Origin of the sequence: Streptomyces gossypii (genome assembly GCF_025165795.1) — a bacterium.
Lineage (GTDB): Bacteria > Actinomycetota > Actinomycetes > Streptomycetales > Streptomycetaceae > Streptomyces > Streptomyces gossypii.
On record NZ_JAJAGO010000002.1, the window covers coordinates 224341 to 338686 of the forward strand.

At 70.1% G+C, this 114346-nt stretch carries 100 protein-coding genes and 1 tRNA gene (2 of these 101 running past the window's edge); 51 read left to right on the forward strand and 50 right to left on the reverse strand.

Translation table 11 applies throughout. The annotated features are described in order from the left end of the window. The 8 genes from LHJ74_RS04515 to LHJ74_RS04550 all read left to right on the forward strand — a co-directional run. Window positions 1-27 carry the end of a hypothetical protein gene (locus LHJ74_RS04515; protein ID WP_260216189.1) on the forward strand. 1230 nt of this gene lie to the left of the window's left edge, so the window shows 27 of its 1257 coding nt (coding positions 1231-1257); the start codon falls outside the window, past its left edge; its stop codon occupies window positions 25-27. Between the two features lie 139 nt (window positions 28-166). Then, complete coding sequence (locus LHJ74_RS04520; protein WP_260216190.1) at window positions 167-421, forward strand: hypothetical protein; 255 nt, start codon at window positions 167-169, stop codon at window positions 419-421. Between the two features lie 97 nt (window positions 422-518). Beyond that, window positions 519-713 (forward strand): hypothetical protein, encoded by a 195-nt coding sequence (locus tag LHJ74_RS04525; RefSeq protein ID WP_260216191.1) that lies wholly within the window; start codon window positions 519-521, stop codon window positions 711-713. Between the two features lie 36 nt (window positions 714-749). Next, on the forward strand, window positions 750-1295 hold the full coding sequence (locus LHJ74_RS04530) for a hypothetical protein (protein ID WP_260216192.1): 546 nt from the start codon (window positions 750-752) through the stop codon (window positions 1293-1295). Between the two features lie 88 nt (window positions 1296-1383). Continuing rightward, entirely contained in the window at window positions 1384-1782 is a 399-nt protein-coding gene (locus LHJ74_RS04535; protein WP_260216193.1) for a DnaB-like helicase N-terminal domain-containing protein, read from the forward strand. Between the two features lie 59 nt (window positions 1783-1841). Continuing rightward, complete coding sequence (locus LHJ74_RS04540; protein ID WP_260216548.1) at window positions 1842-3356, forward strand: YfjI family protein; 1515 nt, start codon at window positions 1842-1844, stop codon at window positions 3354-3356. Window positions 3357-3774: 418 nt separating this feature from the next. After that, entirely contained in the window at window positions 3775-3963 is a 189-nt protein-coding gene (locus LHJ74_RS04545; RefSeq protein WP_260216194.1) for a helix-turn-helix domain-containing protein, read from the forward strand. After that, window positions 3963-5120: a tyrosine-type recombinase/integrase gene (locus LHJ74_RS04550; RefSeq protein WP_260216195.1), complete on the forward strand. Its 1158-nt coding sequence runs from the start codon at window positions 3963-3965 to the stop codon at window positions 5118-5120. The genes LHJ74_RS04545 and LHJ74_RS04550 overlap by 1 nt, the downstream gene beginning before the upstream one ends. Before the next feature lie 279 nt (window positions 5121-5399). Here LHJ74_RS04550 and LHJ74_RS04555 read toward each other — a convergent pair whose 3' ends face one another. Further along, window positions 5400-5639 (reverse strand): DUF2188 domain-containing protein, encoded by a 240-nt coding sequence (locus tag LHJ74_RS04555; RefSeq protein ID WP_260216196.1) that lies wholly within the window; start codon window positions 5637-5639, stop codon window positions 5400-5402. A gap of 612 nt (window positions 5640-6251) precedes the next feature. Between LHJ74_RS04555 and LHJ74_RS04560 the strand changes: the two genes are divergently transcribed. Further along, a complete protein-coding gene (locus tag LHJ74_RS04560; protein WP_260216197.1) occupies window positions 6252-6518 on the forward strand; it encodes a site-specific integrase in 267 nt (88 codons plus the stop codon). A gap of 56 nt (window positions 6519-6574) precedes the next feature. Here LHJ74_RS04560 and LHJ74_RS04565 read toward each other — a convergent pair. From LHJ74_RS04565 to dnaA, 9 genes are all read right to left on the reverse strand, one after another. Continuing rightward, window positions 6575-6651 (reverse strand) — tRNA-Ile (locus LHJ74_RS04565). A 130-nt stretch (window positions 6652-6781) separates the two neighbouring features. Beyond that, the gene (locus tag LHJ74_RS04570; RefSeq protein ID WP_260216198.1) at window positions 6782-7459 is read right to left on the reverse strand and encodes a DUF3566 domain-containing protein; all 678 of its coding nucleotides are present in this window, start codon (window positions 7457-7459) and stop codon (window positions 6782-6784) included. Window positions 7460-7462: 3 nt separating this feature from the next. Beyond that, the gene (gene gyrA, locus LHJ74_RS04575) at window positions 7463-10123 is read right to left on the reverse strand and encodes a DNA gyrase subunit A (protein ID WP_260216199.1); all 2661 of its coding nucleotides are present in this window, start codon (window positions 10121-10123) and stop codon (window positions 7463-7465) included. A gap of 44 nt (window positions 10124-10167) precedes the next feature. Continuing rightward, window positions 10168-12273 carry a DNA topoisomerase (ATP-hydrolyzing) subunit B gene (gene gyrB, locus LHJ74_RS04580; RefSeq protein WP_260216200.1) on the reverse strand — a complete coding sequence of 702 codons (2106 nt, stop codon included), beginning with the start codon at window positions 12271-12273 and terminating at the stop codon, window positions 10168-10170. 343 nt (window positions 12274-12616) lie between these two features. Next, window positions 12617-13189, reverse strand: coding sequence for a DciA family protein (locus LHJ74_RS04585; RefSeq protein ID WP_260216201.1), 573 nt, complete (start codon window positions 13187-13189; stop codon window positions 12617-12619). Then, a complete protein-coding gene (recF, locus tag LHJ74_RS04590; RefSeq protein ID WP_260216202.1) occupies window positions 13186-14301 on the reverse strand; it encodes a DNA replication/repair protein RecF in 1116 nt (371 codons plus the stop codon). Before recF ends, LHJ74_RS04585 begins: the two co-directional genes overlap by 4 nt. A gap of 36 nt (window positions 14302-14337) precedes the next feature. After that, window positions 14338-15216 carry a phosphogluconate dehydrogenase (NAD(+)-dependent, decarboxylating) gene (gene gnd, locus LHJ74_RS04595; protein ID WP_260216203.1) on the reverse strand — a complete coding sequence of 293 codons (879 nt, stop codon included), beginning with the start codon at window positions 15214-15216 and terminating at the stop codon, window positions 14338-14340. A 125-nt stretch (window positions 15217-15341) separates the two neighbouring features. Next, on the reverse strand, window positions 15342-16472 hold the full coding sequence (gene dnaN, locus LHJ74_RS04600) for a DNA polymerase III subunit beta (RefSeq protein ID WP_260216204.1): 1131 nt from the start codon (window positions 16470-16472) through the stop codon (window positions 15342-15344). A gap of 817 nt (window positions 16473-17289) precedes the next feature. Beyond that, window positions 17290-19083 (reverse strand): chromosomal replication initiator protein DnaA, encoded by a 1794-nt coding sequence (gene dnaA / locus LHJ74_RS04605; RefSeq protein WP_311203256.1) that lies wholly within the window; start codon window positions 19081-19083, stop codon window positions 17290-17292. A gap of 402 nt (window positions 19084-19485) precedes the next feature. Here dnaA and rpmH point away from each other — a divergent pair, with 402 nt between their 5' ends. From rpmH to LHJ74_RS04650, 9 genes are all read left to right on the forward strand, one after another. After that, entirely contained in the window at window positions 19486-19623 is a 138-nt protein-coding gene (gene rpmH / locus LHJ74_RS04610) for a 50S ribosomal protein L34 (protein ID WP_027748981.1), read from the forward strand. Between the two features lie 24 nt (window positions 19624-19647). Continuing rightward, entirely contained in the window at window positions 19648-20013 is a 366-nt protein-coding gene (gene rnpA, locus LHJ74_RS04615; RefSeq protein WP_260216205.1) for a ribonuclease P protein component, read from the forward strand. Then, on the forward strand, window positions 20010-20300 hold the full coding sequence (yidD, locus tag LHJ74_RS04620; RefSeq protein ID WP_260216206.1) for a membrane protein insertion efficiency factor YidD: 291 nt from the start codon (window positions 20010-20012) through the stop codon (window positions 20298-20300). Before rnpA ends, yidD begins: the two co-directional genes overlap by 4 nt. Window positions 20301-20303: 3 nt before the next feature. Further along, window positions 20304-21494, forward strand: coding sequence for a membrane protein insertase YidC (gene yidC, locus LHJ74_RS04625; RefSeq protein ID WP_260216207.1), 1191 nt, complete (start codon window positions 20304-20306; stop codon window positions 21492-21494). A 14-nt stretch (window positions 21495-21508) separates the two neighbouring features. After that, window positions 21509-22045, forward strand: coding sequence for a Jag family protein (locus LHJ74_RS04630; RefSeq protein ID WP_375546658.1), 537 nt, complete (start codon window positions 21509-21511; stop codon window positions 22043-22045). After that, a complete protein-coding gene (gene rsmG, locus LHJ74_RS04635; protein WP_260216208.1) occupies window positions 22042-22779 on the forward strand; it encodes a 16S rRNA (guanine(527)-N(7))-methyltransferase RsmG in 738 nt (245 codons plus the stop codon). Before LHJ74_RS04630 ends, rsmG begins: the two co-directional genes overlap by 4 nt. A gap of 238 nt (window positions 22780-23017) precedes the next feature. After that, a complete protein-coding gene (locus tag LHJ74_RS04640) occupies window positions 23018-24124 on the forward strand; it encodes a ParA family protein (RefSeq protein WP_260216551.1) in 1107 nt (368 codons plus the stop codon). Then, window positions 24121-25302 (forward strand): ParB/RepB/Spo0J family partition protein, encoded by a 1182-nt coding sequence (locus tag LHJ74_RS04645; RefSeq protein WP_260216209.1) that lies wholly within the window; start codon window positions 24121-24123, stop codon window positions 25300-25302. Before LHJ74_RS04640 ends, LHJ74_RS04645 begins: the two co-directional genes overlap by 4 nt. A 52-nt stretch (window positions 25303-25354) precedes the next feature. Further along, window positions 25355-25972 carry a GNAT family N-acetyltransferase gene (locus tag LHJ74_RS04650; protein ID WP_260216210.1) on the forward strand — a complete coding sequence of 206 codons (618 nt, stop codon included), beginning with the start codon at window positions 25355-25357 and terminating at the stop codon, window positions 25970-25972. 135 nt (window positions 25973-26107) lie between these two features. Here LHJ74_RS04650 and trxA read toward each other — a convergent pair whose 3' ends face one another. The 7 genes from trxA to LHJ74_RS04685 all read right to left on the reverse strand — a co-directional run bounded on the left by trxA (window position 26108) and on the right by LHJ74_RS04685 (window position 36726). Next, window positions 26108-26437: a thioredoxin gene (trxA, locus tag LHJ74_RS04655; protein WP_260216211.1), complete on the reverse strand. Its 330-nt coding sequence runs from the start codon at window positions 26435-26437 to the stop codon at window positions 26108-26110. A 59-nt stretch (window positions 26438-26496) separates the two neighbouring features. Beyond that, the gene (gene trxB / locus LHJ74_RS04660; protein ID WP_260216212.1) at window positions 26497-27486 is read right to left on the reverse strand and encodes a thioredoxin-disulfide reductase; all 990 of its coding nucleotides are present in this window, start codon (window positions 27484-27486) and stop codon (window positions 26497-26499) included. A gap of 116 nt (window positions 27487-27602) precedes the next feature. Further along, on the reverse strand, window positions 27603-28598 hold the full coding sequence (locus tag LHJ74_RS04665; RefSeq protein ID WP_260216213.1) for an RsmA family anti-sigma factor: 996 nt from the start codon (window positions 28596-28598) through the stop codon (window positions 27603-27605). Further along, window positions 28595-29371 carry an RNA polymerase sigma factor SigM gene (sigM, locus tag LHJ74_RS04670; RefSeq protein WP_260216214.1) on the reverse strand — a complete coding sequence of 259 codons (777 nt, stop codon included), beginning with the start codon at window positions 29369-29371 and terminating at the stop codon, window positions 28595-28597. Before sigM ends, LHJ74_RS04665 begins: the two co-directional genes overlap by 4 nt. A gap of 37 nt (window positions 29372-29408) precedes the next feature. Then, window positions 29409-31304 carry a protein kinase family protein gene (locus LHJ74_RS04675; RefSeq protein ID WP_260216215.1) on the reverse strand — a complete coding sequence of 632 codons (1896 nt, stop codon included), beginning with the start codon at window positions 31302-31304 and terminating at the stop codon, window positions 29409-29411. Window positions 31305-31499: 195 nt separating this feature from the next. After that, the gene (murJ, locus tag LHJ74_RS04680; protein WP_260216216.1) at window positions 31500-34250 is read right to left on the reverse strand and encodes a murein biosynthesis integral membrane protein MurJ; all 2751 of its coding nucleotides are present in this window, start codon (window positions 34248-34250) and stop codon (window positions 31500-31502) included. A gap of 34 nt (window positions 34251-34284) precedes the next feature. Further along, entirely contained in the window at window positions 34285-36726 is a 2442-nt protein-coding gene (locus tag LHJ74_RS04685) for a DUF6049 family protein (protein WP_260216217.1), read from the reverse strand. Between the two features lie 308 nt (window positions 36727-37034). On the opposite strand from LHJ74_RS04685, the gene LHJ74_RS04690 reads away from it, so the two are divergent. Next, window positions 37035-38483, forward strand: coding sequence for a CCA tRNA nucleotidyltransferase (locus LHJ74_RS04690; RefSeq protein ID WP_375546672.1), 1449 nt, complete (start codon window positions 37035-37037; stop codon window positions 38481-38483). A 96-nt stretch (window positions 38484-38579) separates the two neighbouring features. On the opposite strand, the gene LHJ74_RS04695 is transcribed toward LHJ74_RS04690, so the two are convergent. The 4 genes from LHJ74_RS04695 to LHJ74_RS04710 all read right to left on the reverse strand — a co-directional run bounded on the left by LHJ74_RS04695 (window position 38580) and on the right by LHJ74_RS04710 (window position 44866). Next, window positions 38580-39014, reverse strand: a complete 435-nt coding sequence (locus LHJ74_RS04695) for an LppU/SCO3897 family protein (protein WP_260216219.1) — start codon at window positions 39012-39014, stop codon at window positions 38580-38582. Window positions 39015-39157: 143 nt separating this feature from the next. Beyond that, window positions 39158-40441, reverse strand: a complete 1284-nt coding sequence (locus LHJ74_RS04700; protein WP_260216220.1) for an MFS transporter — start codon at window positions 40439-40441, stop codon at window positions 39158-39160. Between the two features lie 58 nt (window positions 40442-40499). Continuing rightward, window positions 40500-42068, reverse strand: coding sequence for a glycosyltransferase family 87 protein (locus LHJ74_RS04705; protein ID WP_260216221.1), 1569 nt, complete (start codon window positions 42066-42068; stop codon window positions 40500-40502). Window positions 42069-42163: 95 nt separating this feature from the next. Beyond that, window positions 42164-44866: a transglycosylase domain-containing protein gene (locus LHJ74_RS04710; protein WP_260216222.1), complete on the reverse strand. Its 2703-nt coding sequence runs from the start codon at window positions 44864-44866 to the stop codon at window positions 42164-42166. A gap of 456 nt (window positions 44867-45322) precedes the next feature. Between LHJ74_RS04710 and LHJ74_RS04715 the strand changes: the two genes are divergently transcribed. Next, window positions 45323-45997 (forward strand): PadR family transcriptional regulator, encoded by a 675-nt coding sequence (locus LHJ74_RS04715; protein WP_260216223.1) that lies wholly within the window; start codon window positions 45323-45325, stop codon window positions 45995-45997. Between the two features lie 47 nt (window positions 45998-46044). Continuing rightward, a complete protein-coding gene (locus LHJ74_RS04720) occupies window positions 46045-47127 on the forward strand; it encodes an inositol-3-phosphate synthase (RefSeq protein ID WP_260216224.1) in 1083 nt (360 codons plus the stop codon). A gap of 136 nt (window positions 47128-47263) precedes the next feature. Here LHJ74_RS04720 and LHJ74_RS04725 read toward each other — a convergent pair whose 3' ends face one another. The 3 genes from LHJ74_RS04725 to LHJ74_RS04735 form a co-directional block, all read right to left on the reverse strand. Then, on the reverse strand, window positions 47264-48295 hold the full coding sequence (locus LHJ74_RS04725) for an alanine racemase (protein ID WP_260216225.1): 1032 nt from the start codon (window positions 48293-48295) through the stop codon (window positions 47264-47266). A gap of 100 nt (window positions 48296-48395) precedes the next feature. Beyond that, complete coding sequence (locus LHJ74_RS04730) at window positions 48396-49514, reverse strand: lipid II:glycine glycyltransferase FemX (RefSeq protein WP_260216226.1); 1119 nt, start codon at window positions 49512-49514, stop codon at window positions 48396-48398. 120 nt (window positions 49515-49634) lie between these two features. Further along, window positions 49635-49967 carry a hypothetical protein gene (locus LHJ74_RS04735; RefSeq protein WP_260216227.1) on the reverse strand — a complete coding sequence of 111 codons (333 nt, stop codon included), beginning with the start codon at window positions 49965-49967 and terminating at the stop codon, window positions 49635-49637. Between the two features lie 258 nt (window positions 49968-50225). Between LHJ74_RS04735 and rpsF the strand changes: the two genes are divergently transcribed. From rpsF to rplI, 4 genes are all read left to right on the forward strand, one after another. Beyond that, a complete protein-coding gene (rpsF, locus tag LHJ74_RS04740) occupies window positions 50226-50516 on the forward strand; it encodes a 30S ribosomal protein S6 (protein WP_260216228.1) in 291 nt (96 codons plus the stop codon). 124 nt (window positions 50517-50640) lie between these two features. Then, window positions 50641-51210 carry a single-stranded DNA-binding protein gene (locus tag LHJ74_RS04745; RefSeq protein ID WP_260216229.1) on the forward strand — a complete coding sequence of 190 codons (570 nt, stop codon included), beginning with the start codon at window positions 50641-50643 and terminating at the stop codon, window positions 51208-51210. A gap of 41 nt (window positions 51211-51251) precedes the next feature. Beyond that, the gene (rpsR, locus tag LHJ74_RS04750) at window positions 51252-51488 is read left to right on the forward strand and encodes a 30S ribosomal protein S18 (RefSeq protein WP_027749007.1); all 237 of its coding nucleotides are present in this window, start codon (window positions 51252-51254) and stop codon (window positions 51486-51488) included. 18 nt (window positions 51489-51506) lie between these two features. After that, a complete protein-coding gene (rplI, locus tag LHJ74_RS04755; RefSeq protein WP_260216230.1) occupies window positions 51507-51953 on the forward strand; it encodes a 50S ribosomal protein L9 in 447 nt (148 codons plus the stop codon). A 136-nt stretch (window positions 51954-52089) separates the two neighbouring features. Here the strand turns inward: rplI and LHJ74_RS04760 are convergent, their stop codons facing one another. Beyond that, window positions 52090-53421 carry an MATE family efflux transporter gene (locus LHJ74_RS04760; RefSeq protein ID WP_375546659.1) on the reverse strand — a complete coding sequence of 444 codons (1332 nt, stop codon included), beginning with the start codon at window positions 53419-53421 and terminating at the stop codon, window positions 52090-52092. Window positions 53422-54155: 734 nt separating this feature from the next. Here LHJ74_RS04760 and dnaB point away from each other — a divergent pair. Beyond that, complete coding sequence (dnaB, locus tag LHJ74_RS04765) at window positions 54156-57356, forward strand: replicative DNA helicase (protein ID WP_375546673.1); 3201 nt, start codon at window positions 54156-54158, stop codon at window positions 57354-57356. A 125-nt stretch (window positions 57357-57481) separates the two neighbouring features. Further along, on the forward strand, window positions 57482-57796 hold the full coding sequence (locus LHJ74_RS04770; RefSeq protein WP_260216231.1) for a hypothetical protein: 315 nt from the start codon (window positions 57482-57484) through the stop codon (window positions 57794-57796). 94 nt (window positions 57797-57890) lie between these two features. On the opposite strand, the gene LHJ74_RS04775 is transcribed toward LHJ74_RS04770, so the two are convergent. Beyond that, the gene (locus tag LHJ74_RS04775) at window positions 57891-58802 is read right to left on the reverse strand and encodes a LysR family transcriptional regulator (protein WP_260216232.1); all 912 of its coding nucleotides are present in this window, start codon (window positions 58800-58802) and stop codon (window positions 57891-57893) included. A gap of 283 nt (window positions 58803-59085) precedes the next feature. Here LHJ74_RS04775 and LHJ74_RS04780 point away from each other — a divergent pair, with 283 nt between their 5' ends. Both LHJ74_RS04780 and LHJ74_RS04785 read left to right on the forward strand, forming a co-directional pair. Beyond that, entirely contained in the window at window positions 59086-59706 is a 621-nt protein-coding gene (locus LHJ74_RS04780) for an NADPH-dependent F420 reductase (protein WP_260216233.1), read from the forward strand. 52 nt (window positions 59707-59758) lie between these two features. Further along, window positions 59759-60703 (forward strand): SDR family oxidoreductase, encoded by a 945-nt coding sequence (locus LHJ74_RS04785; RefSeq protein ID WP_260216234.1) that lies wholly within the window; start codon window positions 59759-59761, stop codon window positions 60701-60703. A 458-nt stretch (window positions 60704-61161) separates the two neighbouring features. Here the strand turns inward: LHJ74_RS04785 and LHJ74_RS04790 are convergent, their stop codons facing one another. After that, window positions 61162-62055 (reverse strand): NADP-dependent oxidoreductase, encoded by an 894-nt coding sequence (locus LHJ74_RS04790; protein ID WP_260216235.1) that lies wholly within the window; start codon window positions 62053-62055, stop codon window positions 61162-61164. A gap of 70 nt (window positions 62056-62125) precedes the next feature. Between LHJ74_RS04790 and LHJ74_RS04795 the strand changes: the two genes are divergently transcribed. Next, the gene (locus LHJ74_RS04795; RefSeq protein WP_260216236.1) at window positions 62126-62713 is read left to right on the forward strand and encodes a TetR/AcrR family transcriptional regulator; all 588 of its coding nucleotides are present in this window, start codon (window positions 62126-62128) and stop codon (window positions 62711-62713) included. A 101-nt stretch (window positions 62714-62814) separates the two neighbouring features. After that, complete coding sequence (locus tag LHJ74_RS04800; RefSeq protein WP_260216237.1) at window positions 62815-63624, forward strand: inositol monophosphatase family protein; 810 nt, start codon at window positions 62815-62817, stop codon at window positions 63622-63624. A 65-nt stretch (window positions 63625-63689) separates the two neighbouring features. Here the strand turns inward: LHJ74_RS04800 and LHJ74_RS04805 are convergent, their stop codons facing one another. The 3 genes from LHJ74_RS04805 to LHJ74_RS04815 form a co-directional block, all read right to left on the reverse strand. Further along, window positions 63690-64439 carry a dienelactone hydrolase family protein gene (locus LHJ74_RS04805; protein ID WP_260216238.1) on the reverse strand — a complete coding sequence of 250 codons (750 nt, stop codon included), beginning with the start codon at window positions 64437-64439 and terminating at the stop codon, window positions 63690-63692. A 50-nt stretch (window positions 64440-64489) separates the two neighbouring features. Then, a complete protein-coding gene (locus LHJ74_RS04810) occupies window positions 64490-65479 on the reverse strand; it encodes a hypothetical protein (RefSeq protein ID WP_260216239.1) in 990 nt (329 codons plus the stop codon). 83 nt (window positions 65480-65562) lie between these two features. Further along, complete coding sequence (locus tag LHJ74_RS04815; protein ID WP_260216240.1) at window positions 65563-66492, reverse strand: helix-turn-helix domain-containing protein; 930 nt, start codon at window positions 66490-66492, stop codon at window positions 65563-65565. Window positions 66493-66601: 109 nt separating this feature from the next. On the opposite strand from LHJ74_RS04815, the gene LHJ74_RS04820 reads away from it, so the two are divergent. Continuing rightward, complete coding sequence (locus LHJ74_RS04820; RefSeq protein ID WP_260216241.1) at window positions 66602-66817, forward strand: VOC family protein; 216 nt, start codon at window positions 66602-66604, stop codon at window positions 66815-66817. 295 nt (window positions 66818-67112) lie between these two features. Here the strand turns inward: LHJ74_RS04820 and LHJ74_RS04825 are convergent, their stop codons facing one another. From LHJ74_RS04825 to pdxR, 3 genes are all read right to left on the reverse strand, one after another. Then, entirely contained in the window at window positions 67113-68753 is a 1641-nt protein-coding gene (locus tag LHJ74_RS04825; RefSeq protein ID WP_260216242.1) for a hypothetical protein, read from the reverse strand. A 252-nt stretch (window positions 68754-69005) separates the two neighbouring features. Next, on the reverse strand, window positions 69006-70517 hold the full coding sequence (locus LHJ74_RS04830) for an MDR family MFS transporter (protein WP_260216243.1): 1512 nt from the start codon (window positions 70515-70517) through the stop codon (window positions 69006-69008). A gap of 115 nt (window positions 70518-70632) precedes the next feature. Then, window positions 70633-72165 carry a MocR-like pyridoxine biosynthesis transcription factor PdxR gene (gene pdxR, locus LHJ74_RS04835; protein WP_260216244.1) on the reverse strand — a complete coding sequence of 511 codons (1533 nt, stop codon included), beginning with the start codon at window positions 72163-72165 and terminating at the stop codon, window positions 70633-70635. 409 nt (window positions 72166-72574) lie between these two features. Here pdxR and LHJ74_RS04840 point away from each other — a divergent pair, with 409 nt between their 5' ends. Further along, entirely contained in the window at window positions 72575-73573 is a 999-nt protein-coding gene (locus tag LHJ74_RS04840) for a hypothetical protein (protein ID WP_260216245.1), read from the forward strand. 280 nt (window positions 73574-73853) lie between these two features. Next, window positions 73854-74792, forward strand: coding sequence for a methyltransferase domain-containing protein (locus tag LHJ74_RS04845; RefSeq protein WP_260216246.1), 939 nt, complete (start codon window positions 73854-73856; stop codon window positions 74790-74792). Window positions 74793-74824: 32 nt separating this feature from the next. Here LHJ74_RS04845 and LHJ74_RS04850 read toward each other — a convergent pair whose 3' ends face one another. Beyond that, entirely contained in the window at window positions 74825-75613 is a 789-nt protein-coding gene (locus LHJ74_RS04850; RefSeq protein WP_260216247.1) for a FadR/GntR family transcriptional regulator, read from the reverse strand. Window positions 75614-75782: 169 nt separating this feature from the next. Between LHJ74_RS04850 and LHJ74_RS04855 the strand changes: the two genes are divergently transcribed. The 3 genes from LHJ74_RS04855 to LHJ74_RS04865 are packed head-to-tail and all read left to right on the forward strand — an operon-like array spanning window position 75783 to window position 78696. Beyond that, a complete protein-coding gene (locus tag LHJ74_RS04855) occupies window positions 75783-76538 on the forward strand; it encodes a (Fe-S)-binding protein (protein ID WP_260216248.1) in 756 nt (251 codons plus the stop codon). Then, a complete protein-coding gene (locus LHJ74_RS04860; RefSeq protein ID WP_260216249.1) occupies window positions 76535-77977 on the forward strand; it encodes a LutB/LldF family L-lactate oxidation iron-sulfur protein in 1443 nt (480 codons plus the stop codon). Before LHJ74_RS04855 ends, LHJ74_RS04860 begins: the two co-directional genes overlap by 4 nt. 5 nt (window positions 77978-77982) lie before the next feature. Continuing rightward, window positions 77983-78696, forward strand: a complete 714-nt coding sequence (locus LHJ74_RS04865; RefSeq protein WP_260216554.1) for a LutC/YkgG family protein — start codon at window positions 77983-77985, stop codon at window positions 78694-78696. A gap of 77 nt (window positions 78697-78773) precedes the next feature. On the opposite strand, the gene LHJ74_RS04870 is transcribed toward LHJ74_RS04865, so the two are convergent. Both LHJ74_RS04870 and LHJ74_RS04875 read right to left on the reverse strand, forming a co-directional pair. Continuing rightward, window positions 78774-80066: a winged helix DNA-binding domain-containing protein gene (locus LHJ74_RS04870; protein WP_260216250.1), complete on the reverse strand. Its 1293-nt coding sequence runs from the start codon at window positions 80064-80066 to the stop codon at window positions 78774-78776. A gap of 154 nt (window positions 80067-80220) precedes the next feature. Beyond that, window positions 80221-81021, reverse strand: a complete 801-nt coding sequence (locus LHJ74_RS04875; RefSeq protein WP_260216251.1) for an SDR family NAD(P)-dependent oxidoreductase — start codon at window positions 81019-81021, stop codon at window positions 80221-80223. Between the two features lie 152 nt (window positions 81022-81173). Between LHJ74_RS04875 and LHJ74_RS04880 the strand changes: the two genes are divergently transcribed. Beyond that, window positions 81174-81806, forward strand: a complete 633-nt coding sequence (locus tag LHJ74_RS04880; protein WP_260216252.1) for a TetR/AcrR family transcriptional regulator — start codon at window positions 81174-81176, stop codon at window positions 81804-81806. A 69-nt stretch (window positions 81807-81875) separates the two neighbouring features. On the opposite strand, the gene LHJ74_RS04885 is transcribed toward LHJ74_RS04880, so the two are convergent. The 3 genes from LHJ74_RS04885 to LHJ74_RS04895 all read right to left on the reverse strand — a co-directional run bounded on the left by LHJ74_RS04885 (window position 81876) and on the right by LHJ74_RS04895 (window position 84130). Continuing rightward, complete coding sequence (locus LHJ74_RS04885; protein WP_260216253.1) at window positions 81876-82055, reverse strand: restriction endonuclease; 180 nt, start codon at window positions 82053-82055, stop codon at window positions 81876-81878. A 1080-nt stretch (window positions 82056-83135) separates the two neighbouring features. Then, window positions 83136-83579 carry a GNAT family N-acetyltransferase gene (locus tag LHJ74_RS04890; protein ID WP_260216555.1) on the reverse strand — a complete coding sequence of 148 codons (444 nt, stop codon included), beginning with the start codon at window positions 83577-83579 and terminating at the stop codon, window positions 83136-83138. A 101-nt stretch (window positions 83580-83680) separates the two neighbouring features. Then, complete coding sequence (locus LHJ74_RS04895; RefSeq protein WP_260216254.1) at window positions 83681-84130, reverse strand: MarR family winged helix-turn-helix transcriptional regulator; 450 nt, start codon at window positions 84128-84130, stop codon at window positions 83681-83683. Between the two features lie 177 nt (window positions 84131-84307). Here LHJ74_RS04895 and LHJ74_RS04900 point away from each other — a divergent pair, with 177 nt between their 5' ends. Next, a complete protein-coding gene (locus LHJ74_RS04900; RefSeq protein WP_260216255.1) occupies window positions 84308-85684 on the forward strand; it encodes an MFS transporter in 1377 nt (458 codons plus the stop codon). Here LHJ74_RS04900 and LHJ74_RS04905 read toward each other — a convergent pair. Beyond that, window positions 85638-86009: a cupin domain-containing protein gene (locus tag LHJ74_RS04905; RefSeq protein WP_260216256.1), complete on the reverse strand. Its 372-nt coding sequence runs from the start codon at window positions 86007-86009 to the stop codon at window positions 85638-85640. The genes LHJ74_RS04900 and LHJ74_RS04905 overlap by 47 nt on opposite strands. A gap of 76 nt (window positions 86010-86085) precedes the next feature. Between LHJ74_RS04905 and LHJ74_RS04910 the strand changes: the two genes are divergently transcribed. Beyond that, the gene (locus LHJ74_RS04910; protein ID WP_260216257.1) at window positions 86086-86592 is read left to right on the forward strand and encodes a MarR family winged helix-turn-helix transcriptional regulator; all 507 of its coding nucleotides are present in this window, start codon (window positions 86086-86088) and stop codon (window positions 86590-86592) included. 22 nt (window positions 86593-86614) lie between these two features. Here the strand turns inward: LHJ74_RS04910 and LHJ74_RS04915 are convergent, their stop codons facing one another. Both LHJ74_RS04915 and LHJ74_RS04920 read right to left on the reverse strand, forming a co-directional pair. Next, on the reverse strand, window positions 86615-87577 hold the full coding sequence (locus LHJ74_RS04915; RefSeq protein WP_260216258.1) for a GNAT family N-acetyltransferase: 963 nt from the start codon (window positions 87575-87577) through the stop codon (window positions 86615-86617). 6 nt (window positions 87578-87583) lie between these two features. Then, window positions 87584-88099 (reverse strand): DUF2269 domain-containing protein, encoded by a 516-nt coding sequence (locus tag LHJ74_RS04920; protein ID WP_260216259.1) that lies wholly within the window; start codon window positions 88097-88099, stop codon window positions 87584-87586. 782 nt (window positions 88100-88881) lie between these two features. Here LHJ74_RS04920 and LHJ74_RS04925 point away from each other — a divergent pair. Next, the gene (locus LHJ74_RS04925; protein WP_260216260.1) at window positions 88882-90528 is read left to right on the forward strand and encodes a globin domain-containing protein; all 1647 of its coding nucleotides are present in this window, start codon (window positions 88882-88884) and stop codon (window positions 90526-90528) included. Between the two features lie 135 nt (window positions 90529-90663). Then, on the forward strand, window positions 90664-91923 hold the full coding sequence (locus LHJ74_RS34340; protein ID WP_375546660.1) for a pyridoxamine 5'-phosphate oxidase family protein: 1260 nt from the start codon (window positions 90664-90666) through the stop codon (window positions 91921-91923). 40 nt (window positions 91924-91963) lie between these two features. On the opposite strand, the gene LHJ74_RS04935 is transcribed toward LHJ74_RS34340, so the two are convergent. After that, window positions 91964-92455 carry an NUDIX domain-containing protein gene (locus LHJ74_RS04935; protein ID WP_260216261.1) on the reverse strand — a complete coding sequence of 164 codons (492 nt, stop codon included), beginning with the start codon at window positions 92453-92455 and terminating at the stop codon, window positions 91964-91966. Window positions 92456-92527: 72 nt separating this feature from the next. Beyond that, window positions 92528-93424, reverse strand: coding sequence for a LysR family transcriptional regulator (locus LHJ74_RS04940; RefSeq protein ID WP_260216262.1), 897 nt, complete (start codon window positions 93422-93424; stop codon window positions 92528-92530). 346 nt (window positions 93425-93770) lie between these two features. On the opposite strand from LHJ74_RS04940, the gene LHJ74_RS04945 reads away from it, so the two are divergent. Together LHJ74_RS04945 and LHJ74_RS04950 are read left to right on the forward strand one after the other, a co-directional pair. Continuing rightward, complete coding sequence (locus LHJ74_RS04945; protein WP_260216263.1) at window positions 93771-94823, forward strand: BRO-N domain-containing protein; 1053 nt, start codon at window positions 93771-93773, stop codon at window positions 94821-94823. Window positions 94824-94888: 65 nt separating this feature from the next. Beyond that, window positions 94889-95839, forward strand: a complete 951-nt coding sequence (locus LHJ74_RS04950; RefSeq protein WP_260216264.1) for an LLM class flavin-dependent oxidoreductase — start codon at window positions 94889-94891, stop codon at window positions 95837-95839. 567 nt (window positions 95840-96406) lie between these two features. On the opposite strand, the gene thiC is transcribed toward LHJ74_RS04950, so the two are convergent. Further along, complete coding sequence (gene thiC / locus LHJ74_RS04955) at window positions 96407-98269, reverse strand: phosphomethylpyrimidine synthase ThiC (protein ID WP_311203258.1); 1863 nt, start codon at window positions 98267-98269, stop codon at window positions 96407-96409. Between the two features lie 177 nt (window positions 98270-98446). Here thiC and LHJ74_RS04960 point away from each other — a divergent pair, with 177 nt between their 5' ends. After that, window positions 98447-99979 carry a YibE/F family protein gene (locus LHJ74_RS04960; protein WP_260216265.1) on the forward strand — a complete coding sequence of 511 codons (1533 nt, stop codon included), beginning with the start codon at window positions 98447-98449 and terminating at the stop codon, window positions 99977-99979. On the opposite strand, the gene LHJ74_RS04965 is transcribed toward LHJ74_RS04960, so the two are convergent. After that, window positions 99972-100163 carry a DUF5326 family protein gene (locus LHJ74_RS04965; RefSeq protein ID WP_260216266.1) on the reverse strand — a complete coding sequence of 64 codons (192 nt, stop codon included), beginning with the start codon at window positions 100161-100163 and terminating at the stop codon, window positions 99972-99974. The genes LHJ74_RS04960 and LHJ74_RS04965 overlap by 8 nt on opposite strands. A gap of 201 nt (window positions 100164-100364) precedes the next feature. Further along, window positions 100365-100682 carry a cupin domain-containing protein gene (locus tag LHJ74_RS04970; protein ID WP_260216557.1) on the reverse strand — a complete coding sequence of 106 codons (318 nt, stop codon included), beginning with the start codon at window positions 100680-100682 and terminating at the stop codon, window positions 100365-100367. A gap of 60 nt (window positions 100683-100742) precedes the next feature. On the opposite strand from LHJ74_RS04970, the gene LHJ74_RS04975 reads away from it, so the two are divergent. Further along, window positions 100743-101120: a phage holin family protein gene (locus LHJ74_RS04975; protein WP_260216267.1), complete on the forward strand. Its 378-nt coding sequence runs from the start codon at window positions 100743-100745 to the stop codon at window positions 101118-101120. A gap of 121 nt (window positions 101121-101241) precedes the next feature. Then, window positions 101242-102441 carry a cystathionine gamma-lyase gene (locus LHJ74_RS04980; protein ID WP_260216268.1) on the forward strand — a complete coding sequence of 400 codons (1200 nt, stop codon included), beginning with the start codon at window positions 101242-101244 and terminating at the stop codon, window positions 102439-102441. A 48-nt stretch (window positions 102442-102489) separates the two neighbouring features. On the opposite strand, the gene LHJ74_RS04985 is transcribed toward LHJ74_RS04980, so the two are convergent. The 3 genes from LHJ74_RS04985 to LHJ74_RS04995 all read right to left on the reverse strand — a co-directional run bounded on the left by LHJ74_RS04985 (window position 102490) and on the right by LHJ74_RS04995 (window position 106359). Continuing rightward, window positions 102490-103542, reverse strand: coding sequence for a hypothetical protein (locus LHJ74_RS04985; RefSeq protein WP_260216269.1), 1053 nt, complete (start codon window positions 103540-103542; stop codon window positions 102490-102492). A 166-nt stretch (window positions 103543-103708) separates the two neighbouring features. Further along, window positions 103709-104995, reverse strand: a complete 1287-nt coding sequence (locus tag LHJ74_RS04990; protein ID WP_260216270.1) for a metallophosphoesterase — start codon at window positions 104993-104995, stop codon at window positions 103709-103711. 239 nt (window positions 104996-105234) lie between these two features. Next, window positions 105235-106359 (reverse strand): LacI family DNA-binding transcriptional regulator, encoded by a 1125-nt coding sequence (locus LHJ74_RS04995; RefSeq protein WP_260216271.1) that lies wholly within the window; start codon window positions 106357-106359, stop codon window positions 105235-105237. A gap of 428 nt (window positions 106360-106787) precedes the next feature. Between LHJ74_RS04995 and hisC the strand changes: the two genes are divergently transcribed. The 4 genes from hisC to cydD all read left to right on the forward strand — a co-directional run. Next, complete coding sequence (gene hisC, locus LHJ74_RS05000) at window positions 106788-107867, forward strand: histidinol-phosphate transaminase (protein WP_260216272.1); 1080 nt, start codon at window positions 106788-106790, stop codon at window positions 107865-107867. 221 nt (window positions 107868-108088) lie between these two features. Further along, a complete protein-coding gene (locus tag LHJ74_RS05005; RefSeq protein WP_260216558.1) occupies window positions 108089-109675 on the forward strand; it encodes a cytochrome ubiquinol oxidase subunit I in 1587 nt (528 codons plus the stop codon). Window positions 109676-109692: 17 nt separating this feature from the next. Next, window positions 109693-110739 (forward strand): cytochrome d ubiquinol oxidase subunit II, encoded by a 1047-nt coding sequence (gene cydB / locus LHJ74_RS05010; RefSeq protein ID WP_260216273.1) that lies wholly within the window; start codon window positions 109693-109695, stop codon window positions 110737-110739. A 12-nt stretch (window positions 110740-110751) separates the two neighbouring features. Next, window positions 110752-114346, forward strand: partial view of a thiol reductant ABC exporter subunit CydD gene (cydD, locus tag LHJ74_RS05015; RefSeq protein ID WP_260216274.1) — the 5' portion only. It continues 101 nt past the right edge of the window; only the first 3595 of its 3696 coding nucleotides appear in the window; it begins with the start codon at window positions 110752-110754; its stop codon lies beyond the right edge, outside the window.

Consider the following 114346-nt stretch of genomic DNA (forward strand, 5'->3'; position numbering starts at 1 on the left):
CGTGACGAAAATCGGGACGTTGCCTGACGGTGACGGGCCGCTACCGGTAGCAGGACCCCCTGCTACCGGTAGCACCCCCGCTAGCGGCCCACACATCCCGCCACCAGCGATCTAGTACATAGCAACTCGCCTGCCCGAAACCCGGAACCGCCCCTGGGAGGGCTCCATGACCTCTGCTCTGAACGCTATACCCGGCATCATTTTCATCACTCTGAGTTACGCAGCGCTGTGCGCTGTCTCCCCCTTCGGTACCTGCCGCAAGTGCCAGGGCTTCGGCTGCCAGATCCGCGAGTCACGGCTGACCGGGCGTCTCAAGGCCGGTCGCGTCTGCCGACGCTGCCAGGGCTACGGGCGCCGTCTCCGCTTCGGCCGCTGGCTCTACAACCATGCCTCGCGACTGCACCGCGACGGCACCCGCTGATCCAACGCAGAAGGGGCACGACCGTGCACTTCCTCGTGCTCCCGCCTCAACGCCTCAACCCCCTTGTCCGCACCACCCAGCAGAAGGGTGACCAGCCGTGACCATCTCCGTCTCCGTCGTTCTCTTCCTCGGCATCGCGCTTGCCGTCGTGCTCAAGCTCCGCTCCGCGACCGTCGGCGGTGCCGTTATCGCCGCACTGTTCGGCTTCTATCTCGCCTCGACCGACGCAGCCCCCGCCGTCCACGACGCGGTGGCCAGCCTCGCCACCGCCATAGCCGACATGGGCACCTGACCCCACCCGCCACACCTCGTGAGAAAGGACAGACCCTTGTTGGAGATCCGCATCATCTGTGACCCGCCCGAGGAAACCGGCGTTCTCGACGCCCTGCGCATGGTCTTCGAGCTGGACCCGGTACGCCGCTACCCCACCCGCGGCCAGACCCGCATCCGGCTCTACACCACGGCCGCACCCATCCGCGAGACCGAGACCGCGACGGTCCGGCGCATCCACCCCGGACCGGACCCCCAGGCCGCGTACACGGAGGCGCCGAGCCTCATCATCGAACTCGACTGGGTGGCGGACCAAGCTGCGGCCCGCGCCAGCGGCGCGCACATGGGCCGCGAGTTCTGGCTCCGCAAGGCCGCCCTCCTCGACCGCATCGCGCTCCACGGGACCGAGAATTACATCCCCGAAGTCGCCGCCCGCACGGTCGAGAACGCGGACAGGGCGGCTGCCTGGCTCGCGGACTTCGATCACACCCACGGCACAACGCGGGGCCCGCTCATGGCTCTGGTGGCCCCGGAAAGTCTGTCCTACCGCCCGTACGTCCGCCAGGAATACCTGGCCTGGAACACCCAACGCACCGAGTCCTAGCTGTGCCCGGAGGCGGCGACCAACCGACCAAGGAATGCCCGCCGCCTCCGGTCTCCCACTCCCAACCAGGAAACAGGAGGCTCCCAGGATGCCATCCGATCCCCTTGAAGCGCTGCATGGCAATGTGCGCGCCCTTCCCGGGCACGGCGAACACGGCGGACCCCCCGCCGATTTGGAGGCGGAGGCCGCAGTCCTCGGCGCCATGCTGCTGGCCGCCGACGCCATCGCCGATGTTGTCGTGAGCATCACTCCAGAGGATTACTACCGGCCTGCGCACGAGACGATTCACCGCACGATCGTGGCCCTGCGCGAGCAGGGCCAGCCCGTGGACCCCATCACCCTCACCCATCACCTCGACAGCCTCGGCGAGCTGAACCGAGTCGGCGGGCCGGCTACATCCACAGCCTTGTGGATGCCGTGCCGACAACGGCGAACGCTGGCTACTACGCCGAGATCGTGCACGAACTCGCCGAGCGCCGACGGCTGATCGAGGCCGGCACGCGGCTCGTACAGGCGGCGTCCACCCCGGACGCCTCCGCTGCCGAGGTGCGCGAAGCACTCGCGCTCGGGGAGACGAAGCTCCCCGAGACGTGGCAGGAGCCCATCCCCCTCAGCTCCCGCCCACCGCTGCCGCCCTTCCCGCTGCACGCTCTCCCCGGCTGGCTCGCGGACTTCACCGTTGCCCTCGCGGAAGAGACGCAGACGCCGGTGGACATGGCTGGCTCCCTCGCGCTGAGCGTGCTCGCCACCGCCGCCGGTGGCCGCAGCATCGTGCAGGTACGGGGCCGCTGGCGGGAGCCGACGAATCTGTTCCTGGTCGTCGCGCTGCCTCCGGCGAACCGTAAATCGGCTGTCTTCTCGGCCATGACCGGCCCGCTCTACCAGGCGGAGAAGAAGCTCATGGACGAGGCGGCAGGGCGCATCGTGGAAGCGGAACTGACGGCCAAGATGGCGCAGGAGGCAGCCGACAAGGCAACGGCCAAGGCCACCAACGCGGAGGGCCCGCAGAAGGATGAGTTGGTCGCCGAGGCTATCGGCCTGGCACAGACTGCGCAGTCGCTGACCGTGCCGTGCTGTCCTCGGCTGCTCGCCGACGACGCGACACCCGAAGTCATTTCCTCACTGCTTGCCGAACAGGGTGGTCGGCTGTCGGTGATGTCGGCGGAAGGTGGCATCTTCGACATCATCGCCGGGCGCTACTCCGGCAGCCCCAACATGGAGGTGTTCCTCAAAGGCCACGCGGGCGACCGGCTCCGCGTGGACCGCCGCAACCGTGAGGAGTTCATCGAGGCCCCGGCGCTCACCATGGGTCTGGCCGTTCAGCCCAGCGTGCTGGAGGACATCGGAAAGAACCGCGGCTTCGACGGGCGCGGCCTGCTGGCCCGCTTCCTGTACGCGCTGCCCGCCTCCCTCGTCGGCTACCGGAAGATCAATCCCGATCCCGTCCCGGATGACGTCGGGACGCGCTACGAGCGCAACGTCATCACGCTCACACTCTCCCTCGCGGACTGGACGGACCCGGTTGTCCTTCGGCTCACCGAGGCGGCCAGTACGGCTCTCATCGCGTATGAGAAGCGACTTGAGCCACAGCTCCGGGTGCGGGGCGGCAAGTTCGGTCACATCGACAAGTGGGCGGGCAAGCTCGTCGGAGCCGCCGCTCGCATCGCCGGACTGCTACACCTTGCCGCGCACCTGGAGGACGGCGACGGCCATCCGATCGCTGAGGCGACCATGGCGGCGGCCATCGAAGTTGCCGAGTATTTCGCCACGCATGCGCTGACGGTCTTCGACCTCATGGGCGCGGACGCGACCCAGGCGCGCGCCCGCTCACTGTTGGAGGTACTGGCCGCGAACGGCTGGGAGACCGTGAGCCGTCGTGATCTGTTCGCCAAGCTGTCGCGCTCGGAGTTCCCCACGGTCGCCGACATGGAACCGGCCGTCGCGCTGCTGGAGGATCACGGCTATCTCCGCAGCCACACCCCTCCCCGGAACGGGAAGCGGGGCCGCCCCCTGGCCCCGCGCTACCTCATCCACCCGCAGGTGCGGGAGGGCCGGGTATGAGGGCCCGCACGGCTCTGCGCGCGGCTCCTCGGCCGCACAAACCGCAGAAAGATCAAAAGTCTGGGACCACCCAGACCGACCAGCAGCGGAACGCCTCCCGGACTGGCGCAGCCCGTCCGCCGCACAAATCCGCGAAACAGCCGCAGAAACGCGGTGCGGCCCGCCCGCCCCACCACGGCCGCTCTGCCGCAGCTGATTTGTGCGGCACTTCCGGCGCATTCTGCGGCAGCGAGTCGCATCACCCCAACGCCGCAGGTCACAGCAGAAACGCGCGCCATTCTGCGGTTTCTGCGGTTTCTGCGGCGGAGGTCCGTCGCCTTCCCGGCCCGGACACCGTCCTCGTCGCCGACATCCACACCACCCGCGAGACCGCCCGCGAAGCCCTGCACGACCTCCGCGCACAGGAAGGAGCCGAACAGTGACCACCGCAACCGAGGAACTGCTCACCGTGCCGGAAGTCATGCAGCGGCTCAAGGTCGGCCGCTCCACGGTCTACGACCTCATCCGAACGCAGCGTCTCCCCTCCCTGACCATCGGCCGCAGTCGCCGGGTCCCGGTCGAGGGCCTGCGTGCCTACCTGCTCACACGTCTCGAAGAGGCAGCCTGATGGCCAAGCGTCGCCCCAACGGTGGGGGCACTGTCACGAAGCGCAAGGACGGCCGCTATCAGGGGGCCGCGTACGTCACAGACACGGACGGGCATCGGGTGCGGAAGTTCGTGTACGGCTCGACGTACGACGAGACCGCCGAGAAGCTGAGCAAGCTGCAAGATCAGGAGCGTAACGGGGTGCCCGTTCCGTCACGGTCCTGGAAGGTCGGCGAGTGGCTGAGCTACTGGCTTGAGCAGATCATCAAGCCGAACCGGGAGCACAACACCTATCTGAAATACGAGTCCAAGATCAGGCTCTACCTCGTCCCTCACCTCGGCAAGAAGCCGCTCATCCGGCTCACCCCCGCTCAGCTGCGGACCTTCATGGCAGCGCTCAACCGCGAGGGAGTGCCCGCCGCGACGCGGTTCGAGGTCCTGCGAGTGCTACGCAACGCCCTGAACCGTGCCCGGCGGGAGGAGATCATCACGCGGAACGTCGCTGAACTGGTCGACATGCCAAAGGTCAGCAAGCAGGAGCGCAAGCCGTGGACAGCAAAGGAGGCGATCACCTTCCTGCGTACGGCACGGGCGCACCGGCTGTACGCCGCGTGTGTCCTCGTGCTCGTCCTCGGCCTGCGGCGCAGTGAGGTCCTGGGACTGCGCTGGCAGGACATCGATTTCGACAACGACCAGTTCACCCCGGTCAAGCAGGTGCAGCGCGAGGATGACGGGCTCGTCCTCAAGGCCCTCAAGACGGACTCGTCACAGGCTGCGCTGCCGATGCCGAAGTTCTGCGCGGATGCCCTCGAAGAACGGCGGTACCTGCAAGGACTGGAGCGGCACATCGCAGGCGCCGACTGGCACCAGAAGGAAGACGAGGATCTGGTCTTCTCAGAACGGAACGGGGGGATGATCGAGCCGCGCGGCTTCTCCCGGAGCTTCGAGGCGCTCGTCAAGCGGGCCAAGGTCCGCCCTGTCACGGTCCGGCTGGCCCGGCACACCTGCGGGACCCTGCTGGCCTTTCTGAAGGTGCATCCGAAGGTGGCTCAGGCCATCCTCCGCCACAGCCAGATCAGCATGACCATGGACATCTACACACACGTAGTGGACGAAGATCAGCGGGATGCGGCGACGCTGCTGGCCGACCTGCTAAAAGGTGATCCCTCGGGTGGCTGATGCCACCCATGGACACCAAAGGCCCCCAGGCTTAAAAGAGGAGCACATCATGGCCGCGGCCTCCTGTGTCCCACTGGAGCGGGGCACAGGAGGCCTGGCGGGATCAGACGTCGCTGCGCTCGATGAGGAAGGCCGTCTCCTTGCGGACGCTCATCACCTTCTGCTTGGTGCTGTCAAGGAAGTGGACGTAGTCGCCCTCGACGGTGTACATCTGCGCTTCCACGTGACGCTCATGCGTCCCCCGGATATCCCTGTTGATCCAGAAGTGGGCCATGGCAGTCAGCCCTTCGGAGGATGCGGGTCGTTGCCGGGGGCGATGGTGCGCTTGTCCTTGATACTACCGTCGCGGCCATGGCGAATGACCTCGCCACCACCGCTATTGCGGGAGATCTCAGCAGCGCGCCTATCGGCAGCGGCCTGGGTGTCCGTCACGGCTGAGGCGTGCGCAGCCCCCTCCGCCCTGGCCTGCCACTTTCCGTCCGGACGCTGCGTGACGTGGTACGTCTTCGGTCTGGTCATCGTTCCTCATAATCGAGAGCACCCACCCCGGCCCCTCTTGGGCTTCCGAGCCGGCAGAGGTAGGGTCCGAAAGCGCAGCCAACGCATCAGGCCCCTGACTCGGGATGGGCACACTCTGTGTCGACCCCGTGTAGGGGCCTGCTCACTTTGAGCAGCAACAGTGAACCACTTGCCCTCACTCTCCGCAAACCCCTGCGATCACCACATGTGGGGGGTGTTGTCCACAGGACCACTACATGTGGATCCACAGGCTTGATCAGGGCATTCCTCACACTCAGGACGTCCGTCCACAAGTTGATCCACAGGGAACAGTGAACCTTTTGTCATCTTTTGCATATATAATGCCTCAGTGGTGACTTGCATCACATTCTCGTCACGCCGCCACTTTCCCAGCTCAACGCCACTCCAGGCCCGCAGTCGGCGACGGCTCCCCCCTCTCTCCCGGTGTCGGTCGATCCCCTGCCGGAGGCATTGCCTTGACCGCCGGCCGTTTCATGCGGTGTTTGACTCATGGCTTCCGGCTCCTATCCACATGTGGGCGGAAGATTGCCGGTGAGCACTGGTTGCAGGAGCCGGACCCATGACCTGAGCTTCTCCTCCGAGTACCGCGGCATGATCGATCCGGTGGGCTTCTGCCGCATCATCGAGGCGCTCGTCAAGCGGGCCAAGGTCCGGCCTGTCACGGTCCGGCTCACCTGGCACACCTGCGGGACCGTGCTGGCCTTTCTGAAGGTGCATCCGAAGGTGGCTCAGGCCATCCTCCGCCACAGCCAGATCAGCATGACCATGGACATCTACACGCACGTAGTGGACGAAGATCAGCGGGATGCGGCGACGCTGCTGGCCGACCTGCTGAAAGGTGATCCCTCGGGTGGCTGATGTCACCCATGGATGTCAAAGGCCCCCAGGCTGCTCGCCTGGGGGCCTTCGCACGCTGGTGGGGCTAAGAGGACTTGAACCTCTGGCCTCATCCTTATCAGGGATGCGCTCTAACCATCTGAGCTATAGCCCCGCGCTGCACGGAAAGATTAGCGCACATGGGGCCGGGTCCCAAAATCGGATTCCGCGCCGATTCCAGGACCCGGTCGCAGCCTTGGCCGCGCACCACCGGCGGGCAGCTCAGCCGCCCGCGCCCGACGCTGTCACTCGTCCTCGGCCAGGGTCACTTCCACGCCGCCCACGAAGCCGGCGGAGAGGTTGTAGATGAAGGCGCCCAGTGTTGCCAGCGCGGTCGCCAGCACCACATCGATCAGCGCCACGACGGAGGTGAACAGCACCACCCTCGGCAGCGACAGGAACGCCTCCAGGTCGAACCCGCCGCCCTCGTCCGAGGAGGTGGCCTCGCTGATGGTCTCGCCCACGGCGGAGAAGACCCCCATGGAGTCCATCACCATCCACAGCACCGAGACCGCCACGACGGTGCACACGCCCAGCGCGATGGACAACAGAAAGCTGACCTTCATCACCGACCAGGGGTCGGTCTTCGCCACACGCAACCGCGCCATACGCGTCCGCGGCACCGTACGGGCGCCGGTGCGCGGGCGGCGGCGCGCCGCCGCCCCGGCATCTCCGCCCGTGTCCGCCGCCGCGCCCAAAGCGCCGCCCGCACCGCCGACCGTGGCGTTCCCGCCCAGCGTCCCGCCCTGCTGGGGCGGGGGCTGGGCGCCGGAACCGCCGGCACCGGGCTGCGGGGCCGGATAGGCCCGTGGCGGATGGTGCGGCTGAGGCGGCCCCGGAGGGGCCTCCTGCCCCTTCGGCTGCGATGGTGACTGCGCCTGAGGCTGTGGCTGCGCCCGCTGCTGGGGCTGGGCACCACTCACGCCTTACTCCTCGTCGCTCGACGTGGCCGGAGACTCATCGACCGGAGACTCCTGGGCCGCAGACTCATCAACCGGAGCACCGGGACGGCCGCCCGCCTCGGAACCCTCCACCGCGGCCTCCACCGCGGCTTCGACTTCCTCGGCCTCGCGACCCGCCTCGGCATTACGCGCGACGCCGACCACGGCGTCCCGCTTGCCCAGGTTGATCAGTTGAACACCCATCGTGTCACGGCCCGTCTCCCTGACCCCGTTGACCCGCGTACGGATCACACCGCCGCTCAGCGTGATGGCGAGAATCTCGTCCGACTCCTCCACCACCAGCGCGCCGACCAGCTCACCACGGTCCTCCACGATCTTGGCGGCCTTGATACCGAGGCCGCCCCGACCCTGGACGCGGTAGTCGTCGACCGGCGTCCGCTTCGCGTAACCGCCATCGGTGGCGGTGAAGACGAACGTACCGGCCCGGACGACATTCATCGAGAGGAGTTCGTCGCCTTCCCGGAAACTCATCCCCTTGACACCCGATGTGGCTCGCCCCATCGGCCGCAGCGCGTCATCCGTCGCGGTGAAGCGGATCGACTGCGCCTTCTTGCTCACCAGCAGCAGGTCGTCCTCTGAGGAGACCGGCTCGGCACCGATCAGCTCATCGTCACGGCCGTCGTCCATCTCACGCAGATTGATGGCGATGACCCCGCCCGAGCGCGGCGAGTCGTAATCCTTGAGCGGCGTCTTCTTCACCAGACCCGACTTGGTGGCCAGCACCAGGTACGGCACCGCCTCGTAGTCCCGGATCGCCAGGATCTCGGCGATCTGCTCATCGGGCTGGAACGCCAGCAGGTTCGCCACATGCTGGCCGCGCGCGTCCCGGCCGGCGTCCGGCAGCTCGTACGCCTTGGCCCGGTAGACCCGGCCCTTGTTCGTGAAGAACAGCAGCCAGTGGTGGGTCGTCGAGACGAAGAAGTGGTCCACGATGTCGTCCTCCTTCAGCTTCGCGCCCCGCACCCCCTTCCCGCCGCGCTTCTGCTCCCGGTAGTCGACCGCCCTGGTGCGCTTCACATAACCGCCACGGGTGATCGTGACGACGATGTCCTCCTCGGCGATCAGGTCCTCGATGGACATGTCGCCCTCGAAGGGCACCAGCTTGGAGCGCCGGTCGTCGCCGAACTTGTCGACGATCGCCGTGAGCTCCTCACCGATGATCTGCCGCTGCCGCTCCGGCGACGCCAGGATGGCGTTGTACTCGTTGATCTTCCGCTGCAGCTCGTCGTGCTCGGCGGTGATCTTCTGGTGCTCCAGCGCGGCGAGCCGCCGCAGCTGCATCTCCAGGATCGCGTTCGCCTGGATCTCGTCGATCCGCAGCAGCTCCATCAGGCCGCCGCGCGCCTCGTCGACCGTCTGGCTGCGGCGGATCAGCGCGATGACCTCTTCGATCGCGTTCAGCGCCTTGAGCAGCCCGCGCAGGATGTGCGCACGCTCCTCCGCCTTGCGCAGCCGGTACCTGGTGCGGCGCACGATCACGTCGACCTGGTGCGCCACCCAGTGCCGGATGAAGGCGTCCAGCGACAGCGTCCTGGGCACGCCCTCGACCAGCGCCAGCATGTTCGCGCCGAAGTTGGTCTGCAGGTCGGTGTGCTTGTAGAGGTTGTTCAGCACCACCTTGGCGACCGCGTCCCGCTTCAGGACGATCACCAGCCGCTGGCCCGTGCGCGAGGAGGTCTCGTCCCGTACGTCGGCGATGCCGCCGACCCGGCCCTCCTTCACCAGATCCGCGATCTTCAGCGCGAGGTTGTCCGGGTTCACCTGGTACGGCAGCTCGGTGACCACCAGGCACTGACGGCCCTGGATCTCCTCGACCTCGACGACCGCGCGCATCGTGATCGACCCGCGGCCGGTGCGGTACGCCTCCTCGATGCCCCGCCGGCCGACGACCAGCGCACCGGACGGGAAGTCCGGGCCCTTGATCCGCTCGATCAGGGCCTCCAGCAGCTCCTCGCTGCTCGCCTCCGGATGGTCCAGATACCACTGGGCACCGGAGGCGACCTCGCGCAGGTTGTGCGGCGGGATGTTCGTCGCCATGCCGACCGCGATCCCGGCCGAGCCGTTGATCAGCAGGTTCGGGAAACGGGCGGGCAGGACCGTCGGCTCCTGGTTACGGCCGTCGTAGTTGTCCTGCATGTCGACGGTTTCTTCGTCGATCTCCCGCAGCATCTCCATGGACAGCGAGTGCATCTTGCACTCGGTGTACCGCATGGCCGCCGCCGGGTCGTTGCCCGGCGAACCGAAGTTGCCGTTCGAGTCGACGAGCGGCATCCGCATCGACCAGTGCTGGGCGAGACGCACCAGCGCGTCGTAGATGGAGGAGTCGCCGTGGGGGTGGTAGGTACCCATCACGTCACCGACGACGCGGGCACACTTGTAGAAGCCCTTCTCGGGCCGGTAGCCGCCGTCGTACATCGCGTACAGCACCCGGCGGTGCACCGGCTTCAGCCCGTCGCGGACGTCGGGCAGCGCACGCGAGACGATCACGCTCATCGCGTAGTCGAGATACGAGCGCTGCATCTCCGACTCAAGGCTCACCGGCTCCACGCTGACGCGCAGCGGCAGGACGGTGCTGCCCTCTTCGGGGTTCTTCGGGGGAGTCTCAGGGGTGTTCTCGTCGGCCATCGCTGGTTCAAGTCCTTGTCTGTGGTGCGGCGGGGGAAGCCGACTCAGATGTCGAGGAAGCGGACGTCCTTGGCATTGCGCTGGATGAACGACCTGCGTGCCTCGACGTCCTCGCCCATCAGGATCGAGAACAGGTCGTCGGCGGCGGCCGCGTCGTCCAGCGTCACCTGGCGCAGCACCCGGTGGTCGCTGTCCATCGTGGTGATCCGCAGCTCCTCGGCGTTCATCTCACCCAGGCCCTTGAAGCGCTGGATCGCGTCGTCCCGGATTCGCTTGCCCTGCTCACGGCCGAGCTGGATCAGGCTGTCGCGCTCCCGGTCGGAGTACGCGTACTGGTGCTCGTCCCGGCCCCACTTGACCTTGTAGAGCGGCGGCTGCGACAGATACACCCGCCCCTGCTCGACCAGCGGGCGCATGAAGCGGAACAGCAGCGTCAGCAGCAGCGTGTTGATGTGCTGACCGTCGACATCGGCGTCCGCCATCAGAATGATCTTGTGATAGCGGAGCTTCTCGCTGTCGAAGTCCTCGTGGATGCCCGTGCCGAAGGCCGAGATCAGCGCCTGCACCTCGGCGTTCTGGAGCACCTTGTCGATGCGCGCCTTCTCGACGTTCAGGATCTTTCCGCGGATCGGCAGAATCGCCTGGTACTGCGGATTGCGCCCCGACTTCGCCGAGCCGCCCGCCGAGTCGCCCTCGACGATGAAGATCTCGCACTTCGAAGGGTCGTTCGACTGGCAGTCCGAGAGCTTGCCCGGCAGCGACGCCGTCTCCAGCAGCCCCTTGCGCCGGGTCAGGTCCCGCGCCTTACGCGCCGCCACCCGCGCCGTCGCCGCCTGGACACCCTTGCGGATGATGTCCGCCGCCTCGTTCGGATGCCGGTCCAGCCAGTCCGTCAGCTGCTCGTGCACGATCCGCTGCACGTACGTCTTCGCCTCGGTGTTGCCCAGCTTCGTCTTCGTCTGGCCCTCGAACTGCGGCTCACCCAGCTTCACCGAGATGATCGCCGTCAGACCCTCGCGGACGTCCTCACCCGTCAGGTTGTCGTCCTTCTCCCGCAGCAGCTTCTTCTCCCGCGCGTACCGGTTGATCAACCCGGTCAACGCCGCACGGAAGCCCTCCTCGTGCGTGCCGCCCTCATGGGTGTGGATCGTGTTCGCGAAGGAGTACACACCCTCGCTGTACTGGGTGTTCCACTGCATCGCGATCTCGAGCGAGAGCATCCGCTCCTTGTCCTCGGCCTCGAAGTCGATGACCGTGGGGTGGACCAGCTCGCCCTTGCGCGAGTTGAGATAGCGGACGAAGTCCGAGATCCCGCCCTCGTAGTGGTAGCGGACGGCGTTCTGGTTGCCGTCCTCGTCCACATGCTCCGCGCGCTCGTCCCGCAGGGCGATGGTCAGGCCCCTGTTCAGGAACGCCATCTCCTGCAGCCGCCGCGACAACGTCTCGAACGAGTAGTCCGTCGTCTCGAAGATGTCGGGATCGGCCCAGAACGTGACCGTCGTGCCCGTCTCATCCGTCGGCTCGTTCTTCTCCAGCGGCGCCGTGGGCGTGCCCAGCTTGTACTCCTGCGTCCAGCGGAAACCGTCCGTCTTGACCTCCACCGCGACCCGCTGCGACAGCGCGTTCACGACGGACACACCCACACCGTGCAGACCGCCGGAGACCGCGTAACCGCCGCCGCCGAACTTGCCGCCCGCGTGCAGCACCGTCATCACGACCTCGAGGGCCGGCTTCTTCTCCGACGCCACGATGCCGACCGGGATGCCGCGCCCGTTGTCGACGACCCGGACACCGCCGTCGGCCAGCAGCGTCACATCGATGAAGTCGGCATGGCCCGCGAGCGCCTCGTCCACGGAGTTGTCGACCACCTCGTACACAAGGTGGTGCAGCCCACGCTCACCGGTGGACCCGATGTACATGCCGGGCCGCTTCCGGACCGCGTCCAGACCCTCGAGAACGGTGATGTCGCTGGCGTCATAGGACGGCGCGCCCGGCACCGGCACGACCTCCGGAGCGGGAGCGGGGACGGGAACCTGTGGCGGCACCGGCGGGGCCACCTGCGCTGCCCCGTCCTGGAGACCGTCATCGGACGTATTGCTCTGGTTTGGGTCGCCGGAATCGGCCACGAAGCGCCCTTTCTGGCACAGCACAGGCCGTCTCCGGGACATAACGGAGCGGCTGCGTCGTTCGACATGTTCCGCAACGGGGCGGCTTAGGATCCAGTGTACCGGTGGCGCGGCCATGAATGGGGCTTTGCCGGTACCTGAGTCCTCACGTGCCGCCCTGGGGTGCCATCCGGCGACTCCCCATATGCGGACCGGGGGCCCCAGCGGCTCACAGCGCCACTCAGCGCTTCGGGTTGTCAACGGTCCGCACCTGTGTGTGTTCCCTCACCCTCACGTGCAAGCGGCGGCATGCACACACCGATGCGACGGAGGCACGAGCGTGCGAACGGAGGCACGAGCGGGGCGCGGAGAGCGAGCACCGACCCGCTCAGCCGTACGTGTCCCCCGGCCCCTTGCTCCCCGGAGCGCGCAGCGGACCGGATCTCGCCGGAGCCTCCGGACCGCGCACCTTGATCATCCGGACCGTCCCCTGCCCCAGCTCACTGTTCAGCCGCGCCACCAACCGCGGCGCCAGCAACCGCAGTTGCGTGGCCCACGCCGTCGAGTCACAGCGCACCAGCAGACTGCGCTCCTCCTCGTCGTACCGCAACGGCGCACAGTGCTGCGCCACCTCCGCACCCACCAGCTCCGGCCACCGGCCCATCACCCCGCCGACCGCCGCCGGCGCCTCCCAGCCCCGCTCCGTGATCAGCCGGCCGACCGCCGCACCCAGCGACAGCGGATCCCGGCCGTCCCGCCCAGCCCCCGAACGCAGACCACCGCGGCGCGCCTGCTTGCGCTGCTGCACCGCCGCACCGCGCTCACGCGCACGCTCCTTCGCCGCACGCAGCGCCACCCGGGCAAGGTCCACGCCCGTCGCCTCCGGCACCGCAGCCCGCTCCGCGGACGACCCGGACTGCTGCTCCGGGAGACCGGGCTGCTCCGGCAGCGGGTCACTCATACCCGCGACACCTCACCCTCGGCCACCGAGAAGCGCGCACCCGCGAGCGCCGCGGGCACATCCTCCGCCACCGCCGCCGTCACCAGCACCTGCTCGCCGGGCGCCACCAGCTCCGCCAGCCGCGCGCGGCGCCGTACATCCAGCTCCGCGAAGACATCGTCAAGCACCAGAACCGGCTCACTGCCCTCACTCTTGAGCAGGTCATAGGACGCCAGCCGCAACGCCAGCGCGAACGACCACGACTCCCCGTGACTCGCGTAACCCTTCGCGGGCAACTCACCCAGGTTCAGCACCAGATCGTCCCGATGCGGCCCCACCAGCGTGACCCCACGCTCGATCTCCCGCTGCCGGGCCTCCCCCAACGCCTCCCGCAGCTGCCCGAACAGCTCCTCCCGCGCACCCGCGTCCACCGGGGAGCGGTACTCCAGGCCCACCGGGCCGCCACCGGGCGCCAGCTGCTCATAAGCCTTGTCCGCCAACGGCCGCAACACGGCGATCAGATCCAGCCGCTGGGCCAGCAACTCCGCACCCGCCCGCGCCAGATGCTCGTCCCACACGTCCAGCGTCGCCAGATCGCCCCCGCGGCCGCCGTGCCGGCGCGCCATCGCCGCCGACTTCAAAAGCGTGTTCCGCTGCTTGAGCACCCGGTCGTAATCCGCACGCACCCCGGCCATCCGCGGCACCCGCGCCGTCATCAGCTCGTCCAGAAAACGCCGCCGCTCGCCCGGGTCGCCCTTCACCAGGCTCAGATCCTCCGGCGCGAACAGCACCGTACGCACGATCCCCAGCACATCCCGGGGCCGCACCTGCGACGAACGGTTGATCCGCGCGCGGTTCGCCCGCCCCGGGTTCAGCTCCAACTCGACCAGCTGCTGCCGCTCCCCCTGCCGCACCGCGGCCCGCAACACAGCACGCTCGGCACCCATGCGCACCAGCGGCGCGTCCGAGGAGACCCGGTGGCTGCCGAGCGTGGCCAGATAGCCGACCGCCTCGACCAGATTCGTCTTGCCCTGGCCGTTCGGCCCGACGAAAGTCGTGACGCCCGGCTCGAGTGCGACCTCGACCCGGGCGTACGAGCGGAAGTCGGCGAGCGACAGATGCGTGACATGCACGGTTGCGCGCTGACCTCCCTGAACAGCTTTCGCCTGCTACTTGGTGCTCTGCACCGCATGACCACCGAACTGGTTCCGCAGCGCGGCGATCATCTTCATCTGCGGCGAATCCTCCTGGCGCGAGGCGAACCGCGCGAACAGCGACGCCGTGATCGCGGGCAGCGGCACCGCGTTGTCGATCGCCGCCTCCACCGTCCAACGGCCCTCACCCGAGTCGGACGCGAAACCGCGCAGCGCCTCCAGGTGCTCGTCGTCGTCCAGCGCGTTGACCGCCAGATCCAGCAGCCAGGAACGGATGACCGTGCCCTCCTGCCAGGAGCGGAAGACCTCCCGCACGTCGGTGACCGCGTCCGCCGCCTCCAGCAGCTCCCAGCCCTCGGCGAAGGCCTGCATCATCGCGTACTCGATGCCGTTGTGGACCATCTTCGCGAAGTGGCCCGCACCGACCTTGCCCGCGTGCACGGCGCCGAACTCGCCCTCCGGCTTCAGCGCGTCGAAGACCGGCTGCACCCGGGCGACATGCTCGGCGTCACCGCCGTACATCAGGGCGTAGCCGTTCGCGAGGCCCCAGACGCCACCGGAGACACCGCAGTCGACGAAGCCGATGCCCTTCTCGGCCAGCTCCCCCGCGTGCTTCTCGTCCTCCGTCCAGCGGGAGTTCCCGCCGTCCACCAGGACGTCGCCCGGCGAAAGCAGCTCGGACAGCTCGTCGACGGTCGACTGAGTCGCGGCACCGGCGGGGACCATCACCCACACCACCCGCGGGCCCTTCAGCCTGCCCACCAGTTCAGCGAGGCTGGGCACATCAGTGAGGCCCGGGTCGCGGTCGTAACCGACGACGGTGTGGCCGGCACGGCGGATGCGCTCGCGCATGTTCCCGCCCATCTTGCCCAGGCCGACGAGTCCGAGCTCCATCTGTGTGCCTTCTTTCGGTGTTGCTGGCTGTCCGTATACGCGTACGAGCCTACGCCCGTGCCCTCGTGCACACCTGTGGGCTCATCCCGCTCAGCTGTGCACTGCGGACCCCGCGCAGCACGCGCTCAGCCGCTCAGCCGCACCGGCATGATCAGGTACTTGTACGCGTCGTCCGCCTCGGCGTCCTTCGCGGGCCTGCCACTGAGCAGCGCGGGCTTGGTCGAGGTGGTGAAGGACAGCTGGGCCACCGGGGAGTCGATCGCGCTCAGCCCTTCGAGCAGGAAGCCCGGGTTGAAGGCGATCGAGACGTCGTCGCCCTCGAGGTCGGAGTCGACCCGCTCCACAGCCTGTGCGTCGTCGCTGGAGCCCGCCTCGAGCGTCAGCACGCCCTGCTCGAAGCTCAGCCGCACCGGGGTGTTCCGCTCGGCGACCAGCGCGACGCGCTTCACGGCCTCGACGAACGGCGCCGTCTCGATCACCGCGACCGAGTTGAACTCCGTCGGGAAGAGCGTGCGGTACTTGGGCAGGTCGCCCTCCAGCAGCCGCGTCGTCGTACGCCTGCCGGAGCCCTCGAAGCCGATGAGGCCCTCGCCGGAGCCGGAGCCGGACAGCGCCAGCGACACGCTGTCACCGCCGCTCAGCGACTTCGCCGTGTCCAGCAGCGTCTTGGCGGGGACCAGGGCGACCGCCGAGGTGTCCGGCGTCTCCGGCTTCCACAGGAACTCGCGCACCGCGAAGCGGTAGCGGTCGGTGGACGCCAGCGTGACGGTGTCGCCCTCGATCTCGATCCGGACACCGGTGAGCACCGGCAGCGTGTCGTCCCGCCCGGCGGCGATGGCGACCTGCGCGACGGCGGAGGCGAAGACCTCGGCCGGGACGGAGCCGGTGGCGGTCGGCATCTCCGGCAGCGCCGGATACTCCTCCACCGGCAGGGTGTGGAGGGTGAACCGCGAGGAGCCGCAGACCACCGTGACCCGCACACCGTCGGTGGAGATCTCGACGGGGCGGTTCGGCAGCGAGCGGCAGATGTCGGCCAGCAGGCGGCCGGAGACCAGCACCGTGCCGTTCTCCTCGACCTCGGCCTCGACCGAGACCCTCGAAGAGACCTCGTAGTCGAAGCCCGACAGGCTCAGTGCCCCCTCCTCGGCCTTCAGCAGCAGTCCTGCCAGGACCGGCACCGGTGGACGAGCGGGGAGGCTCTTGGCAGTCCACGCCACCGCCTCCGCGAGTACATCGCGCTCTACCCGGATCTTCACCTTCAGCCGCCTCCTGCTGTTGCTGCTGGCCTGTTTGCCGGGACCAGTCTGACGCACACCACTGACAGCCAGGGCCCACGCGGGTCAAGTCGCTGCGAGCGGGGTAGGACCACCGCAAGCCGACTTGTGCACAGCACCCACTTCCAAATGAATCCCGGGCTCTCTCTATGTAGTCGTAGTAGTAGGGCTTGTGGAAACGGGGGATAACTGTGTTTCTCCAGGTCAGACCCCAGATTTTGTCCACCGGGCCTGTGGGCGGAGCGGTGGACGGAAGCGGGCCTCCTGTGGACGGCGAAAAGTTCTGCACACCCGGTACACAGGCCAGCCCTACTTCCCCACAGGTCCGCCCACAGGAATCTGCGACTTCTCAACAGGGCTCCGGTGGGGGTCGGTGTGACCTGATTCACTCGGACCGGTGAGGCGGCGCGTTGCGTTGCCGAACAGTGGACAAGGGTGTGGAGAAGCTGGGGACAACCCACCTTTTGCTGTGGGCAGGCGGTGGACAACTCGACTGTCGCTCCCGGCGCCGTCGACTCGTCCACAGGCTGTGGAGATCTTTAACCCACAGATCCACAGCCCTCCGACCTCGGACGATCATCCTCCGAAGCGGCTGCCTGTGGAGGCTTTCGGGACAACTCGGCGGTCCCCAGGGTGTGGACGTCGGTGCGAGCCGTTTCCTGTGGAGTTCTCACCCCTCGCGGCAGGGAATCGAACAGAGTGATCTGCCCATCGCCCCACGCACTGAGCCCCCGACACGGGTCGGGGGCTCAGTGCGGTGCGTGAGGCGTGGAGCCAGCAGGGGGCGCCAGCAGCGGTACTAGCCGTTCTTGATGCGGTTGGTGAGCTCGGTGACCTGGTTGTAGATGGATCGCCGCTCCGCCATCAGCGCGCGGATCTTGCGGTCGGCGTGCATCACCGTCGTGTGGTCACGGCCGCCGAACTGGGCGCCGATCTTCGGCAGCGACAGGTCGGTCAGCTCCCGGCACAGGTACATCGCGATCTGCCGCGCCGTCACCAGGACACGGCTGCGCGAGGAGCCGCACAGATCGTCGATGGAGAGCCCGAAGTAGTCGGCGGTGGCGGCCATGATGTCGGTCGCCGTGATCTCCGGGGACGCGTCCTCACCGCCGGGGATCAAGTCCTTGAGCACGATCTCGGTGAGACCGAGATCGACGGGCTGGCGGTTGAGGCTGGCGAAGGCGGTGACCCGGATGAGCGCCCCCTCCAGTTCCCGGATGTTGCGCGAGATCCGGGACGCGATGAACTCGAGCACCTCGGGCGGAGCGTTGAGCTGCTCCTGCACTGCCTTCTTCCGCAGGATCGCGATGCGCGTCTCCAGCTCGGGCGGCTGCACGTCCGTGATGAGGCCCCACTCGAAGCGGTTGCGGAGCCGGTCCTCCAGCGTGACCAGGGCCTTCGGCGGCCGGTCGGAGGAGAGCACGATCTGCTTGTTCGCGTTGTGCAGGGTGTTGAAGGTGTGGAAGAACTCCTCCTGCGTGGACTCCTTGCTCGCCAGGAACTGGATGTCGTCGACGAGCAGGATGTCCATGTCCCGGTAGCGCCGGCGGAACGCGTCCGCCTTGCCGTCGCGGATGGAGTTGATGAACTCGTTGGTGAACTCCTCGGAGCTCACGTAGCGCACCCGGGTGCCCGGGTAGAGGCTGCGGGCGTAGTGGCCGATCGCGTGCAGCAGATGCGTCTTGCCCAGCCCTGACTCCCCGTAGATGAACAGCGGGTTGTACGCCTTGGCCGGTGCCTCGGCGACGGCGACGGCCGCGGCGTGGGCGAAGCGGTTGGAGGCGCCGATGACGAAGGTGTCGAAGAGGTACTTCGGATTGAGCCGTGCCGTCGGCTCGCCGGGGCCGGTCGCGGGGGCGGGCTGTGCGGCGAGCGGGCCCGGGGCACCGGACTGCGCGGGGAGCTGGGCCGGGCCGTCGTAGCGAGGGGGCTGCCGCTGCTGGTGCTGTGGCTCGTACTGGTCGTACGAGGGCTGCCGGGGGGGCGGCTGGCCGTAGCGGGACTGGGGGTCGTAGTGCTGCGCCCCGTACTGCTGGTGCTGCTGGTGTGGGTACTGCTGTGGCTGCTGCTGATGCGGATACGGCTCGGGGGGCGGCTGCTGCTGCCACGCACCGGGCTGGTGCTGCTGCGGGGGCGGCTGGGTGCGGGGGGCCTGCGGGTAGTCGGGGTAGGCGGCGCGGGGGCTGGGCAGCTCGCGCGCCTCATAGCGCTCGGGCGAGCCGGGGCCCTGCCCCTGGTTCTGCCCCTGGTTCTGATCTTGCGGTGCGGCCTGCGCACCGATGCCGGGCTGCCCGGCCGGCGGACCCTGCGGAGGAACCGGGGGTGCCGGGCCGGTCACGGTGACGGCGAGCCGGATCGACTGCTGGCACTCGCGGCTGAGCGCATCGCTGATCAGGGGAGCGAGCCGGCCCTCCAGTACGCCCTTCGCATATTCGTTGGGCACCCCGAGCAGGGCGGTGCCGGATACCAGGACGAGGGGCTGGCAGTCCTTGAGCCACCGCTGGTCCTTGGCCTCGACGCCCTGGCCCTCGGTGAGGAGTTGCTCCAGGACGCGTGGCCACACTGCGGCTAGATCGGCAGGCAGGTCGGCCACGGGGCACGCTCTCTCACTCGCTGGACGGCGTTGGCTCCGAGGAGGCGACGCTCCGGGGAGGCGACTGAGTCCCTGGGAAGGTGTGATCCTCGGGACGGTCGGGAAGATAGGGAAGTTGGGCCACGGTAGTCAGGCCGACCTGCACCATTCAAGTCGTTGTCCACAGCCTGTGCACGACGGGGGCGAAGGGCTGGTCCGGGGTGCTCTGGTTTGACCGAATGACGCGGCCGCGCGTACCGTGTCGAGGTCGAGTTGTCGATGGCTGCTGCCGCCTGCCTCCGATGGGCATGATGCTGCGGTGCACACTCGGGCGTTAACGAGCTACTCGTGGGCGCACGGTGACAGCCAGTTGACACCCCACATCCCGTCTCAATGAGACTCAAGTATTCCTGGAGCCCCCGAGTGAGCAAGCGCACCTTCCAGCCGAACAACCGCCGCCGCGCCAAGACCCACGGTTTCCGCCTGCGCATGCGTACGCGTGCCGGTCGCGCGATCGTGGCGAACCGGCGTAGCAAGGGCCGCTCGCGCCTGTCGGCCTGAGCAGCTTGATCCCAGGTCCATGACGTGCTGCCTACCGAGCACCGGCTGAGGCGGCGCGAGGACTTCGCGACCGCGGTACGACGAGGACGCAGGGCGGGCCGCCCGCTGCTGGTCGTCCATCTTTACCGTCGCACGGACCCGCACGAGGCGGGGGAGATCGCTTCCCCCGCGCGTGCGGGTTTCGTCGTCAGCAAAGCCGTTGGCGGCGCGGTCGTGCGCAACCTGGTGAAGCGGCGTCTGCGTCATCTCATGGGCGATCGGCTCGGTTCACTTCCTGCGAGTAGCCTGGTGGTCGTACGGGCGCTGCCCGGTGCGGGCGCGGCGGGTCACGACGAGCTGGCCCGCGACCTGGACACCGCGCTGCAGCGGTTGCTGGGGAGGGCACCGTGAAATACCCGCTGCTCTGGTTGATCAAGCTCTATCAGTGGACCATCAGCCCGCTCCTGGGGCCGGTCTGCAGGTATTACCCGTCGTGTTCGCACTACGGGTACGGGGCTATTGACCGGCATGGAGCGGTGAAGGGCACGGTGCTCACCGCCTGGCGCATCCTGCGCTGCAATCCGTGGTCGCCCGGTGGCGTCGATCACGTCCCCGCCCGGAAGCGTCCGGTGTGGCATCAGTGGCTCCGCAGCCGCTGGCAGCAGCACCGGACCCAGTCCCACGCCCAAGGAGTCTGATTCGTGGACACGATCCTCGGTCCTCTCTATACCGCTGTCTCCTGGATCATCGTCCAGTTCCATTCGCTGTACAGCCTTGTGCTCGACGAGGACAGCGGCTGGGCCTGGGGTCTGTCCATCGTTTCGCTGGTGGTCCTGATCCGCATCTGCCTGATCCCGCTGTTCGTCAAGCAGATCAAGTCGACGCGGAACATGCAGGCGCTTCAGCCACGGATGAAGGCGATCCAGGAGCGCTACAAGAGCGACAAGCAGCGTCAGTCCGAAGAGATGATGAAGCTGTACAAGGAGACGGGCACCAACCCGCTCTCCAGCTGTCTGCCGATTCTGGCGCAGTCGCCGTTCTTCATCGCGCTCTTCCAGGTGCTCAACAAGATCGCCAGCAACAAGCCCGTCGGTGTGCTGGACGCGGAGCAGGTCGACAGCGCCCGTAACGCGCACGTCTTCGGTGCGCCGATCGCCGCGAAGTTCCTGGACAGCTCCAGCAAGGTCGAGGCGCTGCACGCCACGCTCACCGATGTGCGCGTCGTCACCGTCATCATGATCCTGCTGATGTCGGCATCGCAGTTCTACACCCAGCGTCAGCTGATGACGAAGAACGTCGACCTCACGGTCAAGACGCCGTTCATGCAGCAGCAGAAGATGCTGATGTACATCTTCCCGATCATGTTCGCCGTGTTCGGCATCAACTTCCCCGTCGGTGTCCTGGTCTACTGGCTGACCACCAACGTGTGGACGCTCGGCCAGCAGATGTTCGTGATCAAGCGCAATCCGACGCCCGGCAGTGTCGCGTACCAGCAGCGTCAGGAGAAGCTGCGGGCGCAGGGCAAGATCACCGAGGATCCCGCGGAGATCGAGGCGAAGCAGGCTGTCGAGGAGGCTCGGGCCAGGCGTACTCAGCCCAAGCGGCAGAGCAAGTCCCAGCGGCAGACCGGGGCGGCTCAGTCCGCTGAGAAGCCTGATCTGACCAAGGAGCCGCAGAAGCCGGCCGCGAAGAAGACCGCGGCGAACAAGACCGCGGCGAAGAAGACCGCGGCGGGCCAGAAGACGGCGGCGCAGAAGTCTGCACCCCAGAAGACCTCGACGCAGAAGACCTCGACGCAGAAGGCCGGGGACTCCACGGCGAAGTCGGGCTCCCCGCAGAAGAAGTCTCAGGGCAGCAAGAAGAAGCAGCAGTCCGCGAAGTCCAAGAAGTAAGAAGGAGTCCGTCAGTGACGGAGACGACCGCCGCAGAGGGCACCGAAGAAGGCGTCGGCGAGGGCGCCGGTGAAGAGACTGACACCCTCTCCCGCCTGGAGCAGGAGGGGGAGATCGCTGCCGACTACCTCGAGGGACTGCTCGATATCGCCGACCTGGACGGCGATATCGATATGGATGTGGAGGCGGACCGCGCCGCCGTGTCGATCATCAGTGACGGCTCCGGGCGCGATCTGCAGAAGCTCGTCGGCCAGGACGGTGAGGTGCTGGAGGCGCTCCAGGAGCTGACCCGGCTGGCTGTCCACCGTGAGACCGGTGACCGCAGCCGGCTGATGCTGGACGTGGGCGGTTTCCGGGCCCGGAAGCGCGAAGAGCTGACGGTGCTGGGTACCAAGGCGTGCAAGGAGGCCAAGGAGGCGGGTGAGCCGGTGAAGCTCCGTGCGATGACCCCCTTCGAGCGCAAGGTCGTCCATGACGCGGTAGCGGCGGCGGGGCTGCGCAGCGAGTCCGAAGGCGAGGAGCCGGAGCGCTGCGTGGTCGTACTGCCGTGAGTGAGCAGCCGCAGCAGGAGAGGCAGGAGCTTCCTCCCGCGCCGGAGGTGGCAAGAGAGTTCTTCGGTGCGGCCCTTCCGGACGCGGTGCGTTACGGGGAGTTGCTGGCGGAGACGGGGGTGCGGCGCGGCCTGATCGGGCCGCGTGAGGTGCCGCGGCTGTGGGAGCGGCACCTGCTGAACTGTGCGGTGCTCTCGGAGGTCGTGCCGGACGGCGTGACGGTGTGCGATGTCGGGTCCGGGGCCGGGCTGCCGGGGATTCCGCTGGCTCTGACGCGGCCGGATCTGACGATCACGCTGCTGGAGCCGCTGCTGCGGCGGACGATGTTCCTGCAGGAGGTCGTGGAGCTGCTCGGCCTTGATCACGTGACGGTGGTCCGGGGCCGGGCAGAGGAGGTGCTGGGCACGCTGCCGCCGGTGCAGGTGGTGACGGCCCGTGCGGTGGCGCCGCTGGACCGGCTGGCCGGCTGGGGGGTGCCACTGCTGCGCCCGTACGGCGAGATGCTGGCGATCAAGGGTGACACCGCCGTGGAGGAGCTGAAGGGTGCGCGCGCGGCGTTGCACAAGCTCGGGGTGGTGAAGACCTCGGTGGTGCAGGTCGGTACCGGTGTGGTGGATCCCCTGTCGACGGTCGTGCGTGCCGAGGTCGGGGAGAGCCCCGGTGGTGTCCGGTTCGCGGCGAAGCGGGTGAAGGCTGCCAAGGCGGAGCGCGCCAGGCGGCGCCGGGGGCGCTGACCGCATGGTCGTTACTCCATAAAAGCGCTTAGCGTACGCACGGCGGAGTGTCGCCGCGACCGGTGCCGGTCGCGGCGTCATGGTGTTTCACGTGAAACGACGCTCTCTGCTGCAGGGAATCATCGGCCGTGGCCGTGCCGCGGCTGCCGCCCCACATGGCCGCCGGTCCCGAGATTCGCGATCCGAGGCCGATTCATCCACAGGTAAGCGGGGCTCGCTGGTTCACGACCCCGAAAGCATGGCAGGCTTTGAGCTTCAGGAAGATCCTGCCGAGGAGAGTGAACCGTTGCGGTCCGACGCCAACATCGCGGGGGCGATGGCCGATCCGGTCCCCGGTCCCCGTACCGAGTCCACTGAAGTTCCACGTGAAACGCCACTTCCCATGGACGGCTTCGGTGGTGAGATTCCCCCTGCTGCTGCGGTCCGTGAGGGTGAGGGGTCCGCGCCACCCGTCGGGCGGGCGGCGCAGCAGGTGATCGAGGCGATGAACCGGGCCGGCGAGGGGCTTCCCCGGCCCGAGCGGACCAGGGTGATGGTCGTCGCCAACCAGAAGGGCGGCGTCGGCAAGACCACGACGACGGTCAATCTCGCGGCGTCGCTGGCGTTGCATGGCGCCCGCGTCCTGGTGGTGGATCTGGATCCGCAGGGCAATGCCTCCACGGCATTGGGGATCGATCACCACTCCGATGTGCCGTCGATCTACGACGTTCTGGTGGAGAGCAAGCCGCTGTCCGAGGTCGTGCAGCCGGTGCCGGATGTGGAGGGGCTGTTCTGTGCTCCCGCCACGATCGATCTCGCCGGTGCGGAGATCGAGTTGGTGTCCCTGGTGGCGAGGGAGAGTCGTCTGCAGCGGGCGATCGAGGCGTATGAGCAGCCGCTGGACTACGTGCTCATCGACTGCCCGCCCTCGCTGGGGCTGCTGACGGTCAACGCGCTTGTCGCCGGTGCCGAGGTGCTCATCCCGATCCAGTGTGAGTACTACGCGCTGGAGGGTCTGGGGCAGCTGCTGAGGAATGTGGACCTCGTGCGCGGGCACCTCAACCGCGATCTGCATGTGTCGACGATCCTTTTGACGATGTACGACGGGCGGACTCGGCTGGCATCCCAGGTGGCCGAGGAGGTGCGGAGCCACTTCGGCAACGAGGTGCTGCGGACCAATATCCCGCGTTCGGTCCGGATCTCGGAGGCTCCGAGCTATGGGCAGACGGTTTTGACTTACGATCCCGGCTCCAGTGGCTCGCTCTCCTATCTGGAGGCGGCCAGGGAGATCGCCCTGCGTGATCCGGGCGCACAACTGGAACAGCAACAGCGGCAGCGGCACAGCCTGGCGGAGGGGAACCAATGAGCGATCGACGCAGAGGGCTGGGCCGGGGGCTCAGTGCCCTGATTCCGGCGGCTCCGCAGCCGGCGGACCAGGCGGAGAACGTACCAGCGGTGGGCCTGGGTGCCACCTCGCCCGCGGCGGTCCCGTTGCTGGTTCAAGAGCGAGGGGTCGCGGCGGCCGCGGTCACCGGCCTTCCCGATGCCGGGGTGTCGCCCGAGGCCGTGCGTGAGCCTTCCGCAGCGGAGCCGGAACGGGCGGCGGGTTCAGAGGACGGCGCGGAGACGTCGGACCGCGCCGAGGGGAAGAGTCCGGGGGCGTACTTCGCGGAGCTGCCACTGGATTCGATCACTCCCAACCCCCGGCAGCCGCGCGAGGTGTTCGATGAGGACGCGCTCGCGGAGCTGGTCGCCTCCATCAAGGAGGTCGGTCTGCTTCAGCCTGTCGTCGTGCGGCAGTTGGCGCCGGGTCGCTTCGAGCTGATCATGGGAGAGCGGCGTTGGCGTGCCTGCCGTGAGGCCGAGCTGGAGGTGATTCCGGCGATCGTCCGGGCGACGGACGACGACAAGCTGCTGCTGGACGCCTTGTTGGAGAACCTGCACCGGGCTCAGCTGAATCCGCTGGAAGAGGCGATGGCGTACGACCAGCTTCTGAAGGACTTCAACTGTACGCATGATCAGTTGGCCGACCGGATCGGGCGCTCGCGGCCCCAGGTGTCCAACACGCTGCGACTGCTGCGGCTTTCGCCGTCGGTGCTGCGCCGGGTGGCGGCCGGGGTGCTCTCGGCCGGGCATGCTCGGGCGCTGTTGTCGGTCGAGGACGGCGAGGAGCAGGACCGGTTGGCCCATCGCATCGTGGCCGAGGGGCTGTCGGTGCGGGCCGTGGAGGAGATCGTGACCCTGCTGGGCACGAATCCCCAGAAGGCGTCGAAGTCGAAGGGACCGCGGGCGGGTAAGCGCCTCTCCCCCGCGCTGGATCAGCTGGCCGGTCGGCTGTCGGACCGCTTCGAGACCCGGGTGAAGGTGGATCTCGGGCAGAAGAAGGGGAAGATCGTCGTCGAGTTCGCGTCGATGGATGATCTGGAGCGGATTCTGGGGCAGCTGGCTCCTGGTGAGGGCCGGGTGTTCGAGCAGCAGCAGGCTCAGGAGCCTTCGGGTGACATGGAGGCGGGCGATATGGAGGCGGGTGAGGACGGGGCCTAGCGGTCCCGGTCTGGCACAGCGAGTCGCGGCGCCCCATGGATACGATGTATCCATGGGGCGTCAGCTCGTTCCGCTCACGCTGGACAATCTGCCGGATCTGCCGAAGCGCTGTCGTGACTGCGTCTTCTGGGAGCTGGATCCGGTTAGTGGCGCGGCTGCGGTCAGGTCGGGGCAGCCGAGTGTCGAGAAGGAGGCCTGGATCTCCGCGGTGCTGCTGGAGTGGGGCTCCTGTGGCCGTGTCGTCCAGGTCGACAGCGTGCCGGTCGGCTTCGTGCTCTATGCGCCTCCGGCGTATGTGCCGCGCTCCGCGACGTTCCCCACCAGTCCGGTGTCGCCTGACGCCGTGCAGCTGATGACGGCCTGGCTGATGCCCGGCTACCGGGGTCAGGGCTTGGGGAGGGTGATCGTGCAGACGGTTGCGAAGGACGTGCTGCGGCGTGGGTTCAGGGCCATCGAGGCATTCGGGGACGCGCGTGGGCAGGGGTCGGCCTGCATGCTGCCGGCGGAGCATCTGCTGGCGGTGGGGTTCAAGACAGTGCGCCCGCATCACGCCTTCCCTCGGCTGCGGCTGGATCTGCGGTCGACGGTGTCGTGGAAGCACGATGTGGAGCGGGCACTGGACCAACTGCTGGGCGCGGTGCAGAAGGAACCCGCCCTCCGACCGATGTGAGAGACCCGCCCGAGGAACTTCCCGAGGAACTTCCCGAGGGATGCCTCTCAAGGGCGCCGCTGTTTCACGTGAAACGGGACCCACCCCGTAGGGCAGGTCCCGTTTCACGTGAAACAGCGGCGCTCGTGCTCTGCTTCAGGCGATGTAGTCGGAGAGGTCGCGCTCGATGGCGGCCTTGGGCTTGGCCCCGACGATCGTCTTGACGACCTCGCCGTCCTGGTAGACGTTCATCGTGGGGATGGACATGATCCCGTACTTGGCAGCGATGCCCGGGTTCTCGTCGATGTTCAGCTTGACGACGGTGAGCTTCTCGCTGTGCTCGTCCGCGATGGCCTCCAGCGACGGGGCGATCTGGCGGCACGGGCCGCACCAGGCCGCCCAGAAGTCGACCAGGACGGGCTTGTCGCTCTTGAGAACGACCTCGTCGAAGGTGTCGTCGGTCGCGGTCACTGTGGCACCGGCCATGATGGTTTCTCCTCTTTCTCTGCGGGTTGCGGGTGTGGCGGTTGGAGGGCCGTTCTGGATCAGACCACTGCGACCTTCTCGGGCTCGGGCAGAGCCTCTTCGGGAACGGTCGGCTCCGTGAGGGCGGCGAGATAGCGCTCGGCGTCCAGCGCGGCGGCACAGCCCGTCCCGGCCGCCGTGACGGCCTGTCGGTAGGTGTGGTCGACGACATCGCCGGCGGCGAAGACGCCCGGGATGTTCGTACGGGTGGAGGGGGAGTCGACGGCGAGGTAGCCCTCTTCGTCGAAGTTGAGGATTCCCTGGAAGAGTTCGGTGCGCGGGTCGTGGCCGATGGCGACGAACAGGCCGGTGACCGGGAGCGGGGAGGTCTCTCCGGTGCGGGTGTCGCGCAGCGTCAGCCCGGAGAGCTTGTTGTCCTGCTCGTGGATCTCCGCCACCTCGCTGTTCCAGGCGAAGGAGATCTTCGGGTCGGCGAAGGCGCGCTCCTGCATGGCCTTGGAGGCGCGCAGGGTGTCCCGGCGGTGGACGACGGTGACGGACTTGGCGAAGCGCGAGAGGAAGGTGGCCTCCTCCATCGCGGTGTCGCCGCCGCCGATCACGGCGATGTCGTGCTCGCGGAAGAAGAAGCCGTCGCAGGTGGCGCAGTAGGAAACGCCGCGTCCGGAGAGTTCGTCCTCACGCGGCAGCCCGAGCTTGCGGTGCTGTGAACCGGTGCTGACGATGATCGTCCGAGCGCGGTGGACGGTGCCCACCGAGTCGGTGACCGTCTTGATCTCACCGGACAGGTCGACGGAGACGACGTCGTCGGGGATCATCTCCGCTCCGAAACGCTCGGCCTGGGCGCGCATCTGGTCCATCAGGTCCGGGCCCAGGATGCCCTCACGGAAGCCGGGATAGTTCTCCACCTCGGTGGTGTTCATCAGTGCCCCGCCGGCGGTGACCGAACCCTCGAAGAGCAGCGGCTTCAGCGACGCGCGGGCGGTGTAGAGGGCGGCGGTGTAGCCCGAGGGCCCCGAACCGATGATGATCACGTTACGGACGTCGCTCACAGGAGCTTCCTTGTCTGCCGACTGCGTACCTGGTCCTTCTGGCGAGGCTTTCACCCCACCCAACGGATCCTAAGGGGCAGACATTCCCTGGCATGCCGCCGCACGGGAGGGGCTGGTCACTCCCGTGCGAAGGTGTGCTTCCCCAGTACTTCTCCCGGACCTGTGGCCGAGCCGGTCGTGCAGTCCGGGGCGACGACATAGGCGTCGACGAAGCGGGTGTCCCCGATGTGCGGCAGTATCACGAGGTAAGCGGGCTCCCCACGGTAGGGAGCACGGGGATCGGCGGCCAGCGGTGACTCGGAGCGGCCGATCCCCTCCCGTACACAGCTGGGGAGGGTTTTCTCGCCCCCTTCGAGGGGGGACGGGCCGCCCGGGCTCTGCTTGCTGCCGACCTCGGGAGCGGAGGTTCCCTGCTCGGCGAGGAGAGCGCGTACCCGGGGCCCGAGATCCTGGGCGGCAGCACCGCCCTCGCTCTTCTGGCCGCTGTCCCGCTGCGCGTCGCGCGGGCTCGTCTCCTGTGCGGAGTTGCGGTCCGCTGTGGCGGCTCGCTCGGGGTCGTCCGTGGTGCCCTGGATGATGAGCACCCCGCCCAGGCCGAGGGCGGCCAGCGCGCCCGCCGAGGCGAGGAGTGCGCGGCGCCAGCGGCGCGGCCGGGGGGTACGGCCGGGACCGCCGGGGGTGCCCGTGCTCCTGCCGCCGGGCGGCCGTCCGGCGGGGCAGTCTGCGGCTCGGGGGGTGTGCGGGGGAGACGAGCGCGCGCCTCCGGCCGACGCCATCCCTGTGCCGTGGGTTTCACGTGAAACGCCGCGTGTTTCACGTGAAACCAAGATCTGGCCGGGAGCCGCCGCCTCCGCCGCGAGCGCCGCGTCGATGCGATCGGCGATATCGGTGGGCATGTGCGTCGGGACGGGAAGGGCCCCGAGGATGTCGCGGATCTCGTCCAGTGAGTCGCGTACGTCCGTGCAGGAAACGCACTCCGCGAGATGCGCCTCAATGTGCTCGCCGTGTGCCGGAGCGAGCAGGCCCTCGCCGAGCGCCGAGATCTCCGCGATCTCGGGGTGCTCGGCCTGCTCGCGCCCGCCGGTACCGGGTGTGCCGGAAGTGGGGGTCATGCGCTGTTGCCACCTCCGCCCTGGGCTGTTGCTCCCGGTCCTGGGGCATCCTGCGGGATGTCCCTCGATGATGGGACGGATGCCCGCCTGGCAGGGTTCCGTTCTTCGGACCCTCCCCGGTCGTCGTCCCGTGGGTTGCTGTGCTGCTGTGTGCCGTCCGCCGGCATCCCGTCACGACGGAGATGGCTGATCATGGGCAGCAGCCGGGCACGGCCCCGCGCGCAGCGGCTCTTCACCGTGCCGACCGCGACGTCGAGGAGCTGCGCCGCCTCGGCGACCGGATAGCCCTGCATGTCCACGAGGACGAGAGCCGCACGCTGCTCTGCGGGCAGACGGGCGAGCGCGGCGATCAGTTGCCGGTGGAGGTCCTGCCGCTCGGCCGGTGCCGCCGCCGACTCGTGTGGGGCGAGCAGCGCATCGAGGCGCTCGATGTCGTCGGTGGGTGAGGTGCGGCGGGAGGCGGTCTTGCGGGCGCGGTCCAGACAGGCGTTCACGGTGATGCGGTGCAGCCAGGTGGTGACGGCGGAGCGCCCCTGGAAGGTGTGGGCGGCGCGATAGGCGGAGACCAAGGCGTCCTGTACGGCGTCGGCGGCCTCCTCGCGGTCGCCGAGGGTGCGCAGAGCGACTGCCCACAGCCTGTCCCGGTGCCGCCGGACGAGCTCACTGAAGGCGTCCGGCTCGCCTGCCACGTGGAGGTCGAGGAGCTCACGGTCGCTGGGAGGCTCCTCCCCGGGGCGGGGAACGGGATGGCCCGTCGTGTCGCTGTCGCTCACCGCACCCCCTTCCCGGACCCGGTGCCCGTTGCTCCGCTCAGCCGGAGATCCGGACGTCCGTGATCCGGCCACGATAGTTGCCGTCGGTCGCCAGCGGGAGCTTTGTCAGCCAGACCAGTACGTACCGCGTGGTGACCGGCTTCTTGGCGGTGTGGTCGAGACGCTGGCCGGTGTCGTCGGCCAGCTTGCGGAAGGCCTCGTACGTGCTCGGCATGGTGTCGGTGTCCTTGGGCGCGGCGAGCAGTTCTGCGGAGGTCTCGCCGTCGAACCGGACCTTGACGCTGCTGATCTCCTGGGACTTGCCGAGGTCGAGGATGACGCCGACGCCCGGCTTGAGATTGCCGAAGTCGGGCTGCCCGTAGTAGTTGCGGGTGTACCAGAACGACTCGGGGTCCCCGTCGAACACCTTGGGGACGGACTCCGGGTTCTCCGATCCGTCGCCGGACGGGTCGAAGTCCTTCCCGTCGACGATCTTGATCGGGGCATTGCTCACGGGGTCCGGATCCGGCTTGTCCTCTGTCTGGGCCGGAGGGCGGTCGGTATGCGTGTCACGGTTCATCAGCGTGTCGGCGACCTGCCAGCTGCCCAGTCCGAGCGCGGCGATCAGCAGCGCGGAGACGCCCCACTTCAGTGCCTTGCCGGTACGGCCGGGCAGCGCGGGTGGAGTGGGTGGTGGGGGGGCCGTACGCCCGGTGGGCCCGCCCGCACCCGGCTGTGCCGCGCCACCGGGCCCGTACGGCCGCCCGGTGCGCCGATAGGCCGGAGGAGTGCTGAACGTGGGCTCCGGGGGGCGGATACGGGGCAGCACCGCCACGGCCTTGGCCAGCTCCTCCGGGGTGGCACAGGGCTTTTCCTGGCGGGAGGCGGTGGCGCCGTCGTTGACCAGGGCGCGCATGGCGAGCTCGGACAGGCCGCGGTGGACGCCCGCGCGGACCTGGTCCGGGGCGACCAGGGTGTCGGCGAGTGCCCCGACACCGCCCAGGCCGTAGGCGTCCTCCTCGTACGGCCAGCGCGCCGTGAGGGCGGCATACAGCAGTGCGCCGATCGCCTCGGTGTCGGCACGCTGCGGGTGGTCGCTGGCCACCCCGCGCAGCGCGGCGCTGACGGCGAGGCCCCGGACGCGGTACTGGCCGGAGCCGGTGCGCAGCACGGACGCGGGAGTGATCCGCAGATGGGCCAGACCCTCGCGGTGGGCGGCGGCCAGCGCCTGGGCGAGCTGGGTGACCAGCTGGTACGCCTCGTGGGCGGTGAGCGGTCCGGCGAGGAGGAGCTCGGTGAGCGGGGTGGCGTCCGGGAGCCACTCGTGGACGATGTAGACGAGGTCGTCGTCCTCGACGGCGTCCAGGACCTGGACGAAGCGGGGGTCGCCCAGCAGCGCCGCTGAGCGGGCCGCGGCCAGGGCGGGGCGGGCGCGGGGGTGGTCGGCGGGCAGCAGGTGGACGCCGACGGCGCGGCGGAGTTTCTCGTCCACGGCACGCCAGCTGCTGAAGCCGTCCAGTCGGGTGACGCACTCCTCCAACCGGTACCGCTGTGCGAGTTTGTGGCCGCTGTGCAGTTCGCGTGGTGGGGCCGGCTGTGCGGACGGTGTGGAAGCTGTGGCTGGTGCGGAAGATACGGCAGGTGTGGTGTCAGGCTCCGGTGGCGCGGGAGGTGCCTCGGTCTCACCGGCCTCACCGTCGGTGTCCTGTGCGGCCTCGGTCGCCTCTTCCGCGTCCGCCCCGTCCTCCGGCGCCGGTGCCTGCTCGGCCGGATCCTGCCCGGTCGCGGCCTCGGCCTCGGCCTCGGTATCAGCCTCAGGCTCGGTGGTGGTGTCCCTGTCGTCGTGACCGTCGCTCACACCGTCGGCCGTGGCCCCGCCCGCTTCGGCGGACAGCGGCTTTTCCTCGCCGCTCGTGCTGGCCACGTCGACGGCGGCTGTGCTCCGTTCCACCACCGTCGTTCCTGCCTCCCCAATCGATTTGCCGCCGGGTTCTCAGAACAGCCCAGAGATCATTGTGCCTACAGCCCACCGCTATGCACGACACACGGTGGTGCCGGATGGTTGTGCTCGGCGGCCGTCGTCACGTTTCCGTCACCCGTTCCGCCCCCGCCTGCCGTTCGTGCGTCATCCGCTCGGTCATCCGTCCCGTCACCTGCCGATCCGGGCCCGGACCATGCCCACCATGGCGTTGATCTCCTGGACGCGCATCCGCTTCGCCACCAGGACGAAGACGACGGCAAGTACGAAGCCGCCTGCCAGCAGGGCGCAGGTCGAACCGACCATGCCGCTGCCGAGCTGCTGCGTCACCCAGTACGCGGTGCCGCCCGCGGCCAGCGCGGCCGGCAGGCTGGCGCCGCTGAGCCGCGCGTAGGTACGGACGACGCGCGCGCCGTCCAGGTCGCCGCCCAGCTTCTCGCGCAGCCGCCGCCAGGCGACGCCGACGCCGATGATGAACGCCAGGCCGTAGGAGGCCGCCATGCCGACGACCGCCCACTGGGCGGGCAGCAGCAGGAAGCTCAGGCCCGCCCCCGCGCCGTTGACGGCGGCCACGATCACGGTGTTGTAGAAGGGCGTGCGCGTGTCCTCGTACGCGTAGAAGGCGCGCAGCACGACGTACTGCACGGAGTAGGGGATCAGGCCGAGGCCGAAGGCCATCAGCATGTAGCCCATCGACTGGGCCGCCTCGGTGCCGCCGGAGCCGTAGATCAGGGTGCACATCGGGATGCCGAGGGCGACGAAGCCGAAGGCGATGGGCACCATGGCGACGGCGGAGTTGCGCAGTCCCTGGGAGATGTCGTCGCGCACGGCGCCGTTGTCGGCGTCGCTGGCTGAGCGCGCCAGCCTGGGCAGCAGGGCCGCCATCACCGAGACGGTGATGATGGAGTGCGGCATCGTCCAGATGAGCTGGGCGTTGGAGTAGGCGATGTAGTTGGTGCCCGGGTGGCCATCGTCGTACGCGTCGGAGCCCGCCCAGGTGGAGAGCTGGGTGACGACCAGCACGCCCGCCTGGTTGGCCAGCACGAACATCACGGTCCACTTGGCGAGCTTGGCGGCCTTCCCGAGGCCGTGTCCGCGCCAGTCGAAGCGGGGCCGGATGCGGAAGTCGGCCGCCCGGAGGTACGGGATCATGGCGAGCGACTGCACGACGAGCCCGAGCAGGGTGCCCACGCCCAGCAGCCGTACGCCCTCCGGCGGGATGGTCCGGACGTCGAGCCCGGAGGTGCCGGCGCTGCCGTAGACGGCGAGGAAGAGCGAGATGGTGAAGATGATGACGATGTTGTTGAGGACCGGCGTCCACATCATCGCGCCGAAGCGGCCGCGGGCGTTGAGGATCTGCCCCATCACCACATGGATGCCCATGAAGAAGATCGACGGCAGGCAGTAGCGGATGAAGGTGACGGCGACCTGGCTGGCGTCCTTGTCCTCAGCGAGTTTCACCGACATGAGCCGGAGCAGCTGAGGCGCCGCGAAGACGGCGGCGATCGTCAGCAGGCCGAGCAGCACGGCGACGACGGTGAGCAGCCGGTTGGCGTAGGCCTGGCCGCCGTCCCGGTCCTCCTTCATCGCGCGCACGAGCTGGGGCACGAAGACGGAGTTGAGGCCACCGCCCACGGTCAGCACGTACAGCATGGTGGGCAGCACGATCGCGAGCTGGTACGTCTCGCCCAGAGGGGTCGCGCCGAGGGCGACGACGATCAGCGCCGAGCGGAGGAAACCGGTGATCCGCGAGACCAGGGTGCCGGCGGCCATGATCGCGCTGGAACGCAGCAGTCCGGCGGCCTTGCCCCCGCCCTTGCCTCCGGGCTGGGGCTGTGCGGCCCCCGCGGGGGCCGGACTCCCCGGGGGTGGGGGCGGCTGCTCTCCGGGGCCCGGGTACTGCTGGTCCCTTCTCCCGCCCGCTTGATGGCCTCCCTGCCGGCCGTACTGGCCTGGCTGGCCGTGCTGCGGGTGGTGTGGCTGCTGCTGGTCGCGGTAGAGGTGCGCGAAGGGGTCGTTGCCGGCGGGCGGCGCGCTGGGCTGGGCGTAGCCGGGGTTCGGCGGCGGCTGGCTCAGCAGGTCGTTGATGCCGTTGAACTGGATCGTCGACGGGTCGCTGGCGTACTGCATGTACTGGGTGGGCCACTCGGTCTCCGGGGCCCACTGGCGCGGGTCGGGAGCGTGGGAGGCCTGCTGCTGGTGTTGCTGCTGGTGTTGCTGCTGCTGTGGGTACGGGTGCTGGCTCTGCTGTGCGTGCGGGTCGGGACGGTCGCCGGGGAGCGGGGGCTGCCGGGGCCGGTCGTAGCGCGGGTCCGTCAGCGGATCGACCCTGGGGTCCAGGCCGGGATCGGCCCGCGGGTCCACGCGCGGGTCCTGGGGGGCGCCGGTGCCGAGGTACGGGTCGGGCGGGTAGGCGTTCTGGCCGTACGCGTTCTGCGGAGGGCCGCCCTGCGGGTAGCCGCCGCCGGGCTGGCGGGGGTCCGGGACGTCCGGGGTGTACGGCGCCGGCGGATAGGCGTCCGGCGGGTAGGAGCCTGGCGGGTAGGAGCCCTGGGCGTGGGGGTCCTGCCCGTAGGCGCCCTGCCCGTAGGGTGCCTGGCCGTAAGAGCCCTGGCCGTAGGCATCCTGGCCGTAGGGGCCGGGGCCATAAGGGTCCGGGCCGTTGGTGCCGTGGCCGTCCTGCCCGTACGGATTCCGCGGGTAGCCGTGCTGTCCGTAGGGTGCCTGGCCCTGCTGACCTTGGCCCTGCCCTGCCTGGCCCTGACCGTAGCGGTCCTGGCCGTAGCGGTCCTGGTCGTACGGGTCCTGCCCGCGGCCGTACGGGTCCTGGTGCTGCGAGGCTTCCGGCTGGGCGTAGGGGTCGTCGGGCGACGGCGAACCGCCGGGCGTCTCACCCGGTTCATCGTCGTACGGCGCGTTCATTGCCACCTACCCCTGCCCTGCTCGCCCAGCTGACTCAACGGTCCACTTTCTCACCCGTGTCCTGCGGCCCCCCGCTTTCGGCGGTGGTGTCCGGGCGCCGCTCACCCGGCTGCCCGGCGTCGGCGGTCCCCTCGTCCGTCCCCTCGTCCGTGCCCTCGCCGCTCTCGTCCTCGTCCTCTTCCTCCTCTGACGCGTCGTCCAGGGGCGCGTCGGGATCCAGCGGAGCCTCCGGATCCTGGGCCGGTCCGCGGCGCCTGCGCTGCGTGTACATCCGGATCCCGGCCAGTACGACCAGCAGCACCCCGCCCGCGATGACCAGCAGGACGGTCGAGGTGATGGAGGTGACCTTGACCTGGAAGTCCATCGGGGGCCCGTACGGCTTGTCGTCCGCGGTGAAGAGCTGGGCGGTCACCGTCGTCCGGCCGTTGGCCTTCGCCGTCGTCTCGAACTTCACCGACTGGCTGTGTCCGCCGTCCACCGCCACCGGCTGACCGTCCTGGACCTCCAGTCCGATGCTGCGGCTGGACTTCAGGCGCAGCTCCAGTCCGTTCACCCCCTGCAGCAGGTTGTTCTGCACGGTGACCGGGATGGTCGCGCTGCGCCCGGAGAGCGTCAGGTCCGACTTCTGGATCAGCTCCACCTTGCGGGTGAGCCCCTTCAGCCGGCCCTGGACGGAGTTCCGGAACCGTGCCGCCTCGTCGGGGCGTCCGCGCCAGGAGTTGGAGACCTCACGGTCTATGGCGTTCCCGAAGGGGGTGACGACCTTGTCCTCCTGGGTGAGGATTTTTCGGAAGTCGCCCAGCAGCCCCTGGGTCTCCTGGACGTCCAGGAACGCCTCGGCGGGCAGCTCCTGCTTGCGCAGTCGGCCCGGGTAGGAGCCGGGGCCGGGCACGGAGCGCTTCGCGGACGGATCGGGCTTGGCCTTCGCCGCCTTCGGCAGGCTTAGTGCCGTGGTCCACCGGTCGCCGCCGGAGAGGGATTGCAGCGCGTCGGCCATCGCCTGCGCCTGCGAGACGGTGGGCATCCGCTGCGGTGCCACCACGAGGCTGCGCTGCTGGTTCGGCACCTGCTGGGTGATGGTCAGGGTCTCGGAGAGGAACCGCTGCACGGCCTGGGTGGCCGCCCCGGCGCGGGACATGTCCCCGCTGAATGCGGTGGACAGCCCGTGGTCGGCGACGACTGCCGTGGTGCCGCCGCCGATGGGGCGCGCACCCGTCGGCGTGTAGTGGAGGCCGCCCTCGCGGAGGCTGTCGCTGCGGGCGATGACGTTGTGGGCGCCGCCGGAGGTGGCCACCTGCACGACGGAGGAGTCGACGGCGCCCTCGGCGGGCCAGGCGAAGTCGGTGTTCGGGGTCATGTGCAGGATCGTCTCGACCGTGTCCACGGCCAGCTCGGTGGCGGGGCGCAGACGGCTCAGTGTGCCCCCGACCTCTCTGCCGCGGTGGGCCAGCGAGGCGAGATCCGGGTCGGCGAAGGGCAGTGCGATGATCTCCTCCCCCTCCACCGCCTCCTGGAGGCTGTTGAGCCACTGCTTGGCCTGCTCCTGGCCCTTGCCCGGCGTGGTCTTGTCGTCCTCCGTGCGCACCTCGTAGGGCCCGGTCATGGCGTCGACGCTGGCCAGCAGGTCCGGATCGACCACCCAGGTGATCGGCAGCTTCGAGCCGAGCGCGACCAGCTGCTGCAGCCTGCCGCCCGGGGCGATGTCCTTCGCCAGTTCGTCGTCGCGGAAGACGGGCGTCTGCTGCTCGTCGGATTCCGTCCGCGCGGTCAGGTGCGAGGAGGAGATGAGCGGCCACATGTACGTCAGCTCGGTCTTCGTCTGCGCCTCGGTGGTCTGCCAGGGGAGGAAGCTGCGACGAATGCCGAGGATCTGCGGGTACGGCCGCGCCTTGGTCTGGCCGGTGAGGGAGACGCCGAGGTGGTAGACGCCGCTGGGGCCGAGTCCGAGCTCGTCGACCGGCACGGTGAGGGAGAAGTCGAGGGTCACGCCGGGACGCAGTGCCTTGATCTTCTTCGTCTGACCGGGGATCTCCGGCCCGTCCGCGCTGAGCAGGAAGCCGGTGCGCCGCGAGGCCTGGTCCAGAGTGCTGCGGCTGTTCATCGCGGAGCTGAGGCGGAGGCCCAGGTGGGCGTTGCCGATCGTCGCGTCACCCTTGTTGGTGATGGTGCCTTCGAGTGTGAGCGTGCCGCCCGGTTCCGGGACGGCGGGTGTGATGGCGTTGACCGAGACGTCGGTCGTACGGGACCCGCGGGGCGCGCTGGGGGCCTGCGGGGACCGTGCGGACGCCGGAGCTGCCGCGGAGTCGTAAGACGCCTGGCGCGACTGGGCGGTCTGGGCGGAGAGGGAGGCGGAGGACTGCCCCGTCGGAGCCCCCTGCGCCGGGACTGCGGCACCCAGCAGCGGCATCACGGCGATCAGGGCGACTGCGGCGCGCCGCAGTCGCCTGCGGGCGGGAGCGGGAGGGGTGCCTTGCATCTCAGCCGCCTCGGCCACGCGTTTTCCGTCCCGTCGTTGCGTCGTGGGTGGGTGTGGTGGTTCTGAACCCCCGATGGTAACGATGTCCCGGCCGGGGAAGTGCCGCGGTGCCACCATGTGGCGCGGACGGGCCGGGGGACGCCCGGTACGCCGACCGGAAGGTCAACGTAACCTGTCCTGCTGTGCCGAACGCCAACGATGACAGCCAGCAGACAGAGCAGCCCGAGCGGACGCCCCAGCCGGCGCCGCAGCCCTCCCCGGAGGGGTGGCCCGAGGGAGCGGAGCGGCCGGTGGCCCCTGCCCAGGAGCTGACCGAGGGGCAGCAGCGGGCCGTGAGTGAGCTGCTGCGGGTGTCGCCGGTCGCCGACGATCTCGCCCGTCGCTTCCAGCGGGCCGGTCACAGCCTCGCCCTTGTCGGCGGCTCGGTGCGTGACGCGTTGCTGGGGCGGCTCGGCAACGACCTGGACTTCACCACGGACGCGCATCCGGCGGACGTACTGGAGCTCGTGCGGCCCTGGGCGGACGCGGTCTGGGACGTCGGCATCGCCTTCGGCACGGTGGGCTGCAAGAAATACAGCGCCGCGGGCGGCGCAGGCGGCGCGGGTGCCGAGGCCGGCTTCGACATCGAGATCACGACGTACCGGTCGGAGGCGTACGACCGCACCTCCCGCAAGCCCGAGGTGTCCTACGGAGATTCGATCGGTCAGGATCTTGCCCGCCGGGACTTCACGGTCAACGCGATGGCGGTCGCGCTGCCGGATAAGGTCTTCATCGATCCGCACGGCGGTCTGGAGGACCTGGCACGGCGGGTGCTGCGTACTCCGGGTACACCCGAGGAGTCCTTCTCGGACGACCCGCTGCGCATGATGCGGGCGGCGCGCTTCGCCGCCCAGCTGGACTTCACGGTGGCGGACGACGTCGTGGCCGCGATGAAGGAGATGGCGGACCGTATCGACATCGTCTCCGCCGAGCGGGTGCGCGACGAGTTCAACAAGCTGCTGCTGGCGCCGCACCCGCGTAAGGGTCTGCGGCTGCTGGTGGACAGCGGGCTCGCCGAGCGGATGCTGCCGGAGCTTCCGGCGCTGCGGCTGGAGCGTGACGAGCACCACCGGCACAAGGACGTCTACGAGCACTCGCTGATCGTTCTCGAGCAGGCGGTCGACCTGGAAGAGGGCGGGCCGGATCTGACGCTGCGGCTGGCGGCGCTGCTGCACGACATCGGGAAGCCGAGGACGCGGCGTTTCGAGAAGGACGGCCGGGTCTCCTTCCACCACCACGAGGTGGTGGGCGCGAAGATGACGCGCAAGCGGATGACCGCGCTCAAGTACTCCAACGAGCTGGTGCGGGATGTCTCCCGGCTGGTGGAGCTGCATCTGCGCTTCCACGGCTATGGGACGGGCGAGTGGACCGACTCGGCGGTGCGGCGCTACGTCCGGGACGCGGGCCCCCTGCTGGGGCGGCTGCACAAGCTGACCCGCTCGGACTGCACGACGCGGAACAAGCGCAAGGCATCGGCGCTCTCACGGGCGTACGACGGTCTGGAGGAGCGCATCGCGCGGCTGGAGGAGCAGGAGGAGCTGGAGGCGATCCGCCCGGATCTGAACGGGAACGACATCATGCAGATCCTGGAGACCGGGCCGGGGCCCGTGGTCGGCAAGGCGTACCAGCATCTGCTGGAACTCCGGCTGGAGCACGGGCCGATGTCCCGGGAGGCCGCGGCCGCCGCGCTCAAGGAGTGGTGGGCGGCCCAGCAGTGACGGAGCGGTGCCCCCGTTCCCCGCGTCCTCGTTTCACGTGAAACAAGGACGCGGAACGGGAGGCACCGCCCCGCTGACACCGACCGCTGCTGCCGGTTACGGCTTGTGCGGCGCCAGGCAGAGCGTGAAGAGCACGTCGCTGCCCTTGGTCTCCGAGTACTCGGAGAACTTGGTGCGGTCGCACTCGCCCTGGCCGTCGTGCTTCTCGGCGACCTTGTACTCGGCCTCGGACGAGGTGCAGTCCACGACCTCGACGTCCGGCTTGAAGTTGGAGCCCTTGTTGACGACGCAGTCGCCCTTCTTGGCCTGGTCCGCATCATCCTGACCAGATATCCACATGCCGGCGCCGATGGCGATGGCGGCGACCACGGCGATGCCGACGAAGATCTTCTTGACCTTGGAGGTGCCTGTGGGCGCGGGCGGCGGCATGGTGACGCCGCCGGGGTATCCGCCAGGACCCGGCTGGCCAGGGCCCGGCTGGCCGGGGGGCTGCTGGCCGTAGGGGTTCTGGCCCTGGGGCGGAGTGCTCATGGGGGTCTTCCTCTGGTTCAGGTGGCTGCAGTTGCCGCGGTGCGCGACGTGACCCGCATAAGTTATCGATAAAGGAGGGCGCCTGCGCACGCAGGGCTCAACCTGTGGCATCGATGTGACAGTTGTGACGTTCCAGCCATGCTTTATTGCCGCTGAAAGCGGGCCATTCCGACAGCCACGCCCAGGTAGATCAGGGCCACGGTGAGGACGAGCGGAACGGAACGGCCATCCGGCGGGAGCATCAGCGAGGCCACCCCCGCGGCGCCCACGAAGGCGACGTTGAAGAGCATGTCGTAGAGCGCGAACACCCGGCCCCGGTAGGCGTCGTCGACCGAAGACTGGACGGCGGTGTCGGTTGCGATCTTCGAGCCCTGGGTGACCAGCCCCAGCACGAAGGCGGCGATCAGCATCGGCACGGGGGCGAAGGTCAGCCCAAGTGCGGGCTCCAGTACGGCCGCTGAGCCCGCGCAGATGGCCAGCCAGCCCAGTTGCCCGGCCCGTCCCACCGCCCACGGGGTGATGACCGCCGCGGCGAGGAAGCCGCCGGCCGAGATGCCGACCGCGAGGCCGAGCAGCCCCAGTCCCCCGTCCGCGTTCCCGCCCTCGGGGCCGTCGTCGCCCCAGGCATAACGGCAGAGCATCAGCAGCATCACCGTCAGCGCCCCGTAGCAGAAGCGCATCAGCGCCATCGCGGCGAGCGTACGGGCGGAGGTGCGCCGCTCGGCCAGGTGCCGCAGTCCGGCGAGCAGGCCGCGCGCGGTGCCCGCCACCGCGGCGGTGAAACGGGGCTGCACCCGAGAGGGTTCCGGACCGAGCAGATCGCGGTGCATCCGCAGGGAGGCGAGACCGGCCAGCAGATAGACGGCGGCACCCACCGTGACGACCAGCGCGTCGGCCGCGTTGCCTCCCGGGACGAGCAGACGCACCAGGAAGGCGATGCCGCCCCCGGCAGTGGCGGCGATGGTTCCGGCGGTCGGGGACAGGGAGTTGGCTATCACCAGCCGCTCCTTGTCGACGACCCGGGGAAGGGCGGCCGAGAGACCGGCCAGGATGAAGCGGTTGACGGCGGTGACCGAGAGGGCGGAGAGATAGAACAGCCAGTCCGGGACGGAGCCCAGAATGAGCGCCGCCGTACAGAGCGCCATCCCGGCGCGCAACAGGTTGCCGAAAAGCAGCACCTGGCGCCTGCGCCACCGGTCGAGCAGCACACCCGCGAAGGGCCCGAGCAGCGAGTACGGCAGCAGCAGCACCGCCATCGCGGCGGCGATGGCGGCGGGGGACGTCTCCTTCTCCGGGGAGAACACGACATAGGTGGCGAGAGCCACCTGATAGACACCGTCGGCGAGTTGGGAGAGCAGCCGTACGGTGAGGAGTCGGCGGAACCCGGGAAAGCGCAGCAGCGTGCGGAGATCACCCACGAGTGGCATGGGGTCCACCCTCACACATGTTTCACGTGAAACACGCGCCGGGACCGGGGGCCGGGATTCACTCACCCAGCGGGGCGACCGGCCCTCCGGCCGACCCTCCGACCGGCCGGGCGACCGGCTGTCCGTCCGGTGGTGTGCCCCAGCCCACCGGGCCGCCGAGTCCGGCGTCGCCCCTCTCCGCGGCGGCCCGCCGGCTCCGTGCGGTGTAGCCGAGCACGAACTGGTCCGGCGCCCGGTCCAGCACTCCTCCCGCGGGATCGTCGGTACCGTCCCGGCGTACCACATCGCGTTCCGGCATGAGCACATCCCGGACGATCACCGCGCACAGGTAGAGCGTCCCGGCGAGATGGATGAGGATCACCAGCTGATAGCCCTCCTGCGGCAGCCCCTGGTGGTCGTCGCCACTGCTGTTGTAACCGAGGTACATCCAGATGCCGAGGAAGTAGATCACCTCGCAGGCCTGCCAGATCAGGAAGTCCCGCCACCTGGGGCGGGCCAGGGCGGCCAGCGGGATCAGCCACAGCACGTACTGCGGTGAGTAGACCTTGTTGGTCAGGATGAACAGTGCGATGACGAGGAAGGCCAGCTGAGGGAAGCGAGGGCGGCGCGGGGCGTACAGAGTCAGGACCGCGAGGGCGGCACAGCCCAGCAGCATCAGGATCATGGCGTAGAGGTTCGCGTCCTCCAACGGGTTCTCGGTGCGCTGCGAGATGATCAGCCAGAAGGAACCGAAGTCCACCGGCCGCTCCTGGCTGAAGGTGTAGAACTTCGCCCAGCCATCCGGGGCCCACAGCATCACCGGCACGTTGACGCAGGCCCAGGAGAACACGGTGCTGAGCGTCACGGCCCCGAAGGCCCGCCAGCGTCCGGCCCGCCAGCAGAGCAGCAGCAGGGGGCCCAGCAGCAGCAGCGGATACAGCTTGGCGGCGGTGGCCAGACCGAGCAGCACCCCGGCGGCCAGCGGCCTGCTGCGTCCCCACAGAAGCATCGCGGCGGCGGTCAGTGCGACGGCCAGCAGGTCCCAGTTGATCGTCGAGGTGAGCGCGAAGGCGGGTGCCAGAGCGACCAGCAGGGCGTCCCAGGGGCGGAACGGGTGGGTGCGGCTCACACACACGGCGATGACCGCCACGCACACCATCAGCATGCCGCAGTTGATCAGCCAGTACGCCTTCTCCTGGTCGACGATGGTGCCGCCGGGCGTCATCCAGGCCGCGACCTTCATGAAGAGCCCGGTGAGGACCGGGTATTCGAGGTACTCCATCCCGCCGGAGGTCTCCTGCGGGATGCGGTCGAAATAGGGCACCAGGTTGTCGGCGAAGCCCCGCCCGTTGTAGAGGTGCGGGATATCGGAGTAGCACGCGTGTGCGTACTGACTGCCCTGCCCGGAGAACCAGCCGCCGTTGTAGCAGGGCAGTTTCTGCACCATGCCCAGCGCGAACATCCCCAGCGCCGTCAGCACGATCACCCGTACCGGTGTCCACCAGCCCAGGCCGATCGCCGCCCGCTTGCCCACCGGGCCGCCGATCAGCTCACTGCCCGCCGCGGCGACCTCGTCCTGCTCCGTGGGCCGGACGACCCAGGAGGACGCGGTGGGCTCCGACTGCCGCTTCCGGTGCACGCTCGTCATGGGGCACATCCTGCCGCATGAACGCGGCGGCGCCGGAACCCCGGACAGCCAGAAGCCCCGCACAGCACGCTGTGCGGGGCTTCCGGACGGGCGGGTCAGCCCCGGCGCTCTCCGGACGGGTCGGGGAGGACGCCGCCGTCGTCTTCGTTTCCGCCGCCAGGATCACCGTTGCTCTGGCCCTGATCGGTGCCCTCGTCCGTGCCCTCGTCAGTGCCGCCAGGATCACCGTTGCTCTGGCCCTGGTCCATGCCTTCGTCCACGCAGCCCCAGTCGTAGCAGCTCTCCGACGGATCCGGGCTCTCGGGCGGATCGGAGGACTCGGGCGGCTTGGAGGACTCCGGCGGCTTGGTGGGCTCCGGCGGATCGGAGGACTCGGGCGGCTCGGTGGTCTCCGGTGCCTTCTCGGTCTGCGTCGGGCTGGGCTCGGGGCAGGTGCTGTGGCTGCAGACCTTCTTACCGATCGGACCGGGCTTGGGGAAGTCCAGCTTCTTCTTGCCCTTCATCGCCTTGAGCATGTAGTCGACCCACACGTCCGAGGGGAAGGAGGCGCCGTGGATCGTCTCCTCGCCCGCGGTGCCGTACATGGGCAGGAACTCCGGCTTCTCCGCCTGGTCGTCCATCCGCCACATGCCGATGGAGGTGGAGAGCTGCTTGGTGTAGCCGGTGAACCAGGCGGTCTTGTTGTCGTCCGTGGTGCCGGTCTTGGCCGCCACCGGACGGTTCAGCGCCTTGGTCTTGGTGCCGGTGCCCTTCTGGGCGACCGTCTCCAGCATGCTGGTCACGTTGTCGGCGATGTTCGCGTTGAAGGCCCGCGAGGTCTTCTTCTCGTGCGTGTAGACCGGGGAACCGCCGTCTTTGACCTCGGTGACCGAGTACGGTTCGGCCTTCTCGCCGCTCTGCGCGAAGGTGGCGTAGCCGTTCGCCATCCGGATCGCGCTCGGCGCCGAGATGCCCAGCGAGAAGGCGGGGGTGAGGGTGTCGGGCAGGCTCTCCTCATTGACGCCCGAGTCCAGCGCGGCCTGCTTCACCTTACCGAGACCGACGTCCATGCCCAGTTGGATGAACGGGGTGTTGGCCGACCACTGCATGGCCTCGCGGAGGTCGATGTCGCCGTAGCTGGTGCCCTCGTCGTTCTTCTGGTGCCACTCCTCGTTGTCCTCGTTGAGCCAGGTGTCGCCGTTGTACTCGAGGAGTTTCACCTTGTTGTCGCCGTTGTAGACGCTGCGGGGAGACACGGGGGTGCGGCTGTCCGGGCCTTGTTCCTCCGGCCCGTCCGGGTCGCGTACGCCGTCCCGCATCGCGGCGGCCATCACGAAGGGCTTGAAGGTGGAGCCGACCGCGGCACCGGTGTAGTCGGCGTTGTTCGCGTAGTGGGTGACGGCGGACTCACCGCCGTAGATGGCGACGATCGCACCGTCTCCTGGTTTCACCGAAGCGCCGCCGAACTGGACGTGCTTGTCCTCCTTCCGCTTCTCCGGGTCGAAGTTCTCCTTCTTGATCTTCTTGACGCTGTCTTCCATCGCCAGCGTCTTCTTCTTGTCGAAGGTGGTGTGGATCTCATAGCCGCCGCGCTTGAGATCCTGGTCGGTGATCTTGCTATCCGGGTTGTTGGTGATGTCGTTGTTGGCGAGGTTGACCAGGTAGCCGATCTGGCCCTTGAGGTTGGTCGCCTTCTCCGGCGGCTTCACCTTCGGGAACTTCTTGATCTTGTCCCGGTCGGCCTGGTCCAGCAGGCCGACCTCCACCTCGCGGTCCAGGATCCACTCCCAACGGGCCTCCGCCCGCTTTCGGTTCTTCGCCTGCGTCTGCAACGAGCCGCCGCCCTCACCGCCGTGCGGGTCGTAGAGGTTCGGGCCGTTCAGCGTGGCCGCGAGCAGTGCGCTCTGGCTCGTGGAGAGGTCTGCGGCATCCTCGCCGAAGTACGCCTGCGACGCCGCCTGGATGCCGTAGGCGCCACGCCCGTAGTAGGCGGTGTTCAGGTATCCCGCGAGGATGTCCTTCTTGTCCTCCTGGGCACCCACCTTTATGGAGATCAGCAGTTCCTTGGCCTTGCGCGTCACCGTCTGGCTCTGGTCCAGATAGTTGTTCTTGACGTACTGCTGCGTGATCGTCGAGCCGGACTGCGTGTCGCCGCCCGTCGCCATCTTGAACACGGCGCGGGCGATGCCCATCGGGTCCACGCCCGCGTCCTTGTAGAACGACTCATTCTCGGCCGCGATCACGGCGTTCTGCATCGACTTGTCGATCTGCGGCAGCTTCACGTTCTGGCGGTTCTGGTCACCGCCGCCGGCGCTCACCATCCGGTCGCCGTTCGCCCAGTAGTAGACGTTCTTCTGCGAGGTCGCCGTCTTGTTCGGGTCGGGGACCTCGACCATCGCGTACGCGATCCCCACCAGCCCCATCAGCAGTCCGACGAAGCCGACGAAGGTGCCCAGGACCTGTTTCCAGGACGGCATCCAGCGCCGCAGCCCGTCCTTGTTCGAACGGGGGTAGTCGATGAACCGCTTCTTGGCGCGCGGCTGCACCCGCCCACGGCCGCGGCCCGCGGCACGCCCGCCCGCGCCCGCTGACTCCGAGGTGCTCGCCACCCCGCGACGGCCGCGGCCGGAACCCTGCGGCGAGGCCGCTCCGGGTGATTCCGCACGCCCACCGGGTGGCTGGCCGGGAGGCGATGGCGGCGCCTGCCCGTGCGAGCTTGTGGTGGCGTCACGCGGCGGCGCGGCCCGGCGACCGGACGACGGCTGCTGGGCAGCGCGTCGGCCGCGGCCTTGCGGCTGCTTACGACGGTGGTCGCTCATTGGAAACAGCTACTCCTCGGGCAGGCGGCACGTGCGCCTGAAGGCGGCAGTTGACTTCTGGTCCCCCCGAGTACGCCCCGCCGCAGAACTGCTTCGAGCCGCACTGCACCCAGGACGAGGACGCACGGGGGAGCCTTACGGTTCCCGATTCTGTCCCGTCGCGTGGTCTGCACGACGGACACACTACGCAGCTTCAAAACGCCCCTTAGTGAACATTCAACTCATCCGACGCAAGACACCACTGAGGAATCGTGGATGTGAGTCCACTCACTCCCGTCCCGTCCGGCTCCCACTTGTCGTTGGTGAGCAAAGCGTTCTATCGTCGAGATGTATCGCGCCGATACATCGACTCGATACAGCAGTCAGCAAGCGGTCCGGCACAGCGGTTCGCTGCAGCGGTCCACACAGCGGTCCATACACGGTTCAAGCGGTACACACGGGAGGTGACGGCCGAGCATGAGCAGGCGTTCCGGCATTCTCGAATTCGCCGTTCTCGGCCTGCTCCGCGAGTCCCCCATGCACGGATACGAGCTGCGCAAGCGGCTCAACACCTCGCTGGGCGTCTTCCGGGCGTTCAGTTATGGCTCCCTTTATCCGTGCCTCAAGACGCTGGTCCAGCAGGGCTGGTTGATCGAGGAACCGGGAAATCCGCCGGAGGACCCGCTCGCGGCGCCGCTCGCCGGCCGCCGGGGGAAGATCGTCTACCGGCTGACCGCCGAGGGCAAGGAGCACTTCGAGGAGCTTCTGGCCCAGACCGGCCCGGACGCGTGGGAGGACGAGCACTTCGGAATCCGCTTCGCGTTCTTCGGTCAGACCTCGCGGGACGTGCGGGTGCGGGTGCTGGAAGGCCGTCGCACCCGGCTCGAGGAGCGGCTCGCGAAGATGCGCGCCTCCCTCGCCCGTACCCGGGAGCGGCTGGACGACTACACCCTCGAACTGCAGCGACACGGCATGGAGTCCGTGGAGCGCGAGGTCCGCTGGCTCAACGAGCTGATCGAGAGCGAGCGGGCGGGGCGCGACCGGCGCGAGACGGGCGAGGAACCGCCGTCGGAGCACCGGTCACCAGACACGGGCGGCCTGCCCCGGCATCAGGGGGAGACCCTGCCGGATCCGTCCGACGACACCACATGAGGTCCCGCTTCCCGCGGGTCTCAACTAGCACACAGGGAGTAACCGGAATGGGTTCGGTTCGCGTAGCCATCGTCGGCGTAGGCAACTGCGCCGCCTCACTGGTCCAGGGCGTCGAGTACTACAAGGACGCCGACCCGGCCGCCAAGGTCCCGGGACTGATGCACGTCCAGTTCGGCGACTACCACGTGCGCGACATCGAGTTCGTCGCCGCCTTCGACGTGGACGCCAAGAAGGTCGGTCTCGACCTCGCGGACGCCATCGGTGCCAGCGAGAACAACACGATCAAGATCTGTGACGTGCCCAGCACGGGCGTGCAGGTCCGCCGCGGCCACACGAACGACGGCCTCGGCAAGTACTACCGCGAGACCATCGAGGAGTCCACCGAGGAGCCGGTGGACATGGTCAAGGCGCTCAAGGACAGCGGCGCCGACGTCCTCGTCTGCTACCTGCCGGTCGGCTCGCAGACCGCCGTGGAGTACTACGCCCAGGTGGCTATCGACGCCAAGGTCGGCTTCGTCAACGCGCTGCCGGTCTTCATCGCCGGCACCAAGGAGTGGGCCGACAAGTTCACCGAGGCGGGCGTGCCCATCGTCGGTGACGACATCAAGTCGCAGGTGGGCGCCACCATCACGCACCGCGTGATGGCCAAGCTGTTCGAGGACCGGGGCGTCGTCCTGGACCGCACGATGCAGCTGAACGTCGGCGGCAACATGGACTTCAAGAACATGCTGGAGCGGGAGCGTCTGGAGTCCAAGAAGATCTCCAAGACGCAGGCCGTCACCTCGCAGATCCCCGACCGCGACCTGGGCGCGGACAACGTCCACATCGGCCCGTCCGACTACGTCGCCTGGCTGGACGACCGCAAGTGGGCGTACGTGCGCCTCGAGGGCCGTGCGTTCGGTGACGTGCCGCTCAACCTCGAGTACAAGCTGGAGGTCTGGGACTCGCCGAACTCGGCGGGTGTCATCATCGACGCGCTGCGTGCCGCGAAGATCGCCAAGGACCGGGGGATCGGCGGCCCGATCCTCTCGGCCTCCTCGTACTTCATGAAGTCGCCGCCGGTGCAGTACTTCGACGACGAGGCCCGGCGCAACGTCGAGCTGTTCATCGAGGGCAAGGACGTCGACTGACGGGTGACTGCCGGGCGGCAACCGCCTGATCAGTGACGGCCGAGCGACGCGGGAGGGCCCCGGACATCCGCTGTCCGGGGCCCTCCCGCGTGGTGTGCGCGCCGTCCGCGTCCGCGACGCTCTGGCCGCGCGTGTCTCAGCGGTCGACCGCGCGGTCCACCATCGTCGTGGTGTGCCGCAGATGCGCGACCAGTTCCTCGCCCACCTTCGGCTCCGGCGCGTCGTCCGGCACGAACAGGATCGACACCTGCATGTGCGGCGGCTCCGCGAACCAGCGCTGCTTGCCGCCCCACACGAACGGCGAGAGGTTCCGGTTCACCGTCGCCAGCCCGGCCCGTGCGACGCCCTTGGCACGGGAGGACATGCCGTGCAGCGCCTTCGGCGCCTCCAGCCCCACTCCGTGCGAAGTCCCGCCCGCCACCACGACCAGCCAGCCGTCGCCCGCTGTCTTCTGCTGCCGGTAGCCGAAGCGGTCGCCCTTGGCCACGCGCGACACGTCCAGCACGGAACCCCGGTACTCGGTCGCGTGGTGGTCCCCGAGCCACAGGTTGGTGCCGATCCGGGCCCGGAAGTTCGTCCGCGGGAACTGCTGCTGGAGGCGCGCGAACTCGTCCGGCTTGAGATGGCTGACGAACATGGTGTCCAGCGGCAGCCGGGCGGCCCGCAGCCGGTCCATCCAGCCGATCACCTCGTCCACCGCGTCCGTGCCGTCCGTACGGTCCAGCGGCAGGTGGATCGCGAAGCCCTCCAGGCGCACCTCGTCGATCGCGGCGTGCAGTCTGCCCAGGTCCGCCTCGGTGACGCCGTGCCGCTTCATGCTGCTCATCACCTCGACGACCACCCGCGCGCCGCGCATCAGGCCCACGCCCTCCACCGAGGACACCGACCGGATCACCCGGTCCGGCAGCGGCACCGGCTCCTCGTCCCGCCGGTAGGGGGTGAGCACGAGCAGGTCGCCGCCGAAGTAGTCCTTGGTGCGCGCCGCCTCATAGGTGGTGCCGACGGCCAGCACGTCCGAGCCGAAGCGGGTGACCTCCTCGGCCAGCCGCTCGTGGCCGAAGCCGTAGCCGTTGCCCTTGCAGACGGGGACGATGCCGGGGAACTGCTTGATCACCGACTGCTGGTGCGCCCGCCAGCGGTCAGAGTCGACGTAGAGGGTGAGCGCCATGGTGGTCGGTTGCCTTTCGGTGTGGTGGTCGATGGGATGAGGTGCGGCGGTGGGCGGGGCGGCCCCCGGCGGGGCGGACCGGAGCAGGCCAGGGCGGCCGTCAGCGCCGGGACATGTACATGTCCAGCGCCTTGTGCAGCAGCTTGTTGAGCGGGAAGTCCCACTCGCCGAGATACTCCGCAGCCTGCCCGCCGGTGCCCACTTTGAACTGGATCAGGCCGAACAGATGGTCGGTCTCGTCCAGTGAGTCGCTGATGCCCCGCAGGTCGTACACGCTGGCCCCGAGCGCGTACGCGTCCTGCAGCATCCGCCACTGCATCGCGTTCGACGGCCGCACCTCGCGCTTGTGGTTCGCCGAGGCGCCGTAGGAGTACCAGACGTGCCCGCCCACGATCAGCATCGTCGCCGCGGCGACCGCCTCGCCCTCGTGCATGGCGAAGTACAGCCGCATGCGGTTCGGGTCCTCGCCGTTCAGCGTCTGCCACATGCGCTGGAAGTAACTCAGCGGACGCGGGCGGAAGTGGTCCCGCTCCGCGGTGATCTCGTACAGGCGCTGCCACTCGGCCAGGTGTTCGTAACCACCCTGGACGACCTCGACACCCGCCTTGTCGGCCTTCTTGATGTTGCGGCGCCACAGCTGGTTGAAGCCCTTGTGGACCTCCTCCAGCGTGCGGCCCTCCAGCGGCACCTGGTAGACGTAGCGCGGCTGGACGTCGCCGAACCCGGCGCCGGCGTCCTCGCCCTGCTGCCAGCCCATCTTGCGCAGCCGGTCCGCCACCTCGAACGCGCGGGGCTCGATGTGGGTCGCCTCCACTTCGCGCAGCCGCATGACGTCCGTGTCCTGGATGCCCCGCTTGATCGCGGGCGCGTCCCAGCGCCGGATCACCACGGGCGGGCCCATCTTCACCGAGAAGGCGCCGTGCTGCTTGAGGTGCGCCAGCATCGGCTTGAGCCATTCCTCGAGGTTCGGCGCATACCAGTTGATCACCGGGCCCTCGGGGAGGTACGCCAGATACCGCTTCACCTTGGGCAACTGGCGGTAGAGCACCAGCCCGGCGCCGACGAGGCGCCCCTCCCGGTCGAACCAGCCCAGATTCTCCGACCGCCACTCGCTCTTGACGTCCGCCCACGCCGGCACCTGGCAGTGGCTGGCCGACTGCAGGCTCTGGATGTACGCCAGATGCTGCTCGCGACTGATGGTCCTCAGGGTCAGGCTCATACGGGACGCTCCTCCGGCGACGGGGGTACCCCCAGGCCCAGCTCTGGGGGGAGGCTCGCCGGGAAGCCTACTGCGCTGCGGAACGCCCCGTTCAGGCGCAGCTACACAGGGGGGCGGGTGTCAGCCGAGCAGTCCGCCGAACGGCCCGCCGTAAGCGATCCCGAGGAAGAGGCCGACGGCCGCCGCGCCGAGCCCGAGCACCAGCAGGAAGCGCTCGGCGGTGGTGGCCGAGATGAACTGCCCCCAGCCGCCGGTGAGGATGCCCGCCATCCCCGCCCAGGAGGCGAGCAGATGCAGGTTCGCCCACTCCCGCTCGGTGATGAGGGCCGTCACGAAGGCGACCGCCCCGAGCAGGACCGTCGCCGCGACGAAGGTGTTCTGGACCGGATGGGCCTTGCCGTCCGTGTTGAGCCGGGAGGCGAAACCGCGCGAAGAACGAGCTGCTTGTGCCATGGGGCACCTCCGTAACCGCGGACCGGTGGCGCCGGTGTGGCGCCGCTCATACCGAGGGTCCCCCGCTCACGGCGGGAGACACTTCCAGATTGCGGGCATATCCACCCGGATTTCAACCGGAAGGCACGAAGCGGGTACCCTGAACGGTCTGCACCGGAGCTGCCCAGCATGGGTCGGCCACCCGGTGCGGTACTACGCATACGACCCTCCTGCCACGGATCGACCGTGGCCGCTGAGTCCAGAGGAGGTGGGTTTCACATGCGTCACTACGAGGTGATGGTCATCCTCGACCCCGATCTTGAGGAGCGCGCTGTCGCCCCGCTGATCGAGTCCTTCCTTTCTGTCGTCCGTGAGGGCGACGGCAAGGTCGAGAAGGTCGACACCTGGGGCCGTCGTCGTCTCTCCTACGAGATCAACAAGAAGCCCGAGGGCATCTACTCGGTCATCGACCTGCAGGCCGAGCCCGCTGTCGTCAAGGAGCTCGACCGTCAGATGAATCTGAACGAGTCGGTTCTCCGGACCAAGGTCCTCCGTCCCGAGATGCACTGACCGTACGGCTCCGTACGGATCCGTGCTCGTCAGTCGTCCGTGCTCGGACATCTGAACTCGGACATCTGAGTGCCCGGACATCCGAGTAGCAAGCAGCCAGCAGCACCCGCCGAGAGGTTCACCCATGGCAGGCGAGACCGTCATCACGGTCGTCGGCAATCTCGTCGACGACCCCGAGCTGCGCTTCACCCCCTCGGGTGCGGCGGTCGCGAAGTTCCGCGTCGCGTCCACACCCCGCACCTTCGACCGGCAGACCAATGAGTGGAAGGACGGCGAGAGCCTGTTCCTGACCTGCTCGGTCTGGCGGCAGGCGGCGGAGAACGTCGCCGAGTCCCTCACCAAGGGGACGCGTGTCGTCGTACAGGGCCGCCTGAAGCAGCGGTCGTACGAAGACCGCGAGGGCATCAAGCGCACGGTCTACGAGCTGGATGCCGACGAGGTCGGCGTCAGCCTGCGCAACGCGACCGCGAAGATCACCAAGACCACCGGCCGCGGTGGCCAGGGTGGTGGCGGTGGCGGCTGGGGCGGCGGCCCCAGCGGCCAGCAGGGCGGCGGTGCTCCGGCCGGCGACCCCTGGGCCACCAGTGCTCCGGCCGGTGGCGGCCAGCAGGGTGGCGGCGGCGGTGGCGGCTGGGGAGGCAACCCCCCGGCCGGCGGCTCCGGCGGCGGCTACTCGGACGAGCCCCCCTTCTGAGGGCTCTCCGCTCAACTTCTTGAACTCACTGGAGAAAGACAATGGCGAAGCCGCCTCCCCGCAAGCCTAAGAAGAAGGTTTGCGTGTTCTGCAAGGACAAGATCACCTACGTCGACTACAAGGACACGAACCTGCTGCGGAAGTTCATTTCCGACCGCGGCAAGATCCGTGCCCGCCGGGTCACCGGCAACTGCACCCAGCACCAGCGTGACGTCGCCACGGCCGTGAAGAACAGCCGTGAGGTCGCACTGCTGCCTTACACGTCGACTGCGCGCTAAGGGAAGGGTGACCGAGAAATGAAGATCATCCTTACTAACGAGGTCTCCGGCCTCGGTGCCGCGGGCGATGTCGTCGAGGTACGTGACGGATACGCCCGCAACTACCTGGTCCCGCGCGGTTTCGCGATCCGCTGGACCAAGGGCGGCGAGCAGGACGTGGCGCAGATCCGCCGCGGCCGCAAGATCCGCGAGATCGCCACGATCGAGCAGGCCAACGAGATCAAGGGCAAGCTCGAGGGCCTCCCGGTCGCACTGAAGGTGCGTGCCGGCGAGGGCGGTCGACTGTTCGGCTCCGTGACCCCGGCGGACATCACCACCGCGGTCAAGACCGCCGGTGGCCCGGACCTGGACAAGCGGCGCGTCGAGCTGGGCACGCCGATCAAGACCCTGGGCTCGCACCGGGTCTCGGCTCGTCTGCACCCCGAGGTCGTCGCGACCTTCGAGGTCGAGGTCGAGGCGGCGTAACCGCTGCGCTTCGGTCTGTGGCCGCTGGCCGCCGGCCACTCGCAGGAAAGGGCCGCACCCCGCTCGGGGTGCGGCCCTTTCCGCTGTGCGGGCACGCGGGGGTGCGGTGATGCCCGCGGTCCCGGGGCCCCGGAGCTCAGGCCCGTACCGCGCCGGTGACGATCCAGCGGCCCGACCGTGCCCGCAGCCACAGCGTCACCAGCCGGACGGTCATCATCAGCCCGGCGATCATCCACCACAGCGCGGTGAGCCCGCCGCCCCACGCCGGGACCAGCAGCGCCGCCGGCGCGAAGAGGGCCAGCGTGACCAGCATCGCCCCGGCCAGATAGGGGCCGTCGCCCGCGCCCATCAGCACCCCGTCCAGGACGAAGACCACACCCGCCAGCGGCTGGGTGACCGCCACCACCAGCAGCACGGTCGAAAGCTGCGCGTGCACCGTGGCGTCCGAGGTGAACAGCGGCATGACCAGCGGCCGGCTCGCCGCGACCGCCACCCCCAGCACCACCCCGGAGACCACCCCCCACTGCACCATCCGCCGACAGGCGGCCCGCGCCCCCTTCTCGTCCCCGGCGCCGAGATAGCGTCCGATGATCGCCTGACCGGCGATGGCTATCGCGTCCAGCGCGAAAGCGAGCAGGGACCAGATGGTGAGGGTGATCTGGTGTGCCGCGATGTCCGCGTCGCCGAACCGGGCGGCGATGGCCGTGGCGATCAGCAGCACGGCGCGCAGCGAGAGTGTACGGACCAGCAGCGGCACCCCCGCCTGGGCGCAGGCACGGATGCCGGCGGCGTCGGGGCGCAGCGAGGCGCCGTGCCTGCGCGCGCCCTTGACCACCACGACCAGATAGGCGGCGGCCATCGCGAACTGTGCGATCACCGTGCCCCAGGCCGATCCGGCGACGCCGAAACCGAGGCCGTAGACGAGGAGGAGGTTGAGCACCGCGTTGGCGGTGAAACCGCCGATGGCGACGTAGAGGGGGGTGCGGGTGTCCTGGAGACCGCGGAGGACGCCGGTCGCCGCCAGCACCACGAGCATCGCGGGGATGCCGAGCGAGCTGATCCGCAGATAGGTGACGGCGTGCGGGGAGGCGGTGGCGGAGGCGCCGAAGAGGTCGACGAGTGCGGGGGCGGCGGAGAGCACCACGGCGATGACCACGGCGCCGAGCAGCAGGGCCAGCCAGATGCCGTCCATGCCCTGCCGGATCGCCGCGGGCAGATCACCGGCGCCGACGCGGCGGGAGACGGCGGCGGTGGTGGCGTAGGCGAGGAAGACGAAGACGTGGACGGCGGTCTGCAGCAGCGCGGCGGCCACGCCGAGCCCGGCGAGTTGGGCCGTGCCGAGGTGGCCGACGATCGCGCTGTCCACCATCAGGAAGAGTGGTTCCGCGACGAGGGCGCCGAAGGCGGGGAGGGCGAGAGCGAGGATCTCCCGGTCATGGCGCCGGGTGCTCGTGCGGGTGCTGGTCACGAGTTCGATTCAAGCATCCACAGGTAATGCCTGCAAGGGTGGGGTGTCTATTACAAATAGTCGCACGGAGTGAGATCTTCAACGCTGGTTGTCGTGACCTTGGGCCAACTGGCGAAGTTTTTTCCGCACACAGGCAGTGGACGGTGTTGTGCCAGGTCAAAGGTGGTGGGATCGAGGTTTCGCCGACTCCTCCACAGGGCCGTCCACCGCGTCGTGCACAGCTTGGACCGAGTTCTCCACAGGAACACGCCCTCTGCCCACAGCCCCCTGTGGATAACACGATTGGCTGGGCGCACCCCAGCCGCCTACCGTGGTCCGGCGCCCGCTTGTCGTTCTCACCGTCTTCACCGTATTCACCGCGGTCTCGGCGCGCCGTCAGCGGAGCCGGGCGTCTCGATTTGTCAGAGCAGTGCCGTAGGAAAGAGGCACCGCGGCGGTGCGGTCCCGGCTCGATCACCGGGTGGAGGAGGTGGCGGGTGACCCAACAGCCCGAGCAGGTCGAGGACCCCTGGGCGGTCGACATGGCGCAGGGCACCAGGGTCACCGTGTCCGCCCAGCGGCGCAACGGCTCCGGGGGCGGTTCCGGCGGCGGAGGCGGCTCCGCGGGCGGGGGCAGTGGCGGTGGCGGTGGCGAGCAGCATGAGCGCGGCCGGGAGAGCGGCCCCTGGTCCGGTACTCCCTTCGAGCGGGTGCCGCCGCAGGACCTGGACGCCGAGCAGTCCGTGCTGGGCGGCATGCTGCTGTCCAAGGACGCCATCGCGGATGTCATCGAGGTCCTCAAGGGCCACGACTTCTACCGCCCCGCCCACGAGACGGTCTTCCAGGCGATCCTCGACCTGTACGCGAAGGGCGAGCCCGCCGACCCGATCACCATCGCCGCAGAGCTCACCCGGCGCGGCGACATCAGCCGGGTCGGGGGTCCGGGCTATCTGCACACCCTGGTCCAGTCGGTGCCGACGGCGGCCAACGCCGAGTACTACGCGGAGATCGTCCACGAGCGCGCCGTCCTGCGCCGTCTTGTCGAGGCCGGTACCCGCATCACTCAGATGGGTTATGCGGCGGATGGCGATGTCGACGAGATCGTCAACTCCGCCCAGGCGGAGATCTACGCCGTCACCGAGGAGCGCACCAGCGAGGACTACCTCCCGCTGGCCGAGATCATGGAGGGCGCGCTCGACGAGATCGAGGCGATCGGCTCCCGCAGCGGCCAGATGACGGGCGTTCCCACGGGCTTCACGGATCTGGACGCCCTGACCAACGGCCTCCATCCCGGCCAGATGGTCGTGGTCGCGGCCCGGCCGGCGATGGGCAAGGCGCTGGCCCTGGACACCCCCCTGCCCACGCCCGACGGCTGGACGACGATGGGCGAGGTGCGCGAAGGCGGGTATCTGCTCGACGCATCCGGCAGGCCGACCAGGGTGGTGGCCGCTACCGACGTGATGCGGGCGCGGCCCTGCTTCCAGGTGGTGTTCGACGACGGCACGTCCGTCATCGCCGACGCCGAGCACCAGTGGCTGACGGAGACCCGGGCGCCCGGCCGCTCGGCGCAGGTGCGCACAACCCGCGAGATCGCCGGGACGCTGCGCGGTGCCACCGCCGACCGCCCGCTGAACCACTCGGTCTCCCCCGCCGCCCCGCTGGCCCTGCCGGAGCGCGCGCTTCCCGTACCGCCGTACGTACTCGGCGCGTGGCTGGGCGGCGGTCCCGAGGACAGCGCGCGCATCACCACGGGCGATCCGGAGCTCCTCATGGCGATCGAGGCCGCCGACAGCGGTTCCGGGGACGGCCCGCTGCGCGCCTTGGGCGTGCTCGGGGACAAGCACATCCCCCAGGAGTACCTGCGGGGCTCCGAGGCACAGCGCCGCGCGCTGCTGGCCGGGCTGCTGGACACCGGCGGGCGGGTGGACGAGGCGGGTTCCGTCCACTTCGCCGTCGCCGGACCACGGCTGGCCGAAGACTGCCGCGAACTCCTCCTCAGCCTCGGATACCCCTGCCAAGGGCCGGCCCCCCGCCTCCGCGGCGGCGAGGAGCACGGGGCGTACGGGCTCACGTTCACCACCGCGGACGCGGTGTTCCGCCTGGAGCGGAAGCACCTCGCCCACAAGGAGCACTCCCGCAGCGTCACCCCGGATGCGGGCGCCCGCTTCATCGCGGAGGTGCGGCCCGTGGAGAGCGTGCCGGTGCGCTGCGTCCAGGTGGCCGGCCCGGACCACCTCTACCTGGCGACCCGTTCGATGATCCCGACCCACAACTCCACGCTGGCGCTGGACTTCGCACGGGCCTGCTCCATCAGGAACAACCAGCCGAGCGTGATCTTCTCGCTGGAGATGGGGCGTAACGAGATCGCGATGCGGCTGCTCTCCGCAGAGGCGCGGGTGGCACTGCACCACATGCGTTCGGGAAGCATGACGGACGAGGACTGGACGCGGCTGGCCCGCCAGATGCCCGCGGTCACGGACGCCCCGCTCTACATCGACGACTCGCCGAACCTCTCGATGATGGAGATCCGCGCCAAGTGCCGCCGCCTCAAGCAGCGCAACGACCTGCAGCTCGTCGTCATCGACTACCTTCAGCTGATGCAGTCGGGCGGCTCGCGGCGCCCCGAGAGCCGCCAGCAGGAGGTCTCGGAGATGTCCCGGAACCTCAAGCTGCTGGCCAAGGAGCTGGAGGTCCCGGTCGTCGCCCTCTCCCAGCTGAACCGTGGCCCGGAGCAGCGTACGGACAAGAAGCCGATGGTGTCCGACCTGCGTGAGTCCGGTTGCGTGACCGCCGGCACGCGGGTGCTGCGCGCGGACACCGGCGCCGAGGTCACCATGGGCGAGCTGCTGGAGAGCGGCGAGCGGGACATCCCGGTGTGGTCCCTCGACGAGCAGTTGCGGCTCGTGTCCAGGAGCATGACGCACGTCTTTCCCAGCGGGGTGAAGGAGGTCTTCCGTCTCACGCTCGCTTCGGGCAGGAAGATCGAGGCCACCGCCAACCACCCGTTCCTCACGCACAGCGGGTGGACACCGCTCGGCGAGCTGGCCCCCGGCGCACCCGTGGCGGTGCCGCGGCGGCTGGGTGCGCCGGAGCGGACGCGGGCGTGGCCGGAGGCCGAGGTCGTGAGGCTGGCGCGCGTGCTGGGCGGCGGCTGCGCGGCGCCCGGGCAGCCCGTCGATCAGAAGTTCCTGCCGCCCGAGGTCTTCGCGCTGCCCGACGTACAGGTGCGGCTCTTCCTGCGACACCTGTGGTCGACCAACGGGTCGGTGACCGTCGCCGGATCCGGTGCGGTGCGGGTGCACTACGGCACGCCGAGTGAGCGGCTCGCGCGGGATCTCCAGCTGCTGCTGCTGCGGGCCGGCATCCGCGCCGGACTGGGCGCTTCCGCAGGCGGAGGCACCACGGGGTCTCCGGGCTGGACGGTGGAGGTGTCGGGGGTGGACGACCAGCGGCTGTTCCTGGAGCGGATCGGGATGCACGGAGCCTGTTCACGGCAGGTGACCGAGGCATCCGAGCGACTGCGTGAGGCACGGGCGGACACCGGCCTGGACACCGTGCCGCGAGAGGTCTGGGAGGCGGCACCCTCGCCCGGCCGGGGGCGGCTGGCCCAGATCGCGGCGGTCCTGGAGAGGGAGGACCTGGAACTCCTGGCGACCGGCGATGTGTTCTGGGATGAGATCGCCGCCGTCGAGAGGCTGGGTGAGCAAGAGGTCTACGACGCCACGGTTCTTGGGACACACAACTTCGTCGCCGACGGAATCGCCATTCACAACAGCATCGAGCAGGACGCGGACATGGTCATCCTGCTGCACCGGGAGGACGCGTACGAGAAGGAGTCCCCGCGCGCGGGCGAGGCGGACCTGATCGTGGCGAAGCACCGCAACGGCCCGACAGCCACCATCACGGTCGCCTTCCAGGGCCACTACTCCCGCTTCGTCGACATGGCGAACGGCTGAGCGCGCCTGTTGTAGGTTCTCAAAATTCGTGTCGGCTTCTCGCGGCGTCGCGTGCTGAGCGGCGGCGTTGCCTCGTTCGTGGGGTTTGATCTCACTTCTCTGGTCCGGTTCTCGCTGTACCTGTCATGGTCGCTTTCGGTACGTACAGCGAGCCGGGGGTGGCGATGGACCTGGGGCTGGTCGATATCGAGTGGGCTGACACCGAGGGCGGCGGGCTGAGGAAGTCCGTACTGGAAGCGGTGTCTCGGGTCTGGTTCGAGGCCGCACTACCGGTGCGGCGCTCCGCCTCGTACCGCGGGCAGCGGCACTTCACGGGGCGGTACCGGGCGGCGACGACGGAATCGTTGGTGGGGTTCGAGTCTTGGCTGGAGCGGGACCGGGCGATGCTGCTCGACCATGCCCGCGGGTGGTGGGGTTGTCCTCGCAGCCGTTCCGGGTGACGTGGCAGGGGCAGACGCGCAATCTCCCGCGATTGCTGATGGACGGTGCCCAGGTCGCGGGGGATCCGATGGCGGTACTAGTCAGTCGAACTGCTCAACCGTGCTTTGAAACGGCACCGCTTCCAAGCTGCCACATTTCATAGTTCCCACATTCTGCCGTGATCTCGGCCGTCGCCTGAGCCGCGGTGAAGAAGTCGTCGACCACCGGCGAGGTGCGCGATGCCGCCACCGCGAGGCACACCTGGTCGGACGCCAGATCCGGGACGGGCACGTAGCTGATGTTCGGATGTGAGTAGAACACGGTCGCCGAACGGGCCAGGAACGAGATGCCCCGGCCGGCCGCGACATGCTCGAGCGTCTCGTCCACCCCGCGCACCAGGTACCCGGCGTTAGGGTGCGGCCGCCTGGTGGGCTGCGTGCTCGTGTCGGCATGCCAGACCAGCGGCTCGCCGGCCAGGTCGGCCTCGGTGATCTGCTCCCGGCCGGCCAATCTGTGGCCGACGGGCAGCACCGCCACCCGCGGCTCGGTGTACAGCGGGGTGACGCGCAGGCCGGCCTCGTCGATGGGCAGCCGCACATAGCCGACGTCGATGCGGCCGTCGAGCAGCATCGTGGCCTGGTCGTCCCATTCGATCCGCTGCACGTCCACCAGAACGTCCGGGTGCTGGGCGGCGAAGAGCTGTACCGCCGGGGCGATCGCGATGCCCGCCCGGAAGCCGACCATGAGCCGCCGGCTGCCCCGCGCGGCCACGGTCACCCGGCGGCGGGCCGCGTGCGCGGAGGCCAGCAGCGGGCCGGCGTCGGTCAGCAGCTGCCCGCCGGCGTCGGTCAGCGCCACGCCGTGGCTGTCCCTTGTCAGCAGCGGGGTGCCGAGATCCCTCTCCAGCGCGCGGATCTGCCGGCTGAGCACCGGTTGCGCGATGTGCAGCTCATCGGCGGCGCGGCCGAAGTGCAGCTTGTCGGCGACGGCGACGAAGTAGCGCAGCTTGCGCAGGTCCAGATCCATGGAGCCTCCCGGTCCGGCGATGCCTCCAGGGTATCGCAACGCCTGAAAGAAGTCTTGGACACCCGCTCAGAACAATGGCACCTTAAAAGGTGTCCGATGAGGCCGGAGCGAATTCGGCATAAGAGTTCGCCATCGGGACTTGATAGCAGGGCCCAGAACCAGAATGAGCACAGCATGAATTGAGTCAGGCCCATCGCGTCATTCGACGGCATCGACGACATAACCGTTAACAACGACGGCGTGGGCATGGTGTCCTATTCAGCTCCAGAAAGAAGGCACACCAATGAGCAGCATCAGCATTATCGGCTTGGGGAACATGGCGAGCGCCCTGGCCGGCCGGGCGCTCGCCGGCGGCAACGCCGTCGAGATCATCGGCCGCGACCAGGCCAAGGCCAAGGAATTGGCCGCCGCGCTCGGCGGCGCCACTGTCGGTACGGTCGGCACCGCCCCGGCCGGGGACATCGTTATCCTCGCCGTGCCGTACGCCAGCGCGGCGGCGGTGGTGAGCGAGTACGGGAGGGCACTGCACGGCAAGGTCATCATCGACATCACCAACCCCGTCTCCCCTGATTCCCAGGGCCTTGTCACCCCCGACGGCAGTTCCGGCGCGCAGGAGATCGCCAAGGTCGCCCCCGCCGGCGCGCACGTCGTGAAGGCGTTCAACACCGTCTTCGGTCACATGCTGGCGCAGGGCAACCCGCTGGACGTGCTCATCGCCGGCGACGACGCCGAGGCCAAGGCGACTGTGTCGGCATTCATCGAAAGCCTCGGGCTGCGGCCGATGGACACCGGCCCCCTGGGAATGGCGCGCTGGCTGGAGGGAACGGGCCTGGTGATGATCGGCCTGGGCCGCTATGGCGCGGGGAGCTTCAACTTCACCCTCGGCATCAACACTTCTGCATGAGCGCGCCCGCACCACCACTTCTCGCGCCACATCAATCACAAGGACCAGCATCATGCGCGTTTTCGTCACTGGCGGGACTGGCCATTCCGGTTCGTACATCATCCCCGAGCTCGTCGCTGCCGGGCACGAGGTCACCAGCCTGGCCCGGTCGGACACGGCCGCGGCGGCGCTGTCCGCGCTCGGCGCGAAGGTGCGTCGAGGTGACCTCGAGGACCTCGACGGGCTCAAGGAGGCAGCCGCGGACTCCGACGGCGTCATCCACGTCGCGTGGAGGCGTGAGCTGATTCCGTCCGGCGGGATCAACGCCGTGACCGCCGCGGAGCTCTCGGCCGTGCTTGCGTTCGGCGAGGCACTCGCGGGAACCGAAAAGCCGCTGGTCGCGGCGGGGAGTATAGGCTCGCCCGGGTGGGAAAACCTGGGCCGGCCAGCCACCGAGGAGGACCCGGCCCTTCCGGGCGGCGATGAGTACAAGGGTACTTTGCGGGTTCGTAACGTCGTGGAAACCACCGTAATCGGCCTCGCCGAGCGGGGAGTACGGTCTTCGATCGTGCGGATTCCCCCCATCGCGCACAGCACGACCGACAGTGCCGGATTCCTCCCCCTGCTGATCGCGCTCGCGAAGGAGAAGGGTGTCGTCGGCTACCCCGGAGACGGCGCGAACCTGTGGCAGGCCGTGCACATCCGCGATGTCGCCTCCCTGTTCCGCCTGGCACTGGAGAAGGGTCCGGCTGGCAGCTATTGGCACGCGATTGAGGACGGGGGCGGCATCCCGTTCCGCGAGCTCGCCGAGGCCATTGGCAGCCGTCTGGGCCTGCCCGCCGTGAGCATTCCCGCGGACGTGCTGATGCTGCCGGGATACTTTGGGTTCCTCGCGAATCTGGTCACGCTGGACCTCCCGGCGTCCAACCTCATCACCCGCCGGACCCTCGGCTGGGAACCCGCTCAGCCCAGCGTGCTCGCCGATTTGGACAACGGCCATTACTTCTCCGCCAGCTGACAGCCCTCAGGCGCACCGGCCAAGTCTCACGCACAACGAGGAGTTACCCGTTTGCTCGCCGAGAACGTGGTGCTGTACAGCCCGCTCGGCATGTGCAGATGCAAGGCTGGTCGGGTTCGCCGATAGTGGCTTTCCATCGGCGAATTCGGCCAACGCAGCAGATGTGCGTGCCGGACGCCGGGAGTTGTCGGACTGCCACTCATGGCAACCACGGCGCCGTCGACGCGAGCGGTGCGGACAACGAGTTCAGGGCAGGGGCCACTGCACTGAGACGGTCGAGATCGCCGCCGATGTCACCGTCCATCTCGCGCGTCGGCGCAGCGAGCAGTAGTACCTCGATAGTCGTCCACACTGCTGTGAAACTGCTCGACTACGGTGGTCCAGCGTCCGACGAGGCTGCTCAACAACCCGCGAAGAACGACGAAAACCGCTCAACTGCACCGACCGCCTACAACGGCTCAGACGACCATGACCCGGCGCCCGCGGGTGTGACCGGCCTGGCTGTCGATGTGCGCCGCCGCGGCCTCGGCGAGCGTGTACGACTTCTCGACCGGGATGTGGAGCTTTCCCCGCGCGATGAGGCCGGCGGCCTCGGCGAGCGCGTCCGGCACGCTCCCGGCGACGCCGGAGAACCGGACACCGAGCTTCGGCGCGTCGAGATCGGCGATGGAGACCACCTTCTGCGGGTCCCCGGTCAGCTCGACAAGCTCGCGGATCACGCCGGAGCCTGCCAGATCGAGGGCCGCGTCGACCTGGCCGAGCCGGCGCACCCGCTCGACCCAGCCCTCGCCGTACGTCGTGGCGAGGGCTCCCAGGCTGCGCAGGTAGTCCTGGTTCGCGGACCCGGCCGTGCCGATCACCGTGATGCCGCGGTCGCGGGCGATCTGCAGCACCGCCGATCCGACTCCCCCGGACGCGCCGCTGGCCAGCAGCGTCTGCCCGGGCTGCACACCGACCTCGCGGATGACGCGCAGCGCCGTCTCCACCACGGAGGGGTATCCGGCGGCCTCTTCGAACGTCAGGCCCTCGGGCATACGGCCCCAGGCCGACAGCACGGCGAACTCGGCATACGTGCTCGATCCTTCGCCGAACACGTGCTCGCCGGCCTCGATCCCTTCCACGCCCTCGCCGACCTCGTCGACCACCCCGGAGGCGTCCAGCCCCACTCCGGTGGGCAGCTCGATCGGATGTGCCGCCAGGAACTGGCCTTCACGGACCCTCCAGTCGACGGGGTTCACCCCCGCCGCCCGCACGGCGATGCGCACCTGGCCGCTGCCCGCGTGGGGCTCCTCGGCGTCTATGAGTTGCAGAACGTCCGGACCGCCGAACTCGGCGAAGCTCACTTTCTTCATACGAGGGACCGTAGCACTAACGGTTAGCTTTTTGAAACAGGTTCAGATTTGTATCTGATAGTGTCAGTGTATGACCGTGCCGTCCGGACGCCGTGAGCGTAAGAAGGCCGCGACCCGCCAGAAGATCTCCGACACCGCTCTGCGGCTCTTCCTGGAACGCGGATACGACACGGTGGGCATCCGTGACGTGGCCGCCGAGGCCGACGTGGCCGTCACCACGCTCTTCTCCCACTTCGCCTCGAAGGAGGCGCTGGTGTTCGAGCGGGACGAAGACTTCGAGCAACGCCTCACACAGGCGGTCACCGGCCGGGCGCCGCACGAGCCGCTCATCCCCGCGCTGCGCCGCGAGATCCGAAGCCTGGTGCGACACTGCACGGCGGACAGCGCCGCCCCGATCTGGCGCATGATCGACGAATCACCCGCCCTGCGGAAGTACGAGGAGTCGATGAGGCTGCGCCACGCTGAGTCGCTGGCAACGGCCATCGCCGCAGATCCCGGCCTGTCACCGACCACAACGGCGAGCCGGACGATCGCGAGGTTCGTGATCGACGCCCATTCGCTGGCACGCGAGGCGGCCGACCCGGATGCCGCGCTGGACGAGATCTTCCGGATGATCGAGGCGGCCTGGGAGGTCACCGGCCCTTCTGGACCTGCGTGAGGAACTGTTCCTCACGGGCGCTGAGAAGCGACACCCTTCTGCGGTGGCCGCGCTGGCCCCCGCGGTCCACTTTCGAACGTGGCTGCCGATACCGTGCACGGGTGATCAACTCATATGCGGGCCTTGACGACGCCGCGGTTGCGACAGCTGCGGCACGTGCGGGCGCGGAGCTCGTACACGAGATGTACGGCCAGCGGCTCACCCGCATCGACAAGGTCGCCGGGGACTTCGCCACCGACGCCGACATCGAGGCCGAGAAGGCGATCCTCGGCATCCTCCGTGCCGCTCGACCCGATGATGCGGTGCTCGGTGAGGAGAGCGGGCATCAGGGTGCCGCCGGGGCTGTGCGTCAGTGGCTGGTGGATCCCCTGTGCGGCACGCTGAACTATGCCGTCGGGAACATGCTGGTGGCCGTCAACGTGGCGCTGCGCGACGGAGCGGCAGCCGTGGCGGACCCGTTCAGCGGCGAAGTCTTCTGCACCGACGGTGAGACCGCCTGGGTGCGGCACGAGGGGGCGGACGCGCGGCTGGCGCCCACGTCCGCCACCCAGCTCGTGGACGTCAACCTGGACCCGCCGTTCCCGAGCGCGCCCGGATTCCAGGCAGTGGAACTGCTGGCCCACCCCTGGTTCATGGAGCATTACCGGCCGCGCGTCGTGTCCACGACGCTGGCGTTGGCCTGGGTCGCCGCGGGCAGGCGCGCCGCCTACGTCACTGATGGCGGCGACCTGTCCGGGAGCGTGCACTTCGCCGCGGGCATCGCTCTGTGCCGAGCCGCCGGTTGCGTGGTCACCGGTGTGGACGGCGCCCCGGTCGGGCAGAAGGGCCGCGGACTTGTCGTGGCCGCCGACGCGGAAACCCACGGGCTGCTGATGTCGGTGATCCGCAGCCGAAGCGAGAACCGCACCTGAAAGCCGTCCCTGCCCTGCCCGGCGGAGTGCCCAACCATCTTGCGAGCGGCCCTGGCAGAGCTGTCTCAGCTGCCGGTCAGGGTGCGGTCGAGGAGGGGGATCAGGCGGTCCCAGTGGCGCTGTAGTGCGGAGGCGTTGAAGGCGTCGGTGTCGGACATGGTGAAGCCGTGGACGGTGCCGGGGTAGATCTCGGTGGTGTAGCCGACACCTGCGGCGTCCAGGGCCTGGTTGAGTTCGGTGATGGCCTCGGGCGGCATGTCGTTCTCGGAGAGGCCGAGGTGGACTTGGGCGGTGAGCTCGGGGATGAGGCGGTGCGGGCTGTCGGGCGCGTCGGTGAGCAGGAAGCCGGGGTGGAATCCGGCGACGGCGGCGACTTGGCCGGGGTGGGCCGTTGCGGTGCGCATCGCCAACGCGGCGCCCATGCAGTAGCCGATCACGCCGACCGGTCCGGTGCTGACCTCGGGCTGGGCAGTGAGGAACCTGAGGTAGGCGTCGGCGTCGCGCAGGATCCGTTCGGTGGTGTGTGTCTCGACCCAGGGCATCAGCTGGCTGATGACCGCGTGCCGGATCTCTTCTCCGATGTGCTCGGGAAGTTCGACCACCGGTGCCGTGCCGTGCCGGTAGTAGAGGTTGGGGACGAGCACGTAGTACCCGTGCTCGGCCAGTTCGCGGGCCTTCTCCTCCAACTCGGGCCGCACGCCGAAGACGTCCGTGTACAGCAGCACCCCCGGGTGCTGTCCGCCGCGGTCGGGGTAGGCGGCGAAGGCGTCGGCCTGGCCGTCCGCGGTGGGGATCTGCAGTGTCTTGGTGGACAAGAGCTTCCTTCCTTGGAATGCACTCGACGAACGTGCGCCGAACTGACGTTTCATCGCACGGCTGAGTGCCAGCCCCAGGGGCCGTGCAGGCGGGCGCGCAGCAGGTTGGGGTCGGTGGCCGTGGTGTAGGCGGCGCTGAGCACGTAGACGTCGTTGCCGCGCAGTGCGACGGAGGTGGGGTTCTGGAGTCCGTCGGCGCCGTCCAGGACGGTGGTGCTGGTGCCGTCGGGCCGGATGCGTACGACCGTGTTGGGGCCGTTGACCGCGGCGAGGACGTCGCCGCCGCGGCCGGTGAAGGCGAAGTCGTCGATGCCGACGATGCCTGAGGCCTTGACCCGTGGTGCTCCGGCACGGTTTCCGTGGCGGATCGGGATGCGCAGGAGGGTCCCCTTGTCGAGGTTGGTCACCCACAGGGCGCCGTTGCGTACTTTCGCGCCGTTGGCCCCGAGGAAGCCGGTCGAGGCGAGTTCGGGCGCGGTGGACCATGCGGTGGGTGTTCCGCCGCTGGTGGGGACGGTCCACACGGTGCCGAGCACGGAGTCGGTGATGTAGAGCTGTCCGCGGCGCTTGTCCAGCGCCAGTCCGTTGGGCAGGCCGTCTGCGGGCAGTGCGGCGATGCGCTGCGGTTCCTGGCCGGGGCGCAGCCGCCACAGCCCCGTCAGCTCGGCGGTGCCGGTCGCGTACAGCACGTACACGGTGCCGTCCGAGGTGTGGACGATGCCGGTGGCCAGCGGGAAGCCGAGGGCCGGTGTGTTCACTCCGCCGTCGGCGGGTGCGGGCAGCGTCGCCAGGATGCGTGTGGCGCCGCCGCGGCTGAGCTGGGCGACCTGGCGGCTGCGGGCGAAGGTGACGGCTGCCGTGCCATCGGGAAGCAGGGTGAGGTTCTCCGGCATCTGGCCTGCGGACAGGTCGAAGTGGTGGGAGACGCGTACCTCTTTCAGCGGCCCTTTGGAGGGTGTCGCGTTGGCGGGCGCCGCCGTGAGGGCGGCCGCGGCCACCAGTACGGCGGACAGGGTGATCTTGACGCTGCGCTTGGACATGGTTCCTTCACTGGTTTCGGGCATACGGGGGCCGCGGTGCGGCACTGTGGTCGAGTGGGCTCCGCCGACGAGGGGAGCCGGGTTCAGGAGGTGCGGGTTCCGGTTCCGGTGGGGGCGGCGGTGTCGGTGGGGGCGCCGGGCAGCGGCCGGGGCGCCTGCTGCGGTGCGGTGGAGTGGGCGAGCAGGGCGAGGGCCGTCGCGGAGGGGGAGCCGGGCTCGGCCGTGGCCACCACCAGGGCGGGGCCGTCCCCCTGGGGACTCTGCACGGTCTGCTGAGTGGCCGTCAGCGTCCCGACCAGCGGGTGCCGCATCTCGTAGTCGGCGACATCACAGGCAATGATCCGGTGATCCGCCCACATCGTGGCGAACTCCGGGCTGCGCATCGTCAGCTCGCCGATGAGTACGGGCAGCAGCGGATCGTTCGGGTATCGCCCGGCGGTCAGGCGCAGGTTGCCCACCACGGCCCGTGCCTTCGCGGGCCAGTCGGTGTAGAGGTCGCGGACGTGTGCGTCGAGGAAGACCAGCCTGGCCATGTTCGGCCGCAGGCCGGGGTCGTCGGGGCTGCCGAAGTCGAGATGGCCGGCGAACAGCGCGTGACCCTGGCGGTTCCAGGCGAGTACGTCGCTGCGGCGGCCCATGACCAGGGCAGGCGTGCCCTCGACTGCTGCCAGCAGAGCCCTGGTAGCCGCGGTGACGCGTTCGGTACGCGGCCGCTCCGCGGGCCTTCCCCGCCTCGGCACCCGGGCCAGGGCGTGCAGATGGGCACGCTCTGATGCGTCCAGCCGCAGGGCGCCCGCTATGGCGTCGAGCACCTCGCGCGAGGCGTTGCGTGACTGGCCCTGCTCCAGACGGGCGTAGTACGGCGCGCTGATGCCCGCGAGCATCGCCACCTCCTCCCGCCGCAGACCCGGCACCCGGCGCCGCTCGCCGTAAGTCCGCAGCCCGAGGTCCTCGGGCCGCAACTGGCCCCGGCGTGCCTGGAGAAAGTCGGCGAGCTGCCCCTGCTTGTCCATGCAGCCGAGTATGCGTTCGGGCGGCGATTCGTGCCTCACCCCGCTGGGGTAGGGATCCGCGGGGTCTGGGGCGCAGGAGGCGGCTCGACACCCGAAGGAGAGAACCGGCATGGCAGGCAGTCACGGACTGACGCTGACGACCGCCAGTATCAGCGCGCCCGACCCTGGTGTCCTCGCGCGCTTCTACCGGCAGCTGCTCGACTGGGAGATCGCGGCCGAGGAGCCGGACTGGGTCCTGCTGAAGGCGGCCGACGGCGGGGTGGGGCTCGCGGTCCAGCGCAAGGACGACTACGTCCGGCCCGCGGTGGCCCGCCGGGCCTGGTGACCAGCGGATGATGACGCACTTGGAGGTCCGCGTCGACGACCTGGCACGCCCCGCAGCAGGTCCCCGGCTCCACCGAAGCGCGCTTCCATGCGTTGTGTGGGCATGGACGCTGTGGGGGCCACCGAATCCTCGCGCCCCTCGGCGGTCGGGACTCCACTGTCACGGCCTTCTGTGTGCTTCTCCTCCATGCCCCAGTAGGGCCGGAAGGTCGCCCGCCCCCCTCACCCGCGCACCGGGCCTGCTCACGTTGTTCTGAGCCGGACGGATGCGGCAGGGAGGGCGTGGGGGACGGCCGTCAGCGCGTCGGCTTCAGCATGACCGACGGGTCCAGCTCGGGGAGGTCGAAGTCCCCCAGGCCCCGCTGCACGACGAAGCCGCAGAGTGTGTAGGTGTAGTTGGTCTGGATGCTGGTCTTCTCGACGCGGGGGTTCGAGGAGGAGGAGTTCTTGGAGTGCTGGAGGAAGTAGGTGGTGCCGGTCGGCAGGTTGATCGTCTTGCGGGCGTAATTCTGGCTGGTGTCCTTGCAGGCGGTGCTGCGTGCTTCCGACTCGCTGGAGTAGGGCGTGCAGTCGCCGCACGCGTCAAGGGTGAAGCGGCCCGTCTTGGCGCCCGTGTAGAGCACCTCCATCTCGTACGGGCTGTCGTTGCTGACCACCATGGGGATGCTGCCGCCGGAGTCGGTGGTGGGCACCCGCTTTCCCGCGTCCGGGTCCTCCTCGGCTATCTCCGCCGCTATGACGATCTTCTTGGCGCGCGGGGTGTTCTTGTTCTCCTTGTACGTGGCGGTGAAGTCCTCAAGTGTCTTGCGCGCCGCTGCGAAGTCGCCGTCCTTGTACTGGTCCATGCCGCAGGTGTAGGTGCCGGACTCCACCTTCCGCTTCGCTTCCCGGGACGCCTGGGCCAGCGTGTCGTCCCCGCCGTCGGCCTCCGGCGCGGGGAGGGCCGACGCCTGGGCGTCGAGGGTGCGCAGATCGTCGACGGCCGTGCAGGGCTCGCCGTCCTTCAGCTGATCGGCGGTCTTGTCGACCTCGGAGCTGATTGCTGGTCCGACTTTCGCGGCCTGCGAGGACCCGGGGAAGAGCGTCAGCAGCTCATGCAGGTCCCCGCCCTCGGCGGTGACCTTCTCGTCCTGCCCGATCCCCTCCGCTCCGCACTCGTAGAGCGAGGTGGCGAGCCGGTCGTCGGGCCAGGTTGCCAGGGAGCCGAGGGTCTTCTCGCCGATGCTGTCCGGGACCTCGCGCAGGTACTTCATCGGGGCGATCGCCCCGCAGTAGTCCTCTTCGGCATAGGGAGCGCCGACCGTCTTGTAGTACGTGTCCAGCCGGTCGGGGACGCGGTCCGCGGCGCGGGAGTCCGGGTGGTCGTCCCGGAGGTCGCCGTAGGCGGTGAGCGCCTTGCGGTACTGCGGCTCGACGTCGTCGAACGGCTGGCTCTTGGCGGCCCGCACCATGGCGTCGGCCTCCTCCAGGCGGTCGAGGAGCATCTGCTGGGTCGCCTCGTCCCGTGCCCCGTCGTACGCGACGGCGCCTGAGAGGGGCGCGGCGAGGAGCACCAGGCCGAGCAGGACGGCCAGCGGCGGCTTGGGCGGCCAGGCCAGAGGCGTACGCAGGCCGCGGACGGCACCGTGCAGGGCCGCGAGCCCGAGCGAGACGAGGTAGGCGGTGAGGACGAGGCCGGAGAGGCCGTCCGGGTCGGCGGGAAGGGCGATCAGGAGCAGGAGGGCGGTGGCGGTCAGGCAGGCCGCCAAGGCCGCCCACTGGCGTATGAGGGCGTAACCGAGGCCCAGTCCGCTGAGGTTGAGCAGGGCGACGGCGGCGGCCCGCCATCCGTCCGCAGGACCGGGCGGCGCTGCCGGTGCTGGTGGTCCTGGTGGTCCTGGCGGTGCGGGCGGTACGGGAGGTGTGGGCGGTGGCCAGAAGGCCGCGTGCGGCGGCACCGAGGGCACGGAGGGCGGAGCAACGGGCGGCGGAGCAACTGGCGGCGGAGCAGCGGGCGGTGCGTGCGGCGGCCCGCCGGGCGGTGCGGCAGGCGGCCCGGCAGGCGCGGGTGGTGGTGCGGTGGGCGGCTGCGGAGGCGGCATCGCCGGACCGCCCGTGCTTCTGTCTTCTTCCCCTCTGCTGTCGTCCCCGTCGTGGCCGTGCTGATCCCGAGCCATGCCCGATCCCCCCAGTGGGTACTGTCTCTTGCCTCACATGACGTTACCGGGAGTTCCCGGCCGGTCACAGTCCCGGGCCGGTTCCCTGCCGGGCAGGAAGAGGCTCGGTATCAGCGCGACAACGGCGAAGGCCAGCGCCCACCAGAAGGTGGCACCGAAGGCGGGGGCCAGGGTGGCGGCGAGTCCGTCGCCGGGCGGCACCTGGGCGAGCGTCGCCGTCTCCGGGGGCAGCCGGTCCTCCACCCGCTGCTGCAGGACCACCGCCAGCACGGCGGTGCCGACCGAGGCGCCGACCCGCTGGAAGACGTTGAAGGTGCTCGTGGCGGCCGGCGCCAGCTCCCTCGGCACGCTGCCGAAGGCGAGCGTCATGGTGGGCACCATCGAGACGCCGAGGCCGAAGCCGCGCACGGTCATCGCCCCGCTGAGCAGGACCATGTCCGGCTGGGCGCTGATGAGCCCGTACGGGATGGTGGCGGCGACGGTGAGCATGATGCCCAGCAGCGCCAGGTTCCGTACGCCGAGCAGCACCGTCAGCCGGTTCATCAGGGTGACCGCGATCAGATAGCCGAGGGTCTGCGGCAGGAGCAGCAGTGCGGAGCCGAGCACGCTGGTGCCCTGCACGATCTGGAAGTAGAGCGGCAGCGGGATCATCACGCCGAACATGGCGGTGCTCAGCCAGAAGCCCGTGAGGGTGCCGTAGCGGAAGCTGCGGCCCCGGAAGAGGCTCAGGTCCAGCAGCGGGTTCAGCCGGTCGCGCAGGGCACGCAGGGTGAAGGCGGCGAGCAGCAGCAGTCCGGCCGTCAGGCTGCCGAGGGTCCTGCCGTTGGCGAACCCGCCCGCCGAGCCCGCCTCGGACAGGCCGTAGAGCAGTCCGGCGAGGCCGGGTGTCAGCAGGACCAGGCCCACCACGTCGAGCTTGGCGGAGGCGGAGGGGGCGACGGCGTTCTCCACCCTCAGCAGCACGAGCACCAGCGTGAGCAGGCAGAGCGGCACGTTGATGAAGAAGATCCACCGCCAGCCGAGGTGGTCGATGAGCAGGCCGCCGAGTGACGGTCCCAGCAGCGGGGCGAACATCGCCGGGACGGAGACGACGGCCATCAGCTTGCCCAGCCGCTTCGGCCCGGCGGCCTGGGTAAGCAGCGCCTGGCCGATCGGTACGACCAGACCGCCGCCGATCCCCTGGACGACCCGGAAGACGATCAGGCTGGGCGCCGACCAGGCGAACCCCGAGAGCAGCGAGCCGAGCAGGAACACAAGCTGGGCCGCGATGATCGTCTGCTTCGCGCCGAAGCGGGCGGTTGCCCAGCCGCTGAGCGGGATGGTCGCGGAGAGCGCGAGCAGGTAGGCGGTCACCACCCACTGCACGGTGGCAAGTTCGGCGTCGAAAGCCTCGGCGAGCGGGCCGACGGCGACGTTGACGATGGTGGAGTCCAGCAGGCTGGCGAAACTGCCAAGCGCCATGATGCCGCTCAGCCACCACAGTTGGGGGGTGACGCGGCTGTCGGAGTCGTCGGTCCCGGCGGACGTGGCCCGGTCAGTGCTCACGTGCGGCTTCCCCCTCATGCCTGGTGACCCGACGCGACATCATGACACCGACGGACCTCAGAAGCTGTTGTCCAACCGGCCCGAGCTGATCCAGCGGGGGTCGGACAACGGCTTCTCAGCGGCGCATGTCGCGCAGGACGGTGCCGAGTGTGGTGATGCCCTCCGCGAGGGCGGACGGGGTGCACGCCGCGTAGCCGAGCACGAGGCCCGGCCGGTACGGGCGTTGGCTGTGCCAGGAGAGCGGATGTGTCTTCACGCCGCGTGCCAGCGCCTCGGCCGCGAGTTCGGTGTCCGGGGGCCCGTCCGGGAAGGTGATCATCAGGTGCAGGCCCGCCGCCGCGCCGTGCACGACGGCGCCCGGCAGCCGGGCGCCGATCGCGGCGATCATCGCGTCCCGGCGGCGCCGGTGGCGGTGGCGCAGCAGGCGCAACTGGCCCTCCAGCTCGCCCGATTCCATCAGCCGGGCCAGTACCAGCTGGGGCAGTACGGCGTTTCCGAGGTCGGCGTACCGCTTCGCGGCCACCAGCGCTTCCTGGTACTTCTGCGGTGCGAGCACCCAGCCGATGCGCAGTGCGGGTGCCAGGATCTTCGAGACGCTTCCGGCGTAGCAGACGTGCTCGGCGAGCATCGAACGGAGGGCGGGGACCGGCGGCCGGTCGTAGCGGTGCTCGGCGTCGTAGTCGTCCTCCACGATCAGCCCGCCGGTACGGGTGGCCCAGTCCATCAGCTGACGGCGCCGCGCACCGCCCAGCACCACGCCGGCCGGAAACTGGTGCGCGGGCGTCAGCAGCACGGCCGGAGCGCCGGTGGCCCGCAGTTCACCGACCCGTATGCCGTCGGCGTCGACGGGCACCGGCGGGGTGGCGAGCCGTTGGTTCCGCAGATGCTGGCGGGTCCCCAGCGATCCGGGGTCCTCCACGGCGATCGCGGAGATTCCGTCCTCGCGCAGTACCTGCCCCAGCAGGGTCAGGGTCTGGGCGGTGCCCGCGACGATGAGGATGTCCGCGGGGTCCGCCCTGATGCCGCGGTTGCGGGCCAGCCAGTCGGCGACGGCGCGGCGGAGCGCCGGGGCGCCGCGCGGGTCGCCGTAGCCGAGGGCGGACGCCGCCAGGTCACGGAGCACCGTACGTTCGGCGCGCAGCCACGCGGTGCGCGGGAACGCGGCGAGCTCGGGCACGCCGGGCGACAGGTCGATCCGGGCGGGGGCTGTGCGTATCGCGTCGAAGACGTCCGGGCTGGGCGGCTCGGCGAACAGCGCGTGCGGGTGCGGTGGCGCGGTGGCCGCCGAGGGCCGCGGCGGTGCCGGTGGCCCGGTGGGGACCGGGGCGGCGGGGACGGGGGCGGCGAGGACGACCGTGCCGTTGCGGCCTCGCCCGGCCGCGTGTCCGTCCTCGATGAGGCGCTGGTAGGCCTCGGTGACCACGCCGCGCGAGACGTGCAGTTCTCCTGCCAGCAGCCGGGTGGCGGGCAGCCTGCTGCCCACCGGGAGGCGGCCGTCCGAGATCGCGAGCCGGAGTTGCCGGGTGAGCCAGTCGCACCGGCCGCCCGCCGGGGCGTCCGCGATGTTCAGCTGGAGGAAGTCGGCGCCGGGCGGGCCGGACCGTGCGGTGATGGACCGGTCGGCTCGGTCATCTTGGGTTCTGTTCACAGAGCCATAGTGGCAAAAGGGTGAATCTATGGAATCGGCTGCGGGGTGGGCGCGCAGACCGTACAGCTGGCCCGATTCAGCCGCAGGGCGCGGATCGTCGAGATCGAGCAGTCCGAGTGCTCCCGGGAAGGGATCCCGGGAGCGGAGGTGGAGTGGCACCGGGCCGACCTGTCCGCACTGCCGAAAAGTGGCCAGTATTTGCAACTGCGGTCAATCAAAAAGACCCCCTTCGTCGCCCGTTCGAAGTAGAGTGTGACTACCGGAAAGCCCGATGTACGGCGTCGAGTTGAGCTCCGAAGACGTGCGTTCAGCAGGCCCGGTTCCAAGCGCTTCGAAAGGGAGTTACTTGCGAAAGAAAAGCGTTGTTCGTGTCGCACTGGCGGTAGGGATGCTGGCTGGGCTGACCGCCGTGGCGCAGCCCGCCATCGCCGGGGAAGAGGACTCTCCCCCGGCGGCCGGACAGGCCGCGGTGCCCGCCGCGAACTGGCAGCTGGAGGATCTGGCGCCCTCGGGTGCCCGTGGCTACGAGGTGGTCGAGCCGACCCTCTCGGGCGACGTCGTGGCCCTCTACGAGGGCGAGGTCATCCGCTGCTGGGACGGCACCCGCTGGAACGACCTGCCGGTGCCCGCCGTCCCCGAGGACGCGGGCAGGCTGTACGGAGGGGTCGGCGGGGTCTCCTGCTCCGACCTCTACCTCTTCGACCGGCAGGACGAACCGCGCCGCTGGCACTGGGACGGCGAGAGCTGGGACAGCGCGCCGTCCGGCACCACCTACGCGGTGGACACCGTCCGCGCCTTCGCCGAGGACGACATCTGGGCCTTCGACTCGATCGTCAACGAGGCCGCGCACTTCGACGGCACCGACTGGCAGAAGGTCTCCCTGCCCGACGTGGTGGCCGACGCCGTGGTGGGCACCACGGGGGACGACTTCTGGGTGCTGGGGAACGCCAAGAGCGACTACGGCACGCAGGTTGCGTACCGGTGGAACGGCACCGCCTTCACCAAGGGCACCCTCCCCGCGGCCTATGAGGGTTACGTCCACGAGGCGGTGACGGTCTCGGCCGGTGAGGCGTACGTCTTCGGCACCCACACCGAGGACGGCTACCTGTACTGGAACGGCACGGCGTGGCAGCACCGGACCATGGCGGGCGTCGACGACTACGTGCACGGGACCGCGTACGCCGCGGGCACCCTCTGGGTCGGGGGATACGACAGGTTCCTGCGGCTCGACGACGGTGCGTGGTCGGTGGAGGAGTTCCCCGAGATCGACAACCCCGACGGTCAGAAGATCACCGACCTGGCCGCCGACCCCCGCAGTGATTCCGTCTTCGCCGGCGGGTTCCAGGGGCACCCCGAGATGAACCGCAACCGCGTGCCGCTGATTTACCGGAGCCACGTGACGGGCTGATCCGGCCCCGCTCCGCTGCCCGCCGCTCGCTCCTTAATCCGTGCGGCGGCGGGACTGCCCGGCCGACCTTCGTCGGCCGGGCAGTCGGCGTTCACCGGTGCAAGCGTCCGCCGTCCGGTCCGGCTCCCGGGCCGCCGCTGGCCTGGGACTGACCGGGAAGCGGGGTGTCCGCGGTGTCCGGCTGGAGGGAGCCGGGCGCCGGGCGGGCCGATTTCGGACTGGTCAAAGGCCGCTTCTTTGGACCTGTGCACCGGGCCATAGCGGCAGCAGGATGGAGGCCATGGAAACAGCAGTGACAGGGACGACGGAAAGTACAGCGGCGGCTGCCGACCTGGATGGTTACGTGCACGGGTACTCCGAGCGCGAGGCCCGTCGCCTGGGGGACCAGGCGGACACGCTCGCGGAACTGCTGCACCACGGCACCGCCTATCCTCCCGGCAGCCGGGTGCTGGAGGTCGGCTGCGGCGTGGGCGCGCAGACGGTCCGGCTGGCCGAGTCCAGCCCGGGGGCCCGGATCGTCGCTGTCGACACGTCCGAGGAATCCCTGGCCCAGGCACGCGCCCGCGTGGAGGCGCACCGGCCCGGGGCACCGAGGGCTGAGGTGGAGTGGCACCGCGCCGACCTGTTCGACCTTCCCTTCGCCGACGCGGAGTTCGACCATGTCTTCGTGTGCTTCGTCCTGGAGCATCTGCGGGACCCGGAGCGGGCGTTGGCCGGACTGCGCCGCCTGCTGCGCCCCGGCGGAACCCTCACGGTGATCGAGGGCGACCACGGCTCGGCGTTCTTCCACCCGGCCAGCGCGTACGCCCACGCGGCGATCGACTGCCAGGTCCGGCTGCAGTCCGCCGCGGGGGGTGACGCGCTGATCGGCAGAAGGCTGCAGCCGCTGCTGAGCGGCGCCGGATACGACGGTGTCGAGGTCCGTCCGCGTACGGTCTACGCCGACCGGACGCGGCCCTCGCTGGTCGACGGCTTCACCCGGAACACCTTCACCGCCATGATCGAATCCGTCCGGGAGGAGGCGATGGCGGCGGGGCTCAGCACCCCCGCCGACTGGGACAGGGGGATCGCCGACCTGCACCGTACGGCGGCGGACGGCGGCACGTTCCACTACACGTTCTTCAAGGCCCACGCGGTGAACGGCGCGAGCGGCGCGAACGGCGCGAACGGCGCGAACCGTGTGGAGGGTGCGAACGCCGCCGGTCCGTCCGCCGTGTAGGTGTTCGGACGCAGCTGCTCGGACGCAGGTGCTCAGAGGTCGATGTGCTGGTGGAAGCCCCGGATGTGCGCCTCCACCAGATCGCCGGAGCGCTCGACGTCACCCGCGGCGATGGCTGCGTAGACCGCGTGGTGTTCGGCCCGCAGCCGCTCGGCGACCGCCTCCCAGTCCGTGAGCTCACGGAAGGCGGCGAGCAGAGCGCCGCGCACCGCGCTGCGGACGGCGACGGTCATGTCCGTCATCAGCCGGTTGCCGCCCGCTTCGGCGAGCGCGACATGGAAGGCGGTGTCGCTGTCGTTGAACTCCTCCAGCGTCAGCTCGGGGTCGTCCATGCGTGCGAGCTGCTCCCGCATGCGGGCGAGATCGTCCTCGGTGGCGCGCTCGGCGGCGAGGCGTGCGCTGGAGCGCTCCAGGGTGGCGCGCGCCTCCACGACATGGGTGAGCGGGAAGTTGGCGAGCGCCATGTGCAGGCGCAGCAGCTGCGTGAGGCCGGCGCTGGGCATGGCGGAGATGACGCTGCCGGAGCTGGGGCCGGTGCCGACGCGGGAGCGCAGCACGCCCTGGGCCTCCAGCACCCGCAGCGCTTCCCGTACGGCGGCGCGGCTGACTCCGAGCAGCTCGACGAGCTCCCGCTCGGGCGGCAGCCGGTCGCCGACATGGAGGTTTCCGGCCAGGATCTGTTCCTCGATCCGGGCCAGCACCAACTCGAAGGTGCGGGAGCGCGGGACGGGCTCCCAGGCGGTTGCCGACGCAGAAGCTGACGTCCCACCCCCCTCGCCTTGATGATCCCCACCGGGGCGGGACGTCAGCTTCTCAGCCATGGTGAAGCCAGCCCTTTCCGCCTGTGATCGCCGCGTTCCGCGGGCGGGGTGTCGCCCGGGTCGCTGCTGCCGATCATAGCTTGGGCTACTGTGCTGACCAAAGTATGGTCTGACCAAACACCCGCCATGGGAGGGCGGGTCCCGGTCCGAGGCGTCAACCGGAGGAACCATGCGCGTCGCGCTGTTCATCACGTGCTTCAACGACACCCTCTTCCCGGACACCGGCCGCGCCGTGGTGACGCTGCTGGAGAGGCTCGGCTGCCGGGTGGAGTTCCCGCTGGGACAGACCTGCTGCGGGCAGATGCACTTCAACACCGGCTACCAGCCCGAGTGCGTACCGCTGGTCCGCCGTTTCACCGAGGTGTTCGACGGCTACGACGCGGTGGTCAGCCCGTCCGGCTCCTGTACGGCGATGGTGCGCGAGTACCACGGCCGGGTCGCCGAAGTCGCGGGGGACGAGCGGCTCGCCGAAGCCGTGCGGGCCGGGCCGCCGGTCTACGAGCTGTCCGAGTTCCTCGTCGACGTCCTCCAGGTCACCGACGTCGGCGCGTACTTCCCGCACCGGGTCACCTACCACCCGACCTGCCACTCGCTGCGGATGCTCGGCGTCGGTGACAAGCCGCTCGCCCTGCTGCGGGCGGTCCAGGGCATCGACCTCGCCGAACTGCCCGCCGCCGACCAGTGCTGCGGCTTCGGCGGTACCTTCGCGCTGAAGAACGCCGACACCTCGGCGGCGATGTGCACGGACAAGGTCCGCCACGTCCTGGCCACCGGTGCCGAGGTGCTGTCCGCGGGCGACAACTCCTGCCTGATGCACATCGGCGGCTCGCTCTCCCGGCTCCGTACGGGCGTCCGTACGCTCCACCTCGCCGAGATCCTCGCCGCCACCCGGGAATCCCCCGTCCGGAAGGTGAAGTCCGCATGAGCGACTCGACATATCTGGGCATGCCGCCCTTCCCCGAAGCGGCCAGGACCGCGCTCGGCGACACCCAGCTGCGCAGCAATCTGGCACACGCCACCGACACCATCCGCCGCAAGCGGGCCGCGGTGGTGGCCGAGGTGGACGACTGGGAGGAGCTGCGCGAGGCGGGGCGGGCGGTCAAGGAACGCACCCTGCGCCACCTGGACACCTACCTGGTGCGGTTGGAGGAGAGGGTCACCGCGGCGGGCGGCCAGGTGCACTGGGCGCGGGACGGCGCGGAGGCCGGGCGGATCGTCACCGAGCTGGTCCGCGCCACAGGCGAGAGCGAGGTGGTCAAGATCAAGTCGATGGCCACCCAGGAGATCGAGCTGAACGAGACGCTCGCCGAAGCGGGCATCGCCGCCTACGAGACCGATCTGGCCGAGCTCATCGTCCAGCTCGGCGACGACCATCCCTCCCACATCCTCGTCCCGGCGATCCACCGGAACCGGGCGGAGATCAGGGAGATCTTCGTCCGGGAGATGGGCGCGTACGGCACCCCCGCCCCGGACGGTCTCACCGACGACCCGGCCCGCCTCGCGGAAGCCGCACGGCTGCATCTGCGGGAGAAGTTCCTGCGCGCGAAGGTCGGCATCTCCGGCGCCAACTTCCTCGTCGCCGACACCGGGACGGCCGTGGTCGTCGAGTCGGAGGGCAACGGGCGGATGTGTCTGACGCTGCCCGAGACGCTCATCTCGGTGGTCGGCATCGAGAAGATCGTGCCCAGCTGGCAGGACCTGGAGGTCTTCCTGCAACTGCTGCCCCGCTCCTCCACGGGCGAGCGGATGAACCCCTACACCTCCACCTGGACCGGCACCACCGAAGGCGACGGGCCGAGCACCTTCCACCTGGTGCTGCTGGACGGCGGGCGCAGCGACACCCTCGCCGACCGCATCGGCAGGCAGGCGCTCAACTGCATCCGCTGCTCCGCCTGCCTCAACGTCTGCCCCGTCTACGAACGGGTCGGCGGGCACGCGTACGGATCGGTCTACCCCGGACCGATCGGCGCCATCCTCGGCCCCCAGCTGCGCGGCACCGACACGCTGCTGGACCGCTCGCTGCCGTACGCCTCCACACTGTGCGGCGCCTGCTACGAGGTCTGTCCCGTAAAGATCAACATCCCGGAGGTGCTGGTCCACCTGCGCGCCCAGGTGGTGGACGAGGGCCGCGAACGCCGGGTGCCCAAAGCCGAACGGATGGCGATGGCCGCCGCCCGCTGGGTGCTCTCCGATCCGGCACGGCTGGCTGCCGCACAGCGTACGGGTGCCCTCGGCGGGCGGCTGCTGTCCCGCAGGGGGCGCATCGGGCGGCTGCCGGGGCCGCTGTCCCCGTGGAGCGACACCCGGGACGCACCGTCGCCCGCGCGGGAGAGCTTCCGCGCCTGGTGGAAGAGGACGCACTGATGGACATGCCCGCGAACGTGCCGGAGAACGCTTCGGGGCAGGCGCTGCGGAAGGCGCCGGCGGGAGCGCGCGAGGAGATCCTCGCCCGCGTCCGCCGCGCGCTGGCCGATGTGCCGGCCGCCGAGGAGCCCGCGGATGTCGCCGTCGCGCGCGACTACGCCCGAGCCGGAGGCCCGGCCCCCGGCTCCCCCGCCGTACGGGAACTGCTCGTCGAGAGGCTGATCGACTACGACGCTGCCGTACGGACCGTGACCGCCGCCGACGCCGCGTCCGTCGCGGAGGCCGTCGCACGGTCGGCGGCGGCCCGTACGGCCGGGCCGCTGGTGGTGCCCGACGGCTTCCCCGCCGAGTGGCTCGCCGCGCTGCCGCCCGAGCGGGTGCTGCGCGACGAACCCCCGCTCGGGGTCGGCGCACTGGACCGGGCCGGTGCCGTGCTGACCACCGCGGCCGCCGCCGTCGCCACCACCGGCACGCTCGTACTGGACTGCGGCCCCGGACAGGGCCGCCGCGCGCTGACACTGGTGCCCGACCACCATCTGTGCGTCGTACGGGCCGGGCAGGTCGTCGCCTCCGTGCCCGAGGTGCTGGCCGGGCTGGAACCGGCCCGGCCGCTCACCTTCATCTCCGGGCCGTCGGCGACCAGCGACATCGAACTGGACCGGATCGAGGGCGTGCACGGGCCGCGCACGCTGGAAGTGCTGGTGCTGGTGGAGGGCTGACCGGCGCTGGACGCGGGGCGTGGGCCGTGAGCCGCGGGCCGCGGGGTCGCCCCTTCGTGCGTTCGCCGCCTCGCGCGTCACGCGTGGGCGCCCACCGAGACGGGTCCCACCGTCACCCGGACCGTGCCCTCCATGACCGCGCCGAGCCGGAGCGCCTGTGTGTCGAGCGCGTCGCGCTGGGCGCCCGTCAGCGCCGTCAGCGGCTCCACGGTGAGATGGATCGTGCGGCCGGAGCGGCGCTGGTGCCACACCCCGGCGGCCATGCCGTCGATGAGCAGCACCGGGAAGTTGCCCGCCTGGCCGCCGGCGAGGGCACGTTCGGAGGCGCGACCGGGGAAGACGCGCTCGCGCGGGTGGCTGCCCACCGAGTAGGCGTCGAAATAGGGAAGCAGCCGAAGACCGCCGTCGGCCGCCGCCCCGCCGTCGGCCGCCGCCCCGGTGGGCTCGGTGAAGGGCGGGTCCGAGGCGAGGACCCAGGCGGCCGTGCCATCCGGCCCTTCCGGTCCTCCCTCCAGTTCGACCGGCCGGATCTCACCCCGCCCGGCGAGGGAGGCGAACAGCGAGGAGGCCCAGCCGCGCGGCGCGGCCATCCACTGCGCGAAGTGCTGCGGGGAGGCAGGACCGTAGGAGTGCAGATAGCGCCGTACGACCTCGTCCATCGCGGCGGCCCCGTCGTCCGGGGTGAAACCCGGCAGCCAGCGGTGCGGACTGGTGTAGGTGACCCGGCGGCCCCGGTTGGGACCGAAGCACAGGGCGCCCCGGTGCGCGGCGATGGCGGTGGCGCTGCGCCAGCGCGGCCACTTGTCCTGGAACGCCTCCATGACCCGCTCACCGGCCCATGGCCCGGTGCGGGCGACGATTGCCCCGGTCAGTTCCTCGACCGTCAGTTCGGCGCCGGAGAGCGCGTCGGCGATGGCCGCGACGACCTCGTCGGTCTGGCCCGGTGTCAGCAGGCCGCCGGTCTCCTGGCCGCCCTTGCCGGTGACCTTGTGCAAGGCGGTGAGCGCGCCGGTCCACAGCGGCAGATCGCGGCTGGGCAGCAGATGGACGGTGCCGCGCGGCCCGTACGTCTTGACCAGGGTGCGCCCGGTCCACAGCGCGTGCCGGACATCCGTACGGGTGGCGCCCTCCAGCCGCATGCCGAGCGAGAGTTCGGCGGCCGACAGCACCTGGGCGTGTGCCCCGCACAGGGCGGCCGCGATCGTGGCCGGGTCGCTTTCCGGGCCGGTGGCGGGGGCGGACAGCGAATGCCGCGCCAGCCGGCGGGCACGGGCGGCGGCCCAGGAGACGCGCTCGGTGGGGAGATGCGCCGTGGCGTCCACCGTGTTGGTCACCGTGCTCTTTACCGTGCTGGTCACCGTGCTGGTCATCGACGGGCTCCTTCGGGGCCGGGGGCTGCTCGGTCCGTACGGAAGGGAGCCTAGGAGGCACTGAGGACAGCTGCTGTCCTCAAGGAAGGGGCGATGCCGGTGCCGGTCCTGGAGGCCCGGCGCCGGCGCCGGCGCCGGCGCCGGCCGCACGGAGTCACACCGTCTTGACCGCGCCGCCGTCGACCAGGACGTCGGAGCCCATCACGCTGGCACAGTGCGGAGAGGCCAGAAAGGCGACCTGCGCCGCGACTTCGGACGGCTGCAGCAGCCGGTCGGTGATCATGCCCATCGAGGCGGGCAGGGACTTGAGGAGCTGCTCCAGTCCGATCCCCATGGAGGCGGCGAGCTGGGCACCGTAGCCGTCCGGGTCCTCGAACAGTGCGGTGCGCACGGGGCCGGGAGAGACGGTGTTGACGCGGACGCCGGACGGACCGAACTCCTCGGCCAGCGCCTTGCCGAGGGCGGTCAGCGCCGCCTTGGCCGTTGTGTAGACGACGGGGCCGGTCTGCGGGGCGCGGGCGCCGTTGGAGGAGATGTTGACGATGCCGCCGCGCTGCCGCAGCAGGCTGGGAAGCGCGGCGCGGGTGGTGCGTACGGCGGCGAAGAGGTTCAGCTCGAACGACTTCTGCCATTGCTCGTCGGCGAGGCCGAGGAAGCCCTTGAGCTGGCCGTTGTCGGTGAGGTCGGCGACGTCACCGCCACCGACGTTGTTGACGAGGAGGTCGATCTCGCCGAGTTCGGCGGTCGCCCGTTCGACGAAGTGGGCCGGGCCGTCGGCGGTGGACAGATCCACCGGGACGGCCAGGGCCCCCGTCCGCGCCAGTTCGGGGGTGATGGTGCGGGCGGCGGCGGCCACTCGCATGCCCTCGCTGAGAAGTGTCGTGACGGTGGCGAGTCCGATGCCCCGGCTCGCGCCCGTCACGACGGCGGTCTTTCCGGTGAGTTCCAGGTCCATGAGAGTTCGTCCTCCAAGAAGATTGCATCATTGATGATGCTGGAAAGCTAATACATGCATCATTGATGTTGCAAGTGGTGGGCGCAAGGCGACACGCCTGTACTCTTTCTTCGATCGGGTCGGCAACGGGCGCGGCACACAGGAGGTCGGGAATGCGGCAGCAGCAGGACCGTCCGCTGCGCGCGGACGCGGAGCGGACCGTACGGGCGATCCTGGAGGCCGCGGAGCGCGTCCTCAGCGCGGACCCCTCCGCCACGATGGAGCAGATCGCCGAGGCAGCAGGAGTGGCCCGCACCACCGTGCACCGGCGCTTCGCGACCAGGGACGCCCTGGTGGAGGCCATGACCGCATGGGCGGCCCGGAAGTTCGCCGCAGCCGTGGAAACGGGCGCATCCGACGCCGTGCCGCCGCTGATCGCACTGCACCGGGCGACGGCCAACGTGCTGGAGATCAAGCTCGGCTGGGGCTTCGCCATGAGCCGCCCCTCCCCGCCCGGCTCCGAGGTCGCGCGGCTCCACGAGGAGGTCGCCGACAAGTGCGCGCACCTGTTCGTACGGGCGAGGGACGCGGGCGTGCTGGCGGCCGGTGTGGACCTGGAGTGGGCGCGGCGCGTCTACTACGCGCTGATCCATGAGGCCGCACAGGAACGCCTGTCCGGGCGCGCGGGCGCGGACCCCGACCCTGACGCGCTGGCCACGCTGGTGGTGGACACGCTGCTGCGCGGCCTCGGCGCCGACGGCAGCCCGGGCGCGGGCGGCGGTGCGCGGGCCAGAAGCGGGGCGTAGGCTGCCCGTGCCCGAAGCCGCAACTACGTATTGCGGCTTCGGGACCAACGACAGGGACCGGACAGCCCTTCAGTCCAGCGCGTGCAGTTTCGCTCCCGCGCTCCACGACTCCAGCAACCGCCGGTGCACCGCGGTGATCCCGTGCCGCGCGGCGAGGTCCATGGCAGTGGGGCTGAAGGTAGCCGTCGTGACGAAGAGCGCGACATCCGCCTCGTACTCCACCCGCGCCATGCCGATGAACTTCTGCATCTCCCGCTCTCCACCCTGCGGTAGGGCGCGAAGTGCTTGCACTGCACCACCAGCGTGCGCCCCTGCGCCGTACGGCCGACCAGGCCGGCGCTCAGGTCGCTGCTGCCGCTGGTGTTGGCGAGGCCGACGCAGCCGTCGCGGCGGCAGAGACCCGTGATGTGGTCCTCGAACTGGCGCCGGTTCATCGCGTCCAGGGCGGCCGTCCCTCCGACCGGCATCCTCGTCCGGAGTGACTTGTCGATCCGCGCCAACTCGCGCCGGATCTCCGACATCTCATGGCGCCGCTCCCGGTCGGCCTGCACTGCGTGACTCAGCAGGGGCATGACGGCCTGCCCGATGACGGCACGCACCGAGTCCTCCGCGACCTGTGCCATGCGCGCGTCGTACTCCTCCATCTCCCGGGCCACCGTCTGCGCGATGCGCGCGTCGAGCCACTCGACGAGGCTGTGGACAACTGACTTCTCCACAGGGGATTCGGGCTGTGGAAAAGTCTGCCGCGCTTCGGCGTCGAGCAGGTACGTACGCACCTGACGTGCGATGACGCTGTCGCGGAGCAGCATCGCGACGTTCAGGACAGTGCGGCGGGAGAAGACGGCAACGGAGCGCACATGTCGGTCGATTCCACAGAGGTCCTTGAAGGACCTCAGCTCTACACCCTCCACCAAGCGGTAGCCGTTGGCCCTCAGCTCGCCCCGGTGGTCCTTGACCAGAGAGCGGATCGCCTCGGTTCCCACCTCGAAGTACGCGGCGACCATCCGCGTCGTCACATGGGTGTCGTCCGGCAGCAGCGACAGCGCCTTCGTCTTGTCGAGCGCGTCGACCGCTGCCGTGTGCTCCGCCAGGCTCGCGCGCAGCGTCTTCGACTCCAGCAGTACGCCTTCGTGCACCATGTGTGCCTCCCACCGGGCAGTGCCCCGTCCCCGGGATGGCCGTCGGCGTGGCTCACCCCCCTGTCAGGGGCAACGAGTCAGGGCGTACGAAGACACGAGCGACGTACGAGTATTTTTACGACTTCACCGGGACATCGGTCTGGCGACAGCCTGTCGGGGCGGCTCAGCGGGAACGATTCAGCGGGACGGCTCAGAGTTGCATCTTGAACCCGAGGTGGGATGCCTCGAAGCCCAGCCGCTCGTAGAAGCGGTGGGCGTCGATACGGGTGGCGTCCGAGGTGAGCTGGACCAGGGCGCAGCCTTGGCGGCGGGACTCCTCGATCGCCCAGGCGATGAGCCGGGTGCCCAGGCCGTCGCCGCGCTCGTCGCCGTGCACCCGGACCGCCTCGATCAGGGCGCGGCTGGAGCCCCGCCGGGAGAGGCCGGGGATCACCGTGAGGTGGAGGGTGCCGACCGTACGGGCCGGGTCGCCCTGTTCGGCGACCATGAGGTGCTGCTGCGGGTCGCCGCTGATCTGCTCGAACGCCCGCTCGTACGGGGTGAGGTCGTCGGGGCTCTCGCGCTGTGCGCCCAGCGGATCGTCGGCGAGCATGCCGACGAGGGCGGGGAGGTCCGCCGCCCTCGCGTGCCGCATGGTGAGGTCCCTGGCTTCGGGGCCGGTGGCTTCGGGCCCGGTGGCTGCGGGGGAGGCCCCCGGTGTTGACGCGCTGTTCATAACGGCAGGCTACGCCCGGCTCAGGCGACCGGATCGAGCGCCCGTACCGCTGCGACGAGCGGGGCCAGTTCGGGCCGCTTCTCCGCGGCTTCGAGGGCTTCGCGCAGCGCGATGCCGTTGGTGGGGCGGGCCTGTTCGAGCAGGGCGTGCCCGGCCGGGGTGACGTCGGTGTAGATGCCCCGGCGGTCGTCCGGGCACAGATAGCGGGACAGCAGGCCGCGGTCCTCGAGGCGGGTGACCAGCCGGGTGGTGGCGCTCTGGCTGAGGACGACGGTGTCGGCCAGCTGGTGCATCCGGAAGTGGCCGCCGGGGCCGTCGTGCTGTGCGCTGAGTACGTCGAGCACCGTGAACTCGCGCACGCTCAGCTCGTGGCCCGCCTGGAGCGCCCGTTCGATGTGCGACTCGATACGGCCGTGGAGGGCGGAGAGCGCGCACCAGCCCTGGGCGGGGCCGGGTTCCGGTGTGGTCATGTGCGCTCCTCGATGCCGGGGCCGGGCTCCTGCACGGGCCCTGGAACACAGGATAGAACACTTCCGCAATTGCCTGCGTTTGCATGTATGGGGCGTCTGCAATTATTGTCTACGCTGGTAAAGGTTGCGCGGCGGCATCTGCACCCGCGCCCTCCGTCGAACAGGGAAGGCATCCTCATGCCGCTCGCACTCCTCGCGCTCGCCATCGGCGCGTTCGGGATCGGCACCACCGAATTCGTGATCATGGGCCTGCTGCCCCAGGTGGCTGCGGACTTCGGTGTCTCCATCCCCACCGCCGGATACCTCGCCACCGGCTATGCCCTCGGCGTGGTCGTCGGGGCGCCGGTGCTCGCCATCCTCGGCTCGAAGGTGTCCCGCCGGGGGATGCTCATGCTGCTCATGGGCCTCTTCGTCGTGGGCAACGCGGTCTCCGCCGCCGCCCCCGTCTTCGGCGTGATGCTCGCGGGCCGGGTGATCGCCTCCCTCGCGCACGGCGCGTTCTTCGGCATCGGCGCGATCGTCGCCGCCGGACTGGTCGCGCCGCAGAAGAAGGCGGGCGCGATCGCGATGATGTTCACCGGGCTCACGGTCGCCAACGTGGTGGGGGTCCCGCTGGGCACCCTGCTGGGGCAGCAGGCGGGCTGGCGCTTCACGTTCGTCGCGGTGGCGCTGCTCGGGGTGCTCGGCCTCGCCGGGGTCGCGGCGCTCGTGCCGAAGGACGCACCACGGGCCGCGGACGGGCAGCGGGGCGGGATCCGCCGAGAGCTGGCCGCCTTCCGTAACGTGCAGGTGCTGCTCGCCATGGGGATGACCGTGCTCGGATTCGGCGGTGTCTTCGCCGCGATCACCTATCTCGTGCCGATGATGACCGAGTCGGCGGGCTACGCCGAGTCCTCCGTCACCTGGCTGCTCGTCCTCTTCGGGCTCGGCATGGTGGCGGGCAATCTTGTCGGCGGGCGCTTCGCCGACCGTGCACCCGTGCGGCTGCTGTACGTGTCACTGACCGCGCTGGCCGTCGTGCTCGCCCTGTTCGCCTTCACCGCCCACGACAAGCTGGGCGCCGCGCTGACGCTGCCGCTGATCGGCGCCTTCGGCTTCGCGACGGTGCCCCCGCTCCAGAAGCGGGTGCTGGACCAGACGGAGGACGCGCCGACCCTCGCCTCCGCCGTGAACATCGGCGCCTTCAACCTCGGCAACGCGCTGGCCGCATGGCTCGGCGGGCTGGTGCTGAGCGGGGGGTTCGGGCATACCGCACCGAACTGGGTGGGAGCGGCCCTGGCCGCCTCCGCGCTCGGACTGGCCGCCCTCGCGGCCACGCTGGACCGCCGAGGCGGGGGCAGGGACGGCGGGCGGGTCAGCGGGCGGAGCGGCGGCACCGTCATCGCGGCTGCCGCGGCGCCCCGCCCGGCCACGGCAACGGCCACAGCCACGGCCACCGGCGTGCCTGCCGCGGGCGACGCGGCGCCGGTGCGGCGGCCCTCCACCGGGGCCGGCTGGGGTGAACCGGTCACTGCGCCCAGGGGAGCGGGCGGGGAGCCTCGCCGGGGACGGTGACCTGGCCGCCCGCGGGCATGCTGACCAGGGCTTCGAGCCCCTCGTCGCCCGCCTGTACGCGGCGTTCCGCGCCTGCGGGCACGATGAGGGCCGAACCGGCGGTGACGGTCTCTGTCCGGTCCCCGATGCTGATGGTGAGCGAGCCCGCCGTGACCACGTGGATCTGTTCCTTGTCCATGGTGTGCAGGGGGCCGGCCGCGCCCGGCCGCATCCGGACCTGCCAGCTGGTGAGGGCGGTGCTGCCGAGGGCGGGGGTGGCCAGGCTGGTCACGACGGCGTTCGGGGTGGTGGTCGTGCGGGCCAGGTCCGGGGTGATGACGTGCATGGGCGCTGTCCTCCGTGAGCATGAGTCAAGGTGCTTTACTCGGTTGAGTAAAGCACCTTGACTTGCCTCTGTCATCATGGGTCCCGTGGAAAGCGACGATCCTCTGTACGGCACCGAGCTGACCTTCCTGCTCGGCCTGGCCTTCCAGCTGCTGCTGGGCGAGTTCAACGACCGGGTCGCCGAGGCCGGTTACCCCGACCTGCGCCCGGTGCACGGCCTCGCCTTCCAGGCCCTCGGCCCGGCAGGCGCCACCAGCAGCGAACTGGCGGCGCGGCTGGGGGTGACCAAGCAGGCAGCGGGCCAGATCGTCGACGACCTGGAGCGGCGCGGGTATGTGCGACGCGAGGCGCACCCGGCGGGCGGACGGCGCAAGCTGGTGGTCCTCACGGAGGCGGCCCAGGCGCATCTGGCCGTCGCAGGTCGGCTGTTGCACGGCCTGGAGGCCGAACTGGCGACCCGTCTCGGCGCCGGGGGGGAAGCCGAAACCGGTGCGGCCGAGCTCGGGCGGCTGCGCACGGACCTCGTCCGGGTGATCCGCGCGCTCGCGGGTACGGAGCTGCCGCCGCTGCGGCCCGTGTGGTGAGCGGGGTTCTGCGGCTGTCCGCTCAGCCCAGCGCCACCGAATACGGCGCGAAGCGGCGGCCGAGGTCGCCGGGCAGATCCGGGGCGGTGTGCGTCATCAGGCTGAAGACGAGGTCCTCGGCCAGGCCGTTGCCGTGCAACCACTCCTCCAGCGCGCCGTGCCGGGAGTCGGCGTCATAGCGGACCGGGCCGGTCGTACGGGTGCCGAGCTCGGTGATCAGGGCCTGGGCGGTGCTCAGATCCTCGGCGACGACGGGGCCGATGACGGTGGCCGAGGGGGACGGCCAGCAGGCGGCGAAGCCGGTGAGGACGCGGCCTGTGCCGGTGCCATCGCTGCCGCCGGAGCCACCGGTGCGCTCGGCGACCACGAAGCGGTCGGCGAAGGCGGGCAGCCGGGCGAGCAGTTCGGTGCGGTCGGCGCCGAACGCCTCCGAGTCCAGGGCGATGACGCCCCGCAGATCGGCGGCCGTGGCGCCGCGCACCCGCGCGGGCGCGCGCGGCGGGGACGGCGCGGAGGGCGGTGAGGGCGGCAGCTCGCCGGTGAAGGTGCCCCGCAGTACCGTGGTGTGGGCGACGCTCTTGAAACCCAGCTGTTCGTAGAGCGGCCTGCCCTCCTCGGTGGCGGCCAGGAAGGTCGCGGCGGGGCCGGACTCGTCGAGCGCGTGCCGCACCAGGCGGCGGCCCAGTCCCTGCCGTGCGCAGCGCCCGGCGACCAGCACCATGCTGAGGCAGCCGTACGCGCCGCCGTGTACACCGCCCCCGTGTACACCGCCCCCGCCGGAGTACGAGGTGAGGACGTACGTGCCGATCAGCCCGCCCGGCCGGTCGGGCGCGTCCACCCCGTACCCCCGCCCGGCGGTGAGCAGCAGCCGCCACTTGTGGTCCTCGGGCTCCCAGCCGCGGTCCTCGGCGAGTTCGAGACAGGCGGGAAGGTCGCCGGGTGTGAGGCGGCGGATCGGCAGGGCGGCGGATGCGGGTGAGGTCACGGTTGATCAGGTTGCCGGATCGCCGGCGAGGGAGGCCACCCGTTTTCCGGCCGTACGTGTGGTGCGCCGCTCTTCCCGCCATCGGTGTCCGCGCCGGGTGAGGCCCCAGGGCTTGACCAGCGAGATCGTGATGATCAGGACGAAGCAGGCAAGCGAGACGGACGGCCCGTAGAGCAGTTGCTCGCCGGGCACCGGCTGCCCGTCGGCGACCAGCGCGGCGGCGTGGTGGAGGTCGCTCCGGAAGGCCAGGAGGGAGAGGGTGGCCAGCGCGAGGGTGATCCAGAACTTGGTGTACACCCAGCGGTGCCGCGCCAGCCCCCAGTGGGTGCCGAGGGAGAGCACGAGTCCGGTGGCCGGGGCGAGCAGGGAGATCGGTACGAGCAGCCAGTCGCCGAAGGTCCTCATCGCCCGGTAGGCGACCTCGTCGGCGGCGGCTCCGTCGGTCGTCGCGCCCATGAGGGCGAGCGTCAGCATGCACAGTGCGAGGCCGAGCCAGGCGACGGAGACCAGCACGTGGGTCACCAAACAGATCAGCCGGAGGGGTCGGGAGAGGGGCGGAAGACGTCTGCCGCGCTGTACCGCCGGTGGTTTTTCCATGGCCTCACCGTCGTCTCCCGGCCGCCCTCGGGTCGTCCGGCCCGGGGAGTATCCGTTTGTACTCGAGGGCGAGTACGAGGAGGAGTGGGATCTCGGGCAGGCACTAACCGCTCGACGCCCTGCCACTCCTCATCGAGGTGAAGATCCGGTAGGGATTGTGTGTCCGGATCGGGGATATCGTGACCGGGCGCGCGGCCCCGGGGGCCACTTGTCAGCGGGAGGTGAACCAGCCTCCACCGTAAGGCGGTTCACCACCTGCGTGCTGGTGACCTTCTGCGGGAACTCGCCTCGGTCGGGCACACGGGTGGTGATCTGCGTGCGCTGCCCGGACATGAGTGAGTACGACCCGGTCTTTCCCTGTCGGGAGGAATCAGCGAATCCGCCCGAGAGGAACGGGGCTTGTGAACGGAAGTCATAACGGTATGGTCGACTCCGCATCGCCGGGCTGTGATTCACGGCCGATGCCTAAGAAGCTGACGTCCCACCCCGGTCGAGATCAGGACGAGGGACCGGTGTCGTCGGGTCCGAGGCGGAGGAGGGAGTCGACGCGGAGCGTCGGCGGCTGACGACAACGCGGGAGGCGCACCAGGGCACTCGGCCCCCGGCCGGGGTGGGATGTCAGCTTCTCAGGGGGTCGCAATTGCAGGCACTTTCTGGCTTCGGGATGCGCGTGGTCCGACCGGAAGACGTTCGAGGCGAGGCAGATCATGACGACCACGTCGGCCGACAACGGCACTTCGGCGGGTGACGGCAGCGGCCGTGGCAGTGACAGCGGCGCGAGCAGCGGCGGTGAAAGCGGCGCCTGGAGCTGGTTCTCCTCGCCCAGGAAGGACACCACGGCAGCGGAGCGGGAGCGTGAGCCCGCGCCTGTGGAGATACCCAGCCGCGCGGTGACGCCGATACGCCCGGTCGGTTCCGGTGCGGTGCGGCGGGCGACCGCCGAGGCCGGGGCGGAGACCGGCGGCGATGCCGCATACCCGGCCGCACAGGCCGAGGCGCGGGTACGGGCGGAGCCGTCCGCACCCACCAGCGAGGAACACCAGCGCGCCACCGATGAGGCGCGCCCGGACCCCGCCTGGACCGACGGCGCGATACCCCGCGGCCCCGAGCCCGCAGCGGCGGCCCCGCCGCCCGCACCCGCACCCGCACCCGCACCCGCCCCGGCGCCGCGCGCCGAGGTCCGCGAGCCCACATCCGACTCGGGGCTCATCCGCCGGACCCTGGAGGAGGTCGAGCCCGTCGCGGACTCGGCGACCGCCTACTTCTACGCGATGCTCTTCGTGCAGCACCCCCATCTGCGCGAGCTCTTCCCCGCCTCCATGGACACGCAGCGCGACCGCATCTTCAGGGCACTGCTGACCGCCGCCCGGCTCGCCGACGACCCGGTCGTGCTGTCCGAATACCTCTCGGGCCTGGGGCGCGGCCACCGCAAGTACGGCACCCTTCCCGAGCACTATCCGGCCGTCGGCGAATGCCTCATCGGTGCGCTCACCCGCTATGCGGAGACGACCTGGAGCCAAGCAGCCGAGGACGCCTGGGTGCGTGCCTACACGATGATCTCGCAGATCATGATCGACGCGGCGGCGGAGGACGAGAAGCGGGCGCCGGCCTGGTGGAACGCCGAGGTGGTGGCGCACGAGGCCCGTACGCCGGGCGTCGCGGTGGTGACCGTACGGCCCGACCAGCCCTATCCGTACCGGGCGGGCCAGCACACCAGCCTCGAGACACCGTGGTGGCCGCGGGTGTGGCGGCACTACTCGTTCGCCTCGGCCCCGCGCTCCGACGGACTGCTCAGCTTCCACGTGAAGGCCGTGCCCGCGGGATGGGTCTCCAGCTCGCTCGTGCACCGGGCGCGGCCCGGGGACGTCGTCCGGCTCGGCCCGCCCACCGGCTCGATGACGGTGGATCACACGACGGACAGCGGGCTTCTCTGCCTCGGCGGCGGCACCGGAATCGCTCCGATCAAGGCGCTTGTCGAGGAGGTCGCCGAGCACGGCCGTTCCCGTCCGGTCGAGGTCTTCTACGGTGCGCGCAGCGACTACGACCTCTATGACCTCGACACCATGATGGGACTGCAGAGCCGTCACCCGTGGCTGTCGGTACGGACCGTCGTCTCGGAGGGACCTGCCCGGGGAAGCGCGCACAGCCGGATGCCCGCCGGTATGGAGCCGCCGCTCGCCGGCCAGCTTCCTGACATCGTCCGTCATTACGGGCCGTGGTCCGCCTATGACGGCTATCTGTCCGGACCTCCGGGCATGATCCGCAGCGCCCTGGACGCCTTGCGCGGATCGGGTATCCCCCCGCACCGGATACGGCACGACTCCCTCGAAGCGCTGGTCGCCGCCGCTGAGTAGTGGCGACGGCCGACGGCAGACCACGGGTGCCGCCGCAGGCAGGGCGCACGCCGCACGCAACTCGGCAGGGAAGACGAAACGCAGCAGAGACCAGGGCCGGCAGGGCGCCGCCCAGGGGATGAAGGAGCGGTAGAGGTGGCAGACGCCGAGGCAGCATCAGGGCGGCACGTGGACGCGCACGAGCACTCCAGAGCCGTCGGCACCCCGTCCCGGCCGGGCAGCGACGGCGAGCACGCGCTCCAGCAGCGACTTGGCACCCACACCCGCGCCGACCGCTTCTACGAGGAGCAGGTGCTTGACCATCTGAACGAGCGGATGCGGGAGTTCACCGGCCAGCAGGAGATGTTCTTCCTGGCGACCGCCGACCGGCGCGGCGAGTGCGACAACAGCTTCCGCGCCGGCCCGCCGGGATTTCTCCGGGTGCTGGATGACCGGACCCTGCTCTACCCGGAGTACCGGGGCAACGGTGTGCACGCAAGCCTCGGCAACCTCCGGGAGAACCCGCATCTGGGCATCCTGATGGTGGACTTCCTGCGCGCCCGCATCGGCCTGCACGTGAACGGCAGCGCCGAACTCGTCGAGGACGCGGAGATCCGTGCCGAGCACCCGGACCTGCCGATGGACCCGGTGCCGGGGCGCCGGGCGCAGCTGTGGGTGCGGGTGTCGGTCGAGGAGGCGTACCTCCACTGCGCAAAGCACATCCCGCAGCTGCAGAAGGCGCCGAAGGGGACGAGGCGCGAATGGGGCACGGACGACGACCGGCGCAAGGGCGGCGACTACTTCGGCGCGGCGCGTGACGCGCGGGAGCGCGGTCCGGCGGAGCCGGCGGCGCGCGAGCACCAGCCGGTGCGGGCTGCGGCACCCGAGCCCGCACCCGAGCCCGCGCCCGAGCCCGCACCCGAGCCCGAGCCCGCGCCCGAGCCCGCGGCATCAGCGGCACCGGTGCCCCCGCAGGCACCCGCGGCGCCGCCCGCCGTGCCGACGCCCGCGCCCGCAGCGGTGACCCCGCCCGAGCCGGTGACCCCGCCCGTACCGGCAGCGGTGCCGGTGCCGGTGGCGGCCGCGCCCCTGGCGCCGCCGGTGCAGCCGCCGTATGCCCAACAGCCATACGCCCAGCCGTCGCCCGTGCAGCCGCCGCCGATACCGGCGCAGCCGCCCGTACCGGCGCATCAGCCGCTGCCCGCGCCCGCGCCTGCGGCGGCCGACGTGCCCGCGCCCGTGCCCCCACCCGCGGCTCCGGCTCCACCCGCGGCTCCGGCCCCGTCCGCGCCGCACCCCGAGCCGGAGCCCGCTGCCTGGCGGGCGGAGGCCGAGCGCGCGTTGGCCGAGGCGCGGCGCCGGGCGGCGGTGGCGCGCGAGAGTGGACCGGCCCCGTTCCAGAACTGGTTCGGCTGACCGAGCCTGGCCAGGCAGCCGGCAGGCAGTCGGCAGCCGGTCAGCCCAGGTCCGGCGCCAGCAGCGCCCGTACGCCCTCGATGTTGGCGTCCAGATAGGCGCGCAGCGACGGTGGTACGACCTCCACCGAGGCGATCCCCTCCCGGGTGAACGGGATACGGACGATCTCGTACTCCCCGCACGGCTCGTCCACCTCCGGGCCGTGCCTGCGCGAGGTGTCCATGGCGGCGAGGCGGCAGACGAAGAAGTGCTGCACCTTCACGCCGTCCGGATCGCCGCCGGGGTGCTCGGCGTGGTGCACCGTGTCGACGAAGGCGGGGACCACGTCGGCCACTTCGGCGCCCAGCTCCTCGTCCACCTCCCGGTGCAGGGCGTCGACGACGGTGGCGTCCACGCCGGGCTCGACGCCTCCGCCGGGAGTGATCCAGTAGGGGGCCAGGCCCGGCTTGGTGCGCTTGATCACGATCATGTCGGGGCCGTCGAGCAGGATGGCGCGGGCGGTGCGCTTGACCACGGGGCGCTCAGGGGGCATGCAGGAGGTCTGGCCCGTGGCGGTGCGGACGAAACCCCGGCCGTACGGACTGTTGCGGTCTCCCGCTCCCCTTCACCAGGCCGTCGCCGTACGGAGCAGCCAGTCGTGGGTGCGCGCGATGTGCGGCAGCGCCAGCGTGCCCGCCCGTATCGACAGGAAGTAGGTGCGCAGCGGCGGCACCGGCGGGTCCAGCAGGGCGATCACCTCTCCGGCGTCCAGCGCGTCGGCGCAGAGATAGCGCGGCAGCACCGCCATCCCGGCGCCCACCGCCACGCATTCCAGCACCGCCCGCAGGTCGGCCGCGACGATCGCCCCCGACTGGGTGAGCGGCGCGTCGAAGACTGCGGCCCAGTAGCGGCTCATCAGGGGCATGCTCTCGTGGACCGAGAGCGCGGGCACGTGGTCGAGGGCGCGCGCCCCCTTCGCCCGTACGACGGCTGGACCGCCGAGCCGTGCGGTCCAGCGCGGGCCCGCGACCAGTACCAGCTCCTCGTCGCACAGCGGGGTCGCGGCGAGCAGTTCGCCGCGCGGCCGGGAGGTGGTCAGGGCGAGGTCGCAGTGTCCGGCGGCCAGCCCGGACAGATTCTCCCCGGTGTCCCCGAAGGCGGCGCGGAGCGTCAGCCCCTGCTCCACCAGCTGGGCCAGCGCGGGCAGTACGCGCAGCGCGGTGAACTCCGGCGGTCCGGCAAGGTGCACGGTGCGTCCGGAGGGCTCTTCGCCGGGGCCGCCCTCGGTGATCTCCAGCAGTGCGTCGAGGTGCGGGGCGATCTTGCGTGCCAGTTCGTCTCCGGCGGTGGTCGGGGAGACGCCTCGGGCCTGGCGTACGAACAGGGGGCGGCCCAACTGCCTTTCCAGTGCCCGTATCTGTCCGGTCACCGCCGGCTGGGAGACCCCGAGCAGGGGACCTGCCCGGGTGAAGGACCCGGCACGGTGCACTGCCAGGAAGGTACGCAGCAGGGCCAGATCCATGGCCGCTCCTCCGCGTCCGTATGCCGTGGTGCTCGGTCGTCGCTGGGTGGCCCAGCCATAAATATATCGATAGGTACATGTCGACACAGTGATTGGACAACACCCCTGAGTCAATTAGCCTTGTGTATGCGGTTCTTCGCGCGTTGAGCGGAGGCTGTGAGCGGTTCGAGGCATGAGGGGGGAGCCTCGAGCCGCTCTCTTTTATGTGAGGGTTTTCGCGGTCTTAGCCGATATCTCAAGTATTTTCACCCCAACCATGGGTTACACCTCGATCGGGTGAATTTAGGTTTATCTACTCGGAGTTGCCCCTGTTGCCATGGTTATGTCTGGCACGGAGGTGGCACTCATGTACGAGCAGGACGCGCCGCGTGAGCAGGCGGCATCGCAGGACGCGATCAACATCGACGACTTCGTCTACGCGGCGACGGGCACCCACGTGAGAAGGCTGACGACACCGGGCGGGGAGCACTGGTTCCCGGCTGCCGACGTCTGTCGCGAACTCGGGCACGGCAACACGAGCGAGGCGTTGCGGCGCCATGTCCCCGAGCACATGCGATGTGTAGTGGCATCCCTCATTTCCCGTGAGGGTTGGGAGATTCCCGCACGTCACAGGCTCAGGAAGTCGATGGTGCTGTTGAGCCTCAACGGACTTGTCAGGCTCGTCAACGGATGCGTGAAGCGGGAGTGCGAGCCGTTCAAGAACTGGGTCACCGAGGTGGTCGTGGCGGTCCAGCGCGACGGTTCGTACTCCCTCGCCAAGGCCGAGGTGCAGCCGAGGTCCCCGGACGGTCCGACGGCGTACGCGATGCCTCAGGAGGTGGTCGACGTCATCGTCCGGCTCGAAGAGCGCAACATGCGGCTGGACGAGGAGGCGGCGGCGGACCGGCGCGAGGAGATGGCGGTAGGCCGGGAGCTGGCGGAGGCGGTCCGCACGGATCTGGTGGACGCGGTGCGACAGGGGCCCGTACGCGACGCTGAGCAGCAGCGCGTGATGCTGGAGACGCAGCAGGATCTCGCCCGCTCCATGGCGCAGATCGCGGAAGTCCTGGAGCGGATGGAGCGGAGGGAACGAGGGGAGCGGGACGAGCGGACGGAACGGCACGCACCCGAGCACCCCCCGGCACCGCAGCCGCCGCGGCCCACCGCCGACGGCGTGCTCGCCGCCTGGCGGGAGCGGTTGACGATCACGGACGACGTGTGGGCCGTGGCCGTCGTCCTCGTGCCGTCGCTCGTGGGCGAGGGCCGGGCGGATCATTCGCTGGAAGCCCTCGCCTCCCGTACCGGACTGACCGTCAGCCGGGTGCACGACTGCCTGCGCTTCCTGCAGAAGCGCCAGTGCATCCGTCAGGTGCACGCCACCCAGGGCGGTGCTCCGGTGTACGTGCTTCAGCATCCGTGACCCGAGGTGCCGGGACTTCGCTCTGAGCAGAGGGGTGTCCCAGCCGGCGGCGGCAGGGCGGGCGGATGGCATCGAACTCGGTACAGGTCTCGGTACAGGCACAGCCCCAGGACGCTGCGTCGTGGACCGCGCTCGCGCGGTCCTGCGAGGCGGCGGGCTTCGACGCGCTGCTCGCCGCCGACCATCCGGGCACGGCAGCCTCCCCGTTCGTCGCGCTGGCCGCCGCGGCATCGGTCACAAAGCGGATCGAACTGGGGTCGTACGTTTCCAGCGCGGGCGTGCGTGAGCCGCTGCTGCTCGCGGGTGATGTCGCGACCCTGGACGTCGTGTCCGGGGGGCGTGCGCGGCTGGCGCTGGGCGCCGGTCACACGCCCGTGGAGTGGGAGATGCTCGGCTCCAGCCGTCCGGACGTCGCCGGGCGGGTACGGCGCTTCGTCGCGGTGGCCGAGGCGTGCCGTGCGCTGCTGGCGAGCGAGGAGGCGCGGGTGCGGCTCGACGGCCCGGACGTGTACGCGTACGGGGCCCGGCTGGAGGCCCCGCGGCCGGTGCGGACGCCGGTGCCGTTCACCTTCGGCGGGGGCAACTCCGCACTGCTGCGCTGGGCCGGCGAGCACGCCGACGTGGTCGCGCTCAGCGGGCTCGGCCGCACACTGGCCGACGGGCACGGCCACGAGGTGCGGTGGCAGGCCGCCGACATCGACCGCCAGGTCGAGCTGGTCGAGCAGGGCGCCTCCGCCGCCGGGCGTACGGAGGCGCCGCCGCGCGAGGCGCTCGTCCAGCTGGTGGAGATCACCGATGACGCCCAGGCCGCCGCGCACCGCCTCGCCCCCCGCTTCGGCTGCACCGAACAGACCGTGCTGGCCTCGCCGTATGCCTGGATCGGTACGGAGGAGGAGATCCTCGCGTCGATGGCCCGGCACGCGGAGCGCTGGGGCATCACCCGGTACGTCGTCCGCGAACCCGCCTTGTCCGCCGCCGCGGCCCTGCTCGCCCGCTCGTGCCGTCCAGGGGGCTGACACACTCCGGACGCTGCCGTCATCGTGCGGCGAGGGTCCGTGACTCCCTCCGCCCCGCACCTCGGGTGTGGCGCGTGCGGCCAGGCGAACCTCCTGCACCAACGGTGCCTTGTGCTGCGTGTAGGCGTCTCGATCGTGGGCGTAGCGGAAGGCGAGCCATGCCCGCTGACAGCGGTGCGTAGGGAACGGGGCTGCGGTGGCGCCCCCTGCTGTGAGTCCCCGGGAGCCGGGCCGGGGCTCCTGGAGGAATACTGGGTGCCATGACGAGGTGCAAGAAGTGCGGTGGGGCCTGCCGCCGCTGGCGGCGGACCTGCTCCAGGTGCCGGAGCACGCCGGGGCGGGCGGAGACAGCTGCCGATGCGGGTGAGTTGGCGGCGGAGGCCGGCGCGGCCGGGTTGGCCGGGTTGGTCGGGCGGGGAATCTCGGGAGCGGCAAGACTGGTGTTCCGCGCCTTCGACTGAAGAGCCTGAGGCACAGTGAACCGCGTCGGCAAAGACGGCTGGGAGAAGCCCCGCCCGTCCGCGACGGCGGACGCGGGCGGGCGGGGCGACGCGCCGCGCGGGAAGGTCAGTCCGCCACCGGCAGGTAGACGCGGTTGCCCGCCTCCGCGAACTCCTTGGACTTCTCCGCCATTCCGGCCTCGACGTCGTTCAAGCCCATGTCACCGCCGTGCTGCCGGCGAATATCTTGGCTGATTTTCATCGAACAGAATTTCGGCCCGCACATCGAGCAGAAGTGCGCCGTCTTCGCCGGTTCCGCGGGGAGCGTCGCGTCGTGGAACTCCCGCGCCGTGTCCGGGTCGAGGGCCAGATTGAACTGGTCCTCCCAGCGGAACTCGAAGCGGGCGTCCGAGAGCGCGTCATCCCAGTCCTGCGCCCCGGGATGCCCCTTGGCCAGGTCCGCCGCGTGCGCCGCGATCTTGTACGTGATCACGCCGGTCTTCACGTCGTCCCGGTCCGGCAGTCCCAGATGCTCCTTCGGCGTGACGTAGCAGAGCATCGCCGTGCCCCACCAGCCGATCATGGCCGCGCCGATCGCCGAGGTGATGTGGTCGTACGCGGGGGCGATGTCCGTCGTCAGCGGGCCCAGGGTGTAGAACGGGGCCTCCTCGCAGATCTCCTGCTGGAGGTCGACATTCTCCTTGATCTTGTGCATCGGGACATGGCCCGGCCCCTCGATCATTGTCTGCACGTCGTGCGCCTTGGCGATGCGGTTCAGCTCGCCGAGTGTGCGCAGCTCCGCGAACTGCGCCTCGTCATTGGCGTCCGCGATGGAGCCGGGGCGCAGCCCGTCGCCGAGTGAGAAGGTCACGTCGTACGTCTTGAGGATGTCGCACAGTTCTTCGAAGTGTGTGTAGAGGAAGCTCTCCTTGTGGTGCGCCAGGCACCAGGCGGCCATGATCGAGCCGCCCCGCGAGACGATGCCCGTCTTGCGGCGTGCGGTCAGCGGCACATAGCGCAGCAGCACGCCCGCGTGGACGGTGACGTAGTCCACGCCCTGCTCGCACTGCTCGACGATGGTGTCCTTGTAGACCTCCCAGGTCAGCTCCTCGGCCTTGCCGTCGACCTTCTCCAGCGCCTGGTAGAGCGGCACGGTGCCGATCGGCACCGGCGAGTTGCGCAGCACCCACTCCCTGGTGGTGTGGATGTTGCGGCCGGTGGAGAGGTCCATGACGGTGTCGGTGCCCCAGCGGGTCGCCCAGGTCATCTTCTCCACCTCCTCCTCGATCGAGGAGGTGACGGCGGAGTTGCCGATGTTCGCGTTCACCTTCACCAGGAAGTTCTTGCCGATGATCATCGGCTCGATCTCCGGATGGTTGACGTTCGCGGGCAGTACGGCGCGGCCCGCCGCGATCTCGTCGCGGACGAACTCCGGCGCGCATCCCTCCCGGACGGCCACGTACTCCATCTCCGGGGTGATCTCGCCGCGCTTTGCGTAGGCGAGCTGTGTCACGGCGGCGCGGGTGCCGTCGGCTGTGGTCCGTCCGCGCCGGGGCTGGCGGGGGCGGCCGGGGAAGACCGCGTCCAGCCCGGTGAGATCCGCCGTCCCGCTGCCGCTGCCGCCCGGGTTGTCGCCGCCGGTGCCCTTGCCGACCACGCCGCCGCGCGGTGCGGTGTGCTTGAGCGCCGTGTGCTTGACACCGTCGTCCTCGGGCCTCAGTTCACGGCCCGCGTACTCCTCGGTGTCGCCCCTGGCGATGATCCAGTTCTCGCGCAGCGGGGCCAAGCCGCGGCGTACGTCGGTCTCGATGTTCGGGTCGGTGTACGGGCCGGACGTGTCGTACAGCGTCACGTCGTTCCCGTTGGTGAGGTGCACCTGACGGACAGGCACCCGGATGTCCGGACGCGAACCGCTCACATAGCCCTTGTGCCAGCCCGGCTTGCGCGGCTCCGGCACCTCGGCCTGCGTGTGTGCATCCTGCATGGTCATGAGACCCACTCCCTACGCCGGCATTACCCGGTAACAGGTTCGGCGGTCGGCGCAGCTGCTTCAGCGCCCTCTCAGCCCCGTGCTCGGAGCTCCCGCGATGTGCAAAGGTGGCCCCACGCTAGCGGCACACCCGTGGTGCTGGCCAGGCCGCCCCGTCGTACTTGCGATGATCTGGCGGTGACCCCGACACCGCAGCCGCCTCCGCCCCGGAATCCTCCGCGGCGCCCGCAGCAGGGCGCGCCGCCGCCTCCGCCTTCCGGCACGCCCTCCACCGCGCCTTCTGGCACGCCTCCTGGCACGCCCTCCGAATCCCACGGATACGTCGACGCGCGGTCCCCCGCCGACGCGCATGCCCATGCGCACAGCCATGGTCCGGCCGCCCCCGTCTCGCTGCGCCTGCGCAAGATCATCGCGGTGGTGCTGGTCCCGTTCGCCTCCGCGGTCGCCGTCGGGCTGATCGTGCTGTGGCCGGGCGGTACCTCCGCCGGGGACAGCGGACCCAGTGGTGTCGGGTTCGACCGGCCGACCTTCGACGCCCGGGTGACCGCCGTCCACGAGGTGAAGTGTGAGGACGTCAACGCCCAGCCGCAGCCGCCGGCAGGCGGCCAGCAGCCGGGCGGTCAGCAGGGCGATCAGCCGGGCCCTGAGGAGGACACCGCGGCCGACCTCTGCCAGAAGGCGACCGTGGAGGTGACCGACGGCAAGGACAAGGGCCGCACCTTCACCGAGATCATCACACCGGACGCGACGCGCACCCTCAGCACGGGTCAGCAGGTGGTCGTCGCGTACGCGGAGAAGGCGCCGCGTGATCTCCAGTACAGCGTCATCGACGTCGACCGCACCCTGCCGATGGCGCTGCTGGCCGGGCTCTTCGCCCTGGTGGTGGTGCTGGTGGGCCGGCTGCGCGGGGTGCTGGCGCTGGTGGGGCTGGTGGTGAGCTTCGCGGTGCTCACCCTCTTCATTCTGCCCGCGATACTCGACGGCTCGAATCCGCTGGTGGTGGCCGTCGTGGGGGGCAGCGCCATCATGCTGGTGACGCTGTATCTGTGCCACGGCATCTCGGCCCGTACGTCCGTCGCCGTGCTGGGCACCCTGGTCTCACTGCTGCTGATCGGCGTGCTGGGTTCGCTCTTCATAGGCTGGTCGCATCTGACCGGCAACACGGACGACCAGACCGGTCTGGTGCACGGCCTCTACCCCGACATCGAGATCCAAGGGCTGCTGCTGGCGGGCGTGCTGATCGGCTCCCTCGGCGTGCTGGACGATGTGACCGTCACCCAGACGTCGGCCGTGTGGGAGCTGCGGCAGGCCGACCCCACTGCGAGCAGACGCAAGCTCTACGCCGCCGCGATGCGCATCGGGCGCGACCACATCGCCTCGGTGGTGAACACCCTGGTGCTGGCGTACGCGGGTGCCGCGCTCCCGCTGCTGCTGCTCTTCACGATCGCCGAGAGCAGCGTCGGCACGGTCGCGGGCAGCGAGCTCGTCGCGCAGGAGATCGTACGTACGCTCGTCGGCTCCGTCGGCCTGGTGGTCTCCGTGCCGCTGACGACGCTGCTGGCCGCGCTGGTGGTCTCGGCGGACCGCACACCGGAGGACGGCCCGACTCCGGCCGTGCCCCCGGCCGTGCCCTCGGCAGCCCCCGCGGCGCCCCCCGCAGAGCGCCGGGGGAGGAGCGGGAGCAGCGGGCGGCGGCGGAAGCCTAAGTGAAGCGGCGCACCACATAGATCAGACCGCCGACGAGCGCCACGAACAACAGCACCTTGAAGAGCACACCGACGACGAAGCTGATCACCGCCGCGATCAGTCCGCCGAAGACGAGGAGCGCCAGCAGCGGTATCGCCGCCCACTTCACCCACCAGGGCAGTGCGGCGAGGGTTTCCTTTACGGCCATGAGAACTCTCCTGAGGTGCTGGGGTGCCGTCAGGTGTCCGGCACGTGTTGCCTGCGTGGCCTGATGTCTTCGATGCTAGGCGGGCGGGAGCGCCGATGGGACGGCACCTGCCCCGGTTCGTCCCTGACCGGACCCCTACGGAACCCGTACGCCCGCCTCCGCTCACAGGGGGACCAGCGGGCTCACACGGAGACCTCCTGGTCAGCGCTCGGGTGGGGAGAAGACCACCATCACCCGGAGGTCCTCGCTGATGTGACTGAAGCGGTGCGGCACTCCCGCTGGGACGTACACCACACTGCCCCGCGCGACCTGCGTCGACTCGTCGCCGACGGTGAGGGTGCCGCGGCCGCTGACCACGAAGTACACCTCGTCCTGCCCGTGTGGCTGCTGCGGGTCCGCGGCCCCCTTGTCGAGCGCGTAGAGGCCGACCGACATGTGCCGCTCGCGAAGGAAGCGCAGGTAGGCGCCGTCGTTGGCGGCCCGCTCCGCTTCCAGCTCTTCCAGCCGGAACGCCTTCATCCGTGACCTGGCGTCATCCACGCCCCTCCGGTTTCCACCGAACTCTGGAACCATCGACCCATGACGAACTTCCTGATCAAGACACTCGCCAACGCCGGAGCGCTGGCGGTGGCCATCTGGCTGCTCAGCGACATCACCCTGACCGGGGATGACACCGGCCGCAAGACTCTCACCCTGATTGTCGTCGCTCTGATCTTCGGTCTCGTGAACTTCGTGGTCAAGCCGATCGTGAAGCTGTTCTCGCTGCCGTTGCTCGTGCTCACCCTCGGCTTGTTCACCCTGGTGATCAATGCGCTGATGCTGCTGCTCACCTCCTGGCTCGCCGACAGGATGGATCTGAGTTTCCAGGTCGAGGGTTTCGGCACCGCCTTGGTGGGCGGATTGATCATCTCCATCGTTTCCTGGGCGCTGAACATGCTGCTGCCCGAGGACGACTGAACCGACCCTGCCCGCGGCCGTCCCCCGCGGCTGACGCCCGCTTCACGGTTCCGGTTACGGTGCACCGTGCGGAGCGGCCGGACGGGGCGGCTCTCGGCTGACCGGCTGGAGAAGGATCGAAATGGGCATCAGCGACGGCGACGGCACCCGGGTCGTGCGGGCGGGCCTGCCCGAGGAGGAGCCGTACGCACCCCCGCTGCCGGGCCCGGTCTTCGCCGCCCACTACCACCTGCCGGGCGACCCGGCCGGTGCGCCGTACGCCTACGGCCGCGACGCCAACCCCACCTGGACGGCGCTGGAGCGGGCGATCGGCGAGCTGGAGGCGCCGGACGCGGGAGGGGCCGCCGCGCCGGGAGAGCCGGGAGAGCCGGGAGGGCCGGAGGGGGTGGAGGCGGTTGAGGCGGTGGAGACGCTGGTCTTCGCCTCCGGCATGGGTGCGATCTCGGCTGTGCTGTTCTCCCAGCTGAAGCCGGGGGACATCGCGGTGCTGCCGTCCGACGGCTACAACCTGCTGGTGCCCGTGCGGGAACGTCTGGAGAGCTGGGGCGTGGAGGTCCGTACGGCACCGACCGGCGGGGACGCGCAGCTCGAGGCGCTGGCGGGCGCCCGGCTGCTGTGGATCGAATCACCCTGCAATCCCGGCCTGGACGTCTGCGACATCCGCCGCCTCACCGAGGCGGCGCACGCCCAGGGCGCCGTGGTCGCCGTCGACAACACCCTGGCCACCCCGCTGGGGCAGCGCCCGCTGGAGCTCGGCGCCGACTTCTCGGTGGCCAGCGGCACCAAGGCGCTCACCGGGCACGGCGACGTACTGCTCGGCTACGCGGTCTGCCGGAATGCGGAACTCGCCGCGGGCGTCCGGCTCTGGCGCAAGACGGTCGGCGCGATTCCCGGCCCGATGGAGGCGTGGCTCGCGCACCGCTCGCTGGCCACGCTGGAGGTGCGGACGCGGCGGCAGGCGGCGTCCGCGCTCGCCGTCGCGGAGGCGCTGGGCGCGCGCGCCGAGGTCACCGACGTACGGCACCCGGGTGCGCCGGGTGACCCGGCGTACGCGCAGGCGGTCCGGCAGATGCGGCGCTTCGGCTGCGTGGTCTCCTTCACCCTGCCCGACAAGGCGTTCGCCGACAGGTTCCTGGCGGCGCTGCGCCTGGTCGACGACGCCACCAGTTTCGGCGGCGTCCGCAGCACGGCCGAGCGGCGCGGGCGCTGGGGCGGCGACGCGGTGCCGGAGGGTTTCGTCCGGCTGTCGGTCGGCCTGGAGGACTCCGAGGACCTGGTGGCCGATCTCGCCCAGGCGCTCGACCGGGCGGCGGAGAGCTGATCTGCGAAGATCCGGGACGCACTTCCCCGAGGGATGACGGGACAGCCCTCAGCCCGGACCCTCGTAGTCGGGGCGGCCGTAGGACGGGCCGTGGAAGTCGGGGCTGGAGTAGTCCGGGCTGGAGTAGCGGGGCCGGGTGGTGAGGTCACCGGTCCCGTGTGAGGCCGGGCTGGAGTAGTCCGGGTGCGAGTAGCCCAGCCGGGGTGTGCGGTGGTCGTCGAGAAGATGCGGATCCGCCACCGTCACGGCGCCCTGCCGATCGGTGAGCGCCTCCTGCAGGAACGGCACGACCCCGCGCTCCAGCAGCGCCTCACGCCAGTCGGCCCGCGCCTCCGCGACCGCCCCCGCGAGTCCGCCCGGGGACGGCTCCGCGCCTGCGGCGGGCGCCTTCGCCCTCATACCGGAGGGGCGCCCCGAACCCGGCTTGGAGCGCGCGCCGTTGCGTACGGCGGCGAACAGCAGCCCGCCCATGCCCGCCAGCGCCGTGGCGGCGGCCAGCACCGCGAAGGCCCAGCCCGCGCTGCGCATCGACCCGGCGAGGGCGGGTTCGGGGGTGAGCAGGTGCATCGCATAGCCGACGAGCAGGAAGATGACGGCGGCCGCGCCGGCGAGCACCGGAGCGAGAACGGAAACGACGGCGATGGCGCCCGCTCCGGCCGTGTCGCCCAGCCCGGCACTGACCACTCCCGCGAGCCCGAGCCCGGCCGCGCCCTCCCTGCCCGGTCCGACGCCGGTCTCGGCCGCGGCACTGGCTGCGGTACTGGGCGGGGTACCGGCTGTGCCGCCGTCCGGGTCAAACCCGGAACCGGAATCGGAATCGGAATGAGAATCGGGACCCGTCGTGCCGTCGCCCGCCTCGGCCGCCGCTTCCGGCATGCGCCGCAACTCCTCGCGCAGCGAGGTGTAGCGCTGGTATTCGGGGGCGGCGCTGGACGCTATGGGACCGGCGGCGGACAGCGCCATGGCGCGCAGCTGTTCGCCGCTCCGCCCGTGCCACAGTTCAGCGAGGCCGGGACGCGCGTGCGCGGTGCGCAGTACTTCGTCGAGAACCCGCTCGAATTCGGGCCGGTCCTCTGCCAGCAGGTGCGGAGCGCTGTTCATGACATCCCCCGATGCTCCGTAGGGCCGTAGGGCCGCGCTGTCGGTCGACGCGGAAACGGGAGGGAACTCGCTACGGCAGAACCGATGGTAGAGCGCTACCGGCACGGGTTGACAGGGTGTTTGAGGAAATCATCCCGTGCCGATACGTCTGTCGGACGCCCCTCCGCTACATCTTCCCGGCAACTGACTGTTCAGCCAGGGGGAGTTGAGTGACCAGTAGTTTTCCGGCCATGGTCACTCCGCCGTCCATGGCGACCGCGAGTCCGTCCGCGTACAGGTGCGGGCCGGTGACGTTCGGCGGGGCGGAGTCGTCGTCCTCGCTGCCGACCTCGCCCAGCAGATACGGGATCGGGCTGTGCCCGTGGACGATCCGCTCGCCGCCGAAGGTGTCGAGCAGTTCGCGGGCGGTGAGCGTGCCCGCGCCCTCCTCACGGAAGGCGAAGCGCTTGGTGAACTTGCGGAACAAGTCCCAGGTTTCGTCCGCGTCGTTGTTCTGGAGCGCGATGGTCACCGCGTCGTTGACCGACTCGATGGTGTCGCCGTACTCCAGGTAGCAGGTGGCGTCCGAGTGCACCAGCAGATGGCGGTCGGCGAGGGCCATCGCGTCCAGCCGGGACATCCACTGGATGTGGTGCTCCTCGAGGCGCTCCATGTCCGTGCGCTGACCGCCGTTGAGCAGCCAGGCCGCCTGGAAGGAGGCGGTGCCCGCTCCGGAGTTGACCGGCGTCTCGCCGAACCTCTTGGCGCCGATCAGCAGCAGTTCGTGGTTGCCCATGAGGGCCTTGCAGTAGCCTCCGGCCGCCGCGGCCTCGGCCGACAGGTTCATCACCAGGTCGATGACGCCGATGCCGTCCGGTCCCCGGTCGGTGAAGTCGCCGAGGAACCAGAGGCGCGCGTTGCCCGCGGCCCAGCGGTCCTTGCCGTCGATGAGACCGGCGGTCAGCAGCGCGGCGCGCAGCTCGTCGAGGTAGCCGTGCACATCGCCGACCACGTACAGCGGGCTCTCGGTGGCGCCGGTGGCGTGCGGCGTGGCGGCCGGTGCGGGCGAGGGGGAGTCGACGAGCGTGGGCTCGCGGACGGACGCCGCCTTGACCACCGGAAGATCGCGCTGGGTGGGCGTGTACCCCGCGGGCCGTCCTCCCGCTGCAGGACTCGGCGTATCCACCGGTCCTGGCGCACTGACCGGCCGCTGCGCACTGACCGGCCCGGACAGTCCGGGCGGACTCATCGGTTCCGGTTCCGTGGCGCCCATGACCGGGCCGTGCGCGTCCCTTGCCTCGCCCGCCCCGGCGTCTCCGCCCGTACGCGCTCCCGCGCCCCCGTCCGCGCCCCTGCGCGGTACCGGGGGCGGGGGCGGGGGTACGGGCGGCTGTGCACGCCGCGGGGCAGCGCCCGCGCCGTGCCATACGTCGGGTCCCTGACCGGCCCCCTGAGTCATAGACCCCTCCACCATCTTTGCGCTCCGTGCTGCGCTCCGTGCACCTGCCGGTTCTGCCCTGGTCGCGAAACCGTCCCGGTGTCGTCGACCCATCATAGGAATGCTGGTCGCGGCTTGTGACGCACCTGGGGGGTGGCAATTGACGCGAGTGCCGGACCGGTCGGTCTTTTGTTCCTTTTCCTCCGCTTACGAGGGTCATCCGTCCCGGCCGGGCCAGCGGAATCCGGGTGCTGAGCGGAAGGCCGCGGAAGGCCTCAGTCCGCCGCGGGTGAGCGCGGCGCGCTGACGGTCGTCCGTGACGGCAGGCGCTGGGAACTGGTGCGGACGATCAGATCCGTCGGCATCACCTGCTCCACCGGCCGTCCGCCGCCGCTGCCCTCGATGGCGTCGATGAGCAGCTGGATCACCGTGTTCCCGATCCGTCCGGGCTTCAGTGACAGGGTGGTGATGGGCGGTTCGGTGGTCGCGTACACGGTGGACTCGCTGCAGCACACCAGCAGCAGATCGTCCGGCACCCGCAGCCCGTACCGGCGGGCCGCCGCGAGCAGGTCGGTGCCGTTGGGGTCGAACAGGCCGTACACCGCGTCGGGCCGGTCCGGCCGGGCGAGCAGCCGGTCGGCGGCCACGGCGCCCGCGCAGGGGTCGTGTGCCGGGTAGGACTCGACGACCGGGTCCTGTCCGACGCGCTCGCACCACTGGAGGTAGGCGGTGGTGGACAGCCGGGTATAGGTGTCGGTGGTGTTGCCGGTCAGCAGCCCGATGCGGCGGGCGCCGGATTCGGCGAGATGGTCCAACAGTCCGCGGACGGCGGCCTCGTGGTCGTTGTCGACCCAGGCGGTGACGGGGAGCGAGGCGGCAGGGCGGCCGTCGGAGACGACGGGGATGCCCGAGCGCATCAGTTCGGTCACGACGGGGTCGTGGTCGGAGGGGTCGATGACGACGGTGCCGTCGAGGGCGACGTTCGACCAGATGTCGAACGCGCTGTGCCGCGAGGTGGCGGGCAGGATGACCAGCGCGTAGCCGCGTGCGAGCGCGGCCGAGGTGGCGGCACGGGCCATTTCCGCGAAGTAGGCGAACTCGGTGAAGGTGAAGGGTTCTTCGCCATAGGTGGTGACCGTCAGACCGATCAGTCCCGACTTGCCGGTGCGGAGCGTGCGGGCCGCGGCCGAGGGCCGGTAGCCGAGTCGCTCGGCGACCGAGCGGACATGGCTCCGGGTCGCCTCGGGCAGCCTTCCTTTTCCGTTGAGTGCGTCGGAAACCGTGGTGATGGAGACTCCGGCGGCCGCGGCCACATCGCGGATGCCCGCGCGACCGTTCAGCCGACTCCCCGATCGAGGGGTGGCTGTCCGGCTCACCTGATGCTTTTCTGCTGCTGTCATGGCGACCCGATCGTAGGCCCGCAGGAGTGTGTTCGCGGGGACGTACAAGCAAAGGTGGGCAGGCACGATTCTGCATGACAGTCATGCCCTAACGGCCTTGGGAATTCCGGTAGTTGCCCGGTAGGTAGAGCGGATCATCCCAGATAGGACCCGTTGCTCCAGCAGAATCAGCCAGATTGCGAATCATTCGCAACTCACCTTCACGGGCGACGCGCGCCACCGCGCTCGCCACCGGCGCACGGGTGCGGCGGCACACACCCCCGCCCTCCTGCGACTCTGCCTCAGTCATTGCCCTCAGTCGACGACGCTCCGCGTCGCCTCCCTCCTCCGCCTTGGATTCGAAGCCGCAGGAGGCCACTCGCTGATCCACTCCCCACCGCGCGGGAGGTCGTTAGGGTGTGGAGTATTCGTCGCCGAGGAGGCCGCTGATGTCCGAGAACACCCCGAAACTGCGGAGCGCGCTGGACGGTATGCCCGCCTACGTGCCGGGTAAGCGGGACACCGCCGGCGGCCCGGTGGCGTACAAGCTGTCCTCCAACGAGAACCCCTATCCGCCGCTGCCGGGCGTGCAGGAGGCGGTGGCCGGCGCGGCTGCCTCCTTGAACCGCTACCCGGACATGGCGTGCGCCGGGCTGCTGGCCGAGCTGGCGGAGCATTTCGCGGTGCCGGTCGAGCATCTTGCCACCGGCACCGGATCGGTGGGTGTGGCACAGCAGTTGCTGCAGGCCACAGCTGGTCCGGGCGACGAGGTCATCTACGCCTGGCGGTCCTTCGAGGCGTACCCGATCATCACCCAGGTCTCCGGCGCGACCTCGGTGCGGGTGCCGCTGACGGCGGCTGAGGAGCATGATCTGGACGCCATGGCGGCGGCGGTGACCGACCGCACCCGGCTCATTTTCGTCTGCAACCCCAACAACCCCACGGGTGCCGCCATCCCGCGTCCCGCGCTGGAGCGCTTCCTGGACAAGGTGCCCGCCGGTGTCCTGGTGGTGCTGGACGAGGCGTACCGGGAGTTCGTCCGCGACGAGCGGGTGGTCGACGGGCTGGAGCTCTACCGCGACCGGCCCAATGTGTGCGTGCTGCGTACCTTCTCCAAGGCGTACGGCCTGGCCGGGCTGCGGGTCGGCTTCGCGGTTGCGCAGGCGCCTGTCGCCGCTGCGCTGCGCAAGACGGCGGTGCCGTTCGGGGTCAGCCAGCTCGCCCAGGACGCGGCGGTCGCCTCGCTGCGCAGCGAGGAGGCGCTGCTGGAGCGGGTGGAGTCGCTGGTCGGCGAGCGGACGCGGGTCGTGGCGGCGCTGGCGGAGCAGGGCTGGCCGGCGTTGGACTCACAGGCCAATTTCGTCTGGCTGCGGCTGGGCGAACGCACCGGGGACTTCGCGGCGGCCTGCGAGCGGGCCGGGGTGATCGTCCGGCCGTTCGCGGGCGAGGGCGCGCGGGTGACGATCGGCGAGACGGCGGCGAACGACCTCTTTCTGCAGGTGGCTGAAACCTTCCGCAAGGAGACGTGACCGAGGCTGCCCGGGGTGCCTGAATCAGCCACCCGGGGAGCTCTCGCGGAGCCGGATACGGGCCGCCGTCACCACTGACGGCGGCCCGTATGTGGTGAAAGGGGACCCCCCCGTCTCGCTCCAGAACACTTCGGGCATAATCAGCTTGTGAATGTGAACTCATTCACAAGCTCACTCACGTCGTGCGTACACCCCCGCCCGTGCCGACCGAAGGAGACCGCGTGGACCTCGCCCTGGCGCCGGAGACCCTGGCGCGCTGGCAGTTCGGCATCACCACCGTCTACCACTTCCTCTTCGTCCCGCTGACGATCTCACTGGCCGCCCTCACTGCCGGGCTCCAGACGGCGTGGGTGCGTACGGGCAAGGAGAAGTACCTCCAGGCCACCAAGTTCTGGGGCAAGCTCTTCCTGATCAACATCGCGATGGGCGTCGTCACCGGCATCGTGCAGGAGTTCCAGTTCGGCATGAACTGGTCGGACTACTCCCGTTTCGTCGGTGACGTCTTCGGTGCCCCGCTGGCCTTCGAGGCGCTGATCGCCTTCTTCTTCGAGTCGACCTTCATCGGCCTGTGGATCTTCGGCTGGGACCGGCTTCCACAGAAGATCCATCTCGCCTGCATCTGGACCGTGGCCGTGGGCACCGTGCTGTCCTCGTACTTCATCCTCGCCGCCAACTCCTGGATGCAGCACCCCGTCGGCTACCACCTCAACGAGGAGACCGGCCGCGCCGAGCTGAACGACTTCCTCGCCGTCCTCACCCAGGAGACCACCCTGGTCGTGGTCTTCCACACGCTCACCGCCGCCTTCCTGGCCGGCGGTGCGTTCATGGCGGGCATCTCCGCCTACCACCTGCGGCGCGGGAAGCATGTGACGGCGATGCGTACCTCGCTCCGACTGGGGCTCGTCACCCTCGTCGCCGCCGGAGCGTTCACCGCCGTCAGCGGCGACCAGCTGTCCAAGGTGATGTTCGAGCAGCAGCCGATGAAGATGGCCGCCGCCGAGGCGCTGTGGGAGTCCGAGGCGCCCGCCCCCTTCTCGCTCTTCGCCTACGGCGATGTCGAGAAGGGGCACAACACCGTCGCCGTCCAGATCCCCCGCCTGCTCTCCGTACTGGCCAACGGCGACCTGTCCTCCGAGGTCCCCGGCATCAACGACGTCAACGCCGCCGAGCAGGAGAAGTTCGGGCCCGGCGACTACCGGCCGAACATCCCCGTCGCCTACTGGAGCTTCCGCTGGATGATCGGCTTCGGCATGACCTCCGTGACCCTCGGCGCCGCCGGTCTCTGGCTCACCCGGCGGAAGGTCTGGCTCGCTTCCGCTCTGCGCACCGAGGAGACCGAGGTGCCGCGCCTCGCGCTCACCAAGCACCGGGCGCTGGGCCCCGCGCTGTCCCGCTGGTACTGGCGGCTCACCGTGCTCACGCTCGGTTTCCCGCTGATCGCCAGCTCCTGGGGCTGGATCTTCACCGAGATGGGCCGCCAGCCCTGGGTGGTCTACGGCGTGCTGCGCACCCGGGACGCCGTCTCACCGGGCGTCTCTCAGGCCGAGGTGCTGATCTCGATGAGCGTCTTCACCCTGCTCTACGCGATTCTCGCCGTCGTCGAGGTCAGGCTGCTGGCGAAGTACGTCAAGGCGGGGCCGCCCGAGGTGACCGAGGCGGACCGGCGTCCGCCCACCCGCGTCGGCGGGCCGCCCGGACCGCGCGTCGGCCTGGGCGCTGATCCTGACGCGGACCCGAACGCGGAGTCGGACGACTCGAACGCAGATTCGGACGACGACGCCGACCGGCCGATGGCCTTCTCCTACTGAGAGCTGAGGAGCGAGAGATGGAACTCCACGACGTCTGGTTCGTCCTCATAGCGGTCCTGTGGACCGGCTACTTCTTCCTGGAGGGCTTCGACTTCGGAGTCGGCGTCCTGACCAAGCTGCTGGCCCGGGACCGCCCCGAGCGCCGGGTCCTGATCAACACCATCGGCCCGGTCTGGGACGGCAACGAGGTCTGGCTGCTCAGCGCGGGCGGCGCCACCTTCGCCGCCTTCCCCGAGTGGTACGCGACCCTCTTCTCCGGCTTCTACCTGCCGCTGCTGCTGGTCCTGGTCTGCCTGATCGTGCGCGGGGTCGCCTTCGAGTACCGGGCGAAGCGCCCCGAGGAGCGCTGGCAGCGCAACTGGGAACACGCGATCTTCTGGTGCTCCCTGCTGCCCGCCTTCCTGTGGGGCGTCGCCTTCGCCAACATCGTGCGCGGCGTGAAGATCGACAAGGAAATGGAGTACGCCGGGAGCCTGCTCGACCTGCTCAACCCGTACGCGCTGCTGGGCGGGCTGGTCATGCTGAGCCTGTTCACCTTCCATGGTGCCGTCTTCACCGCACTCAAGACCGTCGGCGACATCCGAATACGCGCCCGGCGGCTGGCCACCGTGCTCGGCTGCGCCACCGCACTCCTGGCGCTGGCCTTCCTCGGCTGGACCCAGGCCGACCAGGGTGACGGCACCAGCCTCGTGGCGGTGTGTGTGGCGCTGCTGGCGCTGCTGGCAGCAGTCGGTGCCAACCTCCGGGCGCGCGAGGGCTGGTCGTTCGCGCTGTCCGGGGTGACCGTGGTGGCGCTCACCGCGACGTTCTTCCTGCTCCTCTTCCCGAACGTCATGCCCTCCACGCTGGATCCCGCCTGGAGCCTGACCGTCACCAACGCCTCCTCCACTCCGTACACGCTGGAGATCATGACCTGGTGTGCCGGGATCGCGGCACCGCTCGTGGTGCTCTACCAGAGCTGGACCTACTGGGTCTTCCGCAAGCGGATCGGTACCCAGCACATCGCGGACGCGCCGCACGGTGCGGGCGCTTCGGACGCGGCTCCCCTCGTCGAGAGCCACTGAGGAAGGTTTCACGTGAAACCTATCGACCCCCGGCTGCTCCGGTACGCCCGCGCCACCCGTGGTTTCCTGCTGGCCTCCGTGGCGCTGGGGCTGGCCGGAGCATCCCTTGTCATCGCCCAGGCGATGCTCATCGCCGAGGTCGTCGTCCGCGCGTTCCAGGACGGCGACGGTGCGGCGGACCTGCGGGTTCCGCTGCTGCTGCTCGGCGGAGTGGCCCTCGGACGCGCACTGGTCTCCTGGCTGACCGAGCTCGCCGCCCACCGGGCCGGAGCGGCCGTCAAGTCCGAGCTGCGGCTGCGGCTGCTGCGCCGCGCCACCGTGCTGGGACCGGACTGGCTGGGAGGCCAGCGGACAGGTGAGCTGACCGCGCTCGCCACCCGTGGCGTCGACGCTCTGGACGACTACTTCGCCCGCTATCTGCCGCAGCTCGGCCTGGCCGTCGTCGTGCCCGCCGCCGTACTCGCCCGCATCGTGTGGTCCGACTGGATCGCTGCACTCACCATCGCCCTCACCCTGCCGCTGATCCCCCTCTTCATGATTCTCATCGGCTGGGCCACGCAGTCCCGGATGGACCGCCAATGGCGGCTGCTCACCCGGCTCTCCGGGCACTTCCTCGACGTCGTCGCCGGACTGCCCACGCTCAAGGTCTTCGGCCGGGCCAAGGCCCAGGCCGAGAACATCCGGGCGATCACCGCCGACTACCGCCGCGCCACCCTGCGCACCCTTCGCCTCGCCTTCCTCTCCTCCTTCGCGCTGGAACTCCTCGCCACGATCTCCGTCGCGCTGGTAGCGGTCGGCATCGGCATGCGGCTGGTGCACGGCGACCTCGACCTGTACACGGGGCTCGTCGTGCTCGTACTGGCACCCGAGGCATATCTTCCGTTGCGCCAGGTCGGGGCCCAGTACCACGCGGCGGCCGAGGGGCTGGCCGCCGCCGAGCAGGTCTTCGACGTCCTGGAGACTCCGCTCTCAGCCACCGGTACCCGGCCCGCCCCCGACGCCGGGCGGGCAAGCCTCATCCTGGACCAGGTCCTCGTACGGCACGAGGGCCGCGCGCATGACTCGCTGCCCGAGACCAGCCTCAGCGTCGCTCCGGGGGAGACGGTCGCGCTGGTCGGCCCGTCCGGTGCGGGCAAGACCACACTGCTGAACACCGTGCTGGGCTTCACCCGGCCCACCGCCGGACGCGTGCTGCTGAGCAGTCCGGGGCCCGGCGCCACTGAAGCCGGCGCCACTGAAGCCGACTCCGCTGAAGTCGAACTGGGCGAAGTCGACCTCAGCGGATGGCACCCGCAGATCGCCTGGGTCTCCCAGCACCCGCACCTGTTCGCCGGGACGCTCGCGGAGAACGTACGGCTCGCCCGCCCCACCGCCACCGACGCGGAGGTGCGCGCCGCCCTGCGCCAGGCCAGCGCCGCCGACCTCGACCCGGCGGCGGTACTCGGCGAGCACGGCGCGGGCCTCTCCGCGGGCCAGCGGCAACGCGTGGCGCTGGCCCGCGCGTTCCTCGCCGACCGGCCGCTGCTCCTGCTCGACGAGCCGACCGCCGCACTCGACGGCGGTACCGAGGCCGAGATCGTCGAGGCGATCCGCAGCCTCGCGGCCGGTCGTACGGTGCTGCTGGTCGTGCACCGGCCCGCGCTGCTGGCGCTCGCCGACCGGGTCGTCACCCTGCCCGCCCCGGACGCCCCGCCGTACTCGGCGCTGACTGGGGCCAAGGGGACGGGGAACATGCCGACGCACGGCGCGCCCGATGCCGAAAGCCCGGCTTCGTCGGCGAATCCGGCCCCGGACCAGGGCCCGCCCGGCAGCAGCGGCGACACTGCCGCAGCCCGCGGCCCGTTGGCCTGGCTGCGGAGCGTCGCCCGGCCGCTGACCGGACGCTTCACGCTCGCACTGCTGCTCGGCGCCCTCGCCGTGGGCAGCGGGGTGGGCCTCATGTCCACCTCGGGCTGGCTCATCTCACGTGCCTCCGAGCAGCCCCCCGTGCTCTATCTGATGGTCGCCGTCACCGCCACCCGCGCCTTCGGGATCGGCCGGGCGGTCTTCCGCTACGCGGAGCGCCTCGTCTCGCACGACGCGGTGCTCCGCGTCCTCGCCGATCTGCGGGTCACCGTCTACCGGCGGCTGGAGCGGCTCGCGCCCGCCGGACTGCGCCGGGCCCGGCGCGGCGACCTGCTGACCCGGCTCGTCTCCGACGTCGACGCCCTCCAGGACTATTTCCTGCGGTGGCTGCTGCCCGCCGCCACCGCGCTGACCGTCTCCCTCGCCGCCGTGGCCTTCACCGCCGCGCTGCTGCCGGCGGCCGGTGCCGTCCTCGCCCTCGGCCTGGCCACCGCGGGCATCGGCGTACCCGCCCTCTCCGCCGCGCTCTCCCGCCGCACCGAACGCAGGCTCGCCCCCGCACGGAGCGAGCTGGCCACCCGTACCGTCGACCTGCTCACCGGCACCGGCGAACTGACCGTCGCCGGGGTGCTGGCGGCCCGTACGGCGGAGGTGCGCGCCGCCGACACCGCCCTGACCGGCATCGCCGCGCGCAGTGCGAGCCGTACGGCGCTCGGCTCCGGGCTGACCGCGCTGGTCACCGGGCTCACCGTTTCCGCCGCCGGATGGGTGGGCGCACAGGCCGTGGCCGACGGGCGGCTGGCCGGGGTGTGGCTGGCTGTCGTGGTGCTCACCCCGCTCGCCGCGTTCGAGGCGGTGGCCGGGCTGCCGCTCGCGGTGCAGTACCGGCAGCGCAGCAGGCGTTCCGCCGAGCGTGTGCGCGAGGTGCTCGGCACCCCCGAGCCGTGCGGCACGAGCCGGGGCGGCACGGAAGCCCTGCCCGCGCCGGACCCGGCACGGCCGCCGCGGCTCGCGCTGCACGGTGTCAGCGCCCGCTATCCGGGCAGCGGCACCCTCGCCCTCCGCGGCTTCGACCTGGAGCTTGCACCCGGCCGCCGGGTGGCCGTCGTCGGCGTCTCCGGCTCCGGCAAGTCCACGCTGGCGCAGGTCCTGCTCCGCTTCCTGGACCCCGAATCCGGTACGTACACGCTGTCGGGCGGTGTCGATGCGACGGCCGCCGATGCGACGGCCGCCGATGCGACGGCCGCCGATGCGACGGCCGCCGACGCCGACGCCGTGCGCCGTCTCGTCGGACTCTGCGCCCAGGACGCACACCATTTCGACAGCTCGCTGCGCGAGAACCTGCGCCTCGCCCGGCCCGGCGCCACCGACGCGGACCTGCTCGACGTGCTCCGCGCCGCGCGCCTCGACGCCTGGGTGCGCTCCCTCCCCGCCGGGCTGGACACCCTGGTGGGCGAGCACGGGGCGCGGCTCTCAGGCGGCCAGCGCCAGCGCCTCGCCCTCGCCCGCACGCTGCTGGCCGACTTCCCCGTCCTCGTCCTGGACGAACCCGCCGAGCATCTGGACCTGCCCACGGCGGACGCGCTGACCGACGATCTGCTCGCGGTGACGGAAGGCCGTACGACGGTGCTGATCACCCACCGGCTGTACGGGCTGGCAGCGGTGGACGAGGTGATCGTGCTGGACGGGGGACGGGCGGTCGAGCGCGGGACGTACGCGGCGCTCGCCGCCACCGAGGACGGGCCGTTCCGCCGGATGCTGG

Coding starts and splice junctions, on each gene's coding strand:
- LHJ74_RS04520 (WP_260216190.1), top strand. CDS start 167: ATGACCTCTGCTCTGAACGCTATACCCGGCATCATTTTCATCACTCTG.
- LHJ74_RS04535 (WP_260216193.1), top strand. CDS start 1,384: ATGCCATCCGATCCCCTTGAAGCGCTGCATGGCAATGTGCGCGCCCTT.
- LHJ74_RS04550 (WP_260216195.1), top strand. CDS start 3,963: ATGGCCAAGCGTCGCCCCAACGGTGGGGGCACTGTCACGAAGCGCAAG.
- LHJ74_RS04555 (WP_260216196.1), bottom strand. CDS start 5,639: ATGACCAGACCGAAGACGTACCACGTCACGCAGCGTCCGGACGGAAAG.
- LHJ74_RS04560 (WP_260216197.1), top strand. CDS start 6,252: ATGATCGATCCGGTGGGCTTCTGCCGCATCATCGAGGCGCTCGTCAAG.
- gyrA (WP_260216199.1), bottom strand. CDS start 10,123: ATGGCCGACGAGAACACCCCTGAGACTCCCCCGAAGAACCCCGAAGAG.
- LHJ74_RS04585 (WP_260216201.1), bottom strand. CDS start 13,189: ATGAGTGACCCGCTGCCGGAGCAGCCCGGTCTCCCGGAGCAGCAGTCC.
- gnd (WP_260216203.1), bottom strand. CDS start 15,216: ATGGAGCTCGGACTCGTCGGCCTGGGCAAGATGGGCGGGAACATGCGC.
- LHJ74_RS04640 (WP_260216551.1), top strand. CDS start 23,018: ATGGCAGGCTTTGAGCTTCAGGAAGATCCTGCCGAGGAGAGTGAACCG.
- LHJ74_RS04645 (WP_260216209.1), top strand. CDS start 24,121: ATGAGCGATCGACGCAGAGGGCTGGGCCGGGGGCTCAGTGCCCTGATT.
- LHJ74_RS04650 (WP_260216210.1), top strand. CDS start 25,355: ATGGGGCGTCAGCTCGTTCCGCTCACGCTGGACAATCTGCCGGATCTG.
- trxA (WP_260216211.1), bottom strand. CDS start 26,437: ATGGCCGGTGCCACAGTGACCGCGACCGACGACACCTTCGACGAGGTC.
- LHJ74_RS04665 (WP_260216213.1), bottom strand. CDS start 28,598: ATGACCCCCACTTCCGGCACACCCGGTACCGGCGGGCGCGAGCAGGCC.
- murJ (WP_260216216.1), bottom strand. CDS start 34,250: ATGAACGCGCCGTACGACGATGAACCGGGTGAGACGCCCGGCGGTTCG.
- LHJ74_RS04685 (WP_260216217.1), bottom strand. CDS start 36,726: ATGCAAGGCACCCCTCCCGCTCCCGCCCGCAGGCGACTGCGGCGCGCC.
- LHJ74_RS04695 (WP_260216219.1), bottom strand. CDS start 39,014: ATGAGCACTCCGCCCCAGGGCCAGAACCCCTACGGCCAGCAGCCCCCC.
- LHJ74_RS04700 (WP_260216220.1), bottom strand. CDS start 40,441: ATGCCACTCGTGGGTGATCTCCGCACGCTGCTGCGCTTTCCCGGGTTC.
- LHJ74_RS04705 (WP_260216221.1), bottom strand. CDS start 42,068: ATGACGAGCGTGCACCGGAAGCGGCAGTCGGAGCCCACCGCGTCCTCC.
- LHJ74_RS04710 (WP_260216222.1), bottom strand. CDS start 44,866: ATGAGCGACCACCGTCGTAAGCAGCCGCAAGGCCGCGGCCGACGCGCT.
- LHJ74_RS04715 (WP_260216223.1), top strand. CDS start 45,323: ATGAGCAGGCGTTCCGGCATTCTCGAATTCGCCGTTCTCGGCCTGCTC.
- LHJ74_RS04720 (WP_260216224.1), top strand. CDS start 46,045: ATGGGTTCGGTTCGCGTAGCCATCGTCGGCGTAGGCAACTGCGCCGCC.
- LHJ74_RS04725 (WP_260216225.1), bottom strand. CDS start 48,295: ATGGCGCTCACCCTCTACGTCGACTCTGACCGCTGGCGGGCGCACCAG.
- LHJ74_RS04730 (WP_260216226.1), bottom strand. CDS start 49,514: ATGAGCCTGACCCTGAGGACCATCAGTCGCGAGCAGCATCTGGCGTAC.
- LHJ74_RS04735 (WP_260216227.1), bottom strand. CDS start 49,967: ATGGCACAAGCAGCTCGTTCTTCGCGCGGTTTCGCCTCCCGGCTCAAC.
- rpsF (WP_260216228.1), top strand. CDS start 50,226: ATGCGTCACTACGAGGTGATGGTCATCCTCGACCCCGATCTTGAGGAG.
- LHJ74_RS04745 (WP_260216229.1), top strand. CDS start 50,641: ATGGCAGGCGAGACCGTCATCACGGTCGTCGGCAATCTCGTCGACGAC.
- rpsR (WP_027749007.1), top strand. CDS start 51,252: ATGGCGAAGCCGCCTCCCCGCAAGCCTAAGAAGAAGGTTTGCGTGTTC.
- rplI (WP_260216230.1), top strand. CDS start 51,507: ATGAAGATCATCCTTACTAACGAGGTCTCCGGCCTCGGTGCCGCGGGC.
- dnaB (WP_375546673.1), top strand. CDS start 54,156: ATGCTGCTGTCCAAGGACGCCATCGCGGATGTCATCGAGGTCCTCAAG.
- LHJ74_RS04770 (WP_260216231.1), top strand. CDS start 57,482: ATGGTCGCTTTCGGTACGTACAGCGAGCCGGGGGTGGCGATGGACCTG.
- LHJ74_RS04775 (WP_260216232.1), bottom strand. CDS start 58,802: ATGGATCTGGACCTGCGCAAGCTGCGCTACTTCGTCGCCGTCGCCGAC.
- LHJ74_RS04780 (WP_260216233.1), top strand. CDS start 59,086: ATGAGCAGCATCAGCATTATCGGCTTGGGGAACATGGCGAGCGCCCTG.
- LHJ74_RS04785 (WP_260216234.1), top strand. CDS start 59,759: ATGCGCGTTTTCGTCACTGGCGGGACTGGCCATTCCGGTTCGTACATC.
- LHJ74_RS04790 (WP_260216235.1), bottom strand. CDS start 62,055: ATGAAGAAAGTGAGCTTCGCCGAGTTCGGCGGTCCGGACGTTCTGCAA.
- LHJ74_RS04795 (WP_260216236.1), top strand. CDS start 62,126: ATGACCGTGCCGTCCGGACGCCGTGAGCGTAAGAAGGCCGCGACCCGC.
- LHJ74_RS04810 (WP_260216239.1), bottom strand. CDS start 65,479: ATGTCCAAGCGCAGCGTCAAGATCACCCTGTCCGCCGTACTGGTGGCC.
- LHJ74_RS04815 (WP_260216240.1), bottom strand. CDS start 66,492: ATGGACAAGCAGGGGCAGCTCGCCGACTTTCTCCAGGCACGCCGGGGC.
- LHJ74_RS04820 (WP_260216241.1), top strand. CDS start 66,602: ATGGCAGGCAGTCACGGACTGACGCTGACGACCGCCAGTATCAGCGCG.
- LHJ74_RS04845 (WP_260216246.1), top strand. CDS start 73,854: ATGGAAACAGCAGTGACAGGGACGACGGAAAGTACAGCGGCGGCTGCC.
- LHJ74_RS04850 (WP_260216247.1), bottom strand. CDS start 75,613: ATGGCTGAGAAGCTGACGTCCCGCCCCGGTGGGGATCATCAAGGCGAG.
- LHJ74_RS04855 (WP_260216248.1), top strand. CDS start 75,783: ATGCGCGTCGCGCTGTTCATCACGTGCTTCAACGACACCCTCTTCCCG.
- LHJ74_RS04860 (WP_260216249.1), top strand. CDS start 76,535: ATGAGCGACTCGACATATCTGGGCATGCCGCCCTTCCCCGAAGCGGCC.
- LHJ74_RS04865 (WP_260216554.1), top strand. CDS start 77,983: ATGCCCGCGAACGTGCCGGAGAACGCTTCGGGGCAGGCGCTGCGGAAG.
- LHJ74_RS04870 (WP_260216250.1), bottom strand. CDS start 80,066: ATGACCAGCACGGTGACCAGCACGGTAAAGAGCACGGTGACCAACACG.
- LHJ74_RS04875 (WP_260216251.1), bottom strand. CDS start 81,021: ATGGACCTGGAACTCACCGGAAAGACCGCCGTCGTGACGGGCGCGAGC.
- LHJ74_RS04880 (WP_260216252.1), top strand. CDS start 81,174: ATGCGGCAGCAGCAGGACCGTCCGCTGCGCGCGGACGCGGAGCGGACC.
- LHJ74_RS04885 (WP_260216253.1), bottom strand. CDS start 82,055: ATGCAGAAGTTCATCGGCATGGCGCGGGTGGAGTACGAGGCGGATGTC.
- LHJ74_RS04890 (WP_260216555.1), bottom strand. CDS start 83,579: ATGCGGCACGCGAGGGCGGCGGACCTCCCCGCCCTCGTCGGCATGCTC.
- LHJ74_RS04895 (WP_260216254.1), bottom strand. CDS start 84,130: ATGACCACACCGGAACCCGGCCCCGCCCAGGGCTGGTGCGCGCTCTCC.
- LHJ74_RS04900 (WP_260216255.1), top strand. CDS start 84,308: ATGCCGCTCGCACTCCTCGCGCTCGCCATCGGCGCGTTCGGGATCGGC.
- LHJ74_RS04905 (WP_260216256.1), bottom strand. CDS start 86,009: ATGCACGTCATCACCCCGGACCTGGCCCGCACGACCACCACCCCGAAC.
- LHJ74_RS04910 (WP_260216257.1), top strand. CDS start 86,086: ATGGGTCCCGTGGAAAGCGACGATCCTCTGTACGGCACCGAGCTGACC.
- LHJ74_RS04925 (WP_260216260.1), top strand. CDS start 88,882: ATGACGACCACGTCGGCCGACAACGGCACTTCGGCGGGTGACGGCAGC.
- LHJ74_RS04935 (WP_260216261.1), bottom strand. CDS start 92,455: ATGCCCCCTGAGCGCCCCGTGGTCAAGCGCACCGCCCGCGCCATCCTG.
- LHJ74_RS04940 (WP_260216262.1), bottom strand. CDS start 93,424: ATGGATCTGGCCCTGCTGCGTACCTTCCTGGCAGTGCACCGTGCCGGG.
- LHJ74_RS04945 (WP_260216263.1), top strand. CDS start 93,771: ATGTACGAGCAGGACGCGCCGCGTGAGCAGGCGGCATCGCAGGACGCG.
- LHJ74_RS04950 (WP_260216264.1), top strand. CDS start 94,889: ATGGCATCGAACTCGGTACAGGTCTCGGTACAGGCACAGCCCCAGGAC.
- thiC (WP_311203258.1), bottom strand. CDS start 98,269: ATGACCATGCAGGATGCACACACGCAGGCCGAGGTGCCGGAGCCGCGC.
- LHJ74_RS04965 (WP_260216266.1), bottom strand. CDS start 100,163: ATGGCCGTAAAGGAAACCCTCGCCGCACTGCCCTGGTGGGTGAAGTGG.
- LHJ74_RS04970 (WP_260216557.1), bottom strand. CDS start 100,682: ATGAAGGCGTTCCGGCTGGAAGAGCTGGAAGCGGAGCGGGCCGCCAAC.
- LHJ74_RS04975 (WP_260216267.1), top strand. CDS start 100,743: ATGACGAACTTCCTGATCAAGACACTCGCCAACGCCGGAGCGCTGGCG.
- LHJ74_RS04980 (WP_260216268.1), top strand. CDS start 101,242: ATGGGCATCAGCGACGGCGACGGCACCCGGGTCGTGCGGGCGGGCCTG.
- LHJ74_RS04985 (WP_260216269.1), bottom strand. CDS start 103,542: ATGAACAGCGCTCCGCACCTGCTGGCAGAGGACCGGCCCGAATTCGAG.
- LHJ74_RS04990 (WP_260216270.1), bottom strand. CDS start 104,995: ATGGTGGAGGGGTCTATGACTCAGGGGGCCGGTCAGGGACCCGACGTA.
- LHJ74_RS04995 (WP_260216271.1), bottom strand. CDS start 106,359: ATGACAGCAGCAGAAAAGCATCAGGTGAGCCGGACAGCCACCCCTCGA.
- hisC (WP_260216272.1), top strand. CDS start 106,788: ATGTCCGAGAACACCCCGAAACTGCGGAGCGCGCTGGACGGTATGCCC.
- cydB (WP_260216273.1), top strand. CDS start 109,693: ATGGAACTCCACGACGTCTGGTTCGTCCTCATAGCGGTCCTGTGGACC.